Here is a 115,343-nt window from a genome sequence, read left to right as displayed (position 1 = left end):
CCCCGCGCAGCACGTCGCGGGCCGCCTGGGTGAGCGGGTCCTCACCGTGGCGCTCCTCGCTGCTGGCCTGGGCCACCCGTGCGCAGTAGAACGCCCCGACCGGTAGTGCAGGAGCGCCGGGTCGGTCCGCCGCACCGCCATCGCGACGGCCGCGTTCCCTTCGTGGCCCGAGGAGCCGATCGTGTAGAACCCCTCGCCGAAGGAACGCAACCACCTGGCCGCCAGGTCGAGGTGCCGGCTCGCGAGCTGCGCTTCGAACAGCTCCAGCGCGCCGTTGCCGGTCAGCGCGGTGCCGTCCCGGACCGGTGCTTCCGGCGCCCGCTGGCTAGCCGACTCGCTAAGGCCGCCGACCGCCTCCCGGAAGAACTCGTCCAGATCTTGAGGGGTGGTCACGCAGGACAGCATTACCGACGCAAGCCACCCCCGGCCACCCACCCACCGTCCCCTGTCTCCCCTCCGCGCCCCTCTCGCGCCCCTCTCGCGCCCCTCTCGCGCCCCTCTCGCGCCCCTCTCGCGCCCCTCTCCCCGCCCCTCTCCGCGTCGATCAAGGGCAAACGGCCGTGGTTCGATCTCTAAACCACGACCGTTTGCCCTTGATCGACGCGGAATCCCTTGATCGACGCGGCGGGCAGGCCCCACGGGGCTCGGTGTACGGGAGTGACCACCGGCGGTGATCATGAAGTTAGCGCCGGACGAGAGCGCTCTCCTGACGCTAACCTCATGATCACCGAGGTCAGTCCCCGGCGGGGCTTCGCAGGCGATCCCGTCGTTGTCACGGTCCAGTCCGTGCGGGTCGTTGTTGGGGTCGATGCGGAAGGAGTCCTGCTCGAAATCGGCGCAGTCCAGGTCGGTGGTCCTGGGTTGCGGTGGGCCGATGAACGGGACATCGAGATTCTCGCTCGGCTCCTCGGGTGCCGTGGTCGGCTCGGCGAGCTCGTCGACCGGCGCACCGCCGTCGGCGGACAGAGCCTCGTCGGAAACGGACGGGGCCTCGTCAGAACCGGGCGGGGCCTCCGCAGAGTCGGCGGGCGGAGCCTCGTCGGGAGCGGGCGGGGCCTCCTCGGGCCCGGCGAGCGGGGCCTCCTCAGATGTGGCAGGCGGAGCATCCTCGGATAGGGCGGGCGGGGTCTCGTCAGTTGCGACGGATGGAGCCTCCTCGGAAGCGCTGGAGGCGGCTGGGGCGTCGTCGGCTATGGGTTCGACGGAAGCCGGCTCTGCTGGCAGCGGCGCTGCTGACGGCATCACGACGGCATCGGACGCGAGCGTGAGCGCGGAGGCGCTCCGGTCCGTGCCGGCTCCCAGGCCGAGGAGCAGTGCGAGGGCGGCCGCCCCGCACAACCCAAAGGCCGTGGATCGCCACGGATGCGTTGATGCGTACATGAGAATGACTGTGACCGGAACTACCGGCGCCGGGTCGGGAACACGAGAAAACGCCTCGCCGCCCCACCCGGGCACGCATAATCACGCGCGGGCCACCGCCTTGGACGGCACCAAACATCACCAATACACGCGGTGTTTGCGGACGGTTCAACATCACTCGCGAGGCTTCCCCACGTTGGTGCTGGTCAATCCTGGGGAGGACCACCATGCCCGTGTCTCGACGTACCCTCATTGCCGGTGGCGTAGCGGTCGGTGCCGCCGCCGCGACCCTGCCCGGCGCGGCGGCCGCGGCCGCGAACGGTCCACTTCGGACCGACCCGTTCACGCTCGGCGTGGCTTCCGGCGACCCGGACCACGACGGGTTCGTGCTGTGGACCCGGCTCGCCCCGCAGCCGCTCGCCGAGGACGGCCTGGGCGGGATGCCGGACCGCGTGGTGCCGGTGCAGTGGGAGCTGGCCGCCGACGAGCGATTTCGCCACGTGGTACGCCGTGGCGTCAAGCTCGCCCGCCCGCAGACCGCGCACAGCGTCCACATCGAACTGAATGGGCTGCTGCCCGGCCGGGAGTTCTTCTACCGGTTCAAGGCCGAACGCTACGTCTCGCCGATCGGGCGCACGCGGACCGCGCCGGCGCCGTGGACGCTCGGCGGCGCGCTGGCGATGGCGTTCGTCTCGTGCTCGCAGTACGAGCACGGCTACTTCACCGCGTACCGGCGGCTCGCCGAGGAGATGCCGGACCTCGTCCTGCACCTCGGCGACTACCAGTACGAGTACACAAAGGACACCTACAACATCCCGGGCGGCAACCCGCGCGACCACGAGGGTCCGGAGACGGAGACGCTGGCGAACTACCGGCAGCGGCACGCGCAGTACAAGGCCGACGCCGATTTGCAGGCCGCGCACGCCGCCGCGCCGTGGCTGGTGGTGTGGGACGACCACGAGGTGGACAACAACTGGGCCGACGAGGTGCCGGAGAACACGCAGCCGAACTTCCTCGCCCGGCGTGCGGCGGCGTTCCAGGCGTACTGGGAGAACATGCCGCTGCGCCGCAGCTCGATCCCGCAGGGCATCGACATGCAACTGTTCCGGCGGGTCCACTGGGGACGGTTGGCGACGTTCCACATGCTCGACACCCGCCAGTACCGGGACGACCAGGGCTGCGGCGACGGCTACAAGGCTTGCCCGGCCGCCGTCGACCCGGCGCGTTCCATCACCGGCGCCGAGCAGGAGGCGTGGCTGCTCGACGGGTTCCGGCGGTCGTCGGCCCGCTGGGACATCCTGGGCCAGCAGGTCTTCTTCGCCCAGCGTGACAACAACGCCGGCCCGGCGACGGTCACCAGCCAGGACTCCTGGGACGGGTACGTCGCCTCGCGCGACCGCATCACCCGCGGCTGGCTCGCGGCCGGGGTACGCAACACGGTCGTGCTCACCGGTGACGTCCACGCGCACTGGGCCAGCGACCTCAAGCTGGACTACGCCGACCCGACGTCGCGGACGGTCGGCACCGAGCTGGTCTGCTCGTCGGTCTCGTCGACCGGCAACGGGGCCGACTCGGACCCGGCGACCCACCCGTTCCTGAGCATCAACCCGCACCTGCGCTTCTACAACAACCAGCGCGGGTACGTCCTGACGAAGATCGCGGCCGACCGCCTGGACGCGGACTTCAAGGTGGTGCCGTACGTGACGACGCCCGGCGCGCCCGTCTACACCCGCGCCTCGTTCGCCGTGGAGGACCGGGTGCCGGGCCTGCACCAGACGTACGACCGCCCGCGTGACCTGGGAGTGCTGTCGCGGGAAGGCATCCCGGACACCGTCGAGCAGGAAACCGTCCGCCCGTAACTACTCGCGCCAGCCGGACATCTCGACACCCCGGGCGAGTTCGACACGGAGGCCCATGGTGACCTCTTTGGACTCGCCCGGCTCGAGCTCCAGCTTCCAGCTCAGCACGCCCATCTCGGTGCGGTCGACGGGTGCCGGGTCCACTTTGAACGCCCGCACCGTGATGCCCTCGTCCCGGGAGACCGGGATCTGGTCCAGCACGGTCACCCGGGCCGGGCGGGGCGTGTGGTTGGCGACCGTGGTCCGGTACTCCACCTCGCGGCGCCGGGTCGAGCCGAGGGCCGCCTTCGTCGCCGTACGCCGGGTCAGCTTGCGCTCGACCCGGATCCGGTCGTCGATGCCGAGCGCCAGCTCGACCTCCTCGCCGGGCGCCCACGTCTCCAGGTGGGTGCTGCCCACGAAGTCGGCGTCGTGAAAGACCGAGGCCCGGCCGGGCAGCAGGGTGTGCGCCGAGCCGTTCACCGCGGTGGCGCGCAGGTGGGCGTCGCTCGCGTGGGCCGGCGCGGTGACGTAGTCCAGTCCGGCGGTCAGGTCGAGGACGGCGACGGTGGACCGGTGGGCGGTGCCGTCGGCGGGCACGGCCACCGGGTGCTCCGGCCGGTACGTCGCGGCGGCGATCCCCTGCTCGACGGCGCTCACGCCCTCCTCGACATATTCAAGAGAGGCGTCCAGGCTGCGGGACGCGGCCACCGCTCGGGCGACCGGCAGCGGGCGGATCCGGTCCAGGTACCACGGCTCCAGCTCCGGCACGGTCGTGGTGGTCGACGGGCGGGCGGTGGACAGCAGCAGCTCGCACTCCGGCCAGTCCTCGCCGGTCCGCTGGGTCACCAGGCCGAACCAGGTGACCGTCAGTCGCTCCTCCGCCAGCCGTACATCGTATGTGGACTCCCAGCCGGCACCGTCCACGACGTACGAGAGCTCCAGCTCGACCGCCTCGGCGGCGGAGACCGAAAGGCTCACCGCGGCGACGACCTGGTCGGGGGCGCGCTTGCCGGTGAGCTGCGCCAGCCGGCGCTCGATCGCCGCCTTGCGGTCGCCGGCCTCGCCGGCGCGCAGCGCGAGGTCGCGCTGCCGTGCCTTGCTCGCGGTGAGCTGTTCGACGATCGAGTCCGCGAACGCCGTCACCGCCGCCGGGTCGGTCTCGCCGGCGGCCAGCGAGCGGGCGTACGTGCCGCCGGCGCGCTGCGCGAGCGTGGCGAGGAACTCGGCCCGCTGCTGCTCGACCACGGTCGCGTCGGCGAGCCCGGCCAGCTCGGTGGCGAGCGCCCGGCGCTGCTCCTCCAGCTCGGCCACGGTCTGGTCGGTGGGGCGAGGCTGGTGGCGGGTGAGCACATCGACACCCAGCACGGTGGCCGGCCCGTGGCCGCCGACGCGCACCGAGTCACGGTGCAGCCCGAGCGGGAGTGGTCCGATGTGGACCACGCTGGTGCCGCCGGGCAGGGGGAGCTTGCCGCGCCTGGTCACCCGGGCACGGTCCGGGTAGACGGTGACCGCCACGATGGGGGCGTCGAGCACCACGGGATCCACGATGTCAAACATACTGGCGCGCATGCGCACTGAGGTGATCACAGTGAGGACCGGCGGACGTCCAATCGTTAAGGACATCACCGCCGAGGCGTCGGCGTTTGTGAGCGGCGAAGGGGACGGGCTGCTGCACGTGTTCGTGCCGCACGCGACGGCGGGCGTGGCGATCATCGAGACCGGCGCCGGCTCCGACGACGACCTGCTGACCGCCCTGGACGAGCTGCTGCCGACCGACGACCGGTGGCGGCACCGGCACGGCACCAAGGGGCACGGCCGCGATCATGTGCTGCCGGCGTTCGTGCCGCCGTACGCCTCGCTGCCGGTGATCGGCGGCCGGATCGCCCTGGGTACATGGCAGTCGATCTGCCTCGTCGACACCAACGGCGATAACCCGACCCGGCAGGTGCGGTTCTCTTTCCTTGCGGGCTAACGCAATGTTACCGGCTGGTATGTGTGTCGAGCGTCGCGTCGCGGTCCACCAGGCGTGACGAGGCCCGTCACACAAGGCAGGATGGAGGACGAGACCTATCCCACACTCAATAGAGGGAGCGCTGGTGGCTACCGAACGCAAGCGCCCGGTAATCAGCGATGGCCTACCGAGCCAGCTTCTCGACATCGACCCCGAAGAGACCCGGGAGTGGATCGAGTCGCTCGACGCGGTCATCGACGAGCGCGGCGCCAAACGCGCCCGCTACGTCATGCTGAGCCTGCTGGAACGCGCCCGCGAGCGCCAGGTCGGGGTGCCGCCCCTGACCACCACGGACTACATCAACACCATCCCGCCGGAGCAGGAGCCGTGGTTCCCCGGCGACGAGTTCGTCGAGCGCCGCATCCGGGCGTACATGCGCTGGAACGCCGCGATGCTCGTGCACCGCGCCCAGCGCCCGGAGATCGGCGTGGGTGGCCACATCTCGACGTACGCGAGCGCGGCCTCCCTCTACGAGGTGGGCATGAACCACTTCTTCCGGGGCAAGAGCCACCCCGGCGGCGGTGACCACATCTTCTTCCAGGGTCACGCCTCCCCCGGCATGTACGCCCGGGCGTTTCTGGAGGGGCGGCTGACCGAGGACCGGCTCGACGGGTTCCGGCAGGAGCTGTCGCACGCCGGGCTGGGCGGCGGGCTGCCGAGCTATCCGCACCCGCGCCTGATGCCGGACTTCTGGGAGTTTCCGACGGTCTCGATGGGCCTCGGCCCGCTGAACGCGATCTACCAGGCCCGGTTCAACCGGTACCTGCACCACCGGGGCATCAAGGACACGTCCGACCAGCACGTATGGGCGTTCCTCGGCGACGGCGAGATGGACGAGGTCGAGTCGCTCGGCGCGATCGGCCTGGCCGCCCGCGAAGAGCTGGACAACCTGACCTTCGTGATCAACTGCAACCTCCAGCGGCTGGACGGCCCGGTACGCGGCAACGGCAAGGTCATCCAGGAGCTGGAGGCGTTCTTCCGCGGCGCCGGCTGGAACGTGATCAAGGTGATCTGGGGCCGCGAGTGGGACCCGCTGCTGGCCGCCGACACCGACGGCGCGCTGGTCAACCTCATGAACACCACGCCGGACGGCGACTACCAGACGTACAAGGCGGAGTCCGGCGCGTTCGTCCGGGAGCACTTCTTCGGGCGTGACCCGCGCACCCGCAAGATGGTCGAGCACATGACCGACGAGGAGATCTGGAACCTCAAGCGCGGCGGCCACGACTACCGCAAGCTGTACGGGGCGTACAAGGCGGCCACCGAGCACACCGGCCAGCCGACCGTGATCCTCGCCAAGACCATCAAGGGCTGGACGCTCGGCTCGCACTTCGAGGGCCGCAACGCCACCCACCAGATGAAGAAGCTGACGCTGGACGACCTCAAGTCCTTCCGCGACCGGCTCTATCTGGACATCCCGGACTCGGCGCTCGAAGCCAACCCGTACCTGCCGCCGTACTTCCACCCGGGCGAGAAGTCGGAGGAGATCCAGTACCTGCGCGAGCGGCGCGAGGCGCTCGGCGGCTTCCTGCCGTCGCGGCGTACGACCACGATCCCGCTGCAGATCCCGGGCGCGGAGCGGTTCGCCGACGTCAAGCGCGGCTCGGGCAAGCAGAAGGTGGCCACCACGATGGCCTTCGTCCGCCTGCTCAAGGACCTCATGAAGGACAAGGAGTTCGGCAAGCGGTGGGTGCCGATCATCCCGGATGAGGCGCGCACGTTCGGCATGGATTCGCTCTTCCCGACCCAGAAGATCTACTCGCCGCACGGGCAGCGGTACACGTCCGTCGACCGGGAGCTCTTCCTGTCGTACAAGGAGTCGACCACCGGGCAGATCCTGCACGAGGGCATCAACGAGGCCGGCTCGGTCGCGTCGTTCACCGCCGCCGGCACCGCGTACGCCACGCACGGCGAGCCGATGATCCCGCTGTACATCTTCTACTCGATGTTCGGCTTCCAGCGCACCGGCGACGGGTTCTGGGCGGCGGCCGACCAGATGGCCCGCGGCTTCGTGCTCGGTGCCACGGCGGGGCGCACCACGCTCAACGGCGAGGGCCTGCAGCACGAGGACGGCCACTCGCACCTGATCGCGGCCACCAACCCGGCCGTCGTCGCGTACGACCCGGCGTTCGGGTTCGAGACGGCGCACATCGTCGAGGACGGCCTGCACCGCATGTACGGCGAGCGGCCGGAGAACATCTTCTACTACCTGACCGTCTACAACGAGCCGATCCTGCAGCCCGCCGAGCCGGCCGACCTCGACGTCGAGGGTGTGAAGCGCGGCCTCTACAAGTACCGCCCGGCGGCGATCGACGGCCCGCGGGCGCAGATCCTCGCCTCGGGTACCGGCATGCAGTGGGCGCTCAAGGCCCAGGACCTGCTCGCCCAGGACTGGGGCGTCTCGGCCGACGTGTGGTCGGTGACGTCGTGGACCGAGCTGCGCCGCGACGCCGTCCTGGTCGAGGAGCAGAACCTGATGCACCCCGGCACGCCGGCGCAGGTGCCGTACCTGACCGAGAAGCTCAAGAGCGCGCGGGGGCCGTTCGTGGCGGTCAGTGACTGGATGCGGGCGGTGCCGGACCTGATCGCGCGCTGGGTCCCGGGGAGCTACACCTCGCTGGGCACCGACGGGTTCGGCCTGTCCGACACCCGGCACGCGCTGCGCCGGCACTTCCACGTCGACGCCGAGTCGATCGCCGTGGCCACGCTGCGCCAGCTCGCCGTCCGCGGCGAGGTGCCGCCCTCGGTGCCCGCCGAGGCGGCCAAGAAGTACGCCATCGACGACGTGGGGGCGGCTCCCGTCGGGGAAACGGGCGGAGATTCCTGACCCTTCTCATGATCGGGGCGCCTCTCACCTGAGGGGCGCCCTTTTCATGGCAGGGTGACGAGCGTGGAGTGGGTGACCTTCGACCGGCGCGACCCCACCGTCGTGGTCGAGCTCATCCGGTCGGTCGCCGTTTCCGGCGATCCCGGGGAGTACGGCGACGGTGTCGAGGTCGTGATCGAGGCGCCCGGGCCGTCGTTTCTGCGGGACATCTTCGGCGCCGAGCCGGCGAGCGCCCACATCGCGGTGACCAAACCGGGCGGCGAGGTCGGCTACCCGTTCCATGTGCGCCTGGTCAGCGACCAGGGCGGCGACGCCGGCCGCCAAGCCCCCGCACGACGTGGCTGGGCGATCAGCAACTCGGCTGGCCTGGCGTTCCTGATGCAGAAGGGCGCGCCCGGCGCCGGGTACGACTGGGCCGACCTCCTGGACGGCGCGATCGCGGCGCTGACCGCGCTGCGTACCGACGCCGCCGACCCGGGCTGGCGCGCGGGTGTCGACCGGGCGGTCTTCCGGGCGTACTGGTAACAAGGGCTTCCCGGAGGTCCGCTCGCGGACTAGAGTGCGAGGAACTTTCACGTTCTTGGAGGAGTAGATGGGCTTCACCTGGGGCGTTTCGACCTCGGCGTACCAGATCGAGGGTGGAGTCGCCGAGGGCGGTCGCGGACTGTCCATCTGGGACACGTTCACGCACAAGAACGGGCTCCCGACCGGCGACATCGCCTGCGACCACTACCACCGGTACCCCGAGGACGTCGCGCTGCTGGCCGACCTGGGCGTGTCCGCGTACCGCTTCTCGGTCGCGTGGCCGCGCATCCAGCCGGACGGCAGCGGCCCCGCCAACAAGGACGGGATCGCCTTCTACGACCGCCTCGTCGACGCGCTGCTGGAAAAGGGCATCGACCCGGTGCTCACGCTCTTCCACTGGGATCTCCCGCAGGCCCTCGAAGACAGCGGCGGGTGGCTGAACCGCGACACCGCGTACCGCTTCGCCGAATACTCCGGCCTCGTCGCGGACGCGCTCGCCGACCGGGTCCGGCTCTGGATCACACTCAACGAGCCGTTCATCCACATGACCCTCGGGTACGCCACCGGCGAGCACGCCCCGGCCAGGCGCTCCTGTTCGGCGCGCTGCCGGCCGCCCACCACCAGCTGCTGGGCCACGGCCTGGCGGTCGCCGAGCTGCGCGCCCGGGGCGCCGCCGCGGTGGCGATCACCAACAACTACTCGCCCGCCTGGCCGCAGGGGGACACCGAGGCCGACCAGATCGCCGCGGCGACGTACCACGCGCTGCACAACCGGTTCTTCACCGATCCGCTCTTCGGCCGCGACTACCCCGAGATCGGGCTCGACCCCGCCGTGGTGCACGACGGCGACCTCGACATCATCGCCGCGCCGCTCGACGCGCTCGGCGTCAACTACTACAACCCCACCGGGGTACGCGCGCCGGCTGGCGTTGCCCCGCTGCCGTTCGACCTCGTTCCCCTGGACGGCTACCCGAAGACCGACTTCGGCTGGCCGGTCATCCCGGACGGGCTGCGCGAGCTGCTCGGCTGGCTCAAGCAGGAGTACGGCGAGGCCCTCCCGCCGATCCACGTCACCGAGAGCGGCTGCGCGTACGAGGGCGTCGACGACCCGCAGCGGGTGACCTATCTGGACGGTCACATCAAGGCTGTGCGGGCCGCCATCGAGGACGGCGTCGACGTGCGCGGCTACTTCGTCTGGTCGCTGCTGGACAACTTCGAGTGGGCGGAGGGCTACAGCAAGCGGTTCGGGCTGGTCCACGTCGACTTCGAGACGCAGGTACGTACCCCGAAGACCTCGTACGCCTGGTACCGGGACCTGATCAGAGCGTCCCGATGACCGCCGGGATCACCCTGCCGCCGGCGCTCGCCGAGCCGACCACACCCGTACGCCGAAGCTGGGTAGCGCTGATCTTCAGCGCGAACCTCGGCGTGTGGATGGCGTTCTTCACGCCCATCCAGGTGCTCCTGCCCAACCAGGTCGAGCTGATCGACCCGGCCAACAAAGAGACCATGTTCGGCTGGGTGACCGGCCTCGGCGCGTTCGCCGCGGTGATCGCCAACCCCCTCGCCGGCGCCCTCTCCGACCGCACCTGCCTGCGCATCGGCGACCGGGAGTACGGCCGCCGGCACGTCTGGACGCTGTCCAGCGCCATCCTCGGCGCCGTGTCGCTGGCGATCCTCGGCCAGCAGCGCACGATCATCGGCGTCGCGGTGTGCTGGGTGGCCGCGCAGATCTGCTTCAACGCCGCCCTCGCCACGCTGACCGCGGCCATCCCCGACCGGGTGCCGGTGGAGCAGCGCGGGCGGGTCTCCGGCTGGATCGGCATCCCGCAGTCGCTCGGCCTCGTCGTCGGGGCGGTGCTGGTCACCGCCGTGTTCACCGACAACGCGGCCGGCTATCTCGCGGTCGCGGCCGCCGTACTGCTGCTGGCGTTGCCGTTCGCGCTGGTCACGCCCGATGACGCGCTGCCGCGTACGCACCAGCCGCCGCTGCGCTGGCGCGCGTTGATCCGGAGCATGTGGATCAGCCCGCGTGAGCACCCCGACTTCGCCTGGGCCTGGGGCACCCGCTTCCTGGTCCAGGTCGGCAACGCGCTCGGCACGCTGTTCCTGCTCTACTTCCTCAAGGACGGGGTGAAGTACCACGATCCCGATGGCGGGCTGCTCATCCTGATCCTCATCTACACGGCCGGCATGATGGCCACCGCGGTCACCGCCGGCCGCCTGTCCGACCGTTCCGGCCGCCGCAAGATCTTCGTCATCTGGTCCGGCATCATCATGGCGGTGGCCGCGCTGCTGCTCGCCATCTGGCCCTCGTGGGGCATGGCGATCTTCGCCGCGGTGCTGCTCGGCGCCGGGTACGGCGTGTACCTCGCCGTGGACGCCGCACTGATCACGCAGGTGCTGCCGCAGGCCACCGACCGGGCCAAGGACCTGGGCGTCATCAACATCGCGAACTCGGCGCCCCAGGTGCTCGGGCCCGCGATGTCCGCCCCGATCGTGGTCTACCTCGGCGGCTACACCACCCTGTACGCCCTCACCGCCGTGGTCACCCTCCTCGGCAGCGTCTTCGTGGTACGGATACGCTCGGTTCCGTGACCGTACGCGTGCGCTTCGCCCCCTCTCCGACCGGTATGTTCCATGTCGGCGGCGCCCGTTCAGCGCTGCAAAACTGGATCTACGCCAAGCAGCACGGCGGGGTGTTCGTCCTGCGCATCGAGGACACCGACGCCGCGCGCAACCGGCCGGAGTGGACCGAGGGCATCCTGTCCGCGCTCGACTGGATCGGCATCGCCCGCGGCACCTACGAAGGCCCGTACTTCCAGTCGGAGAACGCCGGCGAGCACCGCACCGCCGCCGCCAAGCTGCACGCCGCCGGCCGCGCGTACTACTGCGACTGCACCCGCGAGGACGTACAGGCCCGCACCGGCTCGCAGTACCAGGGGTACGACGGCTTCTGCCGCGACCGCGGGCTCACCGCCGGCCCCGGGCGGGCGCTGCGCTTCCGTACGCCCGATCTCGGTCTGACGGTCGTCGTCGACCTCATCCGCGGCGAGCCGACCTGGGAAAACAAGCTACTGGAAGACTTCGTGATCGCCCGTGGCGACGGGTCGCCGGTCTTCCTGCTCGCCAACGTCGTCGACGACATGACCATGGGCATCACCCACGTGATCCGCGCCGAGGAGCACCTGCCCAACACGCCCAAGCAGCAACTGCTGTGGGACGCGCTGGGCGTCAAGCCGCCGGTGTGGGCGCACGTGCCGATCGTGGTGAACGAGAAGCGCCAGAAGCTGTCCAAGCGGCGCGACAAGGTGGCGCTGGAGGCGTACCGGGACGAGGGCTACCTCGCCGACACCATGCGCAACTACCTGATGCTGCTCGGCTGGGCGCCCAGCGGCGACCGGGAGATCGTGCCCTGGTCCGTGATCGAGTCGGAGTTCCGGCTGGAAGACGTCAACCCGTCGCCCGCCTACTTCGACGAGAAGAAGCTGCGCGCGTTCAACGGCGAGTACATCCGCGCGCTCTCCGTCGAGGACTTCGTCGAGGCGTGCCAGCCCTGGCTGACCGGCACCGAGACGATCCCGCCACCGCCGTGGCAGCCTTCCGAGTTCGACGCGGCGGCGTTCGCGACGGTCGCCCCGCTCGCACAGACCCGGATCACCGTGCTCAGCGAGATCGTGCCGAACGTCGACTTCCTCTTCGTCGCCTCACCCGAGATCGACGAGGGATCCTGGTCCAAGGCGATGAAGGATGGCGCCGGCGACCTGCTGGACGCCGCGGTCGAGGCGTACACGGCGCTGCCGACCTGGGACGCCGACGCCCTGAAGGCGGCGCTCGAAGCGGTGGGCGCCGAGCGGGGCCTCAAACTCGGCAAGGCCCAAGCACCCGTACGCGTCGCCGCGACCGGGCGAAGCGTCGGCCTCCCGCTCTTCGAGTCACTGGTGGTACTAGGCCGCGAGCGCACCCTCGCCCGCCTCCAAGCCGCCCGCGCCCGCCTCCCCTAACCCCCTCCGCGCCCCCTCCCCCGCCGCGCCCTCTCCGCACCCGCCGCGCCCGCGCGCCCCGCGCGCGCCTTCTCCGTCGATCAAGGGCAAACGGCCGTGCTTTGATCTCCAAACCACGACCGTTTGCCCTTGATCGACGGAGAAATCCTTGATCGACGCGGAGCGCGCGCTCGTCAAGGTCCGCCCGGAAGACGCTGCGTGGCGACTGCGGCGAGAAACCGCCCCTCCCGAGCCTGGCGCACAATTCGAGCGAGCACGTAGCGCCTTTGATCTTTCTTGGTGGGGCAGGACGGGATCCTGTGGGCGGAAATGCCCGACATAACCGGACGCAAGATCCCGGTTTGGCCCACCAAGAAAGATCAAAAGCTCCGCGGGATCAGACGCGCGCTGCCCAACCCCTAACTCCACGGCGCCGATCAAGGATTCTCACGCCGATCAAGGGCAAACGGTCGTGGATCGGAGATCAAAGCACGGCCGTTTGCCCTTGATCGGCGGGGAGGGCCTTGATCGGCGGAGGCGGCGCACGGCCGGCGGAGGCGCGGCGCACGGCCGCGGCGGGGCGGCGCGCGGCTGGCGGAGGAAACCTTGGCGAAGGTGTCGAGGGTGAGGGTGTGGCTCCGACCAAGGAGGAGAAGGCACTTATCACCTTGGAGGAGACATGGTCACCACGCTCGACGTAGTGCGGCCCGGCGACGAGGCGTACGACGCGCTGCGGCGCACCTTTGTGCATGAGGGCGAGCCGGCCCTCATCGTGCGCTGTCATAGCAGCGACGACGTGCGGCACGCCATCGGGTACGCCCGGGACAACGGCCTGGTGCTCTCCGTACGCAGCGGCGGGCACAGTGGCGCCGGCTTCGGTACGAACATCGGCGGTGTCGTGATCGACCTGTCGCCGCTCGACACCGTCGAGGTCGTCGACGTACACCGGCGACTGGTCCGGCTGGGCACCGGCGCGCGCTGGAAGGACGTGGCGGAGGCGCTCGCCGAGCATGGCCTGGCCATCTCGTCGGGCGACACCGCGAGCGTCGGTGTGGGCGGGCTGATGCTGGGCGGCGGGATCGGCTGGCTGGTACGCAAGTACGGGCTGGCCCTGGACAGCCTGGTCGCCGCCGAGGTGGTCACCGCGGACGGCCGGGTGGTGCGGGCCAGCGCGGACGAGCACGCCGATCTGTTCTGGGCGATCCGCGGGGGTGGCGGAAACTTCGGCGTGGTCACCGCGTTCGAGGTGATCGCCCAGCCGCTACGCAATGTCCTCTACGGCACGGTGACGTACCCGGTCGAGGAGACCGCGGCGGTGCTGCGGCGCTGGCGGGATTTCCTGCGTACGGCGGGTGACGATGTCACGACGACGGCGCGGGTCTTTCCGGGGCAGCCGGTGATGGTCGCGGTGTGCTGCCCGGCCGATGCCGAGCCGGCGGCGCGGGCGGCGATCGGGCCGCTGCTGCGCCTCGGCACGGTGCTGGGGCAGGACATCGCGGTGCGGCGCTACCCGGAGGTGCTGGAGTCGGTGGGCGAGTTGCCGCCCGGCTTCCGGCCGGTGGTCCGCAACGGCCTGGTCCCGGACTGCACCGACGAGCTGATCGACGCCGCGTTGGCCGGTGGCGCCGCGCTCGGCGTGTACGTCGAACTGAGGGGCCTCGGTGGCGCGTTCGGTCGGGTGGCGAGCGACGCGACCGCGTTCGCCCACCGCGACAGCGAGGCGATGCTGCTGACCGTCCAGTTCGACACGTCCGCCGCGGCGGTGGAGCGGTTCGGCGAGCTGTGGCGGACGCTGGGCTCGCTGACCCGCGGCGCGTACGGCAACTTCCTGACCACCGCGACCGACCAGGATGTCGCCACCGTCTACCCGCCGGCCACGTACCGGCGGCTCGCCGCAATCAAGGGGGCGTACGACCCGGCCAACCTTTTCAGCCAGAACCACAACGTCCGACCGGCAAGCCACAGGCCGTAGGGCCTGTGTCGAAGTGGATGACCGGGCTGCGGCGGACCCAGACGACGACACAGGCCCTAACTGGCGGAACGGCGTAGCGAGCAGGCGTACGTTACGATTCGGCCGCCGGTGATCGCCTTGCTTCAGTCGGTCAACGATCGCAGATAGTTCCAAAAACCTGGCCCACGGATGCAACCACACGCGTTTCGGCGGAGTCTTTGAAATAAACGCGGATCTGTCGGCCGCGCCAGGGCAGCGGGACCATCCAACGGGGCGGGGAGGTCGATCATGGTCGCAGGGGTGAGCCGGCGATGGTTTCTGAGCGGCACGGTACTCATGGTGGCGGCCGCGCCACTTACGGTGTCGTCCGCTGCCAATGCCGCGCCCGCCAAGCCGACCGCGGTGACGATCGCCGGTGAGGGTCTGGGCGACCCGATCAGGATCAACGCCGAAGACAAGCCCGAGCTGCTGACCGCGGTGCTGGGTCAGGTGGGCTGGCTGAGCACCGCCAAGGCCCAGACCACCGCGCCCAAGGCGAAGAACCTCGGCCCGAAGTACACGGTCGTCGTGTACGTCGGCGAGGCGGCCAAGCAGACGTACGACCTGTACCCGTTGGCGACCGGCGGGCCGCGGGCGTTCCGGCCGGCGAAGCAGCCCGACAAGCGCAAGACCACGGCCGCCTGGTTCTACGGCCGGCTGACGATGTCGGAGACGCTGCGTTCGGCGGGCGTGCCGCTGCCCATGCAGCCCGACTCGCTGCACGACGGCGGCATCGGCGGCGGCGAGCGGGTCTTCGACGAGGACACCCTCAACCCGGGCAAGGACATCGACAAGCTGCTCGGCGACCTGCGCGAGGTGCTGCTGCTCAACGGCGCCGTCGTCCTGGTCATCACCATCGGGCTGGCCGGCATCTCGCTGCTGGTCCGCCGGCGTACCCGATAGGGCTTTTCAGCGCCGTTTCAGGCGCGCAGGGTGAGGATGTGGGGTAGGAGGGCGCCCCGCATGCGGATTCTGGTGGTGGAGGACGAGCCGCGGCTCGCCGCTGGGCTGCGTGCGGGCCTTTCGGCGGAGGGGTTCGCGGTCGACGTGGCCCTCAACGGCACCGACGGGCTGTGGCTGGCGCGCGAGCAGCCGCACGACGCGATCGTGCTCGACGTCATGCTGCCCGGCATCAACGGCTACAAGATCTGTCAGACGCTCCGCGACGAGGGCGTCTGGACGCCGATCCTGATGCTCACCGCCAAGGACGGCGAATGGGACGAGGTCGAAGGGCTGGACACCGGCGCCGACGACTACCTCACGAAGCCGTTCTCGCATGCCGTACTCGTGGCTCGTCTGCGGGCGCTGGTGCGGCGCGGCGCGCGCGAGCGGCCGGCGGTGCTGGCCGCCGGGGACCTGCGCCTCGATCCGGCGGCCCGGCGGGCCTGGCGGGACGGCGTCGAGGTGAGCCTGACGAACAGGGAGCTGTCGCTGCTGGAGTTTCTGATGCGGCGGGCCGGCGAGGTGGTCTCCAAGCGCGAGATCATCGCGCACGTGTGGGACTTCGACTTCGACGGCGACCCGAACATCGTGGAGGTCTACATCCGGCGCATGCGGGACAAGCTGGGCCGCGCGACGATCGAGACGGTACGCGGGGCCGGGTACCGGCTGGCGGCCGAGGGAGGCTGACCGATGCGCTCGGTCCGGGTGCGCACGACCGCCGCGGCCGTCGCCGTCGTGGGCCTGGCGCTGGTGATCGGCGCGGTGGCGCTCGTGGTGGCGCTCCGGGTGATCCTCACCCGCGAGATCGAGTCCGCTGCCGAGCTGCGCGGTATCCAGATCGCCGGACTGCTCGAGGCGGGCAGCTCACCCGAGTTCGTGGCGGCCGGGGAGTCCGACGAGGGGTTCGTCCAGGTCCTGGACCGGAACGGAACGGTCGTCGCGGCCAGCCCGGAGCTCGCCGGTCAGCCCGCGGTCGCCCGTCTCAGCCCCGGCGAGACGGCGCACGTGGACGTGGAATTCGAGGACGACGAGTTCCTGACCGTGGCCACCGACGCCGGTGGGCGGTTCACCGTGCTGACCGCCCGGTCCCTCGACCCGGTGGCCGAGTCGACCCAGGCGGTCACCCTGCTGCTGGCCGCCGGCCTGCCGGTCATGCTGCTGGTCATGGCCGGCACGGCGTGGCGCGTGGTCGGCCGGGCCCTCGCCCCGGTCGAGGCGATCCGCGGCGAGGTCGACGAGATATCGGCCGCCGAGTTGCACCGCCGCGTCCCGCAGCCGCCCGGCCGCGACGAGATCGCCCGGCTGGCCGCCACCATGAACCGCATGCTCGACCGGCTCCAGCGGGCCCAGGACCGCCAGCGCCGGTTCGTCTCCGACGCCTCGCACGAGCTGCGCTCGCCGGTCGCCGCGATCCGGCAGCACGCCGAGGTCGCCCTCGCCCACCCGGGCCGGATCACCCTCGACGGCCTGGCCGAGACCGCGCTCGGCGAGAGCCTGCGCATGCAGCGGCTGGTCGACGACCTGCTGTTGCTGGCCCGGGTCGACGAGCACACGCTCCAGCTCCGCCGGCAGGCCACCGACCTCGACGACCTGGTCTTCGAGGAGGCGCGCCGGCTGCGTACCGGCGGCGCGCTGACCGTCGACAGCGCCGGCGTGTCGGCGGCCCGGGTGGACGGCGACACCATGGCCCTGCGCCGGGCCCTGCGGAACATCGCCGACAACGCCGCGCGCCACGCGCGCGGCCGCGTCGCGTTCGGCCTCGGCGAACAGGACGGGTGGGCGGTGCTGCACGTCGACGACGACGGTCCGGGCATCCCGACCGCCGATCGGGTACGCGTGTTCGACCGTTTCGTCCGCCTGGACGACGCCCGGGCCCGGGACACCGGCGGTGGCGGCCTAGGTCTGGCCATCGTCGCCGAGATCGTGGCCGCGCACGACGGGCAGGTCGAGATCGCGGACAGCCCGCTCGGCGGCGCCCGGGTGACGGTGCGCCTGCGTTCAGGCTCTGTTCAGCCGGCGCCGGGCACGCTGTCGGCATGACACGAAAAATGAAGTGGACCCTGGCGGCCGTCGCCGCGGCGGTGATCGTCGTCGGCGCCGGTGGAGGCACCGCGATCGCCGCCGCCACGGACGACTCCGAAACGCCGATCACCGGCGACGCACTCACCAAGGCCAGCGCGGCAGCGCTCGCGCACACCGGCGGCGGCCGGGTGACCGAGACCGAGGTCGGCGACGAGGACAGCTACTACGAGGTGGAGGTCACGCTCGACAACGGCAATCAGGTCGACGTCCAGCTCGACCAGAACTTTGCCGTCGTGGGCTCCAGCGCCGACGAGGAGAAGGCCGGCGACGCCGACTAGGACCGACTAGGACAGCTCGCCGCGGATGCCCAGCGATGCGGCGTCCGCGGCGGCGACGCCGGCGATCCAGCCCTCGCGGTTGCTGACCGGCATCGACTTCCCCACCACCTGCGGAAACATCGACTTGGTCGCCTTGTCGACCGCGTCCTCCCGGGCGGTCAGGAGAGGCACCAGCTCGCCGCGCCCCGGGCCGCTCGACGCTTCGGCCACCGCCGCGCCGGTCGCGTCGGCCAGGCGCTGCCGGATCCGGTGCGCGTACGCGGTCAGGAACGCCTGCCGGAACGACCGCGTGCGGGAGCGGCCCGCCGCGTCCGTACGCGATCCCTGGTACGTCATGGCGGCCGTCGCCTGCACCAGCAGCGAGGTGTAGAGCAGCTCCACCGCGTCCAGGTCGGGCGGGAACCCGAGGACGGTCGCGAACCCGTACATCTGGGTCCACACCGAGCGGCAGCGGTTGGCGCTCGCCACCGCGTCGAGCAGCAGGGCCTTGGGCGCCTCGTACGGGTTGTCGACACCCAACCGGCGACCCAGCGGCTCGTCGCGCCGGCTCTCCGACAGCAACGCGTAGTCGATGCTGTGGCGGGCCATCAGCTCCTGCGCCTTGGCGGTGAACGCCTCGGCCTCCTCCGGGAAGCTGGTCGACTCGGCCTTGGCCAGCAGCGCCCGTACCCGGTCCAGCTTGCGCGCGTCGACCAACCGGTTGCTGGTCACGCCCAGGCTGCCGCCCCGCGCCTGGCCCGGCGGCGGGCACAGCTCCGGCAGGACCGGCAAGACGTCCAGCACCGACAGCACGTCGAGCGCGCACCCGACCGCGGTCTGCTCGTCGACGCCCTCCCGCTCCCGCCAGCCGTCGAGGTAGGCGTCGTCGCGCTCCCACCACACCTTCGCGCCGGCCGCCACGAGCTGCGCGGTCCAACGTTCGTCCACTGTGGCCGCCGCGAAGGGGCGCATGGCCGCGGCCATCGCGTCGACCAGCATGCGTACGCGCCGGGCGTCGAACTCGCGGCCGGTGTGCCGAACCAGGTCGGCGGGCTGCCACCCACGCTCCCAGGCACCCCCGCGGCCATCTGCAGGAGGTCGAAGAGCACGGTCCCGACCGCGCCGCCGAGCTCCGCGAGCACCTTCACCGCGCGGCCGTACTCCTCCAGGTTGCCGTCGAGGCGCGCGTCCACTCCCTCGAGGATGAGCTGCTGGATGGCGGCCAACGGCGACGCCGCCCGGCGCTGCTCCCGGGCCCTGGCCTTCGCCCGCTGGCTGGCCTGCTTCTGCTGGCGCCGCTCACGGTTGCGCTTGCCCACTCGCGACACCGTACCGGCTGTCCGTGCGCGCTACCGCCCCGCCGCACGCTCAGTCACACCTTCGAGTTCTCGGCAGATGTAAAGTGCACGCTTTGCGGCGGGGTTCGTCCTCTACTGTGGCACTGAGACGCTCCGCTTCGGCGAAAAGCTCTGCTGCGTACCCATCTCCGCGCTCTGGACGGCGCGGACTACCGGCTAGCGGTGATTTCCACCAGCTTGATCAGGTCGTCGACGTCGGCCTCGAACTCGGCGTCCCAGTCGATCTCCTCGGCGAGCCAGGCGGCGAGCCGCTGGTGGGCGGGCAGGGGCTCGGCCGCGACCTCCGCGCTCCGGCGGCCCGCCGCGAACCGCCCGTTGACCTCCGATGTGGCGAAGGCCAGCACGAACGTCGACAGCATCCGCTCCAGCCGGGGCACGGCCGACCCGGGCACACCCGCGTCCAGCAGTACCTGGTAGAGCACGTCGACCACCCGTACGGCGTCCGGCGTGACCGACGGACGGACCATGAGCAGCGGGTACGCGCCAGGATGCGCGCGGGCGAGGGCCCGGGCGGCGCGGGCCACCGCACGCAGCCGGTCGCGCCACTCGCCGTCGCCGATGCCCGCGCCGGCGCCCGCGCCGTCGCCCGCCGGTAGGAGCTGGGCGAGCAGCCGGCCCACCATGCCGTCGAGCAGATCGTCCTTGGTGCCGACGTACGGGTACAGCGCCATCGAGGTCAGCCCCAACCGCTGGGCGATGGCCCGCATGGAGACCGCGCCAAGACCGCGCTCGTCGGCCAAGGCGAGCGCTTCGTCCAAAATCTGCTGTTTTGCCCGCACTCCTACAGCGTAGAGAGGGAGATCAGCACCAGCGGTCCGGCGGGCGCTCCCGCCGGTTTCCGCGCGCCCGAGGCCGCACCGCGCCGTGGCGGTGTGCCCCCGCCCAGCCCTGCCGACTCGATCGGCATACAGCCGGGCCACGACGGTCCGCCCCGATCGGGCGCCCCTCGTCCAACGGTGCCTCCGGTGGCGCGTCGGACGCCTCCGCCTCAGCCTCGTCGTCGACGCGGTCGCCAACCACGCCGTCGACAGGCTGCGGCCCGACCCCGCACACCCAGCGCATGTGCCTGCTGGCCAGCCCTTGCTGGCCGAGCAGGTAGTGCTGCTCGCTCTCGGCGCTGCCGTGCTCGGCCTCCCCGTGCGCCATCTTGATCTCCTCACCGGCGTCTTTCGCCTGCACCAGCCTCCCCGGCCCCTATGACATCACTCCTTGGCCCGTGCAGGAAATAACGTGGCCCACAGTGGGAACGCGACCAACCAGATCACGAGTGCCATCGTGAGCCGCCAGATCCACGCGCCGAGTTGCTCGGTCCGGCCCGGATCGTCGACCAGCAGGATGCCCGCGCCGAGCAGGCCACACGCCACGGCCCAGCCGGCCAGGCCCTTGCACCACTCCCGCCACTCGTACCGGGCGCGCTCCCAGCCGCCCTTCGGCGGCTTCCACGGCGGCGGGCCGCCGGCGAAGCGGTGTGCGAACCGCTGGTCGGCCCAGCGGACCATGGAGTGTCCGAACGCGATCGAAAATCCGATGTACGCCGCCGCGAGCCCGTGGGTGAAGTTCGCCGTCGCGCCGCGCCGCAGGTCGATCACCGTCGCCGCCAGCAGTACCACGTCCACCACGGGCACAGACAGCAGGAGTACGCCGCCGAGGCGCCGCATCCGCAACAGGTACCGGGCCACCAACCCGGCGCCGAGCAGTACCCAGAATCCGATCTCGCACGCAGCGATCACCGCCAGAACCATGACCCCAGCGTCGGCGGGCATCGGGGCCACGGCGTCGGCACCGGTGACGGAATCGGCGTACTCCCTTTGACGGACCCGCGACCGCGTCCGCTCGTCGCGCGGGCGGAGGCCGGCGGGCGTTCCGTGTGATGTGATCGGAGCGTGACCAGGGCGCTGCGGTTCGACCTCGCGCTGGCGGGCGGATCGCTCGCCGGCGGCGTCCTGCTGCTCGCGCTCGACGTGGGCCCCACGATCGACTCGATCGCGCAGCAGCGCGAGGCGCTCTTCCTCGTCCCGCTGGTGGTGGCGTGCGCCGCCCTCGCCCTGCGCCGGATCGCGACCCGCACCGGCCTCGCCATCGGCACGCTCGCGGTCACCGCCGACCTCGCCCTCGGCGGCTCGCTCGGCACGATCCTGGTCTACACGCAGGTGCTCTACGACTCGTGCGTGTACGGCTCGCGGCGGCTGTGGCGGACCCTGCTGGGGGTGGTGATCGGGCTGACCGGGGTGGCCGCGGTCGCCGGCGTCGTGATCTTCGGGTCGTGGCGCGGGATGGTGCTGGCGGTGCCGCCCGCGCTCGCCGGGGTGCTGCCGGTGGTGACCGGGATCAGCGTCCGGCAGTACCGGGACCAGGCGGCCACCGAGCGGGCTCGGGCCGAGCAGACCGCCCGCCTCGTCGAACTGGACCGGCGCCAGGCCGTGACGGCCGAGCGCACGCGGATGGCCCGGGAACTGCACGACGTGATCGCCAACCACCTGAGCGCGGTCGCCATCCACGCCACGGCCGCGCTGTCCGTACGCCGCCGGGATCCCGCCGCGGTCGAGCAGGCCCTCAAGGTCATCCGGGAGAACAGCGTGCAAGGACTGGCCGAGATGCGCCAGATGATCGAACTGCTGCGCGAGGGCGAGGGCGGTGACGAGCCGACCCGGGTACGGCTGTCCGAAGTGGACCGCCTGGTCGCGCTGGCCCGCGGCGCCGGCCTCACGGTACGCCTGGCGACCACCGGCGAGCCGCGGCCGGTGCCGGTGGGTGTCGACCTGGCCGCGTACCGGATCGTGCAGGAGTCGCTGACCAACGCGCTCAAGCACGGCACCGGCCGCGCCGACGTGGCGGTCGGCTACACCGCGGACACGGTCACCGTCACCGTCGAGAACCCGGTCAACGGCGCGTCCGCCGTACCCGGGGCGGGTGCTGGCCTGATCGGCATGCGCGAGCGGGCCGCGCTGCTGCACGGCCGCTTCGACGCGGGCCGCGACGGCACCCACTGGCGGGTGTACGCGGAGCTGCCGACGTGATCCGGGTCGTGGTGGCGGACGACCAGCAGGCCGTACGCGCCGGCCTGGTGCTGATCCTCGACGGCGCGCCGGACGTCGAGGTGGTCGGGCAGGCGGCCGACGGCGAGGAGGCCGTCGCGCTGTGCCGGGAGCTGGCGCCGGACGTGGCCGTGCTGGACGTACGCATGCCGCGGCTGGACGGCATCTCCGCCACCCGCGAGATCGTCGCGGCGGACCTCGCCGACGTGCTGGTGCTGACCACGTTCGACCTCGACGACTACGTGTTCGGGGCACTGCGCGCGGGCGCGGCCGGCTTCCTGCTCAAGGACACCGACGCCGACGGCCTGGTCGACGCGGTCCGCACGGTGGCCCGCGGCGACGGCTTCATCGCTCCGGCGGTGACCCGGCGACTGATCAAGGCGTTCGCGGCGACCGCCCCCGACCCGCCCGACGCCCTGCGTACGGCGGTCGCCGAGCTGACACCGCGCGAGCGCGAGGTGCTCGCCTGCCTGGGCCAGGGCCTGTCCAACCAGCAGATCGCCAAGCGCCTCGACCTGGCCGAGTCCACCACGAAAACCCACGTGAGCCGCATCCTGACCAAGCTCGGCCTGCGCACCCGCGTCCAGGCAGCCCTCGTAGCCCAAGACCTCAACCTGCGATAACTCACAGCCCCGCCACCCGGCCTCTCTGCGCCACCCTGCCTTTCCTCGTCCCTGCCTTTCCTCGTCCCTGCCTTTCCTCGTCCCTGCCTTTCCTCGTCGATCAAGGGCATATGGTCGTGCTTTGATCTCCAATCCACGGCCGTTTGCCCTTGATCGACGCGAAAGTCCTTGATCGGTGAGGCGCCGCTGCGGCGGGACTCGTGACGGCGCTCGCCGCGTGGGCGCATTCCGGATGGCCCCGTGGCCGCCAGATCTTGCGCCGGCCCGGGGTTGGCGGCGCCCAGCGCTCTGCCCCTCTCGTCGATCAAGGACTTCTGCGTCGACCAAGGGCATACGGCCGTGGATTGGAGATCAAACCACGACCATATGCCCTTGATCGGCAGGGAAAGGGCCGTGGGGGCGGAGAGGGCGCGGGCCACCAAGGGGACTACCGCGAATGCGAGGAGCCAGCCGCCGAGTACATCGGTGGGCCAGTGGGCCAGCAGGATCACCCGGGTCGCGCCGATGAACACGGCGAACACCACCGCCAGCGCGACCACGGCGATCCGGCCGGCGCGTGCGAGATGCGGCCAGAGGAGGAGCACCGCGACCAGGCCGGCCGCGGTCGCGTGCGAGGTATGGCCGCTGGGGAAGCCGTTGCTGTCGACGAGCACGAAGCCGTCCTGCGGGCGCGGGCGGGTCAGCAGCCAGTGCATGGCGCCCCACAGCACCGGGATCAGCACGGTCACCCAGGCGCACAGGTACGCCGGGCGGCGCCGGCCGGTCGCCAGCAGGAACGCCGTCGCCGCGATGCCGGCCGCCACGAACGGGAGCGTGGCCGCCACGTCGGTCACCACGCGCAGGACGTCGATCAGCCCGAGGTGCTCGTGTCCGTACCGGCGCATGTCGTCACTCATCGCGACGTCGAAGCGGTCGACCGGTGCCCAGTCTGCGGTCACGAGGGCCGTGAGGGTCAGGAACGCGGCCAGCGCCACCGACGGCACGAGCAGCGGGATCCGGGCGATCATCCCGGCCATAGTGGCACGACCCGGGACGTGACAGGCTGTACCCGTGCCGCCCCGCAGGGATGACCCCGTCGAGCTGAGCGCCACCGTGCGCCGGATCGAGCGCTCGGCCGGTGCGGTGGCGACCGCGAGCGTGGCGCGCATGGACGAGACGCTGCCCTGGTTTCGGGAGTTGCCGGCCGACCAGCGCGCCTGGGTCATGCTGGTCGCCCAGGCCGGCGTGCGGTCGCTGGTGGAGTGGCTACAGCGGGACGCCAAGCGGGCCTCCCAGGATCTCGCCGATGAGATCTTCGAGGCGGCGCCCACCGCGCTGGCCCGGTCGATCTCGCTGCAACAGACCGTCGCCCTGATCAAGGTCACCATCGACGTGGCCGAAGAGCAGGTGCCGCACCTCGCCGTACCCGGGGAAGAGGCCGCGCTGCGCGAGGCGGTCCTGAAGTTTTCGCGCGAGGTGGCGTTCTCGGCGGCCCGGGTGTACGCCCGCGCGGCGGAGTCGCGTGGCGCCTGGGACGCGCGGTTGCAGGCGCTGCTGGTCGACGCGCTGCTGCGCGGCGACTCCTCGGACGTGTTGGCCAGCCGGGCGGCCGCGCTGGGCTGGGCGGACGCCCCTCCGGTGGCGGTCGCGGTGGGCCGCTCCCCCGGTGGCGAGGCGTCCGCCGTGTTGCACACGGTCTACCGGGCGGCGCGGCGGATCGGCGTGGAGATCATCGGCGGGGTGCACGGCGACCGGCTGGTGCTCGTACTCGGTGGGGCGGCCGACCCGCTCGCGGCGACCGAAAAACTGCTGGCCGGCTTCGGCGACGGGCCGGTGGTGGTGGGCCCGGCGGTGGCGACGCTGGACGAGGCGACGGAGTCGGCCCGGGCGGCGCTCGCCGGCTTTCGGGCAGCGGCCGCGTGGCCGGCCGCGCCGCGTCCGGTGGCGGCCAGTGACCTGCTTCCGGAGCGCGCGCTCGCCGGCGATGTCGAGGCCCGCCGCCGGCTCCGCCAGGACGTGTACGGCGGGCTGGCGCGCGCCGGCGGCGAACTGCTGGACACGCTGGACGCCTTCTTCGCGGCGGGCGGGGTGCTCGAGGGCGCGGCCCGGTCGCTGTTCGTCCACCCGAACACGGTGCGCTACCGGCTCAAGCGGATCGCCGACGTGACCGGGCTGTCGCCGCTGACCCCGCGGGACGCGTTTGCGCTGCGGGTGGCGCTCACGATCGGCCGGCTGGACCCTGTGACACCTCCCACAACCTGAACGATCCCTAGGGCGCGACCTGGGATCTTTGTAGGGTTCTCACAAAGGCTGTAGTGCGGATTGGTGCATGCCAGCACACACCTGACTCACGAGTATCCAGGAGAGTCTTAGACGTGCTCGCCGTACTGTCGCCCGGACAGGGTTCCCAGAAGCCCGGATTCCTCACCCCTTGGTTGGAGCTGCCCGGCACCGAGGCACGCCTGCGGTGGTGGTCCGCCCTCGCCGGCGTCGACCTCGTGCACCTGGGCACCGAGGCCGACGCCGAGGAGATCAAGGACACCGCGCGCACCCAGCCGTTGCTGGTTGCCGCCGCGCTCCTCGCCGCCGAGCACCTCCCGATGTACGACGTGGCGGTGGTCGCCGGCCACAGCGTCGGCGAGCTGGGCGCCGCGGCGCTCGGCGGGGTGCTGACCTCCGAGTCCGCGATCACGCTGGCCGGCGTGCGCGGGCGGGAGATGGCGGCCGCCTGCGCCCTCGAGCCGACCAGCATGGCCGCGCTGCTCGGCGGCGACGCCGACGAGGTGGTCGCCGCGATCGAGGCGTACGGGCTCTACCCGGCCAACCGCAACGGCACCGGCCAGATCGTCGCCGCCGGCGCGATCGACAGCCTGGGCAAGCTGGCCGCCGAGCCACCGGCGAAGACCCGCGTGATCACGCTGCAGGTCGCCGGGGCGTTCCACACGCCGTTCATGGCGCCTGCGGAGCGGGCCCTCGCCGCCGTCGCCGGGGCATCAGCCCGACCGACCCCGGCAAGATCGTGCTGTCCAACCTGGACGGTTCGGCCGTCAACCACGGCCGCGAGCTGCTTCAGCGACTGGTCCGCCAGGTCACCGCGCCGGTCCGCTGGGACCTGTGCATGCGTACGCTCGCCGACCTCGGCGTCACCGCGGTGATCGAGCTGCCGCCGGCCGGCACCCTCGCCGGCCTGGTCAAGCGCGAGCTCAAGGGCACCGGCGCCCCCGAGATCGTCACCCTGAACACGCCCGCCGACCTGCCCGCCGCCCGCGACCTGATCGCCCGGCACGGCGCGGCACCGAGCCACGAGCCCGCCCCCCAGTTCCGGGTCGCGGTGTCCGCCAGCGCCGGCACCTTCGAGCCCGCCGCCGGCCTCGCCGAGGGCGACACCGTACGCGCCGGCCAGGTGATCGGGCACGTCGCGACCCGGCAGGGCCCCGTCGAGGTGGCCGCGCACGAGGCCGGCGTGCTGACGGAGTGGCTCGCCCACCACGACGACCCGGTCGCCCCGGGCCAGCCCCTCGCCCGCATCGGAGGACACCTGTAATGGCCGGTTCCCGCATCGTTTCGCTGGGCCACTACCAGCCGTCCCGGCTGGTGACCAACGACGACCTCGCCGCGATCGTGGACACCAACGACGAGTGGATCCGGGACCGCGTCGGCATCGTGACCCGGCGGATCGCGGAGGGCGAGAGCGTGGCCGACATGGCCACCGCCGCCGCCGGCAAGGCCCTCGCCGCCTCCGGGCTCACCGCCGCCGACATCGACATGGTCGTGGTGGCCACCTGCTCCTCGATCGACCGGTGCCCGAACGTGGCCACCCGGGTCGCCAACAAGCTCGGCATCGCCGCCCCGGCCGCGATGGACGTCAACACCGCGTGCTCCGGCTTCTCGTACGCGCTGGCGACCGCCGACCACGCGATCCGGGCCGGGGCGACGCGCAACGCGCTCGTCGTGGGCGCGGAGAAGCTCTCCGACATCACCGACTGGACCGACCGCTCCACCTGCGTGCTCTTCGGCGACGCGGCGGGCGCGGCGGTGGTCACGGCGACGCCCGACGGCGAAGAGCCCGGCATCGGCCCGGTGCTGTGGGGCTCCGCGCCGGAGAAGGGCGAGGTGCTGACGATCGAGGGCTGGCGGCCGTACATCCAGCAGGACGGGCAGGTCGTCTTCCGCTGGGCCACCACGATGCTCGCCCCGCTGGCGCTGCAGGCGTGCGAGCGCGCGGGCGTGGCGCCCGCGGACATCGCGGCGTTCGTCCCGCACCAGGCCAACACCCGGATCATCGACGGCATCGTCAAGCGGCTCGGCATCCCGAACGCGGTCATCGCGAAGGACATCGTCGAGTCCGGCAACACCTCTGCGGCGAGCGTGCCGCTGGCCCTGTCCAAGCTGGTCGAGCGGCGCGAGGTGCCTTCCGGCGCCCCGGTCCTGCTCTTCGGCTTCGGCGGCGGCCTCACCTACGCCGGACAGGTCATCCGCTGTCCGTGACGGTCCCCATCCATGGAGAGGAACAATCCGAAATGACCCGTGACGACATCATCGCCGGCCTGGCCGAGATTCTCGAAGAGGTCGCTGGCGTGAACCCGGACGACGTGGCCGAGGAGAAGTCGTTCACCGACGAACTGGACGTCGACTCGCTCTCCATGGTCGAGGTCGTGGTCGCGGCCGAGGAGAAGTTCGGGGTCAAGATCCCGGACAACGAGGTCCAGAACCTGAAGACCGTGGGTGACGCGGTCTCCTACATCGAGAGCAACGCCTGATCATGCCTACCACCGACGTCGTCGTCACCGGGCTCGGCGCGACGACCCCGCTAGGCGGGGACGTCGCGGCGACCTGGGACGCCATGCTCGCCGGCCGCTCCGGGGTGAGTGCGCTCACCCAGGAGTGGGCCGCGCAGCTCCCTGTACGGATCGCAGCCCAACTCGCCGTCGAGCCGTCCGAAAAGATCGACCGGGTCAAGATGCGGCGGCTCGACCGGTCGGAGGCGATCGCCCTCATCGCGGCGCACGAGGCGTGGGCCGACGCCGGCCTCGTCGACGCCGGCCTGGACACCGAGCGGCTCGCGGTCAGCATCGGCTCCGGCATCGGCGGCGCGCAGACCCTGCTCGCCCAGGACGACATCCTGGAGGCGTCCGGCCCGCGCAAGGTGTCGCCGCACACCGTCCCGATGCTGATGCCGAACGGCCCGGCCGCGTGGGTGGGCCTGGAGCTGGGCGCCAAGGCCGGCGTGCACTCCGTGGCCAGCGCCTGTGCCACCGGCGCCGAGGCGATCTCCCTCGGCCTGGACATCATCCGGTCCGGCCGCGCCGACGTGGTCGTCGCGGGCGGCACCGAGGCGGTCGTGCACCAGCTGCCGATCGCCGGTTTCGCCTCGATGCGGGCCATGTCGGTCCGCAACGACGAGCCGGAAAAGGCGTCCCGCCCGTGGGACAAGGCCCGCGACGGGTTCGTGCTCGGCGAGGGCGCGGGCATCGTCGTACTCGAACGGGCCGACCACGCCATCGCGCGCGGCGCGCGGATCTACGCACGGCTCGCCGGGGCCGGCATCACCTCCGACGGGTACGACATCGTGCAGCCGCATCCCGAGGGCCTGGGCGCGACGCGGGCGATCGCGAAGGCCCTGGCGGACGCGGGAGTCGCCAAGACCGACATCGTCCACGTCAACGCGCACGCGACCTCCACGCCGGTCGGCGACATGGCCGAGATCGCGTCGCTGCGTGCGGCCGTCGGCGACCACCCGGTGCTGACCGGCACCAAGTCGATGACCGGCCACCTGCTCGGCGCCGCCGGCGCGGTGGAGTCGATCGCGACCATCCTGGCCATCCGCGACGGGGTCATCCCGCCGACCATCAACCTCGACGACCCCGAAGACGGGCTGCTCGACGTGGCCGCGCACAAGGCGCGCCACCTGGAGATCCCGGCCGCGCTGAACAACTCGTTCGGCTTCGGCGGGCACAACGTCGCGTTGATCTTCACCCGCCCCTAATGGGAGGACCCGCCGTGACCACCACATCTGTCAGCGCCGATTCGTCCACCGTGGACTACCGCGACCCCGAGCTGCGGCTGCGCGGCCTCTTCGACGCCGGCTCGCTCCGGCTGATGATGCCGCGCGACGACTCGGGCGTGCTCTGGGCCCGCGGGGAGATCGACGGCACACCGGCCGTCGCGTACGCCAGCGATGGCGCCCGGATGGGCGGCGCGATGGGCAGCGAGGGCTGCCGCCACGTCGTCGACGCGATCGACGCGGCCGTCCGCGAACGGGTGCCGGTGCTCGGCCTGTGGCACTCCGGCGGCGCCCGGCTCGCCGAGGGCGTGGTCGCGCTCGACGCGGTCGGCCAGGTGTTCGCCGCGATGGTGCGCGCCTCCGGCCGCGTACCGCAGATCTCGGTGGTGCTCGGCCCGGCCGCCGGCGGTGCCGCGTACGGGCCGGCGCTGACCGACATCGTGGTGATGGGCGGCGCCGGGCGCATCTTCGTGACCGGGCCGGAGGTGGTCCGGTCGGTCACCGGCGAGCAGGTCGACATGGAGCGCCTGGGCGGCCCCGAGCCGCACGGCCGGCGCTCCGGCGTCGTGCACGTGACCACGAAGGACGACGCGACGGCGCTGGCCGAGGCGCGCAAGCTGGCGCACCTGCTCGGCCACCAGGGCCGGCTCTCCCCGCGGACGTGCCCGTTGGCGTCGAAGGGACGGCCACGACATGGCCGCCGCGATGCCCGCCGAGACCAACCGCGCGTACGACGTGAAGCCGGTGGTCAAGGCGCTGCTGGACGGGGCGGAGTCCGTCGAGCTGCACGCGCGCTGGGCGCCGAACATCGTGACCACGCTGGGCCGCTTCGCCGGGCGTACCGTCGGCGTGATCGCCAACAACCCGCTGCGCCTCGGCGGCTGCCTGGACTCGGCCAGCGCCGAGAAGGCGGCCCGCTTCGTGCGGATGTGCGACGCGCTCGGCGTACCCCTGATCGTGCTGGTCGACGTGCCCGGCTACCTGCCCGGCCTGGGCCAGGAGTGGGACGGCGTCGTCCGGCGCGGCGCGAAGCTGCTGCACGCGTTCGCCGAGGCCGTGGTGCCGCGGGTGACGCTGGTGACGCGCAAGGCGTACGGCGGCGCGTACATCGCGATGAACTCCCGCTCGCTGGGCGCGACCGCGGTCTTCGCCTGGCCGAGCGCGGAGCTCGCGGTCATGGGCGCGTCGGCGGCGGTCAACATCCTGTACCGCAAGAAGCTCGCCGCCGCACCGCCGGAGGAGCGCGAGGCGCTACGCACGCAGCTCATCGAGGAGCAGACCCGGGTGGCCGGCGGCGTCAACCGCGCCCTGGAGATCGGCGTGGTCGACGACGTCATCAAGCCGAGCGAGACCCGCCGCCGCATCGCCGAGGCGCTCGCGGCCGCCCCAGCGGCTCGGGGGGCGCACGGCAATATCCCACTCTGAGTGCTTTTTACATCGGCGGGCGTCCCTCCTAACATCTAGCGGATGGAAGCGACCGAGATCCGCAAGCTCGCCGCCCTTGAGGACACCCACTGGTGGTACCGGGAGCGTCGTGCCCTGCTTTCCCGGGCGCTGAAGAAGCTGCCCAGGCCGGGCACGGCGCTCGACATCGGCGCCGCCGGCGGCGGTAACACGCGCGTCCTGCGCGCCAACGGCTGGCAGCCGGTCGCACTGGAGTACAGCCCGGACGGCGCGCAGGTCGCCGCCGAGCGCGGACTCAACGTCATCCGGGCCGACGCCCGCGCGCTCCCGCTGCCCAGCGCCAGCCTGGACCTGGTCGTCGCGTTCGACATCCTCGAGCACATCGACGAGGACCACGCCGCCGCCGGGGAGATCCACCGCACCCTCCGCCCGGGCGGTACGGCGCTGATCGCGGTGCCGTGCGACATGCGGCTCTGGTCGGCGCACGACGTGGCCGTCGGGCACGTGCGCCGCTACACCCGGGACACGCTCACCTCGGTGGTGGAGAAGGCCGGCCTGGTCATCGACGAGTTGTGGAGCTGGAACGTGCTCCTGCGCCCGGTGGCGGCCTGGCGGCGCCGCAAGTCCACCGGCAGCGACCTGGACGACCTGCCCAATGTGGTCAACATGGGGCTGACCGCCATCATCGCGGCCGAGCGCTATCTGCCGGTGAAGTCGCTGCCCGGCGTCTCCCTAATGCTGAGGGCACACCGTCAAATCTGAATGCTGAGGGCACACCGTCAAATCTGATAGACCGCCATGCGCCCCTGGTCGTAACGCTTGATCGCAAGCGATGTGAGACCCGGCGACTCCGGCCGCACACTCCGGTCCACCACCAGCCAGCGCACCCCGCGCGCCCGCAGGACCGCCAGCCCGGCCGAGGTCGGCTGGTAGAACGCGGCGTCGTTGGCCGCCAGCAGCGCCGGGTCCCAGAACGGCTCCTCGGCCCCGCCCGGCAGCCCCATCATCCGCGGCGCGAACGTCCAGCCCTCGACCAGCACCGACCGCTCGGCGTACCCGCTCAGCCAGAACGCGCGCGCGTCGCACAACCCCTTGACGACCTCGTTGCAGTGCACGTTGGTGGCCAGCACGTCATCGGGGTCGCTGTGCGCGTACACCCAGCGGGCCGCGGCGACCCGGGAGGCGGGCAGCGCCGCCGTTGGGTACGCGCCGCCGTTGGGCTGCCGGTGCGCCGCCGCCGCGTCCATGACCAGCCCGGGAGCGCCGGCCACCAGGATCGCGGTGAGCAGGTAGGCCGGGCGCCGACGCAGCACCAGGAACAGCACGACGCCGAGCGCCAACGCCCACAGCAGCAGCGGCACCAGCGGCCGCCGCGCCGACACCGGCCCGAAGACGAGCTGGACCAGGCACAGCAGCACCCCGAACCCGACCGCGAACGCCGCCAGCCGCCGATCGAGCCGCCCGACGACGCTGGCCCAGCCCCATGCCGACAGGATCACGCCGAACGCGAACCCGGCCCGCACGAAGTACTGGTTGCTGCTGCCAGGGTGGCCCAGCGTGAGGTACAGCAGGGGCCCGACGACCGCGCCGGCCAGCAGGAAGACCTTCTCCGGGTCGGTGAAGACACGCCGGCCCAGGCCCACGATCCCGACCAGCCGCAGCTGCATGTTGAGCAGGAACGCGACCGCGGCTAGCGGCCAGGCGAGGGTGGAAGACGCGTACGGCCGCAGCCCCTGCAACGGCTCGACCTTGACCCCGTGGCTCTCGAACGCGAACAGCACCGCCGTGGCGAACACCTGCGCCACCACGGCCAGTCCCAGCGCGCCCAGCACCACCCACGGCAGCCGCCGGCGGCGTACGAAAAGGACCAGGGCGGTCAGCCCGAGCGCGCCCGCCACCACGGGCACCGAGCTGGCCTTCGCCCCGGTGGACCCCAGCAGGAACAGGGCCGCCAGCGCCCAGCCGCCGCCCCCGCGCAACAGCGACACCAGCACCGCGATCAGCGGAAACAGCAACACCCAGCTGTACGTCATCGACGGGCTGCCCCACACGATGAACGTCACCTGCGTGCCGAAGAGCTGCCGGATCCCGTTCTCGAAGCCGAACTCGCCGATCGTGAACATCAGCACCGCCGCGCCGACGCCCACGTACGGCCGGTCGCTGACCCGCCACCCCACCACCGCGACCAGCACGATCGCGAGCGCGCACAGCGCCGGCACCGCCAGCCGCAGGAACACCGTCGGCAGGTCCACCCCGCTGACCAGCGAGGCCGCCCCCATGTGCGCGAACCCGAACCAGTGGTAGTGCAGCGGCTCCCCCGCCACCTGCGGCAGGTCCGGCGGCGCCTGGTGCTTGGCCGCGCCCGCGATCGACATCTGGAACGCCAGGTCGAGGTACTGCGCCTGCCCCTCGCCGGCCGGCAGGATCGGGTTGCGCCGCAGGAACGAGTCCCACAGGTACACGGTGAAGCCGGCGACGACCGCGGCCACCGCCCACGACCAGCCCACCGGCACCCGCTCGTAGCCGCGCACCACCCAGTGCCGGCGCAGTGGCCGCACCGCCACGAACGCCACCACGACCAGTGCCGGCCACGCCCACAGCCACCGTTCGGCCCCCACCGACACGAACCCGAACCACGCCGCCAGCTCCAGCACCAGCCCGACCGCCGCGCCCATCGCCAGGTCTTCGACCAGCGTGCGCGGCGTCCGCCGCAGCGCCCGGTAGACCAGCGTGCCGGGCAACATCACCGCGAGCGCCGCATACGCGGCGTAGCGCGCGACGTCCAGCACCGGCGTCCCGGAGACGATCAGGAAGAAGGCCACCACCGCGAAGGCCACCGCCGCCGGGGCCCAGCGCCGCGCCTTATCTGGTACGCCAGGGTCCGTCCCCTGCTCGGTGCGCTGCTCCGCCGGGCGGCTCGCCGTCGCCGTCACCGCAGGCTGTCGGTGAGCTCGACCGGCGCGTCCGTGTCGTCCGCGACGTAGTACGCCGGGCGCGCCTGCACCGCGGTGTAGATGCGCGCCACGTACTCCCCCAGCAGCCCGAGGCACAGCAGCTGTACCGCGCCGAGGAAGAGCACCGCCAGGTACAGCGAGGGCCAGCCGGTGACCGTGCCGCCCCGGAGGTACGCGATCATCGCGATCACCACCAGCACCACGCAGACGGCGACCCCGGCGAGGCCGAGCCAGGTGGCGACCCGCAGCGGCGCGGCGGAGAAGCTGGTCACGCTGTCCGCGGCCAGCCCCACCATCCGGGACAGCGGGTACTTCGTCCGGCCGGCGGCCCGCTCCTCGCGCTGGAACGCCACCTCGCCACTGGGAAAGCCCAGCCACGGCACGACCAGCCGCAGCACCGGCGTGCGCTCGGGCAGCTCCCGCAACGCCTGCACGGCCGCCTGGCTCAGCAACCGGAAGTCCCCGGCGTGCGCGGGCACGTCCTTGCCCACCAGGCGGCGCATCAACCGGTAGTAGACGCCCGCCGTCCACCGCTTGAAGGGAGTGTCGGCGCTGCGGTCGGCGCGCACGCCGTACACGATGTCGAGGCCGTCGGAGCGCGCGAGCCGCAGCATGTCGACGATGGTCTCCGGCGGGTCCTGCAGGTCCGCGTCGATGCTGACCACGTACGCCCCGCGGGCCCGCATCAGCCCGGCGAGCAGCGCGGCCTGATGCCCGCTGTTGCGGCGCAGCCGCAGCACCCGAAGCTGCGGCCACTGCCGGCGTGTGGCGTGCAACGCCACCGCGGTGCGGTCGGTGCTGCCGTCGTCGACCGCCACCACCTCGTAGGGCTCGCCGAGCGCGTCGAGCACCCCGCGCAGCCGCGTCACGAGCAGCGGCAGCACGGATTCCTCGTTGAACATCGGCACGACCACGGAGAGTGCCGGCGCGGAGCCAACCACGCCCGCACGCTACCAGTCCCCCTTTTCCGCGTCGATCAAGGGCAAACGGCCGTGCTTTGATCTCCAAACCATGACCCTTTGCCCTTGATCGGCGCCCGATTCCTTGATCGGCGTAGCGCAAGGTCAGCTCGGGTCAGGCAGCCGGGAGCCATCGGCGGGTCAGCGGCCCGGACAGCAGCATCGGCACCCCGACGAGCGCCAGCAGCACCGGCACCGAAAGGCCCGACGAGCCCAGCCCGAACCCGGCGAAGACCAGCAGCGCCACCGTCTCCTGGCCGAAGCCGGCCACCGACAGCACGGTCGCCCGCGCCGGCCCCGCGATGCTGTCCTGCAGCCGCGCCTCCGCGACGATCTCGAAGAACTCCAGCACCGCGAAGGGCACCGCCACCGCGAGCATCCCGGCCGGATGCCCGACCAGCGAGCCGGCCGCGAGCAACACCCCGCCCACGGCGACCGCCGTCGCCAGCCGTTTCGGCGACACGCCCGCCCAGCGGTCGGCCAACGCGCTCGCCCCGGCCATCGCCGCCACGGGCAGCAGGAACAGCAGGGGTACGGCCACGGTCGGCGCGCCCATCTCGCGGGCCAGCATCGGCACGTACTCGTCGATCGCGGTGAGCCCGGTGACCAGGGCGAAGAGCAGCACCGTCCGATTGACCCGGCGGTTGCCGCGCACCTGCGCCAGCCCGGCCCGCAGCGTGGCCAGGTAGTGCCGCGTGCCACCGTCGGCGCTCCGCACCCGGGGCGCCTCGGGAAACGACAGCGCGATCGGCACCACCGCCAGGCTCACGGCGACGCTGGCGGCACCGACAAGCGGATATCCGCCGAGCGCGTACGCGGGAGCGGCCAGCGCCATCGCGGACAGCTCGGCCAGCAGCGCGACCGTGTTGCCGAGCCCGACCGTGCGGACGTACCGGTCCGTGGCACCCGCGGCGGCCAGCTCGTCATAGACCAGGGCCTCGACGGTGCCCGACGTCATCGCGCTGGACAGCCCCCACAGCGCGAACCCGACCGCGAACCCGGCATAGGTGGGCCAGACCACCCACAACGCGAACCCGGCCGCCCGCAGCACCGCTGCCACGGCGACCATCCGACGCCGGGAGAACGCGTCCGCCCACGCCCCGGACGGAATCTCCAGCGTGAAGCTGACCACCGACCAGATGACGAACAGCGACGAGATCTGCCCGCCACCGAGCCCGGCGTCGGCGAAGAGCAGCGCGTAGACGGGGTAGAACAGCACCCCTTCGGTGCACGCCTGAAGAACACAGAGCCGCCTGGTGACGGCCCGAGGTCAGACCGGGTGCCGAGTCGGATCAGCCATCCTCCGACCCTCCCACCGCCCGATGTGATCGTCAACGCGATATCCACGGGCGCGGCGCGCTCCCGTACGCGCGTGAGTGGGGCGCCCCTATGTGGCTGATGCGACCTGAGTGGGGCGCCCCTTTGCCCGCACAGAGCTGCATAGGGGCGCCCCACTCACGGCGCAACGCCCAACCGGGGCGCCCAACCGGGGCGCCCTACCGGGTGCCGGGGGACGCGTTGGGCCCGCCCGGGAGCCGGCAGCCGGGCGCCCTGCTCAGGGTCAGCCGCCGCAGGACGTACGGGGGAGGCCGCGGACCGCGACCGGGGAGCGGCCGTCGGCGGGTGCCTTGCCGGCCAGTACATCGGCCAGGGCCACCATGGACAGCCGGCTCGACGAGTACGTCGCCAGCAGCACCGGCGAGTCCGCGTCCGCCAGCAGGTACGGGGTGTCCATCGCCACCGTCACGGCGGCTCCCTTGCGCAGGTCGGAGCGCTTGTCGCCGTACCCGACAAGGTGGATCACGGCGCCGCCGCTGTCGACGACCTCGGCCCCGGTGGCGCGCAGCGCGTCGACCAGCCAGCCCTTCGTCGTGGTGCGCCCGCCCGCGGCGGTGACCGTGACGGGGCCGCGGACGAGCGGCCCGCCGCAGGCACCACGGAGCTGGGTGACCGCGGCGGCGGCCGCCTTGGCGACGTCGCGCTGGTGGTCCGCGCTGCCCACTGTGGACATCTGCGGCACAGCAGCGAGAGCCAGCTCGAACTTCAGCGTCAGCACGCGGGTCGCGGCCTCGACGAGGCGGTCCTTGGACAGTTCGCCGGTGCGCAGCGCGGAGAGCAGCCCGTTGTACGCCAGCGGCAGGTTGTCGGGCATCAGGAGCAGGTCGTTGCCGGCGTTGACGGCGCGGACCGCGGCCTCGCCGGGCTGCCAGCGGCGGGCCGGTGCCATGTTCATCCCGTCGGTGACGACCACGCCCTTGAAGCCGAGTTGCCCGCGCAGTACGTCGGTGAGCATCTTGTGGGAGAACGTCGCCGGCATGCCCGGGTCGATGGCGCGCACGTCGAGGTGGCCGGACATCACCAGCTTGGCGCCGGCCCCGATGCCCGCGGTGAACGGCGGCAGGTCGGCGGCGTCGAGGCCGGCCCGGCTCTGGGTCAGCTTGGGCAGCGAGTCGTGCGAGTCGCCGGTGGTGTGGCCGTGCCCGGGGAAGTGCTTGAGCGTGGCGGCGACCCCGCCCGCCTGCAGGCCGCGGACCGCGCCGGCCACCTGGGCCGACACCTTTGCCGTATCAGAGCCGTACGACCGGGAGCCGATCACCGAGCTGCCACCGCTGCCCAGCACGTCGGCCACCGGGGCGAAGTCGACGTTGATGCCGAGCGCGGCAAGCTCGGCGCCGGCCGCCCGCCAGGCGCTCTCGGTGAGCTGGGGGTTGCCGGCGGCCCCGAACGCCATCGCGCTGGGCAGCCCCGTGACGCCGGTCTTGACCCGGGTGACCACGCCGTACTCCTGGTCGGTGCCGATGAGCATCGGCGCGGCGCCGGCCGGGAGCTTGGCGGCGGCGTCCTGGAGTCCGGTGGTCAGGCCGCGCACCTGCTCCACACTGTCCACATTGGTCGTCGTCTGGTTCTTGGACGTGGGGTCGTCGGCCGAGAAGCCGACGAGGATCAGCCCGCCGAGGCGGTACTTGGCGATCATCTCGGCCGGGGTGTCGACGCCGGCGAGCTTCCGGTTGCCGGCGGCCGACCCGGCGGACACGTCGGTGGCCGAGGCGCCGTAGGCGTACGGCATCAGCACCTGCCCGACGAGGTCCTCATCGGAGAGGCTGGCGGCCAGCGTGGCGGCCTTGGCGGCCGGGCCGCCGCTGAGGGTGGGCGTAGGCGTCCCGGCAGCGCTGGCCGACGGCCGAGGCGCGGGGTCGGCACCGCACCCGGCCACCACCAGCAAAGCGGCGAATATCGATAAAAGACGCAGACGCACGCCCGCCATCAAAACACAGCCTTGCTAACCCACCCTCGTCAGCAGAGTCACAGGGGCACCGTCGCCCGCGTAGCGGTACGGCTCCAGTTCGGCGTCCCACGCCGTGCCGAGGGCGCGGTCGAGGGCGTGCGCGAGGGCCTCCGGTGCGCGGGCGGACTCCATGATGCTGCGCAGCCGGTCCTCGCCGAGCTGGATGTCGCCGGCCGCGCCCATGGTGGCCCGGAAGAGCCCTCGGCCCGGCACGTACATGAACCGCTCGCCGTCGACACCGGGGCTCGGATCCTCGGTGATCTCGAAACGGAGCATGGGCCACTGCCGGAGGGCAGCAGCCAGCTCCGCGCCGGTCCCCGGGCGTCCGGTCCAACTGCACTCGGTCCGGCGGGCGCCGGCCTCGACCGGCTGTGCGGTCCAGTGCAGGTTGACCGGCGCGGTGAGGACGCGCGCGATCGCCCACTCGACGTGTGCACACACGGCAAGCGGGGTCGAGTGGACGTATACGACGCCACGCGTTGGCACGGTGACCTCCCGGAGAAGCGAGGTGCGTCTTCCCCTACGACCTCGATCAACGGGTGGTTGCCCAACATGATGACTCCTGTGACGGATGGTGCGCCAGAGAATCGAAAAACTGGCACACGGAATAACTCAAATAACTCCGCGTTGTGACGGAGAGCGCGCGGCGGAGCCTGCTAGGCCCGTTGCGCCGTCGTGTAAAGTTCACTGGTCTCTCTCTGTCCGGCTGCAAGGAGTACCTCCCGTGGCGAGCAACACCTCCAAGACCGCGCGCGCATCCGTCCGCGCCGGACAGGGCGCGGGTGGCGCCCTGAGCGTGCTCGGTGAGTTCAAGTACCTCATCCCGCTCAACAACGGCAAGCACGCGTACGTGCGCAACCTGACCAACGGCAAGACCAACCATCTGCGCACCGATTCCGAGGCGTTCGTCGAGGAGATCCGCGTCCTCGCCGGTGCCGGTCACGCGACGAAGATCCGCGCCGAGATCAACGCCCTCGCCGCCGCGTTCCCCAGCGACGGATGGGACGCCACCGAGAAGCGCCTGGTCGAGGCCGGCGTCTTCGAGGGCTGACACCGGCCCGGTATCCCAGATCTGACAGAGGCCCCGCCACCTCGGCGGGGCCTCTTGCTGTGCAAGAACGTCCTGGTCAGCACGCCCATCGCTGAGGCATGATTGTTACCCGTGGGTACAACGGAGGTGCCCCATGACGATGGTCGACCAGCCCGAAATTCGCCTGGCCGACGGTCCCCGGCTCCACGTCCGATCCGCCGGATCTGACGACGCGCCGATCACCGTGGTACTGCTGCACGGCTGGGTGCTCGACGGACGCACCTGGCACCGGCAGGTCCCCGCTCTCGCCCGTACCGCCCGGGTCATCACGTACGACGCCCGCGGCCACGGCCGCTCCGGCGCCATCGACCGCAACGCGGCCACCCTCGCCCAACTGGGCGACGACCTCGCGACGGTGCTGCGCACCGTCGTACCCACCGGCCCGGTCATCCTCGCCGGTCACTCGCTCGGCGGCATGACGATCATGGAGTACGCCCACCGGCACCCCGCGGACTTCGCCGAGCGCGTCGCCGGCCTCTTCTTCTTGGGCACCACCGCCGAGGGACATACCCACACCGTGTACGGCCTGCCGACGCACGTCGCCCGGCTGGTGCGGATCGCCGAGACCGCCAGTGCCGAGGTGCTGGCCCGGCTCGGCGACTGGCGCCCGCACCGGGCGTTCACGCTCGCGCTCCGCCCCAGCCTGCGCTGGCTGCTCTTCGGCTACCCGTGCGACCCGGCCGACGTCCAGCTCACCGCGAAGGCGGTGATCCGCGCGCCGCTCGGCTCGATCGGCGGGTTCCGCCCGTCGGTGGGTGCGCAGCAACGCCTGGAGACGCTCGCCGCCCTGCCCACGGTGCCGACCGCCATCCTGGTCGGCGAGAAGGACCGGCTCACCCCGCCGGTGTGCGCCCAGTCCATCGCGGCAGCACTGCCCGATGCCACTCTGACCATCTGTCCGGACGCCGGCCACATGCTCATGCTGGAACGTCCGGAAGTAGTCACCGACGCACTCCTCGGAGTGGTCCACGCCGCTCTTGATCGTCCGAGGCGGGCATAAGGGTCGGTTGGCGCGTAACATTGCCAGGCCGAACTTCCCCTGGGAGCCCCGAAAACTTGAGCGACGCCGCCACCACCCTGCAGCAGGAAATCGCCGCCGAGCAGCGCCACGTCGATCGCGTGTACGCCCGGCTGGCCGAATTGCGGCAGGCCGCCGCCCGTGCGGAGAAGGAGGGCTACCGCCTCGCCCGGGTGGGCAACTTCGGCGCCCTCGTCGAGCGGGACGCGATGGTCTTCCACGCCGCCCGGCGCCGCCACGCCCTGGACGCCGAGCACGAGGGGCTGGTGTTCGGCCGGCTCGATCTGCGCGAGGGCCCGGTGCTGCACGTCGGCCGGCTGGGCGTACGCGACGAGGAGGCCCAGCCGCTCGTCATCGACTGGCGGGCACCCGCCGCCGCGGCGTTCTACCAGGCCACGGCCGCCGACCCGCGGGGCGTCGTACGCCGTCGCATGATCCAGTCCAGCGGCGAGAAGGTCACCAACATCGAGGACGACCTGCTCGACCCGGCCGCCGCGCCGGAAGGCATGCGGGTCGTGGGCGACGGCGCACTGCTGGCCACCCTCGCCAAGGCGACCGGGCGGGGCATGCGCGACATCGTCGCCACCATCCAGCGCGAGCAGGACCAGGCGATCCGCTCCCCCGCGTCGGGCGTGACGATCGTCTCCGGCGGCCCGGGCACCGGCAAGACGGCCGTGGCGCTGCACCGCGCGGCGTACCTGCTCTACTCCGACCGCAGCCGCTTCGCGGGCGGCGGCATCATGGTCGTCGGCCCGTCCGGGGTGTTCGTGGAGTACATCGCCGCGGTGCTGCCGTCGCTCGGCGAGGAGGCCGCCACCCTGCACTCGCTCGGCTCGATCGTCGAGGACGTGACGGCCGCCCGCACCGACCCGACCGCGGTCGCCGCGGTCAAGGGCTCGCTGCGGATGCGCCGCGTCCTGGATCGGGCGGTCCGGGACGCCGTGCCGAACGGCCCGACCGACCTGCGCCTGCTCTACCGCGGCGACCTGCTGCGCCTCGGCACGGCCGAATTGGACGCGATCCGGGCCCGCGCGCTGCCCCGCGGCGCGCGCCGCAACGAGGTGCGCCGGGCCGGCATCGACGGCCTCTTCGAGGCACTGTGGGCGCAGGCGCAGGCCCATAAGATCGGTGGCCTGCCGTCGCAGATCGAGTTCGAGGACGACCTGGCCGAGCGGCCGGACTTCCGGGACTTCCTGCGCGCGTGGTGGCCCCGGCTGGCGCCCCGCCACGTGCTCGCCTGGCTGGCCGATCCGGCGCGCCTGCGGGCGTACACGTCGGGGATTTTGAGCGGTCCGGAGATCGCGCTGCTCGCGGACGCCTTCGTGCCCGGGGATCCGACCGTCGCGGACGTGGCGCTGCTCGACGAGTTGGACGAGATGCTCGGCCGGCCGCCGCAGCCGGCGCGCAAGCAGCGCGACCCGTTCCACGTGGTCGACGGCGTGCGCGAGGTGAGCACCTACGCGGACCGGCAGCGCGCGGCCCGCGCCGCCGCGGTGCGGCGTCCGGACGACTACCGCGAGTACGCCCACGTGGTGGTCGACGAGTCGCAGGACGTCTCGCCAATGCAGTGGCGGATGCTGGGCCGTCGCGGCCGGCTCGCCTCGTGGACCGTGGTCGGCGACCCGGCGCAGAGCGCCTGGACCGGCGACCCGACCGAGCTGGCCCGGGCCCGCGACCGCGCGCTGGGTAGCCGCCGGCGGCACGAGTTCACGCTCACCACGAACTACCGCAACTCCGCGGAGATCTTCGCGCTGGCCGCCGAGGTGATCCGTGAGGTCTCCCCCGGCATCACGCTGCCCCGGGCGGTGCGCTCCACCGGCGTACCCCCGGAGCAATTGACCCTGGCCCCGGCGGACCTGCCGGATGCGACCCGCAAGGCCGCGGCGCGGCTGCTGGATGAGGTCGAGGGCACGGTCGGCGTCATCGCGCCGGTGCCACGCCGCGACGAGGTCGCGGCGTGGCTCACCGAGCTGCCCGCGGACCGCTTGCAGGTGGTCACCAGCTTGCAGGCCAAGGGCATGGAGTACGACGGCGTGGCGCTGGTCGCGCCGGAGGAGATCCGGAAAGAGGACGGCGCGCGGACCCTCTACGTGGCCCTGTCCCGCGCGACCCAGCGCCTCGTCACGCTGTCCGCTTGACCGCGACCGCCGTGTACGTGGTGTCCGGCGTCGGCGTCGTGGTGAAGCGGGCGTTCGGCAGGTAGAGCCGGTCGCCGAACGCGGCGACGGTCGTGGGTACGTCGAAGTTCGGGCTGGTGAGGCGGGTGACCAGGGCACCGCTGGTGCCCCGCCGGTCGAGGCGGAAGACGGCGACCTGGTTGAGCCTGTTCTGCACCACGTAGAGGCTGCGGCCGAGCACCAGCAGCCCGTCGCCGTTGGTGAGGATCTCGCCGCCGAGGTCGACCTGGGTGGTCGCGCCGGTGGCCGGGTTGACCCGGAAGAGTCCGCCCGTGTTGGACTGCACGACCAGCAGCGCCCGCCCGTCCGGCGTGGGCGCGATCCCGTTGACGTTGAAGCCGGCCTGGTAGACGAGGTCGCCGCTGTACGGCAACGGGGTGAAGGCGCCGGGCCGCGTCACCTTGTAGAGGAACGGGTTGTTCGAGTCGGTGAAGAACGCCCCGAACGGGGTCACCACGACGTCGTTGATGAACGTCGGCGCGCTCGCGAACTGATACGACGCGAGGATCTCCCCGGTACGCGGGTCGACGACCCGGCCGTCGCCGGCTGCTCCGCCGGCGACGAAGAGGCCGTGGCGGTCGATTTTCAAGCCGACGGACGGCGTGCCCGGTCCGGGCGAGATGACCTTGCCGCGGCCGGTGACGAGGCTGGCCCGGTAGATGCGGCCGTCGGCGAGGGAGCCGAAGTAGGCGTACGGCTGCTTGCCGATGGCGATGCCCTCCGGCCGGAAGCCGTTGGGCAGCGCGATGACGTCGGGAAGGTGCTTCTGACCGGCGCTCGCGGCGCTTGGAACGCTGACGGTGGCCGCCGATATCGCTGCGGCGGCGGAGGACGTGAGGAGAGCACGACGAGTAAGCACACTTCGATCCACGCACATCACTGCCACTCGGTTCGATGGCATTGGATTTCAGTACCAGGTTTGCACACATTGCAATGTCAGCATATATTTGACGGCCATGGGTGCGGGACACGATCACGGGGCAGTGGCCACGCGGGCCGGTGAGCGCCATCGCGGGCGGCTGTGGGCGGCGTTTGCGCTGCTCGCGGCGTTCATGGTGATCGAGGCGGTCGCCGCGCTGCTGACCGGCTCGCTCGCCCTGCTGTCCGACGCCGGGCACATGTTCACCGACGTGCTCGGGATCGGGATGGCACTGGCGGCCATCTACGCTGCCTCGCGGGCCGCCGGCGATCCGCAGCGGACGTTCGGGCTGTACCGGCTGGAGGTGCTCGCGGCGCTCGGCAACGCGGTGCTGCTCTTCGGCGTGGCGATCTACGTCCTGATCGAGTCGGTACGCCGCTTCGCCGACCCGCCCGAGGTGCCCGCCGGCCCGATGCTCGTGGTCGCCGCGGCCGGGCTGGTCGCCAACCTCGTCGCGTTCGGCCTGCTGCGCTCCGGCGCGAAGGAGAGCCTGAACGTGCGCGGCGCGTACCTGGAGGTGCTCGGCGACCTGCTCGGCTCGGCCGGCGTGATCGTCGCGGCCGCGGTGATCGCCCTGACCGACTGGTGGTACGCCGACCCGATCGTCGCCGTCGCGGTGGGCCTGTTCATCCTGCCGCGCACCTGGAAGCTGGCCCGCGCGGCGGTGCGCATCCTCGTGCAGGCCGCGCCCGAGCACGTCGACGTGACCGCCGTACAGACCCGCCTGGCCGCCGTGCCCGGCGTGTGCGACGTGCACGACCTGCACGTGTGGACGCTCACCTCCGGCATGGACGTGGCGTCCGCCCACCTCACCCTCGACCCGGCCGCGCAGGTCGGCCCTGTTCTGGTCGCCGCGCGCGAGGCGCTGCACGACGACTTCGACATCGCGCACGCCACCCTCCAGGTCGAGCCGGCGGAGTCCTGCCAAGAGACCACATGGTGACCAATTCGTGACGGTCCGTACGAGACTGGGCACATCGATGACGAGCCGGTACGCTCGGCTCCGGCCACTGCCCGGCGGCGCCCCTCGGCGCCGGTGGTGGCTGCCGCCGAATCGCCGCATGCTCGGTCTCGCATCGAGCCTTGGGTGAGCCGGGGAACCACCGAACTACTGGGGTGAATCCGCGCGAGCGGTAGGGGTACTTCCGTCCCGAACCCGTCAGCTAACTCGGTAGGCGGCTGACTGGAAGGACGGTTGATGGCTCACGCCCGCAGCCGATTCGGGCTCGCCGCTGTGCTGCTCGCGGCCGCGTTCGCCCTGGTCGGCATCCACCCTGCACCGGCGGCCGCCGCGCCCAACGACCCCGAGGGCGGCACGGCCACGCTCCGCGATCAACTCGAAGCGGCGAGCAAGGGTTTCGTGGTCGCACAGTCCACACTGGCCAAGTCGAAGAAGCGGCAGCAGGAGCTGACCACGCAACTCGCCCAGGTGGAGCGCGACCTCGTCGTCAAGCAGTCCACGCTGGGTGAGGTGGCCAACACGGCGTACCAGCGGGGTCGTCTCGGTCCGATCTCGGCGCTGCTCAACAGCGACTCGCCGGAAGGCTTCATGGACCGGGCCGCGGCACTCGACGCGCTCGCCGCCACCGAGGACAAGAAGCTCCGCGACCTGCTCGACACCCAGGAAGATGTCAAGAACGCCAAGCTCGCGATCGACAACGAGATCCGCGAGCAGCAGAAGCAGGTCCAGGTCATGGCCGCCCGCAAGAAGCAGGCCGAAAACGCCCTCGCCGCCGAGGGTGGTGGCGACAGCGCAGACGGGCCGAGCGGCAGCGGCGCGGCGACCGCCAGCCAGGGACCGAGCGGCTCCGGCAGCTGCTCCGTCAAGGACCCGACCGGCACCGGCGGCTGCATCACCCCGCGGCTCCTGCACGCGTACAACGAGACGAAGAAGGCCGGCTTCAGCAAGTACGTCTACTGCTGGCGCAGCGGCGGCTCGGGTGAACACCCCAAGGGCCGGGCATGCGACTGGGCGGTGGCGTCGGGCGGCTTCGGCAGCGTGGCGAGCGGCAGCAACAAGGACTACGGCGACCGGCTCGCCAACTTCTACATCAAGAACGCGAGCGCTCTCGGCGTGCTCTACGTGATCTGGTTCCGCCGGATCTGGCTACCAAGCAGCGGCTGGAAGTCGTACAGCGGCAGCGGCAGCCCCTCCGCCGAACACACCGACCACGTCCACCTATCCGTAACGTAGCTCCGCTCCCTCGCTCCCTCGCTCCTCGCGCGCTCTGCTCGCGCTCGGCGCGGGCTCTGCTCGTCGATCAAGGGCAAACGGTCGTGGTTCGATCTCCGATCCGCGACCGTTTGCCCTTGATCGGCGTAGAAGTCCTTGATCGGCGTAGAAGTCCTTGATCGGCGCGGCCGCCCCACATGAGGCGGCACCCCGGTACGGGTGCGTGCAAACCCGTACCGGGGTGCCGTGACCCGGTCTCGCCGGTCTGGGGGGATGCGCGAGACCGGGCCGGGCGGGGTTGCCCCTTTACCCCTGTGTCCAAGCCTGTAAGAAAGGCGCTGCACCCTCGCTACGCGTTACACCCCCGGCACCCATCAGCCGGAACCGTCGACTTGGTGGGGCAAAGGTTGGTTCCCGCCCCCAGTAGGGGTCCCCTGCTGGGGGCGACGCGGGCGCGGAGCGGGACGCACCGCGGACGCCCGCCCGCCGATCAAGGGAAAGCCCGTCGATCAAGGGCAAATGGTCGTGGTTTGGAGATCAAAGCACGACCATTTGCCCTTGATCGACGCGCGCGCCCGGGCGCGCAGACGGACGCGCACGCACGGACGGGCAGACGGACGGGCACGTAGCCTGGCGGGGAGGGGAGGGCGATGAAGGTATTGGTTACCAACGACGATGGCATCGCCGCACCTGGGATCCGGGCGCTGGCTCGGGCGGCGGTGGACGCGGGGCTGGAGGTGGTGGTCGCCGCGCCGATCGAGGAGGCGAGCGGGATGAGCGCCGCCATGACCGCGGTCAGGCAGGACGGGCGGATCGTCGTCACCGCGCACCCGCTGGACGGGCTGGACGGTGTCGAGTCGTACGGGGTGGCCGGCTCCCCCGGGTTCATCGCGCTGATCGCGACGTTGGGCGCGTTCGGGCCGCCGCCGGAGCTCGTGCTGTCGGGCATCAACCGCGGCGCCAACACCGGGCTGGCCCTGCTGCACTCGGGCACGGTGGGTGCGGCGTTCACGGCGGCGGCGAACGGCTGCCGCGCGCTGGCCGTATCGCTGGACATGCCGATGGCCGACGTTTTCCGTGCGGGCAGGCCCGCCGACGAGCACCGGCACTGGGCGACGGCGGGGACGGTCGCGGCCGAGTTGCTGCCCGCGTTGAAGAGCGCGCCGGAGCGGACCGTCTTCAACCTCAACGTGCCGGATCTGCCACGCGACCGGCTCCGGGGCGTACGTCGGGCGCGGCTGGCCAGCTTCGGTCAGGTGCGGATGGCGGTGGCGGAGGTCGGGGTGGGCTACGTGCGCACGACCCTGGAGGAGACCGACGTACGCCTGGAGCCGGGCACCGACGCGGCACTGCTCGTGGAGGGGTACGCCACCGTCACCGCGGTCCGGGCGGTGTCCGAAGTGGACGTCGAGCTGCCCTGACCCACCAGCGCACCCCACAGCGCGAGCGCCACCTCGGAGCTGCTCGGGCGCTGCGCGGCCTGCTTGGCCATGCAGGCCCGGCAGAGGTCGGCGAGCTGCCGCGGCAGTCCGGCCACCGCGAGCACCGGCGTCGGCGCCATGCCACGAAAGTTCGGCATCCCTCCCGGGTACGGCGAACGCCCGGTCACCATCTCGTACAGGAGCACGCCCAGCGCGTACACGTCGTCGGCGGGCTGGGCGGCGGAGGTAACCCGGTGCGCCGGCACGAGGGGGCGCCGCGGCAGAGTGGTCCGGGTGAGCCGGGGCCGGTCCGGGCGAGGGCGCGGGCGCTCCACAGTGGCCGCCAGCCCGAAGTCAATGATCTTGACGCCGTTGTCGGTCAGCATGATGTTGCTGGCGGTGATGTCGCGGTGCACAAAACCGCGCCGGTGCGCCACGGCCAGCACGTCGGCGACCGTCGCCGCGATGTGGACGGCCTCCGGCCAGGGCAGGGCGCCACCCTCCAACCGGTCCGCCAGCGAGACCCCGGCGAGCAACTCCATCACGACGTACGGCGCGACGCCGCCGCCGGGTAGCGGTGCGTCGCCGTGGTCGTAGATCCGCGGCACGCTCGGGTGGCGCAGCCGGTCGGTGATGAGCGCCTCGCGCCGTACGCTCTCCCGCGCGCGGGCGTCGGCGAGGGCCGGGGCCAGCACCTTGACCGCGATGGGACGTGGCGACAGCGCGTCGACAGCCTGGTACACGACCGAGACCCCGCCGCGCCCGATCGGGTGCAGCAGGACGTACCGGCCGACGATGGCGGTGCCCATCCGCAGCAACGTCACGTCACCGGACTATTCCGTACAGGACGGGTAATCTACAAGCGTCAAATCCGTGGTCACGCGTTCGGCGAGGGCACCTCGGAGCCGGCTGCGGAGCCGGCGAAGTAGGGCTCCGGAGCGCCGAACAGGCCGAGCAGGCCGGTGACCCACAGCTGCCGGTGCACGAACCGGCTGGGCTCGGTGACCAGCAGCTTGACGCCGCTGACCTCGGCCGTCTGGAACCCGGCGACCATCGCGCTGATGCCCACCGAGTCGATGAAGCTCACCAGCCTCATGTTGAGCTGGATGCGCGTTGGCCGGCTCTTGGTGAGCACAGCCGCCACCGCTTCACGCACCTCGTGCGCCGTGTCGACATCGATCTCTCCGCGCGGAGCAATTTCCACCACACCGCCGGGCAGGGCCGACGTAACGATCGACAGGCTCACGCGAGCACCTCCACTCGCCCGGGCACCCCGGGCGTCTCGTCAGTACGCGGGCCGCGACCGAGCGTATTCCTCCGCCCGGCCGGCCGCCAGCCCCCGTGGGCGGCAATGTGCGCGGATCGCTGCCACAAATCCGCCCATACCAGCACATCTGGCATCATATTTCCCACAGTCACCGCGTCTGAAACCACCCTCAAGAGTACCGGGGCCGGCTCGGAAACCGCTGAGGAGAAAGGCGCGGTGGCGGCCGGATCTGGTGAGTGATGCCACAGCGGACTCTTGCCGCATCCCGGCCCGGTGAACTACCGTGGTCGAAGCGCTTCGACTATAAGGGACATCAATATGACGGCTATCCGCGGCACGGAGAACGGCATCGAAGTGTCCTCGCACCGGCAGGTGCTGCGGATCGAGCCGTGGGGCGCCGACAGCGTGCGGGTGCGGATCGGCCAGGGGCGCATCGTCGACGACCTGCCGGGCGCGCTGCTCCCGCCGCCGCCGGCCCAGGCTGTTCAGGCCACTGTGGACGGCAACCGGGCCACACTGGTCAACGGCGAGCTGACGGTAGTCGTACACATTGATCCGGGTGAGGCGGAGTCGGAGGCCGAGGTGGCGTTCCGGCGGACCTCGACCGGCGCGGAGCTGCTGGCCGAGGAGCGCGCGCACTTCTGGTGGCCGGGCCCGCGGCTGTTCCAGCCGCACGGCAACGGCTTTCACCGGATCGAGCAGCGCTTCCGGGGGTACGACGACGAGCGCGTCTTCGGTCTCGGACAGCGCACCCACGGCCGCCTCGACCAGAAGGGGCTCGTGCTCGACCTCGTGCAGCGCAACGCCGAGGTGAGCATCCCGTTCCTGCTCTCCAACCGCGGCTACGGTCTGCTGTGGAATTCGCCGGCGGTGGGCCGCGTGGAGCTGGCCACCAACGGCACCCGGTGGGTCGCCGACAGCGCCCGCCAGATCGACTACTGGGTGACCACCGGCGACCCGGCTCAGATCCTGTGCCGGTACGCCGACGCCACCGGACACGCACCGATGCTGCCGGAGTGGGCGACCGGCTTCTGGCAGTCCAAGCTGCGCTACAAGACGCAGGACGAGCTGCTCTCCGTGGTCCGTGAGCACAAGCGGCGCGGGCTGCCGATGTCGGTCATCATCACCGACTTCTTCCACTGGACGCACCTCGGCGACTGGAAGTTCGACCCGGCCGAGTGGCCCGACCCGACCGGCATGGTCAAGGAGCTGGACGAGCTGGGCGTGAAGCTGATGGTGTCGATCTGGCCCACGGTGAGCCCGCTGTCCGAGAACTACCGGCGGATGGAGGCCGAGGGCCTGCTCGTCGGCACCGAGAGCGGCGTGCCGCACCACGCGCCCTGGAAGGACAAGGGCTTCGCGGTGGAGATGCCGGTCGCGTTCTACGACGCCACCAACCCTCGCGCCCGCGAGTTTCTCTGGTCGCGGGTCAAGGAAAACTACTACGACCTCGGGGTACGCGCGTTCTGGCTGGACGCGTGCGAGCCGGAGGTGCGCCCGCTGCACCCGGGCAACCTGGCCTTCCACGCCGGGCCGGGCAACGAGGTGTTCAACCTGTACCCGCGGGACAGCGCGCTGGCGTTCTACGAGGGCTTCGCGGCGCAGGGCGACGACGAGATGGTGCTGCTGACCCGGTCCGCCTGGGCCGGCAGCCAGCGGTACGGCGCCGCGCTGTGGTCCGGCGACATCGGCGCGACGTTCGACTCGCTGCGCCGGCAGGTACGCGCCGGCCTCAACGTGGCGGTGTCCGGCATTCCATGGTGGACGACCGACATCGGCGGCTTCCACGGCGGCGACCCGGACGACCCGGAGTTCCGCGAGCTGATCGTGCGGTGGTTCCAGTTCAACGCGTTCTGCCCGCTCTTCCGCCTGCACGGCTACCGGGATCCGAAGGTGGAGTTCGGTCCGGAGATGACCGGCGGCCCCAACGAGGTGTGGTCGTTCGGCCCGGAGGCGTACGAGCACATCGTCGCCGTCCTGGCCCTGCGCGAGCGGCTGCGGCCGTACCTGGCGGAGCAGCTGGCCACCGCGCACCGCAGCGGACTGCCGCCGATGCGCCCGCTCTTCGTGGACTTCCCGGACGACCCGAGCGCGTGGGAGATCGACGACGAGTTCCTGTTGGGCCCGGACCTCCTGGTCGCGCCCATCACCGAGTACGGCGCCCGGTCGCGCACCGTGCGGCTGCCGGCCGGCACCGGCTGGGTGGACGCGTGGACCGGGACGGCGTACGAGGGCGGCTCCGCGTTCACCGCCGACGCCCCGCTCGACCGGATCCCGGTGTTCCGCCGCGATGGCGCGAATGTGCAACTGCGCCCATGAGGTACTGCCATAGATGAAAGTTGCAGCTTGCACATAGACCGGTCAATACTCTCACTATGCGAGAGGGGCCGCTGTCGTTCGACGTGTGCGGGCCCGCCGGCCGGTACGTCTACGGCCTCGACGTCATCCCGCCCGGTCTGGTAACCCTCGGCGATGACGATTCCGCGGTCCTCGGGCCCGGGCATCGGGCGGCACTGGAGGATCGGTTGGCGAGCCTGCTCGGACGTCCGGTCCATGAGCCGCTGCAACTGCCGCCGGGCAACGATCTCACCACCGGCGCCGGGCGCAGCCTCGCCCGCCTGCTCGCCCTGATGAGGGCGGAGCTGGACGACCACGAGGGCCTCATCTACGAACCGCTGATCGCCGGGCGGCTGTGGCAGGGCGTGCTGACCACCCTGCTGCTGGCCACCGCCCACCAGTACCGCGACGACCTGGCGAGCCGGGTCCCGCCCAGCCGGCCCCGCACGGTCAAGCGGGCGATCGACGCGATGGAGGCCGAGCCCGAGCGGCCGTTCACGGTCGCCACGCTCGCCACGATCGCCGGTACCAGCGTGCGCACCCTGCAAGAGGGCTTCCGCCGGCACGTCGGCTTGTCGCCGATGGCGTACCTGCGGCAGCTGCGGCTGGCGCGCGCACACGCCCATCTGTGCACTGCCGACCCGCACCAGGAGACCGTGGCCAACGTCGCGCACCGCTGGGGCTTCGCCCACCTGGGCCGCTTCGCGGCCGCGTACCGAGCGGAATACGGCCAGTCCCCCGCCGACACGCTCCGCGCCCCTTGATCGGCGCGGAATTCCTTGATCGGCGGGCCCGGCCGGCGCCGCCCTACTCCCCCGGATCGCCGTGGGACATCAAGACGAGCGGGCGCACCGCCGAGCCGTTGAGCCTGGCCCCGTTCACCGGCTCGCCGGCCGGAGCCTCCCCGGTCAGCGCCCGCACGTACGCCGCCACGCGCTCGACGGCCAGCCGCCCGTCGCGTACCGCCGTCGTCAGCGGCGAGTCCCAGCCCGGCGCCATGCCGAGCAGGGCCGCCTGGGCCGCGTCGTAGCTGGCCAGGAACGCCACCGCCTGGTCCAGCGCCTGCGCCGCCTGGGCGAGGTCCCGCCGCACCTCAACCTCATCGATCATGACCGACTCCCCACCCGCGCCATGCCTCTTAGTGCGAACCTAAACACGCTCCGTCACCCGGTCGAGCCGATACACGCGGATCCTGTCCACATTGCGCAGCGTTCGGCCAGGTTGAGTACCCGCCCACGCCCCGTTGGTGAGCGACGCCGCAAGCACTGAGTACCGAGCGGCACCTGCTCCGAGTGGGCTCTATGTCGGTGGGTGTAGGTGGGTTCCCACCACGGTTGGATGCTCGCGGTGGGGGTGCGCCCCTATCGTCGTACCCGTGCTGCGGAACTGGCTGGTGCCTGCGCTGCTCGCGCTCGGCCAGGTGGCGCTGTGGCCGGGTTTGCCGCTGCTGGGCGGCGAGCCGGTCGATCGGGTCCAGGTGGCCGCGGGCCTCGCCGCCACGGTGCTGGCCGCCATCGCGCTCGGGTGGCGGCGGCGGGCGCCGGTCGCGGCGCTGGTGGGGATCACGCCCGCGCTGTCGCTCGGGCAGCTCGCCACGCCCGTCGACGCGCTGATGGTGATCATTTGCATCGACGTGATCGCGCTGTACTCGGTGGGCGTGCGCCGGCCGGCCCGGGTCACCTTCGCCGCGACCGCCGCGCTCGTCGGCTGGCAGAGCGTGCTCGGGATCGCGATCTACGGCACCGGCCGCACGTACGCCGGCAACCTGGTGATCGCCGTCGTGGTCTACCTGCTCGCGGCCGGCCTCGGGCGCAGCCGGCGGCGGTGGCGCGCGGCCCGCCAGGACGCCGCGAACCGGCTCGCCCGCGCGGAGGCCGACCGGCGGGAGGCGTCCGTTGTGGAGCGGCAGCGGCTGGCTCGCGAGTTGCACGACGTCAGCGCCCACCACTTGACGTCCATTGTGGTCACCGTGACGGCGGCGCGGCGGCTCGCCGAGCGCCGGCCGGAGCTGGCGGCCGAGGCGCTGGAGTTCGCCGCCCGCGCCGGCCGCGAGACGCAGTCGGCCCTGGCCCGGCTGGTCGACGTCATGCGTGGCGTGGAGTCGGAGAGCGGGTCGGGGCTGGGCCGGCGGATCGAGGAGTTGGCCGCCGGCTTCGTGGCGCTCGGCCAGCCGGTCACGGTGCGGCTGAGCCTGGACGACCGCACCGGGCCGTGCACCGAGGCCGCCTTCGGGATCGTCCGGGAGGCGCTCACCAACGCGCTGCGCCACGCGCCGGGCGGGGCCGTGCAGGTGCGGCTCGACCACCGCGACGGGGTCCTCGACGTGGAGGTGGCGAACGCGGCCGGCACCGCGCCGGCCGCCGCGGGCGGGCTCGGTTCCGGGCGCGGCCTCGCCGGCATGCGGGAGCGCGTGGCCACCGCCGGCGGCACCCTCGCCGCCGGGCACCGGCCGGACGGCGGCTGGCGGGTGCACGCCATGCTCCCGGAGACCTCGGCCTCCGCCGTGGATCGGTCGCTTCTTCGGGTACGCGGGCCGCGGCTCGCCGACATCGCGATCGCCCTCGCGCTGGCGGTGCTGCCGGTGTCGGCGGTGCTGCTGCCCGATCCCGCGGTGCCCCGCCTGGACGCGGCGGGCGGGGCGCTGGCCGCGATGCTGCTGGCCGCGCACGCGCTGCCGCTCGTCTGGCGCCGCCGCGCGCCGTGGCGGGCGCTCGCCGGCGTACTGGCCACCACCGCCGTGTGGCCCGTGGTGGTCGGGTTCGATCTGCTGCCGCACCCGGCCGTCGACGCGTTGGCGACGGGGATGGTCGCCGAGTTCGTGGCGGTCTACGCGGTCGCGGCGTACGGCCGGCCGCGGCACCTGACCTGGCTGGCCGCGCCGCTGGCCGCCGGCGCGCTCGGCGCGGTGGCGGTGACCGCGGCGGCCGTCGACGGCATGCTGATCGAGCAGCCGGCCACCGCGCTCGTGGCGCAGCTGTGCACGGTGGTGGTCGCGGCCCTCTTCCTGGTGCCGCTGGGCGCGCTCTGGGGTGCCGGCTTCGCGGTACGCCTGCGGCGCGACCGGGTCACCGCCCGCGAGCGGCGGGCGGTGGCGGCGTCCACGGCCGGCGCGGTCGAGATGGCGTACGCCGAGCGCGCCCGGATCGCCGCCGGGCTGCGCGCAGCCGTGCTGCGACACGCGAACGCGGTGACCGCGGCGGCCGAGGAGGGCCGGCTGGACGGCGTACTCGGGGAAGCCCGCGCGGCCCTGGCGGCCATGCGCGACCTGCTCGGCGATCTGCGGGGTGATCCCGACCGGGCACCGCAACCGACGGCCGCGGCGATCGACGCGCTGTGCCGGCGGCAGCGCGACGCCGGCCGGGTGGTCGAGCTGCACTCCCCCGCGGCGGTCCCGGCGCTGCCGCCGGCGGTGGACGTGTCGGCGTACCGGGTGGTGGAGGCCGCGCTCGCCGCGGGCGACGCCGGGCCGGCCCGGGTCACGCTCGGCTACGGCGCCGGCGACCTGCGGATCACCGTCACCGGCGTGCCGTCCGCCACGGCCGACCCGGTCGCGGCCGGGCTGCGGGCCCGGATCACCGCGCTCGGCGGGCGGATGAGCCTCGACCCGGCCGGCACGATGGACGTATGGATCCCGGCCCGATGAGAGCACCCCACGAAACCACCCGCGTTCTCGTCGTCGACGACCAGCCGGTGGTGCGGGCCGGGTTCGCGGCGATCATCGACGCCGAGCCCGACCTGTTCGTGGTCGGTACGGCCGCCGACGGCGCGGCCGCGGTCGAGGAGTCCCGGCGGCTGTGCCCCGACGTCGTGGTGATGGACATCCGGATGCCGGGCATGGACGGGTTGACCGCCACCCGGCTGCTCACCGGCGCGCCGGATCCGCCGCGGGTGCTGGTGCTGACCACGTTCGACCTCGACGCGTACGTCTTCGAGGCGCTGCGGGTCGGCGCCTCCGGCTTCCTGCTCAAGGACGCCAACCCGGACGACCTGCTGGCCGCGATCCGGGTCGTGGCGGCGGGCGACGGCATGCTGGCGCCGGCGGTCACCCGCCGGCTCATCGACGCGTTCGCCCGCGGGGTGTTGGCCCCGCCGCCGGATGCCACGCCGCCGCAAACGCTGACCCCGCGCGAGCTGGAGGTGCTCACGCTTGTCGCGAGTGGACTGTCCAATGCGGAGATCGGGGCGCGGCTCGGGGTGGCCACCGGCACCGTCAAGACACACGTCAACGCGCTGCTGACCAAGCTCGGCGTGCGGGACCGGGTGCAGGCCACCATCCTGGCGTACGACCTCGGGGTGGTGCGCCCGCGATGATCAGCCGCGGCCGGCGGCGCCGCCCGGCGCGGAGATCCGGAACGTCACGTCGCTGACCAGCCGGCCCAGCTCGGTGGACAGCTCCGGGTGGTAGCGCAGCAGGTCTTCCAGCCGGACCCGCCACTTCGCCGACTCGACGAACGGCCGGTCCCACTCCGGCCCGCGCACCAGGCGCCGGGAGTCGGCGAGCGCCTCCCCGTACGGCGAGCCGAGCAGGGCGGTGATCCGCCGGTACAACCAGGGATAGAGGACGTCCGACTCGAGGGCGGCCACGAAAACCCTGGCGCCGTCCCACGCCAGACGTTGCTGGTGCACGATCTTTCGGCCCATGTGACTTCCTCCGAGACCATCATCGACCCATCGTGAGGTCGGTCACAAGTCCATCCAGCGATACAGGGCGATTTCGTTGCGAGGCACGACGAACACCGGGGCCGCCGTCCCTAGCGTCGAATCATGGGCGTACGACGGGGAAACACCATCCTGGCGGTGGCGGCGGTGCTCGCGGGAATCACCGCGATCGGACTCATCGTTTTCGGGCTCTGGCTCCGCCACGGATACGGCGGTGCCCGGCACACCGATCCGGCGTGGTGGGCCGGGGTGGGCAGCCAGGCGCTGGGGTACCTGGCGTTGGGCAAGGGCGGCCTGAAGGCGGCGCTGGCCGTACTGCTGGGCGCGTCGGCGGTGGTGGCATGGATCCGCGGTCGCCGATCGAAGGACTCGGACGCCGAGCCAGAAAGGCCCGAATAGAGTCCCCTTATGACGACTTCCGCACCCACTCTCGGCGTCACCGGCTCCACCGGCCGCCTCGGCCGGCGTGTCGCGGACCGGCTCGCGGCCGCCGGCGTACCCCAGCGGCTCGTGGTCCGCGATCCCGGCCGCGCGCCCGACCTGCCTGGCGCCGGCGCGGTCCAGGCGACGTACGCCGACGGCGAGGCGGCCCGGCGCGCCCTCGACGGCGTCGAGACGCTCTTCATGGTGTCCGGCGCCGAGGAGCCGGACCGGGTCGCGCAGCACAAGACGTTCATCGACGCGGCCGCCGCAGCGGGCGTCGGCCACCTGGTGTACGTCTCGTTCTTCGGCGCCGCGCCGGACGCCACGTTCACGCTCGCCCGCGACCACTGGGCCACCGAGGAGCACCTCCGCGCCAGCGGGCTGCGCTACACGGTCCTGCGCGACAACCTCTACATCGACTTCTTCCCCATGATGGTGGGCGAGGACGGCGTCATCCGCGGGCCGGCGGCGGACGGGCGGGCCGCCGCCGTCACCCAGGACGACATCGCCGACGTGGCCGCGGCGGTGCTGCGCGATCCCGGCGCACACGAGAACGCCCGGTACGACCTCACCGGCCCGGAGGCGCTGACGCTGCACGAGGTGGCCGCCACGATCAGCGAGGTCACCGGTCGGACGGTCGACTACCACGACGAGTCGCTCAACGAGGCGTACGCGTCGCGGGCCGGCTACGGCGCCCCGACCTGGCAGGTCGACGCGTGGGTCAGCACGTACACCGCGATCGCGGCGGGCGAGATGGACGGCGTGACCGAGGCGGTCGCCACCGTCGCCGGCCACCCGGCCACGAGCCTGCGCGCGCATCTTCTTGAATATGGGGCCGGGTAGATGTTAGGAATGGTTTAGACCTGTTCTTCTCTGTGCGGGTCTGTCGAGGTTCTTGGGGAGGCTCGATGTCACGCCGCACGCTCGCGCTCGCCTGCGCGCTGCTCCTGCTGGGTCCGGTGGTCGCCGCTGTGCCGGCGGCCGCCGCCCCACCGGGCGCCGGACCCACCACTGTGGACGACGTCTACCGCTACCTCGAAGACCCGCGGATGACCGGCGAGGGGCAGGAGCCGCCGCACGCCCTGCTCCGCCCGTACCCGGATGCCCGCACCGCGGCGGCCGACGCCGCCGAGCACAGCGCGCGGTCGCCGTGGGTCGCGTCGCTCAACGGCGCCTGGCGGCTGCGCATCGCCGACCGCCCGGAGGGCGTCCCCGACCGTTTCCACACCGAGGGGTACGACGTGTCGGGCTGGCCCACGGCGACGGTGCCGCACACCTGGCAGTCGGACTTCGTCGACCACCCCATGTTCCGCAACATCCCGGAGGAGATCTGGCCGGACGACCCGCCCCGGGTGCCCCGCGACGCCAACCCCACCGGCGCGTACGTACGCACGTTCGACGTCGGGCGCTCCTGGTCCGAAAAGCGCGTGGTCCTGCGCTTCGAGGGCGTCACGAGCGGCTACTTCGTCTGGGTCAACGGCCAGTACGTCGGGTACGACCAGGGCGGCTACACGCCGGCCGAATTCGACGTGACGCAGGCGCTGCGACCGGGCCGGAACACCGTGGCCGTCCAGGTGCACCGGTGGGGCTCCGGCGCGTACCTCGAAGACGTCGACCAGTGGCGCTACAGCGGCATCTTCCGGGACGTCTGGCTGTACGCGACGCCACGGACGTACCTGCGGGACGCCTACGTCACCACCGACCTGGACGGGCAGTACCGGGACGCGACGCTGACCGCCCGGGTCGACGTCGCCGGGCCGGCGCAGGGGTACACCGTTCGCGGCTCCCTGGTGGATCCGGCGGGGCGGACCGTGTCCACCATGGTCGGTCAGGGCACGCTGAGCGCTACCGTCGCCGACCCGGCCAAGTGGAGCGCGGACGTGCCCAACCTGTACGCGCTGGTGCTGGAACTGCTCGACCCGGACGGCCGCGCGGTGCAGACGACCTCGCAGGCGGTCGGCTTCCGCGAGGTGGAGGTGCGCGACGCGCAGATCCTGGTCAACGGGCAGCGGATCCTCATCAAGGGCACCAACCGGGCCGAGACCGACCCGGACACCGGCCGCCACGTCACCCGGGCCGCGCAGCGCCGCGACGTCGCGCTGATGAAGAGCCTGCACATCAACGCGGTACGGACCTCGCACTACCCCGCCGACCCGTACCTCTACGACCTGGCCGACAAGCAGGGGCTGTGGATCGCGGACGAGGTCGACATCGAGACCCACTCGCACGAGAACTGCCCCAACAACTGCCTCGCCTCGCGACCGGAGTGGCAGGACGCGTTCGCCGACCGGTTCCAGGCGATGGTCGCCCGGGACAAGAACCACCCGAGCGTCATCATCTGGGACACCGGCAACGAGGCCGGCCTCGGCACGGCGCACTTCGCGATGGCGGCGTGGGCCGACGCCAACGAGCCGACCCGGCTGCTCTACCACCAGTCCAACAGCCCCAACGGGGACGCCCCGTACGCCGACGTGTGGGGACCGCGCTATCCCACGCCGTCCTATGTGGAGTCCATCGCGCGCACCGCGACCCGCCCGATCGTGTTCGGCGAGTACGCCCACGCGATGGGCAACAGCGTCGGCAACTTCGACCGCTTCTGGGCGCTCGCCCGCCGGTACCCGTCGGTGCAGGGCGGCTTCATCTGGGACTGGGCCGACGCCAACCCGCGCCAGCCGCTCTACGTCACACCGGACTCGTCGCCGAACCGGATCCAGGCGTTCCTGGTCGGCAAGCCGTCCATCGTGGACGGCCACCTGGAACTGTCCAGCCTCGACGACTTCGTCAGCATGTTCCGCGATCCACGGCTGGACCTCACCGGTGACGCGGTGACGCTCGACGCCCGGGTACGGCCGGGCGAGTGGGCCGGCAGCTTCCCCATCGTCACCAAGGGCCGGGCGTACGCCTTGCAGATGCGGGACCGCACCACGCTGGAGTTCGGCGTGACGGCGGGCGGCGGCTGGGCCACCGTCGCCGCGCCCGTACCGGCCGACTGGTACGGCGCCTGGCACCGGGTCACCGGCGTCTACGACGGCACCGCGCTGCGGCTGTACGTCGACGGCGCCGAGGTGGCCACCGCCCCGCGTGCCGGCGCCCTCGACCCCGGCCTGTACGAGGTGAACGTCGGCCGCAACGCCCAGACCCAGCAGGACGATCTGCGCACCCGGCTGGCCCGCGGCCACGTCGACGACGTGCGCGTCTACGACCGGGCCGTGCCCCCGTCCGCGACCGGCGACCCGGTGCTGGCGCTCGACTTCGACCGGATCGAGCGGCGCGGCGACTTCCTCAGCCTCGGGCTGAGCCTGTCCGGCACGGACGGGCTGGTCGGCTCCGACCGCTACCTCCAGCCGGAGACCGTCGAGGTGGCGTGGGCGCACGCGCCGGTCCGCTTCACGGCCGTGGACCCGGCCGCCGGCCGGGTGCGGGTCCACAATGAACAGCCGGCGGGCCCGCTCGACGTACGGGTGCGCTGGTCGCTGGTCGAGGTGAACCGGGTGCTGCGCTCGGGCACCGTGCCGCTGCGGCTCGCGCCCGGGCAGACCGTCGACCTGGACCTCGGCACCGCGCCCGGCAACCCGCACGACCGGCAGCGCTGGCTTCGGGTCGAGGCGGTGTCTGCTCCCCTAACCGCGGGGGGCCCGGAGAACAGCGCCGGGAAGGCCCGGTACGGCTGGGACCAGTTCCCGGCCGGCGGGCGGGTGGTGCCCGGCGTGCTGCTGCCGCCGGCCGCCGGTGCCGCTCCGGCGCTGTCCCGCGACGGCGCCGCCATCGTGGTGACCGGACCGGGCTGGCGCTACCGCTTCGACGCCGGCACCGGCGCGCTCGCCTCCATGTCGGCCGGCGGCCGGGAGCTGCTGCGCGCCGGGCCCGAACTGGACGTGTACCGCCCGCCGACCAGCAACGAGACGTACGGCTGGGGCACGGCCGACCGGGAGATCTGGCACGAGCTGGGCCTGGATCGCCTGCGTACCACCGTCACCGGCGTGGCGTCGTCCACTCAGGACGGTGCGGCGGTCGTCGAAGTGGCCAGCACGGCGCAGGGCACCGGCATCGCGTTCGACCAGACCATGCGCTACCGGATCGACCGGCGCGGCACCATCACCCTCCAGCACCGGGTGGTCCCGCGCGGTGCCCGGCTCGGCGCGCTGCCATACCTGCCCCGGCTGGGCGTGCGGATCCAGGTGCCGGACGCGCTGGACGACTTCGCGTACTACGGCAGCGGGCCGCACGAGACGTACAACGACCGGTCGAGCGGCGCCTTCACCGGGGTGTGGCGCAACACGGTCGACGGCGAGTACGTGCGCTATTCCCGGCCACAGGCGTACGGCAACCACACCGGCGCCAAGTGGGCCACGCTGAGCGACGGCCACCGGTCCGGCCTGCTCGTCGGCGGCGACCTCGACGTGAGCGTCACGCCGTACGACGAGTTGGCCCGCGCCGAGTACGACTTCCAGCTCCCGCTGGTGCGCAACCCGGGCTGGGTCACGCTGCACGCGGCGGCTGGCGAGACGGGCATGGGCGAGACGCCCAACTCGGTGCTGGAGGAGTACCGGGTGTCCGCGACCCGGCCGCGCGAGTACGAGCTGACCCTGCGCCCGCTGACCCGGGCCGAGGTGCGGGCCGGTGGCGTGGTGGACTCCGCGGCCGCCGCGCCCTGCCCGCCCGACGTGGCGGTCACCACCGACGGGCAGATCGAGGCCGGCCAGCCGGAGCGGGTCACGGTCGGCGTCACCGCGCGCTGCGCCGCCGGCCTGCAGGACGCGGTCGCCGCGCTGGCCGTACCGGACGGGTGGACGGTCACCCCGCCGGTGTCCACCGTGGACACCGAGGCGGTCTTCACGGTCACCGCCCCGCCGGGCACCGACTTCGGCGCGTACGACCTGATCGCCACCGTCACAGCGCTGACCAACGGCTTCCCCACCACCGTGCGGGCCACCGCCACCACCCACGCCCCGCTGCCGGCGGGCGGCCGGTGGGTCAGCGACCTGCCGTTCCTGGGCACCCAGAACGGCTGGGGCCCGGTCGAACGCGACCAGAGCAACGGCGAGCAGGCGGCCGGCGACGGTCGACCGCTGAGCATCGGCGGCGTGACGTACGCGAAGGGAATCGGCGCCCACGCGCCGTCCCGCGTCGAGGTCGACCTCGGCGGCGGCTGCACGTCCTTCCGCGCCGACGTGGGCGTCGACGACGAGATGGGCGCGAGCGGGTCGGTCGCGTTCGAGGTGTGGGTCGACGGGACCCGGCGGGCCGCCACCGGCGTGCTCACCGGCCCGGCCGGCGCCGAACGCGTTTCCGTCGACGTGACCGGCGGCCAGCGCCTGGAACTACGGATCACGGACGGGGGCAACGGCATCGGCGCCGATCACGGTGACTGGGCCGCGGCCCGGCTCCTCTGCCAGGGGTGATGCCCTTACCAGGATTTCTGCCGGCGTGCCTGACCTCGCTAATATCCGTCAAGGGAACTGCGGGGAGGGTGTGGGGATGCAGCCGGGCAATCCGTACCACTTGATCGAGGCGATGGGCTCGTGTCAGGTGGGCAGTGTCTGGTCTGCCGTGGACGCACAGGGCAGGTCGCTGATGGTGGCGCTGCTCGACGCGAACGCGGCGGCCGACCAGCGCTGGCGCGAGGCATTCGCGGCCGCCGCCAACACGCTCGTGCAGGCGGGCGAGCCCGGCTACCTGTACGCGGACTTCGCGACCTCGTCCCCGTGGGTGGCGTACGCCGCGGAGAACGGCATCGGCGCGGAGCGGGTCTTCCTGGCGCTGGGCATGGAGTACCAGCCGGTGCCGCCGGACCAGCTCCAGCCGGTGGAGCACCCGCCGCTGGAGCCCGCGCCCATCAGCCCGCTGCCGCCGGATGTGATGGAGGCCACCACGCCGGGTGAGGCCGAGACGACGCAGCCGACGCCCCCGCCGGACGTCCCCGGCGGCGCGCCCGTCAGCCCGTGGTCGGCCGGGCCGCCGCAGCCGATGTCGCCGCCCCCGGTGGCGCCCTACTCGGCGCCGCCCGTGTCGGCGCCGCCGCGCCCGGTCTCCGTGGCGCCGGTTTCGGTGTCGCCGCACTCGGTTTCGGTGCCACCACACATGATCTCGGCGCCGCCGCACCCCGTCTCTGGTACGCCCCATTCGCCGGCCTATGCCCCGCTCTCGCCCGCCTACGGCCCCCGGGCCCGGCGTACGGGCCGAGGCCGCCGCACGGTCCGTCCCCGTACGACCCGTACGCGCCCGTGGCACCCGAGCCGAAGCGCCGCCGCCGCACGGGACTGTGGATCGGGCTCGGCGCGCTCGTCCTGGTCCTCGTGGCCGCCGGTGGCGGGGCGTACGCCTGGAACAGCGCGGGCAACGATCCGGGCCCGACGCCCACGGTGGCCAACGCCGCCACCGAAGGGCCGGTCCCGGCAGCGACACCGCTGAGCCCCGGCGTGGAGCCGCCGAAGCCCGGATCCTGGCCCGGGTGGCCGAAGTTCGGCAGCGGAGACGAGGTCCAGCAGCTGCGCGACCTGGAGGGCCTGGGCTTCCCGCTCACCGTGCCGTCGAGTTGGACCTGCGTCGCGGCCGGCAGCTCGGAGGGGTTCGCCAAGTACAACTGCGGCGAATCCCCGGGGCAGAACCCCGCCATCGGCGGCGAGCTGACCGTCCGCACCTGCCCCCTGGTGTGCGACGAAGAACGGCGTACCGCGATGCGGAAGTCCGAGGAGGCGTGGGGCCTGCAATGGCACCGCGGGTCGCGGCTGTCCGCGTACGCCGAGACGGACACGATCGACGGCGCGCCCCGCTACGGCCTGGTGCTCGTCGCCTACTACCGCACCGAGACCGACGAGTCCGTCAACCGCCAGGTCGTGCTGCGCATGACCGCGCCGGTCGACCGCGCCGCCGAGCTACAGAAGATCGCGAACTACCTGCGTGACACTCTGTTCTTCTGAGTTCACCGGCGTGCCGAGGAGGGCGTTCGCCTGGCGGTGCCGGCGGCCGGCCGGTGGTAGGCCCACGATGAACTCGGGAAACATGCCGTAGAAGGTCCGGGCACCCTTGATCTCCAGGGTGTGCGCCCGCGACCAGCGGAACGAGTTCGTGGCGCGGGCCCAGTGGTGGGTCCACCGGACGTCGCCGAGCAGCGCCACCCGCAGCCCGTGCTGCCAGGCACGCAGTCCCAGCTCGTGGTCCTCGTAGTAGAGGAAGAAGCGCTCGTTCCAGCCGCCGATGCGGACGAACTCGTTGCGCCGGGCGGCGACGGCGGCGCCCATCACCCACGCCACCCAGAACGCCTCTCCCGGCGTCGCGGTCACCCGGTACGTCGCGTGCATCCTGGACAGCGGCCAGACCTTCCGGTTGCCCAGCTTCGCCGTGGCGTACGGGAACCCGCGCCCGTTGGGCTGCGGCTCGCCGTCGGTGGCCAGCAACTGCGGCGCCACCAACCCGCCGTGCCTGTCCAGGTGCGCCTGGAACGTGGCGAGCCCAGCCGGGTCGACCACGAGATCCGGGTTGGCGAACAGGACGTAGTCGCTGGCGGACTCGCGTACCCCGGCGTTGTTGGCCTTGGCGAAGCCGACGTTCGCCGGCAGGCGGACGACGCGCGCGCCCAGCTCCGCCGCGACCGCCGCGGAGTCGTCGGCGGAGTCGTTGTCCACGACGATCCAGTCGTACGGCTTGGCCGTGCCGCTCCAACACCGCCGGAGCGTGTCGGCGGAGTTGTAGGTGACGGTCACGACGCTCCACCGGGATCCGGTCATGATGCCCCTGCGCTCGTAGGTAGCCGATCAGATGTGCGAGGCCGAACCGCTTGCCACGCCAGCGGCGGCGGGCACCCGGCGCCTCCAGCAGGCCGCGGCCGACCCCGCGCAGGAACGGCCGCAGCAGCCCTTGGCGGGCCCGCCGGGCGGCCAGCGCGCAGTGCGCCAGCGCGATGAACGGGACCGCGAGCAGCGCCAACGGCCAGGAGAAGGTACGCGCGGCCACCAGAACCCGGTTGCGCGCCAGCAGGAAGGCCCGGAAGCCGAGCAGCTTGTTGTCGCCGGTGACGCTGTGCCCGCCGACGTGCGGCAGCGCCAGGTCGAGGACGCGGGTACGCACGCCGGCCGCGTACAGCCGGTAGGACAGGTCGGCGTCCTCGCCCCAGGCGAACAGGTGCTCGTAGAAGCCGCCGAACTCGGCGAAGAGCGCGGTCGGGAAGACGGCGCCGCCGCCCGAGGGACCCAGCGGGCCGCGTGCGGCGCCGGCCTGCCGGTCGATGAAGAGCGAGATCGGGTGCGCGTCGACGCCCACGTAGTTGCCGCCGTGCATGGTGAGGCCGACCGCGATCGGGTCCCGCGGCGCCTCGGCGATCGCGGCCTGGATCCGGGCGACCGAGTCGGGCAGCAGCCACACGTCGGGGTTCAGCAGCAGCACGTGCGAGGTACGCGCGGCCGCGACGGCGCGGTTGCAGCCGGCCGCGAAGCCCGGGTTCGACGAGTCCGGCAGGTACGCGTACCGGCCCTCGTCGAGGCAGCCCGCGATGACCTTCTCGCAGCCGTCCTCGGGCCAGTTGTCGGCGAAGATGAACCGCACCGGCAGCCCGTCGGCGCTGCGTACCCAGGTGGGCAGCGTCTCGCCGAGGATCTGCATCGACCGGTAGAGCACGGTGACCACGGTCAGGCCCGGGACTCGCTCGTCGCTCACGTGGCCGGCCTCCCCATCCGGTAGAGGACCCAGAGCCCCGGGACGAGGGCCAACCAGGTCGGGTAGATGAACGGGTACAGCTCGTACACGCCGAACACGGCGAAGTAGACGACGAACCCGCGGGCGAGCTGCTGGGCCGGCCCGGTGGAGAACTCCAGCCGGCGTTCCAGGAAGCCGACGCCCAGGCCGAGCAGGACGAGGAACACCCCCGCGCCCCACGGCCCGTAGTCCAGCAGCGGTATCGCCACGAACGTCGCCGTGTTCATGTAGTACGGCAGGCTGAGCTGGGACGTCAGGTTGTAGAGGTCGACCTTGCCGACCAGCGGCTGGACGCGCGAGCCGAGAAACATCAGCGTGTACGCGCCGTACTCGGGCTGCAGGGTCTGCCGCTGCGCCCACAGCCGGCCGAACGTCTCCGTCGACGAGCTCAGCGACAGGTCCAGCGAGCCGGCGCTGGTGGCGAGCACGCTGTCGCCGTACCGGGAGCGGAAGTCGTTCTCGAACGTGCCGGTGCCGGCGAGCGTGCGCTGGCCGCCCAGGAAGACCGCGGCGCCGACCACCGCGATGCCAACGAGCCCGACCACCACCGGTGTCTTTCCGGACCACACCTTCTTGGGTCGGGCGGCGGCCCGCCGTACCGACAGCACCGCGATGATCGCCGGGACGACGCCGACCAGGACGGAGTTCTTGCTCGCGCCGAGCGCCGCGCCGCAGGTGAAGACGAACGCGGCCGCGAGGTAGATGGCGAGCTGCCAGCCGCGGGCGGTCAGGGCGCGCAGGAGCGAGAGGGCCATGCCCAGCGTCCACGCCTCGGAGAGCAGGCCGACAGCGATGTTCGACCGCTCCCGCAGCACCTGCCGGGCCGCGTCCGGGTTGTCGTCGAAGAGCGGCGGGACGATGCCCCGGAACCGCAGCACCGCGGAGAGCACGGCCACGGCCAGCACGACCAGTAGGTAGATCCGCAGCCGGGTCTCGCTGGGCCAGACCAGCGCGGGCCGGGCCGCGCCGGTCGGGGGCCCGGGGGCACCTGCTCGCTTGGCGAGCCAGCGCCCGGCGGCCCAGGCGGACAGGAAGAACGCGACGTAGACAGCCAGCACGGGGATGGCGGCGCGGCCGGCCCACGAGTCGTACGGACCGGCGAGGAAGCGCACGGCGAGGAAGACCGCCACCCACGCGGTGGCGCACATGGCCAGCCCCCACATGCGCGCGCGGGCGGCCACGACCGCGCCGACGGCCAGCGCGCACGTGACGCCGAGGCCGGTGTCCCAGGTCAGCAGGAGGAGAACGGCACCGATAGAGAACGGCAGGAGGGCAGGCCAGACCCGCTCAAGCGGAGTCATGAGCGACCGACCGGTAGAGCCTGAGCCAGTTATCCACACATCGATCAAAGGAGAACTCCTGTGCGTACCACCGGGCCAGGTCCCGCCGCCGTGACTGGGCATCGGTGCCCCGAGTGCCCGCGTGATGGCCGCCGCCAGCGCGGTCGGCGTCAGGTCCGCCCGGTAGGCCAGCACGCCGTCCGCCGGCCGGGTGATCTCGGTCAGCCCGCCAACCCCGGAGTGCACCACCGGTACGCCGAGCGACATCGCCTCCAGCGCGCTGCGGCCGAACGACTCGACCCGGGACGGCACCAGCAGGCAGTCCACCTTCTGCAGGAAGGAAGCCGCGTCGACCCGGCCGGCGAGCCGGATGTTCGGCAGCTTCGCCACCGGCGTCGAGCCGGCGCCGGCGACCACGAACTCCACGTCCGGCAGCGCAGCGGCGACCTCGGAGAGCAGGTCGGCGCCCTTCTCCTGCTCAAGGCGCCCGAGGAAGCCGACCCGGGGCGGCACCGACGGCGCCGCGTCGAGAGTGTCGACCGCCGGCCAGGTGGCCGGCAGCGGGTTCGGGATCACGTGAACATTGCCGACGCGCCCGCGTACCCGAAGCTCGTCCGCCTCGAACGCGGAGACCGCGACCGTGACGTGCGGGCGGAGCCGGCGCATCGTCAGGTCGAGGGTGATGTTGGCCTGGACCGCGGCCTTGGCCCGCAGCGACTCGGCGGCGTCGCGGTACTGCCAGAGGCTGTTGTGCAGCGCGACCACCAGGCCCGTCCCGCGCAGGTCGCCGCGCAGCGCGGCGCGGGCGTGCATGGCGGCGGAGAGCAGGTGGGCGCTGACCACGTCGGGCCGCTGCTCGGTCACGAGGCGGCGGATCTCGCGCACGTAGCTGATGTCGATGCGGCTGCTCGCGCCCAGCTCGATCCACGGCACGCCCGCGTCGCGCAGCGCGGCCGCGACCTCGTCGTCGGGCGTGCACCCCACGACCTCCACGCCCTCCCGCGCGAGCGCGGGCAGCATCTCGATCAGGAAGCGCTCCGCCCCGCCCAGCTGGCGGCGCCCGGACCCACCGGTCGTGCAGACGAACATGACCTTCATGGCCGGCGCATTCCCTCGACCGCGCCGCGCGCGATCGCGCGGCGGACCTCTCCGCGCCCGACCGCCGCCCGCATGAGTACGCCGAGGACGTACGCCGCGCAGGCGATCTCGCCCCGCCAGCCGGCGAGCTCGCGGCTGGCCCGGATGAACTCGCGGGTCTGCCGGCGGGAGATCTCCGCGTCGCTCCACCGGCGCTTGGCGCTCGCGTCGTCCTCGTGCGTGACCACGGCCTCCGGCACGTACGCGAGGTCCAGGCCGAGGTGGCGCACGGCCCAGCAGAGGCGCAGGTCCTCCGAGTAGAAGAACGATGACTCGTCCACCCCGCCGATGCGGTCCAGCGTCTGGCGCCGGATCGCGACGAAGGGCCCGGAGAGCCAGTCCGCGCGCTGCGGCGTCGCGACGATGCGCAGCCCCGGGAACAGCAGGCCCAGCCCGGTCGCGTGGGCGATCCCGGTGCCGATGCTCAGGAACCGCCCGGCGGCGGTCTGGTCGGTGCCCTTCGGGTCCAGCACGCTCGGGAACGCGGCGCCGACGGCCGGATCCTGGAGCCGGGTCAGCAGCCGGTCGATCGCGTCGGGGTGCACGACGATGTCGTTGTTCGACAGGATGACGCAGGACCGGGTGGCGTGCCGGACGCCGAGGTTCATCCCCTTCGCGTAGCCGAGGTTCGTGTCGGCCCGGACGTACTTGGCGCCGGTCTCGGAACACAGCGCGCGCAGCTTCTCGCCGACGTCGTCGGCGCTGCCGTTGTCGACGACGATGACCTCGGCGTCGGCGGGCAACGAGCGCACGCAAACGCTGGTGCGCTCGTGGTCCTCCCAGGTCAGCACGACAACAGAGACGTCCATCGCTACATCACCCGCTGGGTCAGAAGAGGGGCTGGGGCTTGCCGCAGGCTCAGTCGGGTGCGCACCGCATACACCAGGTACGCGCCGGACGACGCCACGGCCGCGCCGTACGCGCCCGCCGCGGGAATGAGCACGAAGTAGAGGGCGACCGCGACACACATGGCGGTCAGCGCCACCACGGTCGTCGCCTGCTCACCGCGCAGCTTGAGCAGCAGGGCGCTCCAGGTCTTCCCGGCCGCCACGGCCATCGCGCCGGGGATCAGCAGGAGGCCGTAGAGCCAGGCGTCGTTGTACTCCGGGCGGATGAAGCCCAGCACGCCCAGCCCGGCGACGGCGGCGACCGCGACCGGCAGCGCGGCCCGCAGGATCAGCCCGGTCCGGTCCGGGGTGGTGTCTTCGCGGTCCCGGTCGACCAGGATGCGCTGCGCCCGTACGACCGCGCCGGCCTGCGCGAACTCCAGCGCCGCCACGGCCAGCGCGTACACGCCGAGCGGCCCGCTGCCGGCGAACCGGGCCACCAGGATCTGGTCGAGCCGGTACGTGAGCATCTGGGCACACACTCCTATGTGGAGCTTGCCCATGGCGGTGAGGTCGGTCCGGAACTCGGCCGCGGTCACGCCCGAGGTACGCGCGGTGCGGGCGCGCCAGGCCCAGCTCAACACGACGGCGCTCAACACGATGCCGGCGAACGACTGGACGCCGAACCAGGCGACGCTCCACGTCCCGCCGTCCCGCCGGTCCGTCGCGTACAGCAGGGCGTACGCACCGACGAGCGTGGCACCGGTCAACGCCCGCATCGAATACACGAAAAGGAACTTTTTGATGCGCAAGGCCAGCGAGGCGAATGCGTTGAATACGGTGAGTGCGCACGCGGCACCCATGCCGACCCAATAGCTGCCGATTCCGGCCAGCGCCGTCAACAGCGTCGCCGCGGCCGCCGACAGGATCAGGCACCCGACGAGAAGGGAAAGGATCCACCGCGGTCCGCGGCCGAAGACCCAGCCGCCGGGCCGGGAAAGCAGGAAGGTGTCCACCGACAAGCCACCGATGGCGGCACCGAGCGTGGCGCTGGCGATACTCGCCGCGAGCTCACCGCGCTCCGTCGGCGGCAGTCCGACCGAGACCAAAGCCGCACAGCCTGACAAACCCAATGCGCCCATGTAGATGCGCTCGGGCGTGAACAGCCGCCGGTACTGCCTTGGCACCGCCACCCACCCCCGCGGGGAAACGTCGACCAGTGTTATTGGCGCGACTTTGTCTGGCGCCCAGGTCGCTGGACCTTCCTACCCGATGGTGCCGGGCACCGCAAGTCGCCGGGTTTCCGTACCGTTACAGGCATCCCAGGTACTCTCTTCGCGACCCGAGCCCGCACACCCTGTTATGGAGATAAATGGACGCCGCCCTCTATGTCCGGTCAATCCGGGCGAACTGGCTCCTCATCGCCGTGTTGGCGATGTGCGGCGGTGTGGGCCTGGGCGTCCTGGCTGATCGCGAAGCGCCGGTCTACCGGACCGAGGTGCGCCTGCTGGTGTCCTTCGTCCCGGCAACCACCGGCTCCCCGACGACCACGGACGGCCCGGCGTCCGCCAGCCCGTCGGCGCAGACCAACCGGCTGATGCAACGGCGGGTCAAGTCGTACACGGCCATGCTGCCGACCTCGCGGGTGACCGATCCGGTCATCGACGCCCTCGGCCTGCCGCTCACGCCGGAGCAACTCGGTGCGGAAATCACCGCGTCGTCGCCGTTCGACACACACGTGATCGACGTCACCGTCACCGATGCGTCCGCCTCCCGGGCCGTCACCATCGCGAACGCGCTCGCGGCCGAACTGGGAAAGATCGCCGCCCAGGAAGAGCCCTCCACGGATATTCCGGCCAACACGGCGGTCTCCATCGAGCGGGCCGCCAGCGTTCCGGACCGGCCGGCGCCGGTGCGCTGGCAACTGCGCACGATCGCCGGCACGGCCGCCGGATTCGCCATCGGCCTCGGGATCGCACTGCTGCGCGGCCGGCGGATGCGCGCCGCCGTTCAGCCGGCGTGAGACACCCGCCACAACGCCTTCTGTCCCGACGGGGTCGCCGTCGCGCCCGGAGGTAGATACGGCTTCGGGTCGGCGTCGTCCTTGCACGCGTACAGCCAGCCGTACTCCGTGGCGTCGCCGGCCTGGTCCCAGTAGGCGCGACCATCCTTGCCACGGAACATCACCGCGTCCCGGTGCGTGAGGTACGGGAGTACGGGATCCCAATCACAGCCGATCAATATGAGCTTCGCGCCCGGCTCCGTGTACGTGGAGATCACATGCACGGCTCCGGGCGCACGCGCGTCCTCGTGCCACTCCTTGATGTCGTTGCGTCCGAGCGGGCTGATGGCGCTGTTGACGAGCACGAACAGCAGCACGGCCCCGGCCAGGACGACCCGGCGCGACCGGTCCCGGGCGAGCCCGACCAGCCCGTCGATCCCCAGCGCCGCGAGCATGACGACGGCGGGGACGATCGCGCACAGGTAGTAGCTGTGGTGCACGTACAGGTTGAAGAACAGGAACGGCGCGACGACCATGGCGCCGGCCCAGCCCAGCCCGCGGACCCGGTCGACGAGCGCCGGACCGAGGGCCGCGAACGCCAGACCGGCGAAGAGCGTCAGCGCGTACGGGCCCGCGATCTCGTCGGTGATGCGCGCCCAGATGGTCGCGTAGCTGGTGATGTCGAGGCGCTGCCCGACCGTGCCGAAGTTCCAGTCACCCAGTTCGGAACTGACCAGGAAGACGGTCAGCGGGTTGCCGGCCTTGACGTGGTCGGCGTACCGCGTCCACGCGGCCACCATCGCCAGTCCCGGCACGACCGCGACCGCACCGCCCACCACCACCCGCCGCCACGACTGCCGCAGACCCCGCTGGACGATGACCGCCAACCCGGATACGCCGAGGAGCAGGACGAACGCGGGCGTGGTCGTCACCTTCACCAGGAACGCCAACCAGCCGCTGACCGCCCCGCGGCGAGCCACCACCACCGACCGCCGGCGAACCAGTGGTCCACGAAGAGCACCATCGCCAGGGCCAACGCCACGGCGGGGAACTCGATCAGCGAGGCCGCGCCCCACAACATGGTGTACGGCACGAACTGCAGCAGCACGATGGCGATGACCGCGACCCGCCGGCCGTGCCAGCGCAGCGCGAGGGCGAACAGCAGCAGCGCGGCCACCTGGAACGAGGCCAGACCGACGAGCCGCATGGCGACGTCCGCGGACAGGCCCAGCTTGACGAGCACTGCGGCGACGGCCTGCACCAGCGGAAACTCCATGGGCACGTCGGAGCCCTTGCCGAACACGCTCAGCGGCGTGTGCAGCAGGTCGATGCCGCGTTCGGCGTAGTTGCGCGCCACCAGGGCGGTCTGCGTCTGCCGGAAGGCGTGCGAGCCGTTCAGCGAGTGAAACAGCTGTGGGATGCGGATCGCGGTGCCGACGGCGACCAGCAGGCCGGCCAACGTCCAGGGCGTGCCGAGCAGCCTGGCCGCCCAGCTCACCCGCGCGGCATACAGGCCATCGGTCGGGGCGCCACCTCAAGCGTCGCCGTCATGCCGGGTTCACCGCGAGCGCCTCGCGGACCTCGGGCCGATCGGATGAATCCACCGGTGACTCCCTCTGCTCGGCCGGTGGCGACTCGCCAGCGGCTGCCACGGCCGGGCGGACCAGCGCCAGGTACGCCCAGCCGACCACGGTCAGCCCCACGAACATCAGCACGATGGGGAGCAACGGGCCGAGCGCCGGCCGCCAGCCGGTGCTCTCCAACGGGTTGAGCGGCAGGTCGACGCCCACCTGGACCATGTTGTTCTGCCACCGGACCAGGATCATGAGCAGCCCGATCAGCTGCGCCGGCAGCAGGACCACCACGAGCATCCGGGTGAGCCGGCGGATCGCCGGGCCGGTCAGGACGCCGGCCACGGCCAGTTCGTGGGCGCAGATGAGCGGCACGCAGACCGCCAGCGGCAGGCTGTACCGGCCCTGCCAGAAGAAGTCGAGCGTGTCCACCGCCGTGACGACGGCCAGCGTCGGGATGGCCAGACAGGCCAGGATGAGCGCGAGCACCCGGACCTTGGCGGACCGGCTGCCGAGCACGCCGACCCCGACCACGAGGAATCCGACCACGGCCGCCCAGGTGAAGACCACGAAGCCCGGCAGCGCGGTGGACAGGTAACCGAGGTTGCCGACCATCTGGATGAGGATGGCACCCCAATACACCAGCACCATCGTCTTCAGCGCGTCCAGCGGCCCCACGTGCTGGGTCGCCACCTCGGCGCCCGCCGTGGCCTTGAACAGGACCGTCCACGCCACGCCGGCCGCGCCGGCGACCAGCACGGCCACGCCCCACCGGCGTACCGTCCGGTGGCGGGCGAGCTCGCGGAGACGACCGCGGCCCGCACCGGCGAGCACGACGACCAGCCCGATGGCCAGCCACAGCGGCCCGAGGCCGCGCAGGGTCACCAGGAGGATGCCCGCCACTCCCGCGAGGCGTACGCACGCCGCGTGCACCGTCGTGGACGGATCGGCGAGCGGTATCAGGGCACAGAAGAAAAGCGTCCCGGCGGCGATCTCCAGGGCGTTCGGATTCACCGCGCCCATGAGGTGAAAGAGCATCGGCGTGCCCGCCACGACCAGCGCGGGGATGAGCACCCGGCTGCGGCTCCAGCGCGCCGCACTGTAGATCGCGGCGGTCAGCACCGCCGCCACGAGCAGCACCGAGATCATGCGGGACGCGAGCAGGCCCGCCGCGTTCGGCCACAGTCGCAGCGGTACGCCGACGGCCGCGTAGTAGAGCGGGTTGTACCGGCCGGTGTAGGTCCCCACCCGCACCAGCTTGTCGGGGTCCTGCGGGTTGGCGCAGAAGTCGGCGATGCCGCCCTTCTCACACCCGTTGACGAGGTTCTGCGGGATCTCGTGAAACACGCCGGTGCCGTACTTCGCGTCCGTGGGCTTGGCGAAGAAGTCACCACCCGCGACACCGGCGGCGTGGTAAATGTGCGCCTTTTCATCGGGTGTGCCCCCGATGGGTGTCGCGACCGCCCAGGCCCCGCCGATCAGCACCAGGCCGAGGAAGACACCAACCCAGACAAGTCTTTTGGCCCACCAGAACCGACTCACAGCCCCCGACCTTCCACCGCCCGCGCGTGCGGACACGACCGCACACCGTAGAGTCCGCGCTTGCCGCGCGCAACCCGCCTGGTCGGCTCGGTTTCACACCCGGCGATTCTTCACCTATGGTGCGAGCATGACCGACGATGTCGCGCTGCTTCTGCACAGGGCCGGCTTCGGTCCCACCGGTGCGGAGCTCGCGGCCGCCCGAAAGGCAGGGTACGCGGCGACGTTGTCGGCGTTGATCTCTCCGCCCGGACCGGATGTCGGCGCGAGCAGCGCCCCGATCCCCGTGCTGGGCATGGATCCGTTCGCCGACAAGCCGAACCCGACAGTCGCCCAGCGGTCCAGCGGAGACCACGTCCGGCGGGTCCAGATCGAGCAGATCACGAAGTGGTGGCTGGACCGGATGACGGTCGCCGACCACCAGGCCGTGGAGAAGCTGCTGTTCTTCTGGCACGGCCACTGGGCCACGTCCATCGAGAAGGTCCGCAGCCCCGCGCTCATGCTGGCCCAGCACCGCACGCTGCGGCAGTCCCGGGACTTCGTCGACATGACCCGGCGGATGATCGTCGACCCCGCCCTCGTCTACTGGCTGGACGGGCAGCTCAACACCAAGGCGTCGCCCAACGAAAACCTCGGCCGCGAGCTGATGGAACTCTTCACGCTCGGCATCGGGCACTACACGGAGAAAGACGTCAAGGAGGCCGGCCGGGCGCTCACCGGCTGGCGGGTCAGCCTGGGCTCGGAAGCGTGCTTCTTCCAGGCGGAGCAGCACGACAAGGGGCGAAAGACCATCCTGGGTACGACCGACGCCTTCACCGCGCGCCGCCTCGTCGACATGCTGCTGGGGCGCAAGGAATGCCCGCGGTTCATCGCCACCCGGATGTGGTATCGCTATGCCTCGTCAAACCGTCCCATTCCCGAACGCACCAGGGAAAGCATGGCGAGTGCGTTTCCGGAGCCGCGGTCGATGCTGAAGGTCCTCTTCGCGGACCTGGCCTTTCAAGACACCACCAACACGCTGGTCAAGCAACCGGTGGAGTGGCTCGTCGGCGCCATGCGGCAACTGGGACTGCGCCTCGGTGGCCTGCCCGCGGAGCAGCTCACGTCGATCTTCGATGGCCTGCGGGCCCTCGGGCAGCTGCCGTTCGCGCCGCCGAGCGTCGGCGGCTGGCCCGCCGGTGGCTCCTGGCTCACCTCGGCCGCCGCCCAGGTCAGGCTCGGCCTGGCTGGTACGCTCGCGACGTTGACCGCCATCGAACGCACGACCCCGGAAGAGCTGGCATACATCCTGTGCCTCGACGGATGGTCCGACCGGACGTACGCGGTGCTGAAGGGCGTGAAGGATGCCCGGCACATGCTGACCCTTGGGCTCGCGAGCCCGGAGTACTTGGTGACGTGACATGGACGCGCTGACTCGCCGCCGTTTCCTCATCGCATCCGGCGTCACCGGTGCCGGCGCGCTGGTGGTCGGTTCGGGCGCGCTGGGCATCGCCGAGCTGCTGGCGAAGGGGGCCAAGGGTGCCGCCGCCGAGCCGGAGCACCGGCTCGTCCTGGTCACGCTGTACGGCGGCAACGACGGCCTCAACACCGTCATCCCGTACGCCGACCCGGCGTACCACTCGGCGCGGCCCGAGCTGGCGTACCCGCAGGACCGCGTGCTGCACCTGGACGACGCGCTGGGCCTCAACCCGAAGCTGCCCGGCATCAAGCGGCTGTGGGACGAGAAGCACGTCGCCATCGTGCTCGGCGTCGGCTACCCCAAGCCCGACCGCAGCCACTTCCGGTCCATGGACATCTGGCAGACCGCGTCTCCGGTGACCCCCATCCACACCGGCTGGGTCGGGCGCTGGCTGGACGGCACGAAGGCACCGGCGGAGGCGGCGGTCAGCTTCGAGCCCGTCCTGCCGGTGCTGCTCGCTGGCGATACCCAGGCGGGCGCCTGCGTGAGCATCAGCGGGCTCACCCTCCCGGACGGCATCACCGCGGACATGGTGTCGGCCCTCGGGCAGCGGCAGGCGAACGAGCCGGCGATGTGCGCCCGCGCCGCCACGTCGTACACCGACCTGCTCCGGGTCGATCGCGTGGTACGCCAGGCCGAGCACGCGACCGAGACCGCGGGCGCCAGTGGGGGCCGAACGTACCGGCCACCGGCACCGGGGGCGCCAGCGCGCTGGCCACGCAGCTCTCGCTGGTGGCGCGCTGCGTCGAGGCCAACGTGCCCACCCGGGTCTACTCGGTGAGCCTCGGCGGCTTCGACACGCACGCCGAGGAGCTGGCCGGGCACGAGATGCTGCTGGACCAGCTCGACAAGGCGCTGACCGCGTTCCTGGACCGGCTGGCGCGTACGGAGGCGGGCAAGCGGGTCACCGTGGTGGTCTACAGCGAGTTCGGCCGGCGGGTACGGGCGAACGCCTCCGACGGCACCGACCACGGCACCGCCGGGCCGGTCCTGGTGCTCGGCCACGGCGTGGCCGGCGGCTTCTACGGCGAGCAGCCGACCCTGACCGACCTGGACGACGGCGATCTCAAGGCCACCATGGACTTCCGCCAGGTGTACGGCACGCTGCTCGGGTCGGTGTTGGGCGCCGACCCGGCCCAGTTCCTCGACGGCTACCGGGGTGAGTCTTTGCCGCTCTTCCGCTGAGTGGGATCTGGGGTTTTGGGGGCCAGGGTGCCCTGCGAAGCCCGTCAGGCTTGATGTCTTCGCAGGTCACCCTGGCCCCCCAAAACTGACCTGGTCCAGCTAGGGGCGACGGTCACGCTTTTTAAAGACTCTGGAGTTACCGCCGACGTTTGAGTCCCCGGGGACCCAACAATGGCGGGGACTCCAGAGTTGGTGCGCTTGTCGACTGGACCGCCCTGGTCAGGTTTTGGGGCCGGGGTGACTCGCGAAGACATCAAGCCTGACGGGCTTCGCGAGGCACCCCGGCCCCAAAACCGCTCTAAGCCTGACCAATCTCAGCGCCCCCCGCCCCGGAAGACCTCGGCGATCGTGCGCATCAGCACCTTGAGGTCGAGCCAGAGCGACCAGTTCTCGATGTAGTAGTTGTCGAACCGGGCCCGGTCGGAGATCGGTGTGTCGCCGCGCAGGCCGCTGACCTGCGCCAGCCCGGTCAGGCCGACGGGCACGCGGTGGCGCATCGCGTAGTCGGGGTGCTCGGCGGAGAACTTCTCCACGAAGAACGGCCGCTCCGGCCGCGGGCCGACCACGGTCATGTCGCCGCGCAGAATGTTCCACAGCTGGGGCAGCTCGTCCAGCGACGTACGCCGCATGAAGCGGCCGATGGCGCTGACCCGGCGGTCGTCCGCGATGGACCAGTTCGTCTGCGACTCGTGCTCGTTCACCGGCCGCATCGAGCGGAACTTGATGACCTGGAACGGCTTTCCGAACTGCCCGATCCGCTCCTGCCGGAAGAAGATGCCCCGGCCGCCGTCCAGGAACGTCGCGATCGCGCACAGCAGGAGGACCGGGCTCAGCGCGGCCAGCGCGATGGAGGCGAAGAGGATGTCGGACCCCCGCTTGACCCACCAGCGCGGCCCGGACAGGTTGATGTGGCGGGCCTGGACGACCGGGATCGCGCCGATGTGGTCGGGCGAACGGTTCTGCGAGTGCGAACCCCACAGGCGCGGCACGACCCAGAGGTCGCAGCTGGCGGCCACGGGCCGGCGCAGGACGTCCATCAGCGTCGACTCCGGGATGTCGGTGTCGGCGACGATGAGGACGTCACACTCGACCATCGGGATGGTCTTTTCGAGGTCGTCGAGGGAGCCGATCACCGGCGCGCCTCCTGGAACGTCGCCGACCTGGGTGTCGACCCAGCCGGCGAACCGCAGGCCGTACTGCGGGTAGCGGCGCAGCAGCCGGGCGAGCTCGATGCCCACCGGGCCCGTGCCGACCACGATCGCGTTGTGCTCGACCCAGCGCCGCTTGCGGGCGACGATGGTGAGCTTTCGCGTGATGACCCGACCCGCGATGACCAGCGCCGCGGAGAGGGCGACGCCGCGCATGAAGCCGGCGCCGTACTCGACCGAGTCGTGCCGCATCGCCGCGATGATCGCGACGATGGCCGCCGAGGCCAGCAGCCGGCCGCAGAGGCTGGGCAGCTCGTCCAGGATGCTGACATGGCGGCGGGCCCGGTACAGCCCGCCGGCCGCGAAGATGACCACGGTCAGCCCGGCCGCGACCAGCGTGCCCCGCCAGTACTGGGCGCTGAGCAGCAACGGCGTCAGCAGCGCGACCACGTCGACCGGCGCGGTGATCATCCAGGCCCGCAGCGGCCGGGTGCGCTTGGATGTGGCGGAGCTGACGTACGGCAACACCGCTGTCGCGGCCGGTCGCGGGGCGGACTCCTGCCCGTTGACCGCGCCTACCTCTGCCGTACGCGGCCGGGGAATGCCCCGGCCCTGGCTATGGTCCTCCTCGGCGGCGTCTTCGCCAGCCACCGCGGGCGCCCGGTGACGGGCGTCGATGACGGGAAGCTCCACTGTCGCTTCGTGACCAACTGTTGACAAGCCTGAAATATTCATCTTTCCCCCGTTGTCCGCAACAGGTTTAATGCCTGAGCGACCGCCAGCAGGATACGGCCGTGTCGATGGCTGCACCATGGCCCGGAGGGTGGTGCGGCATCCTACTTTGCGACATTCAATATCTCGTCGACCGCGTCGCGGCGGACCGCGTCGTACAGGGCCTTGGCCTTCACCGGGTCGTCCAGCACCACGCTCTGGGTGCCGACCCGACCGGTGCCCTTGGTGGGGTTCGTCAGGAAGGTGAGGTTTCCGCTGCGCAGGTGGCGCAGCTCGGTCGCGGTGTCGAAGATGCTGAGCGTCTCGTCCACGGAGACCGCGTCGGCGGTGGCCCGCAGGAACGAGTTCAACCGGCCCGGGTTGGTCAGCAGGCCGCCGGAGGCCGCCTTGTCCAGCACCCCCTTGATGAGTTGCTGCTGGTGGCGGATGCGGGCGAAGTCGCCGTCCTTGAACGCGAACCGCTCCCGTGCGTAGTCGAGCGCGGCCGCACCGTCGAGAGTCTGCTTACCCTTGGTGAACTTGCGGTGCGGCTTGTGGATCGAGGTAAAGCTCTCTTCGACGTCGATCTCTACCCCGTCGAGTGCGTCGATGATCTCCTGGAAGCCGGCGAAGTCGACGATGACCACGTGGTCGATGCGGACTCCCGTGTATTTCTCCACGGTCTGCACCATCAGCGGGATGCCACCCCAGGCGAAGGCCGCATTGATCTTCGCGTCCACGCCGCCGTGCTTGCCGTCCTTGCTCTTCGGCACGCTCACCCAGGTGTCCCGCGGGATGGAGATCATCTGCGCGCTGCCCCGGCCCTTGGGCAGATGCGCCACGATGATGGTGTCGCTTCGGGAGCCGGACGTGTTTTCCGGGTCACGGGAGTCGCTGCCCAGAATGAGCAGGTTCTTGGCGTCCTTCACCACCTTGTCGGGGCGCGCCTCCTCGGGCACGTCGTTGAACGCGTCGACCCGATCGATGCTCCCCTCCACCGACCGCAGATACAGCCCACCGGCCAGCAAACCACCACCCGCGAGCAGGGCCACCACCAGCAGGCTGATCAGCACGATCGTCCGGGCGCGGCGGCCCTTGCGAGGCTTTTGCTTGGTGGGTGCACCATCCGGCGGAAGCACGAAGGCTTGCGTGGAGTCGGGTTCCGCGATCTGTGGGTGGCGTGGCATGTGCCCGATGGTACTGATTCACACAATCACATGGCTGCCGCGGCCAGAGAGTTTACATTCACGTACCACGCTGCGCGACCGAGTGATGACTCAGTCAAGCGCACGGGCGCGATTGAGCAGCAGTTCTCGTTCCCGCGCGTTGCGGGTCAACTCCGCGGCCCGCACGAACTCGGCCCGCGCCTCGTCCACCCGGCCCACCTTGGCGAGCAGGTCACCGCGGACGCTCGGCAGCAGGTGGTAGTCCTTCAGCACGGACATGGCGGTCAGCTCGTCGACGAGCTTCAGGCCCTCCTCCGGTCCGAACGCCATCGAAACCGCCACCGCGCGGTTCAGCTCCACGACCGGGGACGGCGTGGTGACCGCGAGCGCCTCGTAGAGCGCGGCCATCCGTACCCAATCGGTCTCGTCAGCGGTCCGGGCCCGCGCGTGGCAGGCCGCGATCGCGGCCTGGAGCGCGTACGGACCGCGCGCGCCGCCCAGCTTCTCCGCGCGGTCGAGGGCCGCGAGGCCGCGGTGGATGAGCAGCCTGTTCCAGCGGGCCCTGTTCTGGTCGAGCAGCAGCACCGGCTCGCCGGACGGACCGGTGCGGGCGGCAGAGCGGGACGCCTGGATCTCCAGCAGCGCGACGAGCCCGTGCGCTTCCGGCTCCCGCGGGACCAGCTCCGCGACGATCCGCCCGAGGCGCAGCGCGTCCTCACAGAGCTCGGGCCGCATCCAGTCGTCGCCCGCGGTGGCCGTGTATCCCTCGTTGAAGATCAGGTAGATGACCTCCAGCACCGACGCGAGGCGCTCGGGCAGCTCGGCCGCCGACGGCACCTCGAACGGCACGCGCTTGTCGGCGAGGGTGCGTTTGGCGCGCACGATGCGCTGCGCGACGGTCGACTCCGGCACCAGGTACGCCCGCGCGATCTCCTCCGTGGTCAGGCCGCCGAGCACACGCAGCGTGAGTGCGACCCGCGCCTCGGTGGAGAGCACCGGATGGCAGGCCGTGAAGACCAGGCGCAGCAGGTCGTCGCCGATGTCCTCGATGGCCGCGTCGAGGTCGGGCGTCTGCTCCGTCTCCAGGTCGCGCCCCATCTCGTCGACCTTGCGGTCGAGGCGCTCACGGCGCCGGAAGTGGTCGATCGCGCGGCGCTTGCCGATCGCCATCAGCCAGGCGCCCGGGTTATCGGGTACGCCCGACGCGGGCCACTGCTCCAGCGCGGCGACGAGGGCGTCCTGGGCCAGTTCCTCGGCGAGCCCGAAGTCCCGGGTCATCCGCGCGAGGCCGGCGATGAGTCGCGCCGCCTCGATCCGCCAGACCGCCTCGATCGTCCGGTGAGCGTCGCTAGCCGTCACGCCTACAGAGGTTACCCACGGTCATCGGACGGGCGACATCTGGTCGCGCCCGGATTGACACCGGTCGAGGCGTCCCGCATCGTCGGGGCACAGTGGACGAGTCAGGGAGGGCGGCCGTGGCCGAACACAGGCACCAGTACGTCATTGTCGGCGGGGCCCCGCCGGGCTCCAACTGAGCTACTACCTGCAGCGGGCCGGCGCCGACTACGTGACGCTCGAACGCGAAAGCGAGCCGGGCGGTTTCTTCGCCCAGTACCCGCGGCACCGCCGGTTGATCTCGTTGAACAAGGTGCACACCACCAGCACCGACCCGGAGATCAAGCTGCGCTGGGACTGGAACTCGCTGCTCAACGACGCACCGGAGCTGTCGTTTCCGAAATACAGCACCGAATACTTCCCGCACGCCGACGACCTGGTCCGCTACCTGGCCGACTTCCAGCGGATCCACGCGCTGAACGTGCGCTACCGGACGGCGGTCGAACGGATCGGCCGCGACGAGGACGGCTTCGCGGTGCACACCGCCGACGGCGTGTGGCGCGCCCGCTGCCTGGTCGTCGCGACCGGCTGGGGCCGGCCGTACGTGCCACCGATCCGCGGGATCGAGCACGCCATCGGGTACGAGGACATGGAGGTCGAGCCGAAGGCGTACGCGGGCCAGCGGGTGCTGATCATCGGCAAGGGAAACTCGGCGTTCGAGACCGCGGCGGCGATCTTCGGCCACGCGGCGATGGTGCATCTGGCCAGCCGCCAACCGTTGCGCCTGGCCTGGAACACGAAGCATCCCGGCGACGTACGCGGCCAGTACGGCGCGATCCTGGACAGCTACCAGTTCAAGACCCTGCACTCCGTACTCGACTGCACGATCGACGAGATCCGCCCGGTGAACGACCATTTCGAGGTCGACATCACCTACACGCACGCCGACGGCGAGCGGGCGCTCCTGGAATACGAATCGGTGCTGCGGTGCACCGGCTTCCGGATGGACACCTCGCTCTTCGAGCCGCACTGCCAACCGGAGATGATCCGCGACGACCGGATGCCCGGGCTCCGGCCGGACTGGCAATCGTCCAATGTGGACGACCTCTACTTCGCCGGCACCATCGCGCAGGCCCGCGACGTCAAGCACGCCTCGTCGCCTTTCATCGACGGTTTCCGGTACAACCTGCGGACGTTCACGCAGCTGTTGCGCGAGCGCTACGACGGCGTGCCGCTGGCGTACGACGAGGTGCCGGCCGAGCCGGACGCGCTCACCACCGTGACGCTCGACCGGCTGAACTGGAGCTCGGCGCTGTGGACCCAGTTCGAGTACCTGTGCGACGCCTTCGTCTTCGACCCGGTGACCGGCCGCTTCCGGCACTACCGCGACCTGCCCGAGGACTACGCCGTATCGCGCTTCGCGGGCTCGTCGCACTACTACACGGCGGCGCTGCGCTGGGGCCGCGACGACTACGCCGACGTCTTCGCGATCGAGCGGCACCCGCAGCCGGGGCGGGCCAGGGAGAGCGCGTTCATCCATCCGGTGATCCGCCGCTACCGGGGTGCCGACCTGGTCGCGGAGCAGCACCTGCTGGAAGACCTGCTGGCCGAGTGGCGCCGGCCGGACCGGCACGTCGAGCCGCTGCGGGAGTTCTTCCTCAAGGACCTCAGCACCGGACCATGACCTCGTCGAGCGGCTTGCGCGACACCATCGGCACCCGCGCGTCCGGCGCCGGATAGCCCGCCGGCATCACCAGGTACGGCCGCTCCTCCGGCGGGCGGTCGCAGACCTCGTTGAGAAAGCGCATCGGGCTCGGCGTGTGGGTCAGCGTGGCCAGGCCGGCGTGGTGCAATGCCGCGATCAGCAGCCCCACCGCGATGCCCACGGACTCCTTCACGTAGTACGGCTTGGGGCTGTGCGGCCCCTGATGCACCTCGAATACGACGATGACGACGGGCGCGACCTCCAGAAAGGGCTTGCGCCAATCGGTGCCGAGCGGAGCGAGCGCGTCGAGCCACTCGGCCGGTGCCCGGCGCGAGTAGAACTCCCGCTCCTCCGCCTCGGCGGCCTCGCGCAGCCGGCGCTTGCGGGCCGGGCTGGTCACCACCACGAACCGCCACGGCTGCACGTTGGCGCCGCTCGGGGCGCTCGCCGCGGCCCGGATGGCCGCCTCGACCACGCCCTCGGGCACCGGGTCGGGCGAGAAGTCACGCACCGACCGGCGCAGCGCCATGCGGGCGGCGAAGCCCTCCGCGGCGTGCACCGACGCCAGCGGGGACGGCCGAACGGACCGGACAGGAATCATCAGCGGAGCTGCGGCCTTCTGCACGGGTAGCCTCCTGCGGGTAACGCCTGCCCCACAAGGATCGCGCGCCGTCCGCCGAACCTCGTTACGGTTTCGTGCTCTCCTCCCGCGCCGCGGTCCGCGCCACCAAATGATCGACCACATCGGTCAGCCCACCGGCCCGCGCCGCGACTCGGCGCTGCCGCGTCGCGCCATCGCCCTCACTGCCCAACTGCCGCAGCCACTCGCTGACGCGGTCGAGATCGCCCATATCGGCCAGCGCGGGACGGGCCACGTCGAGGAGCCGGTGGGCCAGCTCCGCCGCCGGCTTCAACTGTCCACTGTGTACGTCGACGCCACAGCCGCCGAAGCCGTCGCGCGCGGCCCGCCAGTACGCGAGCCGCATCAGCTCGGGCTGCACCTGCGGTCCCGGGTCGCCCGCGTCGACCGCCCGGCCGGCCGCCACGACCAGCCCGCGGACCAGCGCGGCCAGCGCCGCCGATTCCGCCGCCGACACGGGTACGTCGGACGCCCGCACCTCCAGCGTGGGCTGGTGCGCGGACAGCCGTACGTCCCAGAAGATGGTGCCCTTGTCCACCAGCGCGCCCGCGTCGAGCAGCGTGTCGACGAGCCCGTCGTAGTGGTCGGCGGAGGTGAAGTACGGCGGCGGTCCGGCGACCGGCCAGCGGTGCCAGGTCATGGTGCGCCAACTCGCGTAGCCGGTGTCGCGCTCCGCCCAGTACGGCGAGTTGGCCGTGAGCGCGATCAGCGTCGGCAGGTACGGCCGCAGGTGGTTGCTGATCCGCACCGCGCGCTCGCGATCGGGCGACTCCACGTGCACGTGTACGGCGCAGATGCTCAACTCGTCGTGGAGGCCCCGAAACATCGCGTTGCCCCGGTCCTGCCGCGGCCCCTCGGTCATCGGCGGCGGGATCGCCCGGCCCAGCACCGGCGAGCCGCTGGCCATCACCCGCAGCTGCTCGGCCGCGGCGGCCGACGCGAGTGCCGAGCGGGCCTCGACCAGCTGGGCGTGCAGGTCCACAGTGGTGTGACAGGCCGCGGTCCGGGTCTCCACCTGGAGCTTGGTGATTTCCCCGCACACCCGGGTGCCGAGGTGCCGCTCGGCCTCGCTCACGACCGCCGCCGCGCCCGGTGTCACCTCTCGCGTCACCGGGTCGACGACGAGAAACTCTTCTTCCACACCCAGTCGCGGCCAGTGAATGGTCATGCCCCGTAGGGTATGCGCTCCGGCGTCAGGGCGGGGACACCGCGGGCCAGCGTGGCTCCGCCAGCAGCCGTTCGATCAGCCCGGCGAGCAGGGCGGCCCGCTCGGGCAGCCGGCTCAGATCGACGTATTCGTCGCGGGCGTGCGCCCCGCCGCCCACCGCGCCCAGACCGTCCAGTGTGGGTACGCCGAGCGCGGCGGTGAAGTTGCCGTCCGAGGCGCCGGGCGCGTGCGCGCCCTCCGGCGGCGGCAGACCGATGTCCTTCGCGGCCGCCCGTGCCAAATCGAGCAGCGGCAGCGCGAGGTCGGGCGTCATCGGGTACCGGTTGACGGTGCCGTCGACGGTCAGCCCGGCCTCCGGCAGCAGCGGCGTCAGGCAGTGGATCTCCCGATCCACCCGGTCCAGCTCGGCCCGCGTCCAGCCCCGTACGTCGACGGTCAGGGTGGCCCGCTCCGGCACCGTGTTCGTCGTCGTACCGGCGGCGATCATGGTGGGTGTCACGCTCGTGCCCTCGCTCGGGGCGGCCAGCGCGCGTACGGCCAGCACCTGGTGGGCGGCCTCGACCGTGGCGTTGACGCCGCGATGCGGCTCCACCCCGGCGTGCGCCGCTCTACCGTGGACGGTGAGGCGGTAGACCGAGCCGCCCTTGCGCGCCACCTTCAAATGCCCCTCCGGCGTGCTCGGCTCGCACACCAGGACCGCGCCGGAGCGCCGCGCCTGACGTTCGATCAACGCCCGCGAGGTGCCCGAGCCCACCTCCTCGTCGCAGGTGAGCAGCACGCCCACCCGGGAGGTGCTGGCCAGCAGGCCCAGGGCGGTGAACATCTGCACGATGCCCGCCTTCATGTCGCACACCCCCGGGCCGGTCGCCACCGTGCCGTTCACCGCGAAGGGCCACGACCGGATCGTGCCGGCCGGCCACACCGTGTCGAAGTGTCCGAGCAGCAGCACCCGCTGGTCGGGCACGGACCAGAGCAGATGGGGCAGCCCGTCGCGGACCACCCGTTGCGGTGGCGCGCCGAGCACGGCCGCGCCCCATCCGGCCAGGAGGTCGGCGCAGGCGGCGAGGTGCGACATTGAACCCGCCGGCGACTCGCACCCCACAAGCTCGCCAAGTCGGTCGATCATCTGATCCACTCCTAAACGATCTCACCGGGGCAGTCCGAAATCTTCCTTTAACGTGCTGTTCCACTGTGTACACCTTGGGGCGATACGTATTGATGGGCGCCGCTGACGCCGCTAGATTGAGCGCATATGAGCCTCCAAACGGAACCGATTGGAAGCATTCCCCGACCCCCCGCTCTGCTCGCCGGCATCGCCGATCACGCCGCTGGCCGGATCGGGCACGACACCCTCGACGCCCTGTACGACGACGCCGTCCGCGACACGATCACGACGTTCGAGGCGCTCGGTTCACCCGTCGTGACCGACGGGGAGCAACGCAAGCCCAGCTTCGCGACGTACCCGCTGGTGGGCCTCGACGGGCTGGCGCCCGACGGCGCCGTCATCCCCTTCGCGGACGGCCACACGCGGCAGTTGCCGCGCCTGACGGCCGGGCCGTTCCGCTACGCGACCCGATCCGACAGCTACCTGCGGGCCGCGCGGCGGCACGCCTCCGTGCCGGTCAAGCAGTCGGTGATCGCGCCGTCCGCGCTGAGCCTGCTCTACCCCCAAAACGGCATCCACGGGTACGACCGTGAGGCGTTCCTCGACGACCTGGTCGACGAGGCCGAAGCCGACATCCGCGGCGCGCTCGACGGCGGGGCACACACCGTCCAGGTCGACTTCACCGAGGGGCGGCTGTCCATCAAGCTGGATCCGAGCAAGGGCGTCCTGGACTCCTTCGTGGCGCTCAACAACCGGGTCCTCGACCGCTTCACACCGCAGGAGCGGGCCCGTATCGGCGTGCACACCTGCCCCGGCGGCGATCAGGACTCCACGCACAGCGCCGACGTCGACTACACCGAACTGCTGCCCAGCCTCTTCGCCCTGCGCGCGGGCGCGTTCTACGTCCAGCTCGCCAGCGAGCCCGACCCGGAGCGCGTGCTCGCGGCGATCGCCGCCCACGTACGGCCGGACCAGCGCGTATTCGTCGGCGTGACCGACCCGATCGACCCCATCGTGGAGACCCCCGAGCAGGTCCGCGACCGGGTGTTGCGGGCCGCCGAGCACATCCCGCCGGACCGGCTGGGCACCTGCGACGACTGCGGCTTCGCGCCGTTCGGCGACGACGTGTCCACCTCACGAGACATCGCCTGGGCCAAGATACGGGCCCGGATCGAAGGCACCGCCTTGGCGGCCGAACAGTTGGGAGCGTGACCTCATGGCACACATCGATCTGGGCGTGGACGAGAAGGAGTTTCCCGGGATCACCGGGCCGATGCGGTTCCGGCCGGAGACCGCCAAGCCGCTCAACGAGCTGGCCGAGGTGCTGCTGCGCGGGCCGCATTCGCTGACCCCCGGCGAACGCGAACTGATCGCGGCGTACGTGTCCGGCGGGAACGAGTGTGGCTTCTGCTGCGCCTCACACTCCGCCTTCGCCGCCGCCCAACTCGACGGCGGCATGCCCCTGGTGGACCAGGTACGCGCAGACGCCGACGCCGCACCGATCTCGGCCAAGCTCCGGGCCCTGCTCCGGATCGCCGGCGTGGTCCGCGTGGACGGCCGCTCGGTCACCCCGGAGCTCATCGCCGCCGCCCGGGCCGAGGGCGCCACCGACCTGGAGATCCACGACACCGTCCTGATCGCCGCGGCGTTCTGCATGTACAACCGGTACGTCGACGGGCTCGGCACGCTCCAGCCCGAAGACCCGCAACGGTACGTGGAAAGCGCCCACCGAATCGTAGAATACGGATATACCGCCTCGATCGGCTGAGCCTTCTCTAGCGGGCCGGGCCTTCTGCGGGTAATCCCACCTCGTCCCGGCTCGGGGCGCGGAGTGCCATGGCAGTCGATTCCAGAAGCTCGATCAGCGCGGTCGTGGCGGGTGGGTCTGGCGGGTCGCCGTATGTGGCGGCATAGATCTGGCGAGGGCTCTCGGTGAGTTGGGTGGCATGGACGCCCGGCGCCCGGTGCGCACGCAGCGCGAGTCCGTTGACTATCGCGACGCCCATTCCGGCGGCCACCACTGCCTGGGCGATGACCGTGTCGTCGCAGGTGAAGGCGATGCGTGGCGAGAAGCCGGCGCGCTCGCACGCCGTGATCGTGGCGGCTCGACAGCGTTCGCAGCCGCCAACCCAGGCGGAGTCACGGTGGTCCCCGAGACGCTCATCGGGTTGGTCACTGATGAGGTAGAGAGGGTCGTCCAGGAGGTGGGTGAGCCGGAATCCCTGGTGCTCGTCGGGAGGAGTGTCGGCGTTCCGGAAGATCAGGGCGATATCGACGTGCCCGGAACGCAGCATGTTCAGACCCACGGCCGGGTGGGCATCGACGAGGTGCAACTCGATGCCCGGGTACGACCGGGACAGCTCGGCGGCCGCCTTCGGTACGAGGGTGCTGAGGACGGTTTGGAAGCCGGCGAGTCGTACCCGTCCGGCACGAAGTCCCACCCGAGCGGCCAGCTCGACAGATGCGGCGTTCACCCGCCCCAGGATCTCGGCCGCACGCCCCGCCAACAGCTCCCCTTCGGGGTGAGCCGGATCCCGCGGCCCACTCGCTGGATGAGCTTGGCTCCGGTGTCGGCCTCCAGTCGCCCCAAATGGTGACTGACCGATGGCTGAGAGTAATGTAGCTCCTTCGCGGCTTCGGTCACCGATCCATGACGGGCGACCGCTTCCAGCACCTTGAGGTGGGTCAGGCTCAGCATGCATCAAGTTTATCTATGAGATCTGGGCAGACTTGGCATTAGACGTCATGACATTGGGGCAACCATCATCGTCTTATGACCGAGCCGCGCCTCCTCGGCGACGGCACCCGCATCGAAGGAGCACCAGCCATGTCACTCGCCCGCGTCCAAAACTTCTCCATCTCACTCGACGGCTTCGGCACCGGCGAAGGTCAGAGCCACGACGCACACTTCGGGCACGCCGGGGACAGGCTGCACCAATGGATGTTCGCCACCAGGTGGTGGCGCGGGCACGACGATCCTGGTGGTAGCGGCGGCATCGACAACGCCTTCGCGCAGCTGTTCGATCCTGGCATCGGCGCGGAGATCATGGGGGCCGGGAAGTTCGGCCACCCCGGATGGCACGAAGACCCGCAGTGGCAGGGCGCGTGGGGCCCCAACCCGCCGTTCCACACACCGGTCTTCGTGCTCACCCACCACACGCGCCCGCCGATCGAGATGGAGGGCGGCACGACCTTCCACTTCCTCGACGCGTCGCCCGCCGAGGCGCTCGAGACAGCCCGTGAGGCTGCGGGCGGCAAGGACGTACGCATCGGCGGAGGTCCCACCGTGATCCGCGACTTCCTTGCCGCCCGGCTCATCGACCACGCGCACATCGTGGTGGTCCCGATCCTGCTCGGCCGAGGCGTACGCCTCTGGGACGGACTGGAGGGCCTCGAGAAGGACTACCAGGTCGAGGCCACCTCCTCGCCCAGCGGCGTCACGCATGTGACGTTCACCCGCCGGTGACCGCGATGCTGGAGTTCGATGCCGAGGCGGCCCGCCAGGTCGAGGCGGTCTACCTGACCGCCGACGTCGTCCAGCAGCGCCGGGAGGTGCTACACCTGCTCGCGTTGACCGCGGGCGAGGCGGTGCTCGACCTCGGCAGCGGCCCCGGCCTGCTGGCCACCGACATGGCCCAGGCGGTCGGCCCGACCGGGCAGGTCTGCGGGATCGACGTCAGCGACAGCATGCTCACCCTCGCCCGGGGCCGCGCGGTGCCGGCCGGCAGCGCACCGGTGGAGTACCGCCACGGTGGCGCGGACGCGGTGCCGTACCCGGACGGGTACTTCGACGCGGCGGTCACCACGCAGGTGCTGGAGTACGTCGCGGACATCCCGGCGGCGCTGGCGGAGGCGTCGCGGGTGCTCCGGCCCGGCGGGCGGCTGCTGGTCCTGGACACCGACTGGGACTCGATCGTGTGGCACAGCACCGATCCCGACCGGATGCGCCGGATCCTGCTGACGTGGGAACAGCACCTGGCGGACCCGTTCCTGCCCCGCACGCTGGGCCGGCAACTGCGCCAAGCCGGGTTCGACGTCGCGCCTCCACGGGTGTTGCCGCTGCTCAACGTCGGCTACGAGACCGCCACCTACAGCGGCCGGCTGATCCCGATCGTCGCGCGGTTCGTGGTCGGCCGTGACGGGTGGACCGCCGCGACCGTCGACAGCTGGGTCGAGGACCTCCGCACGCTCGGCCCCGACTGCTTCTTCAGCCTCAACCGCTACGTGTTCTGCGCGACCAAGCCGGAATAGCGCAGCGGCGAACTGTCGCCGGTGATCCGCTGCCGGTGTGGGCGTGATGGCCGATGAGAACCTCGCCGGCGAGCCGACGGGCCGGGTTGCCGATCGGCTGAGTGCCGCACCGGGTAGCCTGCCGCCCATGCAGCCCGCTTCGAAGCTGGAGCGCCGGGTGGTGACCGCCGCCGAGCAGGCACTGGTGCGCCAGCGTTACGTGAGCCCGCTCGATGTGCTGACTGGGATGGGCTGGGTACCGCCCGGGCTGGTGGTGGATTGGCGGCAGGGCCGCGCGCCGCATCTGGAGGCGATTGCGGCGGTATCGGCCGACCGGCTTACCGACGCGCTGGAGGTGTTCCATCGCTGGGTGGCCAGCCGTGACCTGCGGTCCAGCGAGGTCGAGTACCTGGCCGCCACCCGCGACCGGCGGCCGCTGCGCTTCACTGCCGCCGGTGATCCTGTGCTCGAGCTGACGTACCGCACCCACTGGATGCCGGCGGACCTGCCGCAGCGGCAGCGGGAGCAGCTAACCGCCCGACAGAGCAAGCCACCGGACCTGGTGGTGGTGCAGCCGCTGAAGGCGTTCACCTGCGTCGGCTGCGGGCGCACCGACGCCGACATGCTGATGATGGAGGACGCCGGGCCGGCCTGTCTCACCTGCGCGGACCTCGATCACCTGGTGTTCCTGCCAGCCGGCGACGCGGCGCTGACCCGCCGTGCCAGACAGGCCAGCCGGCTCGCGGCGGTGGTGGTGCGGTTCAGCCGCTCCCGCAAGCGCCACGAGCGACAGGGACTTCTGGTCGAGGACGCCGCAGTCGAGCAGGCCGAGCAGCAGTGCCTGTCCGATGAGGAGGCCCGTGCCCGCCGCCGCGAGCGGGACCGGCAGCGGCGAGAGGCCGCGGACGAGCGGTTCCAGCAGGAGCTGGCCGAACAGATCGGCCGGCTGTTCCCCGGCTGCCCGCCGCAGCGGGCGGCGGCGATCAGCCGACACACCGGTACCCGCAGCAGCGGCCGGGTAGGGCGCAGCGCCGCCGGTCGGGCGCTCGACCCAGACGCCGTGACCCGGGCCGTGATCGCCTCGGTACGGCACGAGGACACCGCGTACGACGACTTGCTGATGGCCGGTGTGCCACGGGAGCAGGCCCGGGAGCGAATCCGCAACGACATCGACCGGGTCCTCGACCGGTGGCGACGCCGTTGACAATGCCGAGAGGTCGTGACCGGCGACCCGTTTCACGCTCCGGCACAAGTCCCGATCACGGCCCCGCAGCTCAGGAGGCATTGGTGGGCCGGAGGCATCACCATGCGAACCATGTAGCGACCATCGCCGGTGACCCCCTACTGCTGCCTTTGAGCAGGTCACGGGGCCGGGGTGGTGACCGATGACGTCGAGGCCTGACCGGCTGTCCTCCGCGTTAGCCGCACTCGGCGAGCAAGATCCGTTCGCCTACGCCATCCGCGAAGCGCTCAGCCATCCCGCGCGGGAGGCGGTTCGCCAGCGACTCGTGATCGAGATGGTGGCGCAACTCCACGACGCGCTTAGCGACTACATGATGTCTGAAAAGGAAGCCTACGAGACGTTCGTACGAACCGTCTTGCTGCTCAGCGTCTTCCTTCCCGAGGGGAGGAAGCAGTGAGGCCGCCTCAACACAACGTGGTCGTCTGTCGGCGGACTCGGCGGGTAACGACCGATACTCATGTCCGCCTGGTCGGTGCTGGACGTCCAACGTCGCCGTATGGCGATGTCCGGACTGTCCGTCGGCACCTGGAGGCCGACGGATGAACCCTACCCGGATCGCCCGCAATGTCAGCACTGTCGCCGTGGCGGCGATCGCCGCTTGGTCGTCCTGGAGCCATATGGTCCACGTCGCGTTGAAGTTCGGTGAGCGTCCGGAGGTCGCGTACGTCCTGCCGATCTCGGTCGACGGGATGCTCATAGTCGCCTCCACTGCAATGGTGGACGACCAGCGCGCCGGGCGACCGATCCGCTGGTCCGCCCGGCTCGCCTTCTTCGCCGGGGTCGGCGCGAGCGTGGCGGCCAATATCGCCGCAGCTCAACCCACCTTCGGCGCCCGCATCGTCGCCGCCTGGCCAGCCGTCGCAATCCTCCTGGTCGTGGAGATGCTCTCCCGCGCCCGGCGAGGACCGGCGTCCGCAGCGCCCGCTGACCATGTCAACGAGCCCGCTGACGCCGCTATTGTCGCTACCCCTCTGAACCCCGAGGCGATGCCCGATCAAGCTCCGCCGAGCGAGAGGGCCGCGACGGCGCGGACGTCAGACAGCCCTCGACGATCGAGCGCACCCAGACGTCGACGCCAACGCGGTGCGCGGACCTCCGAGGCTGTACTGAGGATGCGGGCGGACCATCCGGACGCGAGCATTGCGGACATCGCCACGCACCTCGGCGTGACCGAACGGCATGTCCGCAGGCTCTTGATGTCCACACGGACCGAGCCTGGGTAGGCGGGCGGGACGGCCGATCGGGCATCAGCAGCGATCGACTGCTGAAGATCGGCAAGGTTGCAGGGGCAACCAGAGCCACCGCCCGTTGCCTGTCAGGTCCAGGCACGGCTCCTGTCGCGTATCCCGGTCAGCCTGTGGAACGTTGTCATTGTCGTGGATAGCTGCGGCATTTGGCGTCGTTGAGTTCTACGGGCAGCTGACTGGAGGTGGATGGCCGAGGGTTGCCCAGACGGCGTCATTGCCGGCTTCACGTATAAGACGACCGGCCATCGTGTTGCAGAACCGGGCGACGCCGGGTAGGCGGAATTCATCGGCGCGGCCGGTGCAACGCCAGGACAGTAGGCCGACTTGTTCACTATGGAGAACAATGGTCATAAATCAGAATCCCGATTCACCACCCCGGCGTCGCCACAGGGCCGCTGCCGATGCGGGCGCGACGCCCGCCGCCATCGGCACCATCCCCGACGGCACGTGCGGGGTAACGGTCACCCCGTCGACTCCGGACCGGAACGCCGAATATGTGCGCATGCTAGTTGATTCGTTCCCGCCGCTCACTGAGGAGCAACGGGCCCAACTTGCTGTGCTCATCCGCGATTCGTTGCCGACCAACTCTCGATCGGAGTAGGTCGCGCCTCGGTTCGGCGAGTGTCTGGGGGCCCCGTGCGTTCTGCATATCTCGGTCGAAGGAATGCTCATCTTCGCGTCCACTGCGACGGTTGAACGCCGCAGGCGCGCGTCCCCGGGGTTGGCGGACGGCCCGCCACCGTGAGCCTGTGCCCGTCGGGGTCTCCGGATTAGGTAGCTAGTCCGTGACGCCGGACCCGTCCTTCTGCCGACCGGTCAGCCACACCTCGAAGCCGCGAACCATGTCACCCATCTCGCCGAGGTGGGCAGGGTTCTCGTTGTACAGGTCGACTAGGCATCGTTCCCACAGCGAATATGCGGTGGACAACTCGGCAGGGAGCTGCCTGAGCAGGCGCACGGCATCGTTGGCCTGTCGTGCCTGCCCCAAACGCGCGGCGTCGGTTGCACCCTCCCACAACCGCTCGGCGCAGCCGAACAGCTTGCGGATGTGATCGTTACAGCGACCCTCTCGGTTGCGCAGCGAGTCGACGACCTCGTCATAGTCCTCATCCCCCGTGGGCTCAGCGACAGGCGGGAGATCACCGGCAAGCAATCGAGGGATCTGAAGCTTGTCGGTGACCGGGTGTGCCTCGGCCGCTCGACCCGCGTCGCCAGCATCCGCACAGAGGTCAGCAAGCTCCGATACTTCATCCACGCTGTTACTCGCGATGAGCTCCGACAACGACTCGATGGACTGCTTGACCTCGTCGTAGCGGTACTCGGCGAGGTAGTCGTCCACCTCGGAGCCTAGGTCCGCGATCTGGCCGTACACGCCGTTGAGGTTGTCTTGTATGGCCTCGATGAGCTGCGCGCGCTCCTCGTCGTGGTCCGCTTCCTCAGCCGTGACGTCCACCATCGTCGCCTCCCCACTGTTGTGTCGACCCATGCACAATAGGTGACTGGGCCGGCCTATGCCGGCCCAGTCGCGATTAGTCAGCGAGTCGGGATTCCGACGACTTCGACATCGATACCGTCGCCTCGCAGCCGTCGAGCAGCTCGGTACAGGGCGACTTGCGAGAACGTGAAGAGCGTGTCGGCGTTCAGGGTCTTTCCCGGGTCGAGCGCGATCGCGTAGACGACCTTGCGCGGCTTGAACGTCACGTCGATCATGGCCTTCGGCTCGCGGGCGCGCACCATCGCGACCAGCCGCTCGCGTGCATCGGGCTCGTGCAGCAGCGCGTCTACGGCCACTTCGCCTTGCATGAACAGATGACTTAGCGGAGCCGACCGGCTGCCACGCTTGACGTGAATCAGTTCGTTGTCCGGTCCGAGCAGGTCACAGGCTTCGATTCCGGGGCCACGGTTGTGTTGGCGAGTCTTGAGGAACCGCTTGTCGAGCAGCACGTACCCGCTCGCGGGCCGACCAGCCCACCGGTTGTAAGCGTCCTCATCAGCGAGGTCGCTGGTCCACGGCGGTAGTGCGACAGTCGACGGCCCTGCAAGGATCTTCTCAATCTCCGTCCGCAGAAGATCGAGGTGACGCTCGCCAATCTCATACCAGCGTCCCTCGTGGTAGATCATCCGGGCTGAGCCGAGCCCAATCTCTGCCGTGATCCACTTGTGCGCCGCCACGGGCGGGCTGAGCAATTCGCGGCCGTCGGGATCGGCGCACATGCCGATGGTTCCCAGCTTCAACGCCTCCAGCCGCCGACCTGGTGGTCGGCTCAGCGCACACTCCAGAACCGTGTCGAGATCGAGTTCCGGGCGGTACATCCGGCGATACGGCACCTTGATCATGTACGACTGCGCGGTGGATTCGTACTCGACCAGAGAGATCGGCACCGCGAGCCCGAGGTTGTCTGTGGCCTCCTCGCCCAGTAGCTCGTCGAGGCGCTCGTCCAATTCGTCAGTGCGCTCGCCCGTTCGCAACGGCCGGACCTGGGCGATGAAGTCCAGTTCCGGTGCGGGCGTGTCGAGCGCGCAGACACGGCTGATCTCTCGCAGGTCGTCGAGCAGTCCGGCCGGGTCAGTGCTGACTGCGATCTGCAAGGAGTCCGCCGCGGCGACTGACACGGCCCGGGAGGTGCCGCGCGTGACGGTGAGCTGCTCATTGTTGAGCCTTCCGCAGAGCTGGCCGACGATCTCTCCCCACCCCTCGATGCCGTAGCGGCGGATGTGCTGGCCGCCAGGCACCAGGTTTCGGTCGACCCGCCCGGTGGAGGCGAGGACTCGACGGGTTACCCGCTTGATCCGATCCGGTTCGATCGCTCGGGTCGCGAACCTGATGCCGAATCCAGGGTCAACACGGTCCAGGTTGATCATGAATCGGCCGAGGGTGCCGTAGGTCAGGGCGTACACCGCGCCATCGACCATGACGAGCAACGCGCAGCCGGCGCTGCTGTACCCAACGGTCACGGTGTCTCCGGTCAGCCCTGCGATGACGGGACACCAATCGGCCGCAGGCTGAGGCACATCACCGAGAACGAGCAGGGCTGGCGCCCCGGCGACCTCCGTCGGATTGACCGAGAAATGGTGCTGCCGCAGGTACCGCTGGTTCAGGTAGGTACGGAGGTCGGTGATGCCTGGCGCCCCATCGTCCATCCGGTAGAGCGTGGTGCGGTACGTGGACGGAGGACGCGACGCTCTCGCCGCATGCCGCCGACGAGGGACGCGGTTCCTACGTACATTGGGTCGGTCCGGTGTCGCGTTAGTCGCGGTCACATTCATGGATTTGCCTCTCGCGGGTGACCCCCTGGTCCGTCGTCGTGACGGACCCAGGCTGAGCGGTTCGGTAGTTGGCGAGGCGGTGCCGCGTTCGCGGCGCGGTTCGCTCGCCGGTGGTCGCTGTGCACGTGCTCTTGCCCCCGGTTGCGTGGTATCGACCTGCTGGGCGGTTCTACAACAGCACGCGTCGGACCCACGGCGAAGAGGAATTACCGATAAGCCCTCTTATCAGTTCATCGAGTGACTGAGAGACTTGGGGCGGGTTTACCGTTCTGAAGAGTCCGCCGGCGGAAGGGAGGGCAGCATGACCCAGGTCGGACCGACCCTCACACTTCGGGACATCGCTGGCCTTGCGGGCGTACAGCGCGCCGTCGTGAGCATGTGGCGGCGGCGGCCGTTGGTCCGCGGGCAGCGTATGCCGTTCCCTGATGCCGTGCCCACGGCCGACTCCGTGGAGCGCTTCCGGCGTGACGAGATTGTCGACTGGCTCGCGCGTACCGGCCGGGGCAACAACGCCCAGCATCATCTCGACGCGCCGGCGTTGAGCGTCCCGGTGGGCATGTCGCTGGAGGACCTCGTGACACTGCTTTGCCTGTACGCGTACGGCGACAGCGACCTCGCGGACCTGAGCGCTGGCGAGCGGGAGAGCTTAGCGGAGCGCAGCGACCGCGGCGACAGCTTCCTTCTGAGCGAGGTCAGGCAGTTACGCGTTGACCACGATGTCCCGCAGTACATCGACGACCTGATTGAGGCGTCTCGCGGGCTTCCCGAGGCACTGGCCCGCCTGGAGGGCGGCCCGGCTGGTCGAGCCCTCGGCCGCCGAGAACTTACGGCGGAGGCAACGACCCTGGTCAACGCCGTCGTCCGAGCCAGCACCATGTACCTCGATCCGGACGGAGTGCCGATCGTCTTCACCGGTAGTCCGCCGAGTCTCCCGGTGGCTATAGCCTCCGAGGCGCGCGAACTGGTTGTCGTCGGCAACGGATCGGCCGAACGCGCGGTGCGCCGTCGGGCAGCGATTCACGGCCTCGATGTTTCGGACAACGCGGCCCCGCCGCTGGTGCACGTACTGTCCGTCTTGGGCCAAGAGCACGACGCGGCCCTCGACAAGATCGATGATCTGCTACTCGGCTTGGGCAAAGGCGAGGTTGGAGTCGTGATCGGACCGGCGAGCGCGCTGTGTGAGCCGCTGCGTGGCGATGACGAGCGGTTCAGGGCGAAGATGCTCCGGCCAGGGCGACTCGTCGCCGCGATGCGCCTGCCGCGCGGGATGTGGCGGGAGGCGCATCGCCAGGCACTTGGCATTTGGGTCTGCACGGGCGACCGGACTACGGACCGGCCAATGGTGGCGGACCTCGGGGCGTTCCCGCCTGCTGACGTGGCCGTAGAGGATGTCGCCGCCGACATCTCCGGGGCGCTAACCGGAGACGGCCGCCGCGCGTTTCGCTATCTCCGCGTCGCCGACCTGGCCAATATCCTGACCGGCTCACCAATCGTGCCGCAGGGGGTACGGGCACCCCGCCTCAAAGCGTCGTCCGACGATCACTTGGACCGAGTGCAAGCCGCGGCGTTGGTCACCGCGGAACCACAGCCCCCGTTGGACGTCCTGGTGACGGCGGCCCCTGGAACGATGGTGCTCCGGCAAAGGTCGCTGGGCGAGTTGCGCGACGCCGGCCAATTGGACGTCCTTCGGGGCAGCCGAATCGACTCCAAGGACGGCGTAGCCGACGGCTCGGTTCCTGTCCTTAGCGCGGATGGCGCCATGGACGACGTAGCACTGGACCCGTTCGACGCCCCGCGCCTCTACCCACGGGCCAGCCGCACGGAGCCCGGTGATGTCATTTTCGTCGGAAGCGCGAGCCCGCACGCCCGCGTTGACGAACGCGGCGGCGCCCTGGTGGCATCTCCATCTCGGATTTTGCGGTTGAGATCAGGAGCCGGTGTCGGCCCGCACACCATGGCTGCCATCATCAACCATCAAGCGTCGACCAGCGAGTGGCGGACGTGGAGCGTCCCCCGCCTTGACTCTGACGCTGCCGAGGCCCTCGAAGCAGCGCTGGCCGACGCGTCCACCTACGGCGCGGCGCTGCGCGAGCGGCAGGCCGCCCTGCATGATCTCATCACCGCCCTGATCGACGGCGTGGCCGCCGGCGCGGTAAGTGTTGTGCCCCGAAGCAAGGTCTAGGAAGGACGATAGAGATGCCACCGCGCAAGAGGCAGGAGCCGTCGGCGCCATCGACGATGAAGGAGTTAAAGGACACCCTCTGGAAGGCCGCCGATCGCCTGCGTGGGTCCCTATCAGCCAGCCAGTACAAGGATGTCATCCTAGGTCTCGTCTTCCTCAAGTACGTCTCGGACGCGTACGACGAGCGCCGCGAGCATATCCGTGCGGAGCTGACCGCCGAGGGCATGGATGACAGTCAGGTAGAGGAGCTAATCGACGACCCCGAGGAGTACCAGGGATACGGGGTGTTCGTCGTCCCGCCTGCGGCGCGCTGGGCGTTCTTGGCGGAAAATGCCAAGGGCAGGCCGGCGGCGGGCGACGAGCCGGCCAAGACGATCGGACAGCTCATCGACGAGGCGATGAGCGCCGTCATGGGCGCCAACTCAGCGTTGGTTGGCACGTTGCCCAGGCTGTACAACAAGGACAACATCGACCAGCGCCGCCTAGGCGAGCTGATCGACCTGTTCAACAGCGCCAAGTTCAGCCGGCAGGGCGAGCACCGAGCCCGAGACCTCATGGGCGAGGTGTACGAGTACTTCCTCGGCAACTTCGCCCGGGCCGAAGGCAAGCGCGGCGGCGAGTTCTTCACCCCACCCAGCGTTGTCAAGGTGATCGTCGAGGTCCTAGAGCCGTCCCGCGGCCGCGTCTACGATCCATGCTGCGGATCGGGTGGCATGTTCGTCCAGACCGAGAAATTCATCTACGAGCACGACGGCGACCCAAAGGACGTCGCCATCTACGGCCAGGAGAGCATCGAGGAGACCTGGCGTATGGCGAAGATGAACCTCGCCATCCACGGCATCGACAACTCCGGCCTCGGGGCGCGATGGGGCGACACGTTCGCCCGGGACCAGCATGCGGACATCCAGATGGACTACGTGATGGCCAACCCGCCCTTCAACATCAAGCACTGGACTCGCAGGGAGGACGACCCTCGCTGGCAGTTCGGAGTCCCGCCGGCCAACAACGCCAACTACGCCTGGATCCAGCACATTATCTCCAAGCTGAAGCCCGCCGGCAGCGCCGGCGTGGTAATGGCGAACGGGTCGATGTCGTCCAACTCCAACGGCGAAGGCCAGATCCGGGCACGTATCATCGAGGCCGACCTCGTGTCTTGCATGGTGGTGCTGCCAACGCAACTGTTCCGAAGTACCGGCATCCCGGTCTGCCTGTGGTTCTTCTCCAAGGACAAGAGCGCGGGCAAGAACGGTGGGGTGGATAGGCGCGGTCAGGTGCTGTTCATCGACGCCCGCGGACTGGGTTACATGGTCGACCGGGCAGAGCGGGCGTTGCATCCGAGGGACATCGCTAAGGTCGCCGACGCCTACCACGCCTGGCGCGGAACTGACTCCGCCGCCCGCAAGCGCCTGAACTACCAGGACATCCCTGGCTTCTGCAAGTCCGCCACCGTGGCCGAGATCAAGGACGCCGACTACGCACTGACCCCGGGCCGCTACGTCGGCGTGGTCCAAGCGGAGGACGACGGCGAACCACTCGACGAAAAGATTGCCCGGCTATCGAAAGAACTCTTGGAGGCGTTCGACGAGTCCGCTCGTTTGGAAAAGGTCGTCCGCGAGAATCTGGAGCACCTCAATGACTAGCTGGCAGTCCAAGAGGCTTGTCGACATATTGGAGCTTCGACGTGGTTTCGACCTCCCTACCCACCTTCGTCAACACGGTCCATATCCGGTTCTGTCCGCCGGCTCTACCGCAGGTTGGCACAACGAAGGCCCAATAAAGGGGCCCGGGTTCGTGGTTGGGCGGGCAACGAACCTTGGCAAGCCCACCTGGAGCGATACGGATTACTGGCCACTGAACACTACCCTTTACGTAGCAGATTTTAAGGGCAACGATCCGCAGTTTTTGTATCACCTCTTTGAGACCCTGGATCTGACTGGATTTGATTCAGGAAGCGTTCAGCCGATGCTAAACCGCAACTATATCGCCGGCATTGAGGTGCGCATTCCTGACCTACGAACGCAACGGGCGATTGCGGAGATCCTTCGGGCGCTCGATGACAAGGTCGTTACCAATGATCGAGCAGGCAAACTCGCCGTTTCATTGACGGAAGCAGAGTTCGCACAAGCTACCTCTAGCGTGGTCGCCGGCACAGTAGCCTTCGAGGATGTTGCCGAGATTGGGGGCGGCGCAACGCCCAAGACCTCGATTGATGGCTATTGGAACGGAGATATTCGGTGGGCGACACCCACTGACGTTACAGCTCTGAGAGTTCCCTACCTGTCTCAGACGAGTCGGACGATCACAGAATCCGGACTCGCCTCCTGCTCGTCCAGGCTGTACCCAGCAGGGGCGATTCTCATGACGTCGCGCGCTACAATCGGCGCCTTCGCCGTCGCTCGGGTTCCGCTAGCCGTCAATCAGGGCTTCATTGTTGTCAATGCTCGTGACGAGATCAACCAATGGTGGCTATTTCATGAAATGCGGGCTCGTGTCGACGAGTTCTTGAGCCACGCCAATGGTGCAACCTTCCTCGAGTTGCCTCGCGGAAGGTTCAAGAAGCTCGAACTGCGAATGCCAACGGTCGAGCAGGCGCGCGCATTCGGGTCCAAGGTAGGGCCTCTTCACGACATGGCGGCACAGTTGATGGCTGAAACGGCGGCACTTGGGGCTACGCGCAATGAGTTGTTGCCGTTGCTGATGTCGGGTCGGATTCGCGTGCGGGATGCCGAAAAGGTAATGGAGGAGGTGGTCTGAGTGATGGCGCAGTCGGGGGTCAGCGAGGCCCAGTGGGAGGCGATTGCGTTAGAGGCGCTCGCCGAGCAGGAGTGGCAGCCGTTGTCAGGCTCCGCGATCGCTCCCGGCGCTGAAGGCGGCCGCACATCTTGGGCAGACCTCGTGCTTCCCAGCCGTACGTTGGCGAAAATGCGCGAACTGAACCCGCACGTGCCGGGGGACTACCTGGCACAGGCCCTGGCCGAAATCATCGAGCCGACGTCGCAGGACGCGATCGCCGAGAACTACCGACTGCACCAGATCCTGACCAAGGGCTATCGGGGCATCAGCTACACCGACTCCGACGGCGTAGAGCAGAACCCGACCATCCGGCTGGTCAGTCACCGGCCGTGGGAGAACGAATTCCTGGCCGTCACCCAGGTGACCGTCCGTTCGGTAGAGGTGGACCGCCGGTTCGACATGGTGCTGTACCTCAACGGGATGCCGGTGGCGATCGTCGAGCTGAAGAGGGCCGCCGCCGCAAAGGCCGACCTGGCCGCCGCTCATGCGCAACTGGCTACGTACCTGCGTGAGTTCCCGATGGCGTTCCGGTTCGCAGTCGTGACCGTGATCAGCGACGGGATCACCGCACGCTACGGCACGCCCTTCACCCCGCTGAACCACTACTCGCCATGGAACGTCGATGACGATGGGTACCCGGTGCGGTTCGGTGAGGTGATCGACGACGCACATCTGGGCACCGAGGTCGAGTTCCTCATCGAAGGGGTCTTCAACACGGAGCGGTTCCTCCAGCTCCAGCGCAACTTCACCGCCTTCGACGGCGGCGCCGACGGGTACGCAAAGCGGGTCGCCAAGCCTCACCAGTACTTCGCAGTCACCAAGGCCGTCGGGACGACCGTTTCGGCGGTGAACAGCGACGGCCGGGCTGGCGTGGTGTGGCATACGCAGGGCTCCGGCAAGTCGATGGAGATGGAGCTGTACGTCCACCTGGCAGGCCAGCGCCCCGAGCTGCGTAACCCCACCTTCGTTGTGGTCACCGACCGCAAGGAACTCGACGGGCAGCTGTTCGAGGGCTTCGCTCGGTCGCTGCTACTGGCGGAGGATCCTGTTGCGGTCACCAGCCGCGCAAAGCTGCGGGACGAGCTGACGCACCGCACTACTGGCGGCATCCTGTTCACAACGTTGCAGAAGTTCGGTCGTACCAAGGAGGAGCGCGAGGCAGGCACGGATCATCCGTTGTTGTCGGAGCGGCGCAACGTCATCGTCATTGCTGACGAGGCGCACCGTAGCCACTATGACGACCTGGACGGGTACGCCCGGCATATCCGGGACGCCTTGCCGAACGCCTCCTTCATCGCCTTCACCGGTACGCCGATCTCGTTTGAGGACCGCAACACGCAGGAAGTCTTCGGCCCGGTCTTCGATACGTACGACCTGACCAGGGCGGTGAAGGACGGCGCCACGGTGCCGGTCTACTTCGAACCCCGGCTGATCAGGGTTGGGCTGACGCGCGACGTCAGCGAGGAGGACTTGGACCGAGCCGCCGACGAGGCCACCATCGGACTCGACGAGGTTGAACGCGCCAGGATCGAGAAGTCCGTCGCCGTCATCAACGCCGTGTACGGTGCCCCGGACCGCCTCCGGGCCTTGGCCGTTGACCTGGTGGCCCACTGGGAGAACCGGTCGGCGCAGTTGGTGAAGTTCATCGGTTCGCCAGGCAAGGCGCTCGTCGTCGGTGGCACTCGGGAGATCTGCGCCAGGCTGTACGAGGAGATCACCAAGCTGCGGCCCGACTGGCACAGCGACGCCCTCGATCAGGGAAAGATCAAGGTGGTCTACTCCGGCACCGCCCAGGACCGGTTGCCGGTCGCCAAGCATGTGCGCCGGTCCGCGGAGAACAAGACGATCCAGAAGCGGCTACGTGATCCCGATGACGAACTGCAGCTCGTCATCGTCAAAGACATGATGCTCACCGGCTTCGACGCGCCGCCGCTGCACACCCTCTACCTCGACCGGCCCCTCAAGGGCGCCCTGCTCATGCAGACCCTGGCCCGGGTCAACCGAACCTTCCGCGGCAAGCCGGACGGCTTGCTCGTCGCATACGCGCCGCTGATCGACAACCTCACGAAGGCGCTGGCCGAGTACACCGCCGATGACCAGGCGGCAAAACCCGTCGGCAAGGACATCGACGAGGCCGTGGCTCTGACCGCCACGTTGATGACCGCACTCGACGACGCATGTGCCGGCTTCGATTGGCGGTCCCGCCTCGACGGCGGGCCGAAGAGCTGGATCCAGGCCGCGGTAGGGCTCACCAACTACCTGCGCTCCCCACAGACTCCTGGCAACCAGGTTGCAGAGGGTGAGGAGAGCCTCGGCGACCGGTACCGCAAGCTGTCCAACCAGCTCGCTAGGGCCTGGGCGCTGTCCTCCGGCAGAGAGACCTTCGATGACCTGCGGCGACGGGACGCCAAGTTCTACGAAGAGGTTCGGGTGTGGATGGGCAAGTTCGATGCCCAAGAACGCCAGGCCGCCGGCAAGCCCGTACCCGAGGAGATCCAGCGGATGCTGTCGGCGCTGGTGGCGTCGTCGACTGCGTCGGGTGAGATCCTCGACATCTACGAGGCCGCCGGCATCCCTAGGCCGAGCCTTGCTGACCTCGGCGTGGAGTTCTTGGCCAAGGCACAGGCGGCGACTAACCCGCACCTGGCCATCGAGGCGTTGCGGGCACTGCTCGTCGAGGAGTCCACCAGGGTGACCAGGCACAACCTGGTCCGTCAGCGGGCTTTCTCAGAGCGGATCGCCGAGTTGATGCGCAAATACACGAACCAACAGCTCACGTCCGCCGAGGTCATCGCCGAACTGGTCGCGCTCGCCAAGGAGGTTGCCGCCGAAGGCAACCGCGGCGCTCACTTCACGCCACCCCTGTCGGAAAACGAGCTGGCGTTCTACGACGCAGTCAGCGCCAACGAGTCGGCCGTAAGGTTGCAGGGCGACGACGTGCTAGCGCAGATCGCGCGCGACCTGGTTCGCATCATGCAGCGTGATGTGAAGACCGACTGGACCGTGCGCGATGACGTGCGCGCCAAGCTGCGATCGTCGATCAAGCGGCTGCTGGTTCGGTACAAGTACCCGCCAGACAAGCAGCCCGAGGCGATCCGGCTGGTCATCGAGCAGATGGAAGCGATGGCGCCGCGCTACGTCGCCCAGCGAGTTTCGGGCTGACCAACCCGTCAGTCGCGACAACCCGCTAGGTCTTGTTGAAGGCCCCAGTCACCATTGCGGTGATGAAGTCGGCCCACGGCCCGATGCTGAAGATTAGTGTCGGCCCGTCCGGGTCTTTGGAGTCGCGTACAGCGACGCCGTTCAACAGTTTGGCGACCTCGACGCAGCCGCCGTTGTCCTGCGATCTCGTGCTCTTGCGCCATGTGGCGCGGGACAAGTCGGAGGTCACCGTTCGCTCCTCCCCGACTGCTCGTGCTGGTCGGCCACCGCGGCGATCCGCTTGTGCGACTCCTGCTTGCTGAGCGCGGATGCGGACATGTGGTTGTACGCAACGTTACACCGGCGCAGGTCGTCTTCCCGCTCCAGATAGAGGTTGCCGGCTTGGCCTTCGACGTAGACGACGGGCGTATGCATGTGGTCGTCGAACTCGAAGATGGTCATGGCGCCGAGGGTGCCTGGGTAGCCGCCGCTTTCGAACGGGACAACCTGGACGGTGACCGACGGTGACAGCTTGAGCAGGTGCCTGAGCTGGGCGGCCATGACGTGCGGGCCGCCGATCTGTCGGTGTAGGACCGCTTCGTCGAGGATTACCCAGATTTCGGGCGGGTCCTCGGCGAAGACCATCCCTTGCCGTTCCATGCGGATGCGCACCTGACGCTCGCGCTGGTCCTCGTCGGAGGTGAGGGCGACGGTGCCGGCGATGGCTCGTGCGTACTCCTCGGTCTGGAGGAGGCCGTGTACGACCATCGGCTCGAAGACCTTGATCCTGGTGGCCGCGCTCTCCAGGCCGAGGAACGTGGCGAACGGTGTCGGCACGGCCCCGAACTTCGACCACCAGCCGCGCTGCTTGCCAAGCTTCTGTAGCTCGAATAGTTCCTCGCGCATCCGTTCGTCGGTTAGGTCGTACGCAGTCAGCATGGCCTCCAGTTCGGCCTTGACCACGCCGACCTCGCCGGCCTCAATCTTCTGAATCTTGCTGACGGAGCAGCCGAGGCGTTCGGCGATCTGGCCCTGCGACATCCGCGCCCGGTCGCGGAGGCGGCTCAGCTGCTCGCCGAGCTGCCACCTGGGGATGGTTGGACCGATCGGCCTTGGCATGCCGCCCTCCATGACGCCCACGCCGCTCGCCCGCCAAGTCCTCGCGGCGCGGCGTACCCGACGGGTGCTCGCCACCTGGGATCGCGAACTTACGGCAGAACATTGACACCCTGATCCTAGAATGCCATCGTGAATGAGAGAATATATTCTCGACTTCGCTCGCAGTCCGGGCATGCACCCGGACGCCTCTGGACGAGGAGATGACGTGATCCTCACCTGCCAGTTGCCGATGCGGCCGGACCCCAACGGGGCGGCCGATGGTCTGCGGGGCCTGATCTTCTGTGCGACCTGCGAGCTGCCCCTCCACCCCGTGCAGCTCGCGGCGGGCCGCTGGGCGTACCGCGGTGTCTGCGGCTGCCGGCTGGGCCCGGTGGATGGCGACACCGTCGAGCGGCTTGTTGCTGACGCCGCCGGGGTCCCAGCCGCGCAGCGGGCCGTCATCATCTGCCGCTTGGTCGCCGAGGTCCGGCTCGGTGGGACTGTCGACGACCTCTCGATCGTCTGGCGGACCTGAAGACTCTGGCCGCCGTCGCTGCCGCAGGGCGCGGCGGTGGGCAGACCGACGTCCGTACCTCGTGCGAAGGAGTGTCCCGGTGCCCACACAGCCCCTCGGCGCTGGCCGACCGGCCCCGCCTCAGTCTCATCCGGCAGCGCGGGTTCGGTGCGTGGGCGGCGACCATCGCAGAGGCGAACGTGGCCGCGAACAGTAACGGCTCACGCGGTTCGCTACGAGCGCGGTGGCTGGGCGAACAGATGCGCCAGCTTCGGCAGGCGCGCGGCTTGAACGTGCGGCACGCAGCCGCCATGGCGGGGGTCCATGACGCCGACATGAAGGACTACGAGGACGGCAGGCATATCCTCCGCTACCGGCAGGCGGCCCGGCTGCTCGACCTGTACCAGGTACACGACCCCTATGAACACGACCGGCTGCTCGATCTGGCCCGGCACGCGGGTCAGTCGCCGGACAACGGCAGCCGCAACCCAGGCAGCCCGAGCCACGATCCGGTGCTGCTGGACTGGCTATGGCTGGAGTCGCAGGCGAGCCGGATCCGCTGCCACGACACCGTCCTAGTGCCCGGCCTGCTGCAAACCCCGCAGTACACCGCCGCAGCCAACCAACCCCCACGGGCCGCTCCCACCTCGCAGTCGCTCCTGAAGAACCTCTCCGGCGGCCTCCACGCCGTCGTTGACGAGTCGGTGCTGGCCCAGCTGGTAGGCGGCGCCGACGTGCCGCGACATCAACTACTGCACCTGGCCGAGGTCATCCGCGCCCCGAACATCCACGTCCAGGTACTTGTCTCACCAAGCCCTGGGCTTGATGGCATGGCCGGCTCGTTCGCGCTGTTCGACGTGCCCAGCCCGTACTCCGCCGTCGTGGCGGTCACGCACGACACCTCCGGGTCAGCGGTCCACGAAGGACGCCCAGCCCGCCGGTACGCCGCCGCGTTCGACCAACTCGCCACGACAGCGCTCGACCCCCGTGCGTCCGCCGGGCTGATCACCAGCCTGTCCAGACAAACCCCGTAACCAGCCGAAAGGAACCACACCCCGATGCCGACCAAGCGAGAACAGTTCGCGCAGACGATCCGCGCTCAGTATCTGGGCGAACGGATGCGCCAGCTGCGGGAGGAACGCGGCCTAGTCCTCAAGTACATCGCCGCGTACCTCAGCGTGGAGTTCAGCACGCTCGCACGCTACGAGCGCGCGGAGTGGCCGTTCCGCAAGGAACACGTGAGCGCCCTGCTCGACGTATACGGCGTGCACGACGAGGACGAACGGGAAGAGCTGATATCGCTGGCACGCGACGCGTGGCGGTTGGACCAATGGGAGAAGGACGACGCACCCGGCAAGGCGCCGACAGCCACGCGGCAGGTCATCGACCCCTGGTGGGTGCAGTCCCGGGCGGAGGAGCTGTGCGTGTACGCCACCGTCCTCATCCCTGAGCTGCTGCGAACCCGCGACTACGCCGAGGTCGTCATCCAGCACAGCCTCGGCGCCCAGCCGTCCATGGCGAAGGTCGACACGCTGGTACGCCAGCACCTGAATCGGCAGGCGATCCTGGACAACAAGCCGCCGACCCGGCTTACCGCGATCTTCGACGAGGCCGTCCTGTACCGGCCGGTCGGCAGCAGGGCCATCCTCCAAGCCCAGCTGGAGCACCTGGCCAGAGCCGTCGAACGGCCACACGTCAACGTGCGAGTCCTCCCTACCCGCATCGGTCTGCACGACGGGGTCGACGGCGCCTTTACCGTCTGCCGCATGCACGGCCCCTACCCGACGGTCGCCGTGCTCACGCACCTGGGCGGCCGGATGGTGATCGAGGGCGGCACCGCCGACCGGTACGAGACCGCATTCGGCGAGCTCGGCAAAGCATCCCTCAGCCCCACCGACTCCATGGACCTCATCGAGCAGACCGCCCGCCAACTCGGCGCCGGCGCCCAACTCCCAGCCGGGCGGGAGGTCGCAGCGTGACAAACCGTCCTAACGCCGAGGTCTCCAGCGCCGCCGTAGCGGTCGCCGCGCAACGCATCGCCGCGTACGCCGACAAGCACGACCTCCCCATCACCCCGGCCCACTGTGAGGAACTGGCCGAGGATCTGCTCCGTGCCTACCAGGAATTCGTTGCCCAGCAAAGCTCGGCGCCGGCCGGGCCGTCAGCGGACACCTGAACAACCCCTGCAGCCGTCCAGCCCGGCACCGCGCGCCTGTCAGGGCCGGGCGGCGGCATCCAGCCGCGCCAATTCCTGGAGCCCCCATTGCTGTACGCCGACCCTGCCGCGCTGTTCGCCGGTACCGCACACACCTACCTGCGGTACCGGATCGCGCATCCACCGTCCTTCATGGACCACCTCGCTCACCTCGCGCCAGCCGGCACGGTCCTGGACCTTGGGTGCGGTCCCGGTTCGGTCGCGCTGGCGCTCGCTGAGCGGGGCCGTGATGTCGTCGCGGTCGACGCCAACCCGGACATGATCGAGGCGGCCTGCGTCGCAGCCGCGGACCGGTCGCTCAGCGGCCACGTGGACTGGCGGGTCGGCGATGTTCACGACCTGTCCGGCCTGCCCACCGTGGCCGGCGTGAATATCGGCGACGCGTTCCACTGGTTCGACCGCGCCGCCGTCCTGCGGCAACTCGACCAGCTTGTCGTCGACGGTGGGTTCGTCGCGGTGGTCATGTCCTTCACCGCCTGCATTCCAAAGCCGTGGTGGTATCCGCTGGTCGACCGCGTCGTCCACCGCCACCTTGGCCCGGCCCGTTTCGCCGGCCCCGGCGTGCACTACCGGGAACCGGCCGGTGGAGACCACGAAGCCGTCCTGCGCGCCTCCGTGTTCAACCACCTCACGGTCATCCGCACCGACCAGCACATCCGCATGGACCTGGAACAGGTGATCGGCAACCAGTACACCCAGGCGTACACCTCGCCGCCGGTGCTCGGCGACCGGCTAGCCGCCTTCGACCACGATCTGCGGGCGCTCTTGACCGCGGCCGAGCCGTCCGGCGTCTTCACCGCCATGACCCAACCCGGCCTGATCATCGCCCGTCGCGGGGAGGACCAATGAACGTCACCGTCATCGGCACCGGCCGCCTCGGCGCACCGTACGCCGCCGGCATGGCCAGCCTCGGCCACCACGTACTCGGCGTCGACGCCAACCAGGACACCGTCGCCGCACTCCAGGCCGGCAGGGCGCCCTTCGCCGAGCCCGGGCTGGCCGAGGCGATCACCGACGGCGCGGCCACCGGCCACCTCACCTTCACCGACTCCTACGCGCAGGCGGCTCGGCACGCCACCGTGCACTTCATCGCCGTCCCGACCCCGCAGCGCACCGGAAGCGACCACCACGACCTCTCCGACGTGTACGCCGCGGCCGACACGCTCGCCGGCGTCATCGACCGCGACAGCCTCATCGTGGTCAAGTCCTCCGTCCCCGCCGGCACCTGCGACCAGATCGCGATCCGCATCGGCCAGCTGGCACCGGCGGGCGTGCGGATCGAGGTAGCGGCGTCGCCTGACTTCATGCGCGAGGGCTGCTCGATCGCAGACGTACGCCGACCTAGCCGCATCGTCCTCGGCGTCCAGCCCGACGGGACCGCCGAGCAGACCCTTCGCGAACTGTGGGCACCATGCCTGGCCGACGGGGTGCCGCTGGTCGTCACCGACCTGAGGACAGCCGAACTGTCCAAGCTGGCCGCCAACGCATTCCTGGCCACCCGCATCTCCTTCGTCAACGCCCTGGCTATGTTCAGCAACGCCGCTAGCGCGAACATCGACGACCTCGCCGAAGTCATCGGCCACGACGCGCGGATCGGCCAGCACTACCTCGCGCCCGGCCTCGGCTTCGGCGGCTCCTGCCTCAGCAAGGACATCCGCGGGTTCGTCGCCCTCGCCACCGACCTCGGCGTCGGCCACTCGCTCGAGTTCCTCACCGCCGTCGACGACATCAACCAGGCCCGCCGCGCCCAAGCCGTCGACCTGGCCGTCAAGGCCCTCGGCGGCGACCCCGACGGCCAGCCCATCGCAGTGTGGGGAGCAGCGTTCAAGCCCGGCATCGACGACATCCGCGACTCACCCGCCCTCGACGTCGCCGCCTGCCTGCACCAAGCCGGCGCACACGTCACCGTCTACGACCCGCAAGCAACCGCACACGCCCGCGTCGAACATCCCGAGCTGACTTACGCCACCGACGCTGCCGCGGCCGTTCATGGCGCGCGCGTCCTGCTACACCTCACTGCCTGGCCCGAATTCGCGACCGTTGACCCCGCCGTTCTAGCGCCCGGACCCGAACCCACCCTCGTAGACACCCGCCACGGCCTCAACCGCGACCGCTGGCGCGCCGCCGGCTGGGCCATCTCCGTCCTATAACGACACCTCACACAGAAGGGCACCTGTTGAAGATCACCGTCATTGGCTCTGGGCACCTCGGCGCCACTCACGCGGCCGGCATGGCCGAGATTGGCCACGACGTCATCGGCGTCGACATCGACCCAGCCAAGACCGACACCTTGAACGCCGGCCACAGCTGGTTCCACGAACCCGAACTCGACGCGCTCCTGGTCCGCAACATCCGCGCAGGACGGCTACGGTTCACCACCGACTTCGCCCACGCCGGAGACCACGGCGACGTCCACTTCCTCGCAGTCGGCACGCCATCCGGCCCCGATGGCGCCTATGACCTGTCCCAACTCACCACGGCCGTCGAGAAGCTAGCCCCGCATCTGCGCCGGCCCTGCCTCATCGTCGGCAAGTCCACCGTGTCCCCCGGTACGGCCTGCACTGTCGAGGACTTGGCCCGAAACCTGGCACCAGCCGACGAGGCCGTGGAGGTCGCCTGGAATCCCGAGTTCCTCCGCGAAGGCACTGCCGTCGCGGACACCCTGACTCCGGACCGGATCGTCATCGGCGCCAGCTCTACCGAGGCCGAGAAGACACTGCGGATGCTGTACGCCCCGATCACCGTCAACCACAGCTGCCCACTCGTCGTCACCGACCTGGCCACCGCCGAGATGGTCAAGGCCACCGCGAACGCCTACCTCGCCACCCGAATCTCCTTCGTCAACGCCATCGCCGAAATGTGCAACGCCGTCGGCGCGAACGTCGCCGACCTCGCCGAAGCCATCGGCCACGACACCCGCATCGGACACCACTACTTCCACCCCGGCCTCGGCTTCGGCGGCGGCTGCCTCCCCAAAGACCTGCACGCCTTCACCCACCAAGCCGACACCAGCGGCATCGAAGCAGCTGCCAACCTGCTACGCGCCGTCGACGACGTCAACCAGCACATGCGCGAACGGGCGATCGGACTCGCACGCGTCGCAGTCGGTGGCAACCTGTCCGGCCGCCGCGTCGCCGTATGGGGCGCCGCGTTCAAGCCCGGCATCGACGACGTACGCGACTCACCCGCCCTCGACGTTGCTCGGCGACTACATGACTGCGGCGCTCGCGTCACCGTCTACGATCCGCAAGCCATGGACCAGGCTCGTCAAGCCGCTCCGGCGCTCAGCTACGCGCCCAGTGCAGGGGAAGCGGCGCAGGACGCCGACCTTATCCTCGTCGGCACCGGGTGGCCCGAGTTCGGTGCCCTAGACCCATACGCTATCGCCGATCGAGTAGCCAAACGAGCCATTGTAGACACCCAAGGCGTGATCTCCGGGGCGCACTGGCGCGCCGCGGGGTGGCGGGTCAGCGGCCTCGGCTACCAGCCGTAGCTACACGCCGCAGCGGAGGAGGTTCGACGGAAAGGTCTCCTTCGCCGCTCGTTTGTTGGCACACGAGGCCAGGTTGATTCGGAACATCCGAAACAGCCGTTTGATCCCGCTCTCGAGTGTGACGGGGTGTAGCAAACCAGACAGGTAACTATTCGCACTCGATGTTGATACCTAACGTGTTCGCGCAAGAGGGCCCCACCTGCCTAACCAAGGAGGGCCGTCGTGCCAGTGTCGGACTCCACCGCAGATCGACCTCCTGTCCGAGTGTTCATCTCGTATGCGCAGGACGACCAAGAGCACGTCGAGCGCGTGCGTGACTTCTACGCGTTCCTCCGTAGCAACGGCATTGATGCGCGCCTGGACCTACCGGCGGCCGAAGCGCCGCAGGACTGGGCCATATGGATGCTGCGACAGATCCGTCAGGCAGAGTTCGTATTGATCATCGCTTCACCCGCGTACAGACGCCGTGCCGAGGGAGACGCTCGCCCGAATGAGGGAAGGGGTGTTCAGTTCGAGGCGCGGATCATCCGCGATGAGGTGTATGCGGACCAGCAGGCGGCGCTGAACAGGTTCCTTCCCGTCGTGTTGCCCGGGAGCAGTACCAACGACATTCCCGTCTGGCTGGGGCGTCTTTCGACGACCCACTACGCCGTGTCGGAGTACACCCAGGAGGGCGCCGAAACTCTGCTCCGGTTCCTGACCGGACAGCCGTACGAGGTCGCGCCGCCGCTCGGGATGGTACCGAGGCTCCCACCGCGCCGCGGTCCGGCACTGCCGGCCGGCCCACATGGAGGAAACCTCGACGCCCTCGTGCGCGGGCTCGCTGACCGCACCTGGGCGCGCAACGAAGCGGTAATCCAAGCGCAGGTCAGACAACTTCTTGCGAGCGGCGGCCTTGACCTGGACGAAGACGATCTCGGGGTCGACGTGGAGAACCAGGCAGAGGCTCGACACCGGATTGAGATCCCGATCGCCTTCGCTGTCGTCGAGGTACGAGGAGACCTGAACCGTCCGGGGGTTCGGGAAGCGGCTGTGCGGAGCCTGGGCCACTACATCGCGGCTCACAGCAGTGCGATCGGCTATCGGTACACCGCGGTACTGACTGACGGTGCTGAGTGGTATCTCTACCGGCTCGCAGACGAGGGACTGGGCTCCGTCGATGAGCACATCCTCGTTGCGGCTAACCCGGACGCTGATCGCCTTCTCGAATGGCTGGAGGCATGGCTGGCTACCAACCGTCACATCAAGCCAACCCCCCAGCAGATCGTCGCGAAGCTCGGTGTAAACAGCCCCGCTCACGCGCTCGACTTCGCCGACCTCCACGACCTCTACAACCAGTACAAGCACATGCCAAGCGTCGAGATCAAGCGTCGCTTGTGGGCAAGGCTGCTAACGACCGCGCTGGGTACGAATTTCACCGACGAGGACACCTTGTTCATCAACCACACCTTGCTCGTGGTGATGGCGGAGATCATCGGCCACGCCGTCGTCGGCATACCGCCGGATGCCCCGGACACCAGCGCCGCCGCGATCATGTCAGGCGAAGGATTCGCCGTCTCCGAGGTTTGGGGTGTCGTCGAGCGCGACTTCTTCGACTGGGTCGTCGAGGTGCCCGGCGGTGAGCAGTTCATCAAGAGCCTTGCACGCCGGCTGACTCGGTTCGCCTGGAACGACGTGGCCCACGACGTTATGAAGGTGCTCTACGAATCCATCATCAGCCCTGAGACTCGGCATAGGCTCGGCGAGTACTACACACCAGACTGGCTGGCCGAGGAGATCGTCGCGGAGCGCATCGACGACCCGCTCGCCCAGCGTGTACTGGACGCCAGTTGCGGGAGCGGTACGTTCTTGTTCCACGCTGCACGACGATATTTGTCGGCTGCGCAACGATCTGGCGTGTCTAATGCGGACGCCATCACCGGACTGGTCCGGCATGTGATCGGTATTGACGTGCACCCAGTCGCCGTAACTCTCGCGCGAGTGACCTATCTGCTGGCCATCGGCATCGATCGCATCCGGGATGAGGGCCGCCCATCGTTCGCAGTCCCCGTTTACCTCGGTGACTCGCTCCGCTGGGCTGAAGAGTCGACATTGATGTCCTATCCGGGGTTGAGTGTTGACACCTCCGACGATCGCGAAATCTTCACGGACCAACTTGAGTCTTCCGAGGAACAGCTATTGTTCCCGGACCGACTCGTTGATGATGCGACACGGTTCGACCAACTGGTTACCGAGATGGCCGACCGGGCAACCACGCGCCGCCGGAATTCCAGACCGCCATCGCTGCAGGCGACATTCGAGAGGTTCGGCGTCGATGACGAGGACCAGCCCGTACTGACCAAGACCTTCAAGAAGATGTGCCAGCTGCACGACCAGAACCGAGACCACATCTGGGCCTACTACGTTCGCAATCTGGCCCGTCCCCTGTGGTTGTCACGACCGCGAAATAGGGTCCACGTCCTGGTCGGGAACCCGCCCTGGTTGGCCTATCGCTACATGACCAGGCGTCAGCAGGCTTCCTTCCGGGCTATGAGCTCACAACGCGGTCTGTGGGCCGGAGCCACCCTGGCGACAAACCAGGATCTGTCAGTGCTCTTCGTTACACGCTGCATAGAGCTGTACCTCCGAACCGACGGGCACTTCGGCTACGTCATGCCCCTGGCCACTTTGTCGCGTCACCAGTACGCCGGATTTCGCACAGGCAAATACCTTGCCGGAGCAGAATTTGTGGAGGTCGCGTTCGACCGCCCATGGGATCTGCACAAGGTCAAGCCGTCGTTCTTCCCGGTTCCCGCCAGCGTGGTCTTCGGTCGACGACCGTCTTCTGGTATCGGCGCCGTGCCCCTCACTCAGGTGCCGGAGGTTTGGACCGGAAGGTTCCCGACGGCCATCGCATCTCGCGCCGAGGCGGCCACGCACATCGCCAGGACGATCGGCGAGTTGCCACCAACGCCGCCTCCTAGAGGCTCGCCGTACGCGGCCCGCTTCTCGCAAGGCGCGACCGCGGTACCGAGATTTCTATTCCTCATCGAATCCGATGAGGCCCCTCGCCTAGGTGCGGGGTCTGGAAAACGGGCGATCCGTAGCCGGCGCAGCCCCAACGAAAAGAAGCCGTGGAAGACGCTCGGCCCACTACGCGGTATCGTCGAAACGCAATTCATACGGCCACTCTATGTTGGCAATTCGATTCTGCCATTCAGATGTCTCGCGCCGGTGGAGGCCGTGATTCCGTGGGCCAACGGTCAACTATTGAGCGGGCGAGACGAGCAGCTCGATCGTTATCGCGGACTCGCAAGGTGGTGGCGGTCAGCGGAAGGCGTATGGACCAGCCACCGATCTAGCGATCGAATGGAGCTAATAGATCGCCTGAACTTTCGCCGCGGCCTCTTGGATCAGATTCCGTCTCCCGGCCTTCGCGTCGTTCACAACAAGAGTGGAATGTACCTTGCGGCAGCAATACTAACTGATCCCACAGCAATAGTTGACCACGAGCTGTACTGGGGGCCCACGGAAAGCTTGGACGAAGCACGCTTCCTGGTCGCCATCCTCAACTCCACGACGCTCACGTTGGCCGTGCGTCCACTTCAGAGTCGAGGCGAGCACAACCCTAGGCACTTCGACAAGTACGTATGGCAGCTGCCAATTCCGGCGTATGACCCAAACGACTCAGCCCACCGTTGGCTGGTCGCTCTGGCAGTCCGTGCAGAGCAAGTGGCTAGCGATATCGCCCTTCCAGCAGCGCGTTTTGAGAAGCTACGACGGCAGGTCCGCGAGGCCCTTGTCGACGATGGAGTCGCCGCCGACATCGACGCCATCGTGAAGACCCTTCTGGTTTGACTGCCTACGAACTAAAGCGGCGGCCACGGATCGTGGATGGACCGGCGTAGCGTTCGGCCTGGCTGCTGCTGAGAGCTACCCGACTGCCGCCGCGAGTGGCGCCGCGGCCAGTCCTGCTCGCACCGGCTGGCGACCGTTGAATTTGAATCGCAGGAGTTCGGCCTCCTCGATGACGCCTTCACCAAGGTCGAGGTGTCGGCGCGCCGCTACCCAGTCCACCAAGTCGACCGGGTCTTCGAGGGGCCCAATGAAGTGCACAAGGGTGGCGTACCAGATATTCCGATGGAAGTCCGCTTCGAACCAGCCGTCATCACTCAGTTCCTCGCCGAGCCGCGCCGCGAACTCATCCGCCGCCGAATCGAGCGGGTAGGCGCACGCCATCACCCCGGAGGGCGTGAGCGTCAATCCGTCCAACCGCAGCCGGACCATCCGCGACTTGCTCGCCGCCCGTTGCAGCGCCGCCGCACATCGCATCACGAGCGGGTCGTCCTCCGGCACGACCGCTCTGTGCGCCTCGATCGCCCGCACGGTGAAGTGGACGGCTCCAGGCGCTCCCGTCGGCCAGTGGCTGGCGCCGGCGACCGCCAGCGCCTCGGCTGTTACTGCGGCCAACCGCGCCGCGCACGCCGAATCTGGCTGGAACACCACCGATAGCCCCCACCGGCCGCCCTCGACCGGTGGCGTGTCGCAGTAGTGCGTGCCCGCGAGGACGGCCTCCCGGCCGCGCTCGAACAGCCGGTCGAACGCGGCGGCGTACCCGAGCCTTGAATCAACGATCTGCCCGGCTGCCGCCTCACTCGCCTCCATCCGACGCACCCTATGCGGTGATCGTCGCTCGCTGGCGCCGTTTGCCCAGCTCAGTCGCATCGAATGTTGAAGAATATTGCGCATATTCGACTGGCGTGTGAGCATGACTTCAAGAAGGCAGAATACCCGCAGCACAAGGGGGATCCATGCAGTTGGAGTTCATCCGGAAGTGGGACAGCAGCGGGACGGGCAACTGTCCGGCGTTGTACCGGGCCGAGAACGGCAACTACGTCGTGCAGGGCTGGAAGGTCGACGACGACACCCAGGCCCACCTACGCGACCTGGCCGACAACGAGACAGCCGTAGAGGTGCCGGCCGACGTGATCGCCGGGATCATCGCGGGAAGCCGCTGACCATGGGCGAGCAGCTCACCGGCGAGGACTTCAACAGCCTCTTTCGGTACTTCACTGACACCGCGTTCCGGCTTGAGGTCCAACCTGTCTACACGGTGACCGACGAGCGCGAGTCCTTTGAGGAGTTCCTGGTCGGTGAGCCGCGACCCGTAACCGAGTTCCCGTTCTACGCCGCCTGGCTGGACCAGATCCGCACGGTCACCTCGCAGGGCCGCCGGGTCGAGCGCGTCCGCGTGCTGGAGGAACCGCCCACGGATTACCAGCGGTGGGAGATGTGGAGCGGCCAGTACAACATCGAGGCCGGCGAGGCCATCCACTACCTCACCCGCAGCCGCGCCATCGAGATCGACTTGCCCGTCCAGGACGACTGGTGGCTGTTCGACGGGCAGCGGCTAGCGCTGATGCGGTTCACGCCGGACGGCGAGCCCCTGGGAGGCGAGATCATCTCCGAGGCAGAGACCGTCGCCCAGCACTGCCTGTGGTGGGATCTCGCGGTCCAGCACAGCACCCCCGCGACGGAGCACCGTACAGCGCCGTGAACTCGATCGAAGATTGGCTCAACCGGCCCGGCGGTCTCACCGAGCGGCTGCGTGCCACCCGGCGTACCGCCAGTTTGACCGGCACCGAACTGGCCCGCAGCCTCGGCTGGCCCCAGTCCAAGGTCTCGAAGATCGAGACTGGCAAGCAGATGCCGACCGACGAGGACGTCAGCAGCTGGGCAACCGCCTGTGAAGCACCTGAAGCGGTCGCGGTGCAGCTCGTGGGCCTCCTGGCCGAGGCCCAGGGACTGCACCAGGAATGGAAGCACCAGGTCCGCCTCGGCCAGGTCGGGATACAGCGCAACTACGACGAACTCGCCCGCCGCGCCACCGTGATCCGCAACGCCGAAGTCGTGTACATCCCCGGCCTCCTGCAGACCGCGGCGTACGCCCGCTGCCGCATCGCGGAGGGCACCCGCCTGCACGGCGCGAACCCGGAGGAGATCGACGCCGCCGCCGCGGAGCGGATGCGGCGCCAGCAGCTCCTGTACGACACCACCAAGCGGTTCGAGTTCGTGATCACCGAGGCGGCTCTGCGCCTTCTGCTCTGCCCGAGAGATGTCATGCTCGCCCAGCTCGACCGGCTCCTCAGCGTGACTGGCCTGGCCCACATCACGTTCGGGATCATCCCCTTCGGCGTCGAGCTGTCCACGACGCCGCAGAACGGGTTCATCCTCTTCGACGAGGAGCTCGCGGTGGTGGAGACCTTTACCGGCGAGACCATGCACCACGGCGACGAGGCCGCGGCCTACGCTCGCGCGATGTCGTACCTCCTCGCCGAGGCAGCGATCGGTGAGGATGCCCGCCGGCTGG

At 70.4% G+C, this 115,343-nt stretch carries 97 protein-coding genes, 6 pseudogenes and 1 riboswitch (2 of these 104 cut by a window edge); of the genes and pseudogenes, 65 read left to right on the top strand and 38 right to left on the bottom strand.

Annotated elements, in window-relative coordinates; translation table 11 throughout:
• Positions 1-405 (bottom strand): annotated as a pseudogene (locus Prum_RS28175) (thiamine pyrophosphate-dependent enzyme) (it extends 1,925 nt beyond the left edge of the window).
• Between the two features lie 1,181 nt (positions 406-1,586).
• Here Prum_RS28175 and Prum_RS28165 point away from each other — a divergent pair.
• Complete coding sequence (locus tag Prum_RS28165; protein WP_173079236.1) at positions 1,587-3,218, top strand: alkaline phosphatase D family protein; 1,632 nt, start codon at positions 1,587-1,589, stop codon at positions 3,216-3,218.
• Here the strand turns inward: Prum_RS28165 and Prum_RS28160 are convergent, their stop codons facing one another.
• On the bottom strand, positions 3,219-4,745 hold the full coding sequence (locus Prum_RS28160; protein WP_218577364.1) for a DUF4139 domain-containing protein: 1,527 nt from the start codon (positions 4,743-4,745) through the stop codon (positions 3,219-3,221).
• A gap of 22 nt (positions 4,746-4,767) precedes the next feature.
• On the opposite strand from Prum_RS28160, the gene Prum_RS28155 reads away from it, so the two are divergent.
• The 12 genes and pseudogenes from Prum_RS28155 (at position 4,768) to Prum_RS28105 (ending at position 17,837) form a co-directional block, all read left to right on the top strand.
• Positions 4,768-5,172 (top strand): YjbQ family protein, encoded by a 405-nt coding sequence (locus Prum_RS28155; RefSeq protein WP_173079234.1) that lies wholly within the window; start codon positions 4,768-4,770, stop codon positions 5,170-5,172.
• A gap of 124 nt (positions 5,173-5,296) precedes the next feature.
• Positions 5,297-8,038, top strand: coding sequence for a pyruvate dehydrogenase (acetyl-transferring), homodimeric type (aceE, locus tag Prum_RS28150; protein WP_173079233.1), 2,742 nt, complete (start codon positions 5,297-5,299; stop codon positions 8,036-8,038).
• 63 nt (positions 8,039-8,101) lie between these two features.
• On the top strand, positions 8,102-8,563 hold the full coding sequence (locus Prum_RS28145) for a hypothetical protein (RefSeq protein WP_173079232.1): 462 nt from the start codon (positions 8,102-8,104) through the stop codon (positions 8,561-8,563).
• 67 nt (positions 8,564-8,630) lie between these two features.
• Positions 8,631-9,086, top strand: a pseudogene (locus tag Prum_RS55895) (glycoside hydrolase family 1 protein); the annotation flags it as partial.
• Complete coding sequence (locus tag Prum_RS28140) at positions 8,996-9,898, top strand: family 1 glycosylhydrolase (protein WP_308785380.1); 903 nt, start codon at positions 8,996-8,998, stop codon at positions 9,896-9,898. The pseudogene Prum_RS55895 and the gene Prum_RS28140, both read left to right, overlap by 91 nt.
• A complete protein-coding gene (locus tag Prum_RS28135) occupies positions 9,895-11,160 on the top strand; it encodes an MFS transporter (RefSeq protein WP_173079231.1) in 1,266 nt (421 codons plus the stop codon). The genes Prum_RS28140 and Prum_RS28135 overlap by 4 nt, the downstream gene beginning before the upstream one ends.
• Positions 11,157-12,566: a glutamate--tRNA ligase gene (gene gltX / locus Prum_RS28130; protein WP_281368991.1), complete on the top strand. Its 1,410-nt coding sequence runs from the start codon at positions 11,157-11,159 to the stop codon at positions 12,564-12,566. Before Prum_RS28135 ends, gltX begins: the two co-directional genes overlap by 4 nt.
• A gap of 658 nt (positions 12,567-13,224) precedes the next feature.
• Entirely contained in the window at positions 13,225-14,517 is a 1,293-nt protein-coding gene (locus Prum_RS28125) for an FAD-binding oxidoreductase (RefSeq protein WP_173079230.1), read from the top strand.
• A 267-nt stretch (positions 14,518-14,784) separates the two neighbouring features.
• On the top strand, positions 14,785-15,438 hold the full coding sequence (locus tag Prum_RS28120) for a hypothetical protein (RefSeq protein ID WP_173079229.1): 654 nt from the start codon (positions 14,785-14,787) through the stop codon (positions 15,436-15,438).
• 60 nt (positions 15,439-15,498) lie between these two features.
• The gene (locus Prum_RS28115) at positions 15,499-16,164 is read left to right on the top strand and encodes a response regulator transcription factor (RefSeq protein ID WP_173079228.1); all 666 of its coding nucleotides are present in this window, start codon (positions 15,499-15,501) and stop codon (positions 16,162-16,164) included.
• 3 nt (positions 16,165-16,167) lie between these two features.
• A complete protein-coding gene (locus Prum_RS28110; protein ID WP_173079227.1) occupies positions 16,168-17,517 on the top strand; it encodes a sensor histidine kinase in 1,350 nt (449 codons plus the stop codon).
• Positions 17,514-17,837, top strand: a complete 324-nt coding sequence (locus tag Prum_RS28105; protein ID WP_218577363.1) for a PepSY domain-containing protein — start codon at positions 17,514-17,516, stop codon at positions 17,835-17,837. The genes Prum_RS28110 and Prum_RS28105 overlap by 4 nt, the downstream gene beginning before the upstream one ends.
• Positions 17,838-17,843: 6 nt before the next feature.
• Here Prum_RS28105 and Prum_RS28100 read toward each other — a convergent pair whose 3' ends face one another.
• From Prum_RS28100 to Prum_RS28085, 4 genes are all read right to left on the bottom strand, one after another.
• The gene (locus tag Prum_RS28100) at positions 17,844-18,815 is read right to left on the bottom strand and encodes a DUF2786 domain-containing protein (RefSeq protein ID WP_173079226.1); all 972 of its coding nucleotides are present in this window, start codon (positions 18,813-18,815) and stop codon (positions 17,844-17,846) included.
• A gap of 508 nt (positions 18,816-19,323) precedes the next feature.
• The gene (locus tag Prum_RS28095) at positions 19,324-19,953 is read right to left on the bottom strand and encodes a TetR/AcrR family transcriptional regulator (RefSeq protein WP_173079225.1); all 630 of its coding nucleotides are present in this window, start codon (positions 19,951-19,953) and stop codon (positions 19,324-19,326) included.
• A 22-nt stretch (positions 19,954-19,975) separates the two neighbouring features.
• On the bottom strand, positions 19,976-20,353 hold the full coding sequence (locus tag Prum_RS28090) for a hypothetical protein (protein WP_173079224.1): 378 nt from the start codon (positions 20,351-20,353) through the stop codon (positions 19,976-19,978).
• A 23-nt stretch (positions 20,354-20,376) separates the two neighbouring features.
• On the bottom strand, positions 20,377-20,916 hold the full coding sequence (locus tag Prum_RS28085) for a hypothetical protein (protein ID WP_173079223.1): 540 nt from the start codon (positions 20,914-20,916) through the stop codon (positions 20,377-20,379).
• 141 nt (positions 20,917-21,057) lie between these two features.
• Between Prum_RS28085 and Prum_RS28080 the strand changes: the two genes are divergently transcribed.
• Both Prum_RS28080 and Prum_RS28075 read left to right on the top strand, forming a co-directional pair.
• On the top strand, positions 21,058-22,191 hold the full coding sequence (locus Prum_RS28080; protein WP_173079222.1) for a sensor histidine kinase: 1,134 nt from the start codon (positions 21,058-21,060) through the stop codon (positions 22,189-22,191).
• Complete coding sequence (locus tag Prum_RS28075) at positions 22,188-22,832, top strand: response regulator (RefSeq protein ID WP_173079221.1); 645 nt, start codon at positions 22,188-22,190, stop codon at positions 22,830-22,832. The genes Prum_RS28080 and Prum_RS28075 overlap by 4 nt, the downstream gene beginning before the upstream one ends.
• 467 nt (positions 22,833-23,299) lie before the next feature.
• Here Prum_RS28075 and Prum_RS55195 read toward each other — a convergent pair.
• A pseudogene (locus Prum_RS55195) lies at positions 23,300-23,527 on the bottom strand (phosphatase PAP2 family protein); the annotation flags it as partial.
• 355 nt (positions 23,528-23,882) lie between these two features.
• On the opposite strand from Prum_RS55195, the gene Prum_RS28065 reads away from it, so the two are divergent.
• The 8 genes and pseudogenes from Prum_RS28065 to Prum_RS28035 all read left to right on the top strand — a co-directional run bounded on the left by Prum_RS28065 (position 23,883) and on the right by Prum_RS28035 (position 30,981).
• A complete protein-coding gene (locus Prum_RS28065; protein ID WP_173079220.1) occupies positions 23,883-25,073 on the top strand; it encodes a PucR family transcriptional regulator in 1,191 nt (396 codons plus the stop codon).
• Between the two features lie 113 nt (positions 25,074-25,186).
• A complete protein-coding gene (locus tag Prum_RS28060; RefSeq protein ID WP_246278142.1) occupies positions 25,187-25,966 on the top strand; it encodes an ACP S-malonyltransferase in 780 nt (259 codons plus the stop codon).
• Positions 25,930-26,355 carry a biotin/lipoyl-containing protein gene (locus tag Prum_RS51995; RefSeq protein WP_246278141.1) on the top strand — a complete coding sequence of 142 codons (426 nt, stop codon included), beginning with the start codon at positions 25,930-25,932 and terminating at the stop codon, positions 26,353-26,355. Before Prum_RS28060 ends, Prum_RS51995 begins: the two co-directional genes overlap by 37 nt.
• On the top strand, positions 26,355-27,299 hold the full coding sequence (locus Prum_RS28055) for a beta-ketoacyl-ACP synthase III (protein WP_173079219.1): 945 nt from the start codon (positions 26,355-26,357) through the stop codon (positions 27,297-27,299). Before Prum_RS51995 ends, Prum_RS28055 begins: the two co-directional genes overlap by 1 nt.
• Before the next feature lie 32 nt (positions 27,300-27,331).
• The gene (locus Prum_RS28050; protein ID WP_173079218.1) at positions 27,332-27,571 is read left to right on the top strand and encodes an acyl carrier protein; all 240 of its coding nucleotides are present in this window, start codon (positions 27,332-27,334) and stop codon (positions 27,569-27,571) included.
• Positions 27,572-27,573: 2 nt separating this feature from the next.
• Positions 27,574-28,797, top strand: a complete 1,224-nt coding sequence (locus Prum_RS28045; RefSeq protein WP_173079217.1) for a beta-ketoacyl-[acyl-carrier-protein] synthase family protein — start codon at positions 27,574-27,576, stop codon at positions 28,795-28,797.
• Between the two features lie 14 nt (positions 28,798-28,811).
• A pseudogene (locus Prum_RS28040) lies at positions 28,812-30,240 on the top strand (acyl-CoA carboxylase subunit beta).
• A gap of 42 nt (positions 30,241-30,282) precedes the next feature.
• Complete coding sequence (locus Prum_RS28035; protein ID WP_173079216.1) at positions 30,283-30,981, top strand: class I SAM-dependent methyltransferase; 699 nt, start codon at positions 30,283-30,285, stop codon at positions 30,979-30,981.
• A 17-nt stretch (positions 30,982-30,998) separates the two neighbouring features.
• Here the strand turns inward: Prum_RS28035 and Prum_RS28030 are convergent, their stop codons facing one another.
• From Prum_RS28030 to Prum_RS28010, 5 genes are all read right to left on the bottom strand, one after another.
• Positions 30,999-33,152, bottom strand: coding sequence for a hypothetical protein (locus Prum_RS28030; protein ID WP_173079215.1), 2,154 nt, complete (start codon positions 33,150-33,152; stop codon positions 30,999-31,001).
• On the bottom strand, positions 33,149-34,114 hold the full coding sequence (locus tag Prum_RS28025; protein WP_281368990.1) for a glycosyltransferase family 2 protein: 966 nt from the start codon (positions 34,112-34,114) through the stop codon (positions 33,149-33,151). Before Prum_RS28025 ends, Prum_RS28030 begins: the two co-directional genes overlap by 4 nt.
• A gap of 133 nt (positions 34,115-34,247) precedes the next feature.
• Positions 34,248-35,351 (bottom strand): MFS transporter, encoded by a 1,104-nt coding sequence (locus tag Prum_RS28020; protein ID WP_173079214.1) that lies wholly within the window; start codon positions 35,349-35,351, stop codon positions 34,248-34,250.
• A gap of 342 nt (positions 35,352-35,693) precedes the next feature.
• Positions 35,694-37,397, bottom strand: coding sequence for a glycoside hydrolase family 3 protein (locus Prum_RS28015; protein WP_173079213.1), 1,704 nt, complete (start codon positions 37,395-37,397; stop codon positions 35,694-35,696).
• A 15-nt stretch (positions 37,398-37,412) separates the two neighbouring features.
• Entirely contained in the window at positions 37,413-37,904 is a 492-nt protein-coding gene (locus Prum_RS28010) for a DUF3145 domain-containing protein (protein ID WP_173079212.1), read from the bottom strand.
• 238 nt (positions 37,905-38,142) lie between these two features.
• On the opposite strand from Prum_RS28010, the gene Prum_RS28005 reads away from it, so the two are divergent.
• The 3 genes from Prum_RS28005 to Prum_RS27995 all read left to right on the top strand — a co-directional run bounded on the left by Prum_RS28005 (position 38,143) and on the right by Prum_RS27995 (position 41,664).
• Entirely contained in the window at positions 38,143-38,469 is a 327-nt protein-coding gene (locus tag Prum_RS28005) for a hypothetical protein (protein WP_173079211.1), read from the top strand.
• 139 nt (positions 38,470-38,608) lie between these two features.
• Positions 38,609-39,508 carry an alpha/beta fold hydrolase gene (locus Prum_RS28000; RefSeq protein WP_173084244.1) on the top strand — a complete coding sequence of 300 codons (900 nt, stop codon included), beginning with the start codon at positions 38,609-38,611 and terminating at the stop codon, positions 39,506-39,508.
• Positions 39,509-39,564: 56 nt separating this feature from the next.
• A complete protein-coding gene (locus tag Prum_RS27995; protein WP_173079210.1) occupies positions 39,565-41,664 on the top strand; it encodes a HelD family protein in 2,100 nt (699 codons plus the stop codon).
• Here Prum_RS27995 and Prum_RS27990 read toward each other — a convergent pair.
• The gene (locus Prum_RS27990) at positions 41,648-42,574 is read right to left on the bottom strand and encodes an SMP-30/gluconolactonase/LRE family protein (protein WP_246278140.1); all 927 of its coding nucleotides are present in this window, start codon (positions 42,572-42,574) and stop codon (positions 41,648-41,650) included. The genes Prum_RS27995 and Prum_RS27990 overlap by 17 nt on opposite strands.
• Before the next feature lie 85 nt (positions 42,575-42,659).
• On the opposite strand from Prum_RS27990, the gene Prum_RS27985 reads away from it, so the two are divergent.
• The 3 genes from Prum_RS27985 to surE all read left to right on the top strand — a co-directional run bounded on the left by Prum_RS27985 (position 42,660) and on the right by surE (position 46,216).
• Entirely contained in the window at positions 42,660-43,565 is a 906-nt protein-coding gene (locus Prum_RS27985; RefSeq protein WP_173079208.1) for a cation diffusion facilitator family transporter, read from the top strand.
• A gap of 94 nt (positions 43,566-43,659) precedes the next feature.
• Positions 43,660-43,816, top strand: a riboswitch (cyclic di-AMP (ydaO/yuaA leader).
• Positions 43,817-43,820: 4 nt separating this feature from the next.
• Positions 43,821-44,816 (top strand): coiled-coil domain-containing protein, encoded by a 996-nt coding sequence (locus Prum_RS27980; RefSeq protein ID WP_173079207.1) that lies wholly within the window; start codon positions 43,821-43,823, stop codon positions 44,814-44,816.
• A gap of 629 nt (positions 44,817-45,445) precedes the next feature.
• Positions 45,446-46,216 carry a 5'/3'-nucleotidase SurE gene (surE, locus tag Prum_RS27975; protein WP_173079206.1) on the top strand — a complete coding sequence of 257 codons (771 nt, stop codon included), beginning with the start codon at positions 45,446-45,448 and terminating at the stop codon, positions 46,214-46,216.
• A 38-nt stretch (positions 46,217-46,254) separates the two neighbouring features.
• On the opposite strand, the pseudogene Prum_RS51990 reads toward surE, so the two are convergent.
• Positions 46,255-47,025, bottom strand: a pseudogene (locus Prum_RS51990) (serine/threonine-protein kinase); the annotation flags it as partial.
• A 68-nt stretch (positions 47,026-47,093) separates the two neighbouring features.
• Complete coding sequence (locus tag Prum_RS27970) at positions 47,094-47,462, bottom strand: STAS domain-containing protein (protein ID WP_173079205.1); 369 nt, start codon at positions 47,460-47,462, stop codon at positions 47,094-47,096.
• 339 nt (positions 47,463-47,801) lie between these two features.
• Here Prum_RS27970 and Prum_RS27965 point away from each other — a divergent pair, with 339 nt between their 5' ends.
• Both Prum_RS27965 and Prum_RS27960 read left to right on the top strand, forming a co-directional pair.
• A complete protein-coding gene (locus Prum_RS27965) occupies positions 47,802-49,802 on the top strand; it encodes a glycoside hydrolase family 31 protein (protein ID WP_173079204.1) in 2,001 nt (666 codons plus the stop codon).
• Between the two features lie 56 nt (positions 49,803-49,858).
• Positions 49,859-50,584, top strand: a complete 726-nt coding sequence (locus Prum_RS27960; protein WP_173079203.1) for an AraC family transcriptional regulator — start codon at positions 49,859-49,861, stop codon at positions 50,582-50,584.
• A 43-nt stretch (positions 50,585-50,627) separates the two neighbouring features.
• On the opposite strand, the gene Prum_RS27955 is transcribed toward Prum_RS27960, so the two are convergent.
• Positions 50,628-50,930, bottom strand: coding sequence for a hypothetical protein (locus Prum_RS27955; protein ID WP_173079202.1), 303 nt, complete (start codon positions 50,928-50,930; stop codon positions 50,628-50,630).
• Between the two features lie 265 nt (positions 50,931-51,195).
• On the opposite strand from Prum_RS27955, the gene Prum_RS27950 reads away from it, so the two are divergent.
• Both Prum_RS27950 and Prum_RS27945 read left to right on the top strand, forming a co-directional pair.
• Positions 51,196-53,463 carry a sensor histidine kinase gene (locus tag Prum_RS27950; RefSeq protein ID WP_173079201.1) on the top strand — a complete coding sequence of 756 codons (2,268 nt, stop codon included), beginning with the start codon at positions 51,196-51,198 and terminating at the stop codon, positions 53,461-53,463.
• On the top strand, positions 53,460-54,131 hold the full coding sequence (locus Prum_RS27945) for a response regulator (protein ID WP_173079200.1): 672 nt from the start codon (positions 53,460-53,462) through the stop codon (positions 54,129-54,131). Before Prum_RS27950 ends, Prum_RS27945 begins: the two co-directional genes overlap by 4 nt.
• Here Prum_RS27945 and Prum_RS27940 read toward each other — a convergent pair whose 3' ends face one another.
• A complete protein-coding gene (locus Prum_RS27940; RefSeq protein WP_173079199.1) occupies positions 54,132-54,461 on the bottom strand; it encodes a hypothetical protein in 330 nt (109 codons plus the stop codon).
• A 123-nt stretch (positions 54,462-54,584) separates the two neighbouring features.
• On the opposite strand from Prum_RS27940, the gene Prum_RS27935 reads away from it, so the two are divergent.
• The 4 genes from Prum_RS27935 (at position 54,585) to Prum_RS27920 (ending at position 61,313) form a co-directional block, all read left to right on the top strand.
• On the top strand, positions 54,585-54,878 hold the full coding sequence (locus tag Prum_RS27935) for a hypothetical protein (RefSeq protein WP_173079198.1): 294 nt from the start codon (positions 54,585-54,587) through the stop codon (positions 54,876-54,878).
• A 9-nt stretch (positions 54,879-54,887) separates the two neighbouring features.
• Entirely contained in the window at positions 54,888-55,745 is an 858-nt protein-coding gene (locus tag Prum_RS27930) for an SDR family oxidoreductase (RefSeq protein ID WP_173079197.1), read from the top strand.
• Positions 55,746-55,810: 65 nt separating this feature from the next.
• Positions 55,811-60,304, top strand: coding sequence for a glycoside hydrolase family 2 TIM barrel-domain containing protein (locus tag Prum_RS27925; protein WP_173079196.1), 4,494 nt, complete (start codon positions 55,811-55,813; stop codon positions 60,302-60,304).
• A 76-nt stretch (positions 60,305-60,380) separates the two neighbouring features.
• A complete protein-coding gene (locus tag Prum_RS27920; protein WP_173079195.1) occupies positions 60,381-61,313 on the top strand; it encodes a hypothetical protein in 933 nt (310 codons plus the stop codon).
• Positions 61,314-61,777: 464 nt separating this feature from the next.
• On the opposite strand, the gene Prum_RS27915 is transcribed toward Prum_RS27920, so the two are convergent.
• Positions 61,778-62,629: a glycosyltransferase gene (locus Prum_RS27915; protein ID WP_173079194.1), complete on the bottom strand. Its 852-nt coding sequence runs from the start codon at positions 62,627-62,629 to the stop codon at positions 61,778-61,780.
• Positions 62,630-62,802: 173 nt separating this feature from the next.
• On the opposite strand from Prum_RS27915, the gene Prum_RS51985 reads away from it, so the two are divergent.
• Positions 62,803-62,991, top strand: coding sequence for a hypothetical protein (locus Prum_RS51985; protein WP_246278139.1), 189 nt, complete (start codon positions 62,803-62,805; stop codon positions 62,989-62,991).
• 236 nt (positions 62,992-63,227) lie between these two features.
• Here the strand turns inward: Prum_RS51985 and Prum_RS51980 are convergent.
• From Prum_RS51980 to Prum_RS27890, 4 genes and pseudogenes are all read right to left on the bottom strand, one after another.
• Positions 63,228-63,500, bottom strand: a pseudogene (locus tag Prum_RS51980) (glycosyltransferase family 2 protein); the annotation flags it as partial.
• Positions 63,501-63,550: 50 nt separating this feature from the next.
• The gene (locus Prum_RS51975; RefSeq protein WP_246278138.1) at positions 63,551-65,971 is read right to left on the bottom strand and encodes a glycosyltransferase; all 2,421 of its coding nucleotides are present in this window, start codon (positions 65,969-65,971) and stop codon (positions 63,551-63,553) included.
• Positions 65,968-66,819, bottom strand: a complete 852-nt coding sequence (locus Prum_RS27895; protein ID WP_173079192.1) for a glycosyltransferase — start codon at positions 66,817-66,819, stop codon at positions 65,968-65,970. The genes Prum_RS51975 and Prum_RS27895 overlap by 4 nt, the downstream gene beginning before the upstream one ends.
• Before the next feature lie 2 nt (positions 66,820-66,821).
• Complete coding sequence (locus Prum_RS27890) at positions 66,822-68,024, bottom strand: hypothetical protein (RefSeq protein WP_246278137.1); 1,203 nt, start codon at positions 68,022-68,024, stop codon at positions 66,822-66,824.
• A 185-nt stretch (positions 68,025-68,209) separates the two neighbouring features.
• On the opposite strand from Prum_RS27890, the gene Prum_RS27885 reads away from it, so the two are divergent.
• Positions 68,210-68,860 (top strand): YveK family protein, encoded by a 651-nt coding sequence (locus Prum_RS27885; protein ID WP_173079191.1) that lies wholly within the window; start codon positions 68,210-68,212, stop codon positions 68,858-68,860.
• Here Prum_RS27885 and Prum_RS27880 read toward each other — a convergent pair.
• Genes Prum_RS27880 through Prum_RS27870 form a run of 3 tightly spaced genes read right to left on the bottom strand, consistent with a single transcriptional unit; the run spans position 68,848 to position 71,952 of the window.
• Positions 68,848-69,819, bottom strand: coding sequence for a hypothetical protein (locus Prum_RS27880; RefSeq protein WP_173079190.1), 972 nt, complete (start codon positions 69,817-69,819; stop codon positions 68,848-68,850). The two genes, Prum_RS27885 and Prum_RS27880, sit on opposite strands and share 13 nt — an antisense overlap.
• Positions 69,774-70,337: a glycosyltransferase family 39 protein gene (locus Prum_RS27875; RefSeq protein WP_173079189.1), complete on the bottom strand. Its 564-nt coding sequence runs from the start codon at positions 70,335-70,337 to the stop codon at positions 69,774-69,776. The genes Prum_RS27880 and Prum_RS27875 overlap by 46 nt, the downstream gene beginning before the upstream one ends.
• Positions 70,338-70,386: 49 nt before the next feature.
• Complete coding sequence (locus tag Prum_RS27870; RefSeq protein ID WP_173079188.1) at positions 70,387-71,952, bottom strand: DUF2142 domain-containing protein; 1,566 nt, start codon at positions 71,950-71,952, stop codon at positions 70,387-70,389.
• A 127-nt stretch (positions 71,953-72,079) separates the two neighbouring features.
• On the opposite strand from Prum_RS27870, the gene Prum_RS27865 reads away from it, so the two are divergent.
• From Prum_RS27865 to Prum_RS51970, 3 genes are read left to right on the top strand one after another with little or no spacing between them, the layout of a single operon-like run.
• A complete protein-coding gene (locus Prum_RS27865) occupies positions 72,080-73,348 on the top strand; it encodes a DUF1800 domain-containing protein (RefSeq protein WP_173079187.1) in 1,269 nt (422 codons plus the stop codon).
• 1 nt (position 73,349) lies between these two features.
• Positions 73,350-74,189 (top strand): DUF1501 domain-containing protein, encoded by an 840-nt coding sequence (locus Prum_RS27860; protein WP_246278136.1) that lies wholly within the window; start codon positions 73,350-73,352, stop codon positions 74,187-74,189.
• Positions 74,165-74,593: a DUF1501 domain-containing protein gene (locus Prum_RS51970; RefSeq protein ID WP_246278135.1), complete on the top strand. Its 429-nt coding sequence runs from the start codon at positions 74,165-74,167 to the stop codon at positions 74,591-74,593. Before Prum_RS27860 ends, Prum_RS51970 begins: the two co-directional genes overlap by 25 nt.
• Before the next feature lie 314 nt (positions 74,594-74,907).
• Here the strand turns inward: Prum_RS51970 and Prum_RS27855 are convergent, their stop codons facing one another.
• The 3 genes from Prum_RS27855 to Prum_RS27845 form a co-directional block, all read right to left on the bottom strand.
• Positions 74,908-76,434, bottom strand: a complete 1,527-nt coding sequence (locus tag Prum_RS27855) for a sugar transferase (protein WP_246278134.1) — start codon at positions 76,432-76,434, stop codon at positions 74,908-74,910.
• Between the two features lie 143 nt (positions 76,435-76,577).
• Entirely contained in the window at positions 76,578-77,639 is a 1,062-nt protein-coding gene (locus tag Prum_RS27850) for an LCP family protein (protein ID WP_173079186.1), read from the bottom strand.
• Between the two features lie 90 nt (positions 77,640-77,729).
• Positions 77,730-78,977: an RNA polymerase sigma factor gene (locus Prum_RS27845; RefSeq protein WP_173079185.1), complete on the bottom strand. Its 1,248-nt coding sequence runs from the start codon at positions 78,975-78,977 to the stop codon at positions 77,730-77,732.
• Between the two features lie 208 nt (positions 78,978-79,185).
• Between Prum_RS27845 and Prum_RS27840 the strand changes: the two genes are divergently transcribed.
• Positions 79,186-80,637: an NAD(P)-binding domain-containing protein gene (locus tag Prum_RS27840; protein WP_246278133.1), complete on the top strand. Its 1,452-nt coding sequence runs from the start codon at positions 79,186-79,188 to the stop codon at positions 80,635-80,637.
• Here Prum_RS27840 and Prum_RS27835 read toward each other — a convergent pair.
• The 3 genes from Prum_RS27835 to Prum_RS27825 all read right to left on the bottom strand — a co-directional run bounded on the left by Prum_RS27835 (position 80,621) and on the right by Prum_RS27825 (position 83,592).
• Positions 80,621-81,259 (bottom strand): nitroreductase family protein, encoded by a 639-nt coding sequence (locus tag Prum_RS27835; RefSeq protein WP_173084238.1) that lies wholly within the window; start codon positions 81,257-81,259, stop codon positions 80,621-80,623. The two genes, Prum_RS27840 and Prum_RS27835, sit on opposite strands and share 17 nt — an antisense overlap.
• A gap of 85 nt (positions 81,260-81,344) precedes the next feature.
• Positions 81,345-82,466 (bottom strand): carboxylate-amine ligase, encoded by a 1,122-nt coding sequence (locus tag Prum_RS27830; protein ID WP_173079184.1) that lies wholly within the window; start codon positions 82,464-82,466, stop codon positions 81,345-81,347.
• Positions 82,467-82,491: 25 nt separating this feature from the next.
• On the bottom strand, positions 82,492-83,592 hold the full coding sequence (locus Prum_RS27825; protein WP_173079183.1) for a M20 family metallopeptidase: 1,101 nt from the start codon (positions 83,590-83,592) through the stop codon (positions 82,492-82,494).
• A 126-nt stretch (positions 83,593-83,718) separates the two neighbouring features.
• Here Prum_RS27825 and Prum_RS27820 point away from each other — a divergent pair, with 126 nt between their 5' ends.
• A complete protein-coding gene (locus Prum_RS27820) occupies positions 83,719-84,783 on the top strand; it encodes a cobalamin-independent methionine synthase II family protein (RefSeq protein WP_173079182.1) in 1,065 nt (354 codons plus the stop codon).
• A gap of 4 nt (positions 84,784-84,787) precedes the next feature.
• Complete coding sequence (locus Prum_RS27815; RefSeq protein WP_173079181.1) at positions 84,788-85,339, top strand: carboxymuconolactone decarboxylase family protein; 552 nt, start codon at positions 84,788-84,790, stop codon at positions 85,337-85,339.
• 7 nt (positions 85,340-85,346) lie between these two features.
• On the opposite strand, the gene Prum_RS27810 is transcribed toward Prum_RS27815, so the two are convergent.
• A complete protein-coding gene (locus Prum_RS27810) occupies positions 85,347-86,045 on the bottom strand; it encodes a LysR substrate-binding domain-containing protein (protein WP_246278132.1) in 699 nt (232 codons plus the stop codon).
• Positions 86,042-86,269 carry a helix-turn-helix domain-containing protein gene (locus Prum_RS51965; protein ID WP_246278131.1) on the bottom strand — a complete coding sequence of 76 codons (228 nt, stop codon included), beginning with the start codon at positions 86,267-86,269 and terminating at the stop codon, positions 86,042-86,044. The genes Prum_RS27810 and Prum_RS51965 overlap by 4 nt, the downstream gene beginning before the upstream one ends.
• Positions 86,270-86,344: 75 nt before the next feature.
• Between Prum_RS51965 and Prum_RS27805 the strand changes: the two genes are divergently transcribed.
• The 5 genes from Prum_RS27805 (at position 86,345) to Prum_RS27785 (ending at position 90,267) form a co-directional block, all read left to right on the top strand.
• A complete protein-coding gene (locus Prum_RS27805) occupies positions 86,345-87,037 on the top strand; it encodes a dihydrofolate reductase family protein (protein WP_246278130.1) in 693 nt (230 codons plus the stop codon).
• Between the two features lie 5 nt (positions 87,038-87,042).
• Complete coding sequence (locus Prum_RS27800; protein WP_173079180.1) at positions 87,043-87,822, top strand: methyltransferase domain-containing protein; 780 nt, start codon at positions 87,043-87,045, stop codon at positions 87,820-87,822.
• 127 nt (positions 87,823-87,949) lie between these two features.
• Positions 87,950-89,005: a DUF2293 domain-containing protein gene (locus tag Prum_RS27795; protein WP_173079179.1), complete on the top strand. Its 1,056-nt coding sequence runs from the start codon at positions 87,950-87,952 to the stop codon at positions 89,003-89,005.
• A gap of 181 nt (positions 89,006-89,186) precedes the next feature.
• Complete coding sequence (locus Prum_RS27790) at positions 89,187-89,441, top strand: hypothetical protein (RefSeq protein WP_173079178.1); 255 nt, start codon at positions 89,187-89,189, stop codon at positions 89,439-89,441.
• A gap of 142 nt (positions 89,442-89,583) precedes the next feature.
• Positions 89,584-90,267 carry a DUF2637 domain-containing protein gene (locus tag Prum_RS27785; protein ID WP_173079177.1) on the top strand — a complete coding sequence of 228 codons (684 nt, stop codon included), beginning with the start codon at positions 89,584-89,586 and terminating at the stop codon, positions 90,265-90,267.
• Between the two features lie 802 nt (positions 90,268-91,069).
• Here Prum_RS27785 and Prum_RS27780 read toward each other — a convergent pair.
• Together Prum_RS27780 and Prum_RS27775 are read right to left on the bottom strand one after the other, a co-directional pair.
• Positions 91,070-91,747 carry a hypothetical protein gene (locus tag Prum_RS27780; protein WP_173079176.1) on the bottom strand — a complete coding sequence of 226 codons (678 nt, stop codon included), beginning with the start codon at positions 91,745-91,747 and terminating at the stop codon, positions 91,070-91,072.
• A 77-nt stretch (positions 91,748-91,824) separates the two neighbouring features.
• The gene (locus tag Prum_RS27775) at positions 91,825-93,432 is read right to left on the bottom strand and encodes a DUF6119 family protein (protein ID WP_173079175.1); all 1,608 of its coding nucleotides are present in this window, start codon (positions 93,430-93,432) and stop codon (positions 91,825-91,827) included.
• Between the two features lie 427 nt (positions 93,433-93,859).
• Between Prum_RS27775 and Prum_RS27770 the strand changes: the two genes are divergently transcribed.
• From Prum_RS27770 to Prum_RS27755, 4 genes are read left to right on the top strand one after another with little or no spacing between them, the layout of a single operon-like run.
• Positions 93,860-95,740: a hypothetical protein gene (locus tag Prum_RS27770; protein ID WP_173079174.1), complete on the top strand. Its 1,881-nt coding sequence runs from the start codon at positions 93,860-93,862 to the stop codon at positions 95,738-95,740.
• 14 nt (positions 95,741-95,754) lie between these two features.
• On the top strand, positions 95,755-97,380 hold the full coding sequence (locus tag Prum_RS27765; protein WP_173079173.1) for a class I SAM-dependent DNA methyltransferase: 1,626 nt from the start codon (positions 95,755-95,757) through the stop codon (positions 97,378-97,380).
• Positions 97,373-98,494 (top strand): restriction endonuclease subunit S, encoded by a 1,122-nt coding sequence (locus tag Prum_RS27760; protein WP_173079172.1) that lies wholly within the window; start codon positions 97,373-97,375, stop codon positions 98,492-98,494. The genes Prum_RS27765 and Prum_RS27760 overlap by 8 nt, the downstream gene beginning before the upstream one ends.
• Complete coding sequence (locus Prum_RS27755; RefSeq protein WP_173079171.1) at positions 98,495-101,695, top strand: type I restriction endonuclease subunit R; 3,201 nt, start codon at positions 98,495-98,497, stop codon at positions 101,693-101,695.
• 25 nt (positions 101,696-101,720) lie between these two features.
• Here the strand turns inward: Prum_RS27755 and Prum_RS27750 are convergent, their stop codons facing one another.
• The gene (locus Prum_RS27750) at positions 101,721-101,924 is read right to left on the bottom strand and encodes a DUF397 domain-containing protein (RefSeq protein ID WP_246278129.1); all 204 of its coding nucleotides are present in this window, start codon (positions 101,922-101,924) and stop codon (positions 101,721-101,723) included.
• Entirely contained in the window at positions 101,921-102,793 is an 873-nt protein-coding gene (locus tag Prum_RS27745) for a helix-turn-helix domain-containing protein (RefSeq protein WP_173079170.1), read from the bottom strand. Before Prum_RS27745 ends, Prum_RS27750 begins: the two co-directional genes overlap by 4 nt.
• Positions 102,794-102,998: 205 nt before the next feature.
• Between Prum_RS27745 and Prum_RS27740 the strand changes: the two genes are divergently transcribed.
• From Prum_RS27740 to Prum_RS27705, 8 genes are all read left to right on the top strand, one after another.
• Complete coding sequence (locus Prum_RS27740; protein WP_173079169.1) at positions 102,999-103,307, top strand: hypothetical protein; 309 nt, start codon at positions 102,999-103,001, stop codon at positions 103,305-103,307.
• Positions 103,308-103,378: 71 nt separating this feature from the next.
• On the top strand, positions 103,379-104,320 hold the full coding sequence (locus Prum_RS27735) for a helix-turn-helix domain-containing protein (protein WP_308785379.1): 942 nt from the start codon (positions 103,379-103,381) through the stop codon (positions 104,318-104,320).
• Between the two features lie 24 nt (positions 104,321-104,344).
• Entirely contained in the window at positions 104,345-105,265 is a 921-nt protein-coding gene (locus tag Prum_RS27730; protein ID WP_173079167.1) for a helix-turn-helix domain-containing protein, read from the top strand.
• Positions 105,262-105,462, top strand: coding sequence for a hypothetical protein (locus Prum_RS27725; protein ID WP_173079166.1), 201 nt, complete (start codon positions 105,262-105,264; stop codon positions 105,460-105,462). The genes Prum_RS27730 and Prum_RS27725 overlap by 4 nt, the downstream gene beginning before the upstream one ends.
• An 87-nt stretch (positions 105,463-105,549) precedes the next feature.
• Positions 105,550-106,350 carry a class I SAM-dependent methyltransferase gene (locus Prum_RS27720; protein WP_178132664.1) on the top strand — a complete coding sequence of 267 codons (801 nt, stop codon included), beginning with the start codon at positions 105,550-105,552 and terminating at the stop codon, positions 106,348-106,350.
• Entirely contained in the window at positions 106,347-107,651 is a 1,305-nt protein-coding gene (locus tag Prum_RS27715; protein WP_173079165.1) for a UDP-glucose dehydrogenase family protein, read from the top strand. The genes Prum_RS27720 and Prum_RS27715 overlap by 4 nt, the downstream gene beginning before the upstream one ends.
• A gap of 26 nt (positions 107,652-107,677) precedes the next feature.
• On the top strand, positions 107,678-108,994 hold the full coding sequence (locus Prum_RS27710; protein ID WP_173079164.1) for a UDP-glucose dehydrogenase family protein: 1,317 nt from the start codon (positions 107,678-107,680) through the stop codon (positions 108,992-108,994).
• A gap of 264 nt (positions 108,995-109,258) precedes the next feature.
• The gene (locus tag Prum_RS27705; RefSeq protein ID WP_173079163.1) at positions 109,259-112,831 is read left to right on the top strand and encodes an SEFIR domain-containing protein; all 3,573 of its coding nucleotides are present in this window, start codon (positions 109,259-109,261) and stop codon (positions 112,829-112,831) included.
• A 75-nt stretch (positions 112,832-112,906) separates the two neighbouring features.
• On the opposite strand, the gene Prum_RS27700 is transcribed toward Prum_RS27705, so the two are convergent.
• Entirely contained in the window at positions 112,907-113,773 is an 867-nt protein-coding gene (locus tag Prum_RS27700) for a hypothetical protein (RefSeq protein WP_218577361.1), read from the bottom strand.
• 11 nt (positions 113,774-113,784) lie between these two features.
• On the opposite strand from Prum_RS27700, the gene Prum_RS27695 reads away from it, so the two are divergent.
• The 3 genes in view from Prum_RS27695 to Prum_RS27685 are tightly spaced (at most 2 nt apart) and all read left to right on the top strand, a layout consistent with a single transcriptional unit that may run on beyond the window.
• Positions 113,785-113,991 carry a hypothetical protein gene (locus tag Prum_RS27695; RefSeq protein WP_173079162.1) on the top strand — a complete coding sequence of 69 codons (207 nt, stop codon included), beginning with the start codon at positions 113,785-113,787 and terminating at the stop codon, positions 113,989-113,991.
• 2 nt (positions 113,992-113,993) lie between these two features.
• A complete protein-coding gene (locus Prum_RS27690) occupies positions 113,994-114,530 on the top strand; it encodes a DUF6879 family protein (protein WP_173079161.1) in 537 nt (178 codons plus the stop codon).
• Positions 114,527-115,343: the 5' portion of a helix-turn-helix domain-containing protein gene (locus tag Prum_RS27685; protein WP_173079160.1), read on the top strand. Its footprint extends 47 nt past the window's final position; the window shows 817 of its 864 coding nt (coding positions 1-817); the start codon lies at positions 114,527-114,529; its stop codon lies off the right edge, out of view. The genes Prum_RS27690 and Prum_RS27685 overlap by 4 nt, the downstream gene beginning before the upstream one ends.

This window comes from Phytohabitans rumicis, assembly GCF_011764445.1.
Taxonomy (GTDB): Bacteria; Actinomycetota; Actinomycetes; order Mycobacteriales; family Micromonosporaceae; genus Phytohabitans; species Phytohabitans rumicis.
The sequence above is the reverse complement of the archived record's forward strand: the minus strand, read 5'-3'. Positions and strand labels throughout refer to the sequence as shown.

Bases quoted from the DNA above. Each gene is read 5' to 3' on its own strand.
- Prum_RS28165 (WP_173079236.1), top strand. From the start codon at position 1,587: ATGCCCGTGTCTCGACGTACCCTCATTGCCGGTGGCGTAGCGGTCGGT.
- Prum_RS28155 (WP_173079234.1), top strand. From the start codon at position 4,768: ATGCGCACTGAGGTGATCACAGTGAGGACCGGCGGACGTCCAATCGTT.
- Prum_RS28135 (WP_173079231.1), top strand. From the start codon at position 9,895: ATGACCGCCGGGATCACCCTGCCGCCGGCGCTCGCCGAGCCGACCACA.
- Prum_RS28125 (WP_173079230.1), top strand. From the start codon at position 13,225: ATGGTCACCACGCTCGACGTAGTGCGGCCCGGCGACGAGGCGTACGAC.
- Prum_RS28120 (WP_173079229.1), top strand. From the start codon at position 14,785: ATGGTCGCAGGGGTGAGCCGGCGATGGTTTCTGAGCGGCACGGTACTC.
- Prum_RS28115 (WP_173079228.1), top strand. From the start codon at position 15,499: ATGCGGATTCTGGTGGTGGAGGACGAGCCGCGGCTCGCCGCTGGGCTG.
- Prum_RS28110 (WP_173079227.1), top strand. From the start codon at position 16,168: ATGCGCTCGGTCCGGGTGCGCACGACCGCCGCGGCCGTCGCCGTCGTG.
- Prum_RS28105 (WP_218577363.1), top strand. From the start codon at position 17,514: ATGACACGAAAAATGAAGTGGACCCTGGCGGCCGTCGCCGCGGCGGTG.
- Prum_RS28100 (WP_173079226.1), bottom strand. From the start codon at position 18,815: ATGCTGGTCGACGCGATGGCCGCGGCCATGCGCCCCTTCGCGGCGGCC.
- Prum_RS28085 (WP_173079223.1), bottom strand. From the start codon at position 20,916: ATGGTTCTGGCGGTGATCGCTGCGTGCGAGATCGGATTCTGGGTACTG.
- Prum_RS51995 (WP_246278141.1), top strand. From the start codon at position 25,930: ATGCGTACGCTCGCCGACCTCGGCGTCACCGCGGTGATCGAGCTGCCG.
- Prum_RS28055 (WP_173079219.1), top strand. From the start codon at position 26,355: ATGGCCGGTTCCCGCATCGTTTCGCTGGGCCACTACCAGCCGTCCCGG.
- Prum_RS28050 (WP_173079218.1), top strand. From the start codon at position 27,332: ATGACCCGTGACGACATCATCGCCGGCCTGGCCGAGATTCTCGAAGAG.
- Prum_RS28045 (WP_173079217.1), top strand. From the start codon at position 27,574: ATGCCTACCACCGACGTCGTCGTCACCGGGCTCGGCGCGACGACCCCG.
- Prum_RS28035 (WP_173079216.1), top strand. From the start codon at position 30,283: ATGGAAGCGACCGAGATCCGCAAGCTCGCCGCCCTTGAGGACACCCAC.
- Prum_RS28015 (WP_173079213.1), bottom strand. From the start codon at position 37,397: ATGGCGGGCGTGCGTCTGCGTCTTTTATCGATATTCGCCGCTTTGCTG.
- Prum_RS28000 (WP_173084244.1), top strand. From the start codon at position 38,609: ATGGTCGACCAGCCCGAAATTCGCCTGGCCGACGGTCCCCGGCTCCAC.
- Prum_RS27985 (WP_173079208.1), top strand. From the start codon at position 42,660: ATGGGTGCGGGACACGATCACGGGGCAGTGGCCACGCGGGCCGGTGAG.
- Prum_RS27980 (WP_173079207.1), top strand. From the start codon at position 43,821: ATGGCTCACGCCCGCAGCCGATTCGGGCTCGCCGCTGTGCTGCTCGCG.
- surE (WP_173079206.1), top strand. From the start codon at position 45,446: ATGAAGGTATTGGTTACCAACGACGATGGCATCGCCGCACCTGGGATC.
- Prum_RS27965 (WP_173079204.1), top strand. From the start codon at position 47,802: ATGACGGCTATCCGCGGCACGGAGAACGGCATCGAAGTGTCCTCGCAC.
- Prum_RS27960 (WP_173079203.1), top strand. From the start codon at position 49,859: ATGCGAGAGGGGCCGCTGTCGTTCGACGTGTGCGGGCCCGCCGGCCGG.
- Prum_RS27955 (WP_173079202.1), bottom strand. From the start codon at position 50,930: ATGATCGATGAGGTTGAGGTGCGGCGGGACCTCGCCCAGGCGGCGCAG.
- Prum_RS27945 (WP_173079200.1), top strand. From the start codon at position 53,460: ATGAGAGCACCCCACGAAACCACCCGCGTTCTCGTCGTCGACGACCAG.
- Prum_RS27940 (WP_173079199.1), bottom strand. From the start codon at position 54,461: ATGGGCCGAAAGATCGTGCACCAGCAACGTCTGGCGTGGGACGGCGCC.
- Prum_RS27935 (WP_173079198.1), top strand. From the start codon at position 54,585: ATGGGCGTACGACGGGGAAACACCATCCTGGCGGTGGCGGCGGTGCTC.
- Prum_RS27930 (WP_173079197.1), top strand. From the start codon at position 54,888: ATGACGACTTCCGCACCCACTCTCGGCGTCACCGGCTCCACCGGCCGC.
- Prum_RS27925 (WP_173079196.1), top strand. From the start codon at position 55,811: ATGTCACGCCGCACGCTCGCGCTCGCCTGCGCGCTGCTCCTGCTGGGT.
- Prum_RS27920 (WP_173079195.1), top strand. From the start codon at position 60,381: ATGCAGCCGGGCAATCCGTACCACTTGATCGAGGCGATGGGCTCGTGT.
- Prum_RS27915 (WP_173079194.1), bottom strand. From the start codon at position 62,629: ATGACCGGATCCCGGTGGAGCGTCGTGACCGTCACCTACAACTCCGCC.
- Prum_RS51985 (WP_246278139.1), top strand. From the start codon at position 62,803: ATGAACGGGACCGCGAGCAGCGCCAACGGCCAGGAGAAGGTACGCGCG.
- Prum_RS51975 (WP_246278138.1), bottom strand. From the start codon at position 65,971: ATGAAGGTCATGTTCGTCTGCACGACCGGTGGGTCCGGGCGCCGCCAG.
- Prum_RS27895 (WP_173079192.1), bottom strand. From the start codon at position 66,819: ATGGACGTCTCTGTTGTCGTGCTGACCTGGGAGGACCACGAGCGCACC.
- Prum_RS27885 (WP_173079191.1), top strand. From the start codon at position 68,210: ATGGACGCCGCCCTCTATGTCCGGTCAATCCGGGCGAACTGGCTCCTC.
- Prum_RS27865 (WP_173079187.1), top strand. From the start codon at position 72,080: ATGACCGACGATGTCGCGCTGCTTCTGCACAGGGCCGGCTTCGGTCCC.
- Prum_RS27860 (WP_246278136.1), top strand. From the start codon at position 73,350: ATGGACGCGCTGACTCGCCGCCGTTTCCTCATCGCATCCGGCGTCACC.
- Prum_RS27850 (WP_173079186.1), bottom strand. From the start codon at position 77,639: ATGCCACGCCACCCACAGATCGCGGAACCCGACTCCACGCAAGCCTTC.
- Prum_RS27835 (WP_173084238.1), bottom strand. From the start codon at position 81,259: ATGATTCCTGTCCGGTCCGTTCGGCCGTCCCCGCTGGCGTCGGTGCAC.
- Prum_RS27830 (WP_173079184.1), bottom strand. From the start codon at position 82,466: ATGACCATTCACTGGCCGCGACTGGGTGTGGAAGAAGAGTTTCTCGTC.
- Prum_RS27825 (WP_173079183.1), bottom strand. From the start codon at position 83,592: ATGATCGACCGACTTGGCGAGCTTGTGGGGTGCGAGTCGCCGGCGGGT.
- Prum_RS27820 (WP_173079182.1), top strand. From the start codon at position 83,719: ATGAGCCTCCAAACGGAACCGATTGGAAGCATTCCCCGACCCCCCGCT.
- Prum_RS27815 (WP_173079181.1), top strand. From the start codon at position 84,788: ATGGCACACATCGATCTGGGCGTGGACGAGAAGGAGTTTCCCGGGATC.
- Prum_RS51965 (WP_246278131.1), bottom strand. From the start codon at position 86,269: ATGCTGAGCCTGACCCACCTCAAGGTGCTGGAAGCGGTCGCCCGTCAT.
- Prum_RS27805 (WP_246278130.1), top strand. From the start codon at position 86,345: ATGACCGAGCCGCGCCTCCTCGGCGACGGCACCCGCATCGAAGGAGCA.
- Prum_RS27800 (WP_173079180.1), top strand. From the start codon at position 87,043: ATGCTGGAGTTCGATGCCGAGGCGGCCCGCCAGGTCGAGGCGGTCTAC.
- Prum_RS27795 (WP_173079179.1), top strand. From the start codon at position 87,950: ATGCAGCCCGCTTCGAAGCTGGAGCGCCGGGTGGTGACCGCCGCCGAG.
- Prum_RS27790 (WP_173079178.1), top strand. From the start codon at position 89,187: ATGACGTCGAGGCCTGACCGGCTGTCCTCCGCGTTAGCCGCACTCGGC.
- Prum_RS27785 (WP_173079177.1), top strand. From the start codon at position 89,584: ATGAACCCTACCCGGATCGCCCGCAATGTCAGCACTGTCGCCGTGGCG.
- Prum_RS27780 (WP_173079176.1), bottom strand. From the start codon at position 91,747: ATGGTGGACGTCACGGCTGAGGAAGCGGACCACGACGAGGAGCGCGCG.
- Prum_RS27775 (WP_173079175.1), bottom strand. From the start codon at position 93,432: ATGGACGATGGGGCGCCAGGCATCACCGACCTCCGTACCTACCTGAAC.
- Prum_RS27770 (WP_173079174.1), top strand. From the start codon at position 93,860: ATGACCCAGGTCGGACCGACCCTCACACTTCGGGACATCGCTGGCCTT.
- Prum_RS27765 (WP_173079173.1), top strand. From the start codon at position 95,755: ATGCCACCGCGCAAGAGGCAGGAGCCGTCGGCGCCATCGACGATGAAG.
- Prum_RS27760 (WP_173079172.1), top strand. From the start codon at position 97,373: ATGACTAGCTGGCAGTCCAAGAGGCTTGTCGACATATTGGAGCTTCGA.
- Prum_RS27745 (WP_173079170.1), bottom strand. From the start codon at position 102,793: ATGCCAAGGCCGATCGGTCCAACCATCCCCAGGTGGCAGCTCGGCGAG.
- Prum_RS27730 (WP_173079167.1), top strand. From the start codon at position 104,345: ATGCCGACCAAGCGAGAACAGTTCGCGCAGACGATCCGCGCTCAGTAT.
- Prum_RS27715 (WP_173079165.1), top strand. From the start codon at position 106,347: ATGAACGTCACCGTCATCGGCACCGGCCGCCTCGGCGCACCGTACGCC.
- Prum_RS27695 (WP_173079162.1), top strand. From the start codon at position 113,785: ATGCAGTTGGAGTTCATCCGGAAGTGGGACAGCAGCGGGACGGGCAAC.
- Prum_RS27690 (WP_173079161.1), top strand. From the start codon at position 113,994: ATGGGCGAGCAGCTCACCGGCGAGGACTTCAACAGCCTCTTTCGGTAC.